The sequence below is a fragment of the Chryseobacterium sp. YIM B08800 genome, from assembly GCF_026163565.1.
GTDB lineage: Bacteria > Bacteroidota > Bacteroidia > Flavobacteriales > Weeksellaceae > Chryseobacterium.
In genome coordinates this window covers 57,672-173,014 of record NZ_JAPDKN010000007.1, presented here as the reverse complement: position 1 = coordinate 173,014, position 115,343 = coordinate 57,672, and the positions used below count along the sequence as shown (strand labels likewise).

107 protein-coding genes and 1 tRNA gene (1 of these 108 only partly in view) are annotated in these 115,343 nt (G+C 35.1%); 39 read left to right on the top strand and 69 right to left on the bottom strand.

All coding sequences use genetic code 11. The features are described from left to right. The 3 genes from OEW74_RS04305 to rpsO form a co-directional block, all read right to left on the bottom strand. Positions 1–931, bottom strand: partial view of a polyribonucleotide nucleotidyltransferase gene (locus OEW74_RS04305; protein WP_265427325.1) — the start only. 1,331 nt of this gene lie to the left of the window's left edge; 931 of the gene's 2,262 nt are visible here — the first part of the coding sequence; its start codon is at positions 929–931; its stop codon lies beyond the left edge, outside the window. Between the two features lie 142 nt (positions 932–1,073). Continuing rightward, the gene (locus OEW74_RS04300) at positions 1,074–2,264 is read right to left on the bottom strand and encodes an acyloxyacyl hydrolase (protein WP_265427324.1); all 1,191 of its coding nucleotides are present in this window, start codon (positions 2,262–2,264) and stop codon (positions 1,074–1,076) included. Positions 2,265–2,416: 152 nt separating this feature from the next. After that, on the bottom strand, positions 2,417–2,686 hold the full coding sequence (rpsO, locus tag OEW74_RS04295) for a 30S ribosomal protein S15 (protein WP_034704056.1): 270 nt from the start codon (positions 2,684–2,686) through the stop codon (positions 2,417–2,419). A gap of 286 nt (positions 2,687–2,972) precedes the next feature. Here rpsO and OEW74_RS04290 point away from each other — a divergent pair, with 286 nt between their 5' ends. From OEW74_RS04290 to OEW74_RS04280, 3 genes are all read left to right on the top strand, one after another. Beyond that, positions 2,973–3,530, top strand: a complete 558-nt coding sequence (locus OEW74_RS04290) for a pyruvate decarboxylase (protein ID WP_265427323.1) — start codon at positions 2,973–2,975, stop codon at positions 3,528–3,530. Positions 3,531–3,613: 83 nt separating this feature from the next. Then, on the top strand, positions 3,614–4,936 hold the full coding sequence (gene mgtE, locus OEW74_RS04285; protein ID WP_102978439.1) for a magnesium transporter: 1,323 nt from the start codon (positions 3,614–3,616) through the stop codon (positions 4,934–4,936). Between the two features lie 23 nt (positions 4,937–4,959). Beyond that, entirely contained in the window at positions 4,960–5,688 is a 729-nt protein-coding gene (locus tag OEW74_RS04280) for an ABC transporter substrate-binding protein (RefSeq protein WP_265427322.1), read from the top strand. Positions 5,689–5,764: 76 nt separating this feature from the next. Here the strand turns inward: OEW74_RS04280 and OEW74_RS04275 are convergent, their stop codons facing one another. Further along, a complete protein-coding gene (locus OEW74_RS04275) occupies positions 5,765–6,214 on the bottom strand; it encodes a GAF domain-containing protein (protein WP_265427321.1) in 450 nt (149 codons plus the stop codon). An 11-nt stretch (positions 6,215–6,225) separates the two neighbouring features. Continuing rightward, a complete protein-coding gene (locus OEW74_RS04270) occupies positions 6,226–7,653 on the bottom strand; it encodes a TonB-dependent receptor (protein WP_230635359.1) in 1,428 nt (475 codons plus the stop codon). Between the two features lie 54 nt (positions 7,654–7,707). Here OEW74_RS04270 and OEW74_RS04265 point away from each other — a divergent pair, with 54 nt between their 5' ends. Continuing rightward, positions 7,708–8,475 carry an MBL fold metallo-hydrolase gene (locus OEW74_RS04265; protein WP_265427320.1) on the top strand — a complete coding sequence of 256 codons (768 nt, stop codon included), beginning with the start codon at positions 7,708–7,710 and terminating at the stop codon, positions 8,473–8,475. 93 nt (positions 8,476–8,568) lie between these two features. Next, positions 8,569–8,648 (top strand) — tRNA-Leu (locus tag OEW74_RS04260). On the opposite strand, the gene OEW74_RS04255 is transcribed toward OEW74_RS04260, so the two are convergent. From OEW74_RS04255 to OEW74_RS04245, 3 genes are all read right to left on the bottom strand, one after another. Beyond that, positions 8,602–10,176 carry a recombinase family protein gene (locus OEW74_RS04255; protein WP_265427383.1) on the bottom strand — a complete coding sequence of 525 codons (1,575 nt, stop codon included), beginning with the start codon at positions 10,174–10,176 and terminating at the stop codon, positions 8,602–8,604. The genes OEW74_RS04260 and OEW74_RS04255 overlap by 47 nt on opposite strands. 18 nt (positions 10,177–10,194) lie before the next feature. Beyond that, entirely contained in the window at positions 10,195–10,356 is a 162-nt protein-coding gene (locus tag OEW74_RS04250; protein WP_265427318.1) for a hypothetical protein, read from the bottom strand. A gap of 540 nt (positions 10,357–10,896) precedes the next feature. Continuing rightward, positions 10,897–11,901, bottom strand: a complete 1,005-nt coding sequence (locus OEW74_RS04245; protein WP_265427317.1) for a PDDEXK nuclease domain-containing protein — start codon at positions 11,899–11,901, stop codon at positions 10,897–10,899. Positions 11,902–12,416: 515 nt separating this feature from the next. Between OEW74_RS04245 and OEW74_RS04240 the strand changes: the two genes are divergently transcribed. Further along, positions 12,417–12,860 carry a JAB domain-containing protein gene (locus tag OEW74_RS04240; RefSeq protein WP_265427316.1) on the top strand — a complete coding sequence of 148 codons (444 nt, stop codon included), beginning with the start codon at positions 12,417–12,419 and terminating at the stop codon, positions 12,858–12,860. Between the two features lie 254 nt (positions 12,861–13,114). On the opposite strand, the gene OEW74_RS04235 is transcribed toward OEW74_RS04240, so the two are convergent. The 15 genes from OEW74_RS04235 to OEW74_RS04165 all read right to left on the bottom strand — a co-directional run bounded on the left by OEW74_RS04235 (position 13,115) and on the right by OEW74_RS04165 (position 24,655). After that, entirely contained in the window at positions 13,115–13,567 is a 453-nt protein-coding gene (locus OEW74_RS04235; protein WP_265427315.1) for a DUF3872 domain-containing protein, read from the bottom strand. A 10-nt stretch (positions 13,568–13,577) separates the two neighbouring features. Then, complete coding sequence (locus tag OEW74_RS04230) at positions 13,578–14,138, bottom strand: conjugal transfer protein TraO (RefSeq protein WP_265427314.1); 561 nt, start codon at positions 14,136–14,138, stop codon at positions 13,578–13,580. Between the two features lies 1 nt (position 14,139). Next, positions 14,140–15,042, bottom strand: coding sequence for a conjugative transposon protein TraN (gene traN / locus OEW74_RS04225; RefSeq protein ID WP_265427313.1), 903 nt, complete (start codon positions 15,040–15,042; stop codon positions 14,140–14,142). A 15-nt stretch (positions 15,043–15,057) separates the two neighbouring features. Beyond that, complete coding sequence (traM, locus tag OEW74_RS04220) at positions 15,058–16,356, bottom strand: conjugative transposon protein TraM (RefSeq protein ID WP_265427312.1); 1,299 nt, start codon at positions 16,354–16,356, stop codon at positions 15,058–15,060. 3 nt (positions 16,357–16,359) lie between these two features. Beyond that, positions 16,360–16,629 carry a hypothetical protein gene (locus OEW74_RS04215; protein ID WP_265427311.1) on the bottom strand — a complete coding sequence of 90 codons (270 nt, stop codon included), beginning with the start codon at positions 16,627–16,629 and terminating at the stop codon, positions 16,360–16,362. Between the two features lie 10 nt (positions 16,630–16,639). Then, positions 16,640–17,263: a conjugative transposon protein TraK gene (gene traK / locus OEW74_RS04210; RefSeq protein ID WP_265427310.1), complete on the bottom strand. Its 624-nt coding sequence runs from the start codon at positions 17,261–17,263 to the stop codon at positions 16,640–16,642. A 13-nt stretch (positions 17,264–17,276) separates the two neighbouring features. Further along, on the bottom strand, positions 17,277–18,269 hold the full coding sequence (gene traJ, locus OEW74_RS04205) for a conjugative transposon protein TraJ (RefSeq protein WP_265427309.1): 993 nt from the start codon (positions 18,267–18,269) through the stop codon (positions 17,277–17,279). Between the two features lies 1 nt (position 18,270). Beyond that, on the bottom strand, positions 18,271–18,879 hold the full coding sequence (locus OEW74_RS04200; protein ID WP_416207897.1) for a DUF4141 domain-containing protein: 609 nt from the start codon (positions 18,877–18,879) through the stop codon (positions 18,271–18,273). 45 nt (positions 18,880–18,924) lie between these two features. After that, positions 18,925–21,435 (bottom strand): TraG family conjugative transposon ATPase, encoded by a 2,511-nt coding sequence (locus tag OEW74_RS04195; protein ID WP_265427307.1) that lies wholly within the window; start codon positions 21,433–21,435, stop codon positions 18,925–18,927. Next, positions 21,432–21,764, bottom strand: a complete 333-nt coding sequence (locus tag OEW74_RS04190; RefSeq protein ID WP_265427306.1) for a DUF4133 domain-containing protein — start codon at positions 21,762–21,764, stop codon at positions 21,432–21,434. Before OEW74_RS04190 ends, OEW74_RS04195 begins: the two co-directional genes overlap by 4 nt. 10 nt (positions 21,765–21,774) lie before the next feature. Then, the gene (locus tag OEW74_RS04185) at positions 21,775–22,080 is read right to left on the bottom strand and encodes a DUF4134 domain-containing protein (RefSeq protein WP_265427305.1); all 306 of its coding nucleotides are present in this window, start codon (positions 22,078–22,080) and stop codon (positions 21,775–21,777) included. Positions 22,081–22,273: 193 nt separating this feature from the next. Then, a complete protein-coding gene (locus tag OEW74_RS04180) occupies positions 22,274–22,798 on the bottom strand; it encodes a hypothetical protein (RefSeq protein WP_265427304.1) in 525 nt (174 codons plus the stop codon). Positions 22,799–22,855: 57 nt separating this feature from the next. Further along, entirely contained in the window at positions 22,856–23,476 is a 621-nt protein-coding gene (locus OEW74_RS04175; RefSeq protein WP_265427303.1) for a hypothetical protein, read from the bottom strand. Between the two features lie 11 nt (positions 23,477–23,487). Next, positions 23,488–23,883 carry a DUF3408 domain-containing protein gene (locus OEW74_RS04170; protein WP_265427302.1) on the bottom strand — a complete coding sequence of 132 codons (396 nt, stop codon included), beginning with the start codon at positions 23,881–23,883 and terminating at the stop codon, positions 23,488–23,490. 4 nt (positions 23,884–23,887) lie between these two features. Then, entirely contained in the window at positions 23,888–24,655 is a 768-nt protein-coding gene (locus tag OEW74_RS04165) for a ParA family protein (protein WP_265427301.1), read from the bottom strand. A 630-nt stretch (positions 24,656–25,285) separates the two neighbouring features. Between OEW74_RS04165 and mobA the strand changes: the two genes are divergently transcribed. The 3 genes from mobA (at position 25,286) to mobC (ending at position 29,095) form a co-directional block, all read left to right on the top strand. Then, positions 25,286–25,720 carry a conjugal transfer protein MobA gene (gene mobA, locus OEW74_RS04160; RefSeq protein ID WP_265427300.1) on the top strand — a complete coding sequence of 145 codons (435 nt, stop codon included), beginning with the start codon at positions 25,286–25,288 and terminating at the stop codon, positions 25,718–25,720. Continuing rightward, positions 25,717–26,964, top strand: coding sequence for a conjugal transfer protein MobB (mobB, locus tag OEW74_RS04155; protein ID WP_265427299.1), 1,248 nt, complete (start codon positions 25,717–25,719; stop codon positions 26,962–26,964). The genes mobA and mobB overlap by 4 nt, the downstream gene beginning before the upstream one ends. A 130-nt stretch (positions 26,965–27,094) precedes the next feature. Next, the gene (gene mobC, locus OEW74_RS04150; RefSeq protein ID WP_265427382.1) at positions 27,095–29,095 is read left to right on the top strand and encodes a conjugal transfer protein MobC; all 2,001 of its coding nucleotides are present in this window, start codon (positions 27,095–27,097) and stop codon (positions 29,093–29,095) included. A 49-nt stretch (positions 29,096–29,144) separates the two neighbouring features. Here the strand turns inward: mobC and OEW74_RS04145 are convergent, their stop codons facing one another. Both OEW74_RS04145 and OEW74_RS04140 read right to left on the bottom strand, forming a co-directional pair. Then, positions 29,145–29,990 (bottom strand): RteC domain-containing protein, encoded by an 846-nt coding sequence (locus OEW74_RS04145; RefSeq protein ID WP_265427298.1) that lies wholly within the window; start codon positions 29,988–29,990, stop codon positions 29,145–29,147. Positions 29,991–30,036: 46 nt separating this feature from the next. Then, positions 30,037–31,740 carry a helix-turn-helix domain-containing protein gene (locus OEW74_RS04140; protein WP_265427297.1) on the bottom strand — a complete coding sequence of 568 codons (1,704 nt, stop codon included), beginning with the start codon at positions 31,738–31,740 and terminating at the stop codon, positions 30,037–30,039. A 277-nt stretch (positions 31,741–32,017) separates the two neighbouring features. Here OEW74_RS04140 and OEW74_RS04135 point away from each other — a divergent pair, with 277 nt between their 5' ends. From OEW74_RS04135 to OEW74_RS04125, 3 genes are all read left to right on the top strand, one after another. Then, positions 32,018–32,254, top strand: coding sequence for a hypothetical protein (locus OEW74_RS04135; protein WP_265427296.1), 237 nt, complete (start codon positions 32,018–32,020; stop codon positions 32,252–32,254). Positions 32,255–32,457: 203 nt separating this feature from the next. Beyond that, a complete protein-coding gene (locus OEW74_RS04130) occupies positions 32,458–33,978 on the top strand; it encodes a DoxX family protein (RefSeq protein ID WP_265427295.1) in 1,521 nt (506 codons plus the stop codon). A gap of 91 nt (positions 33,979–34,069) precedes the next feature. Continuing rightward, the gene (locus OEW74_RS04125; protein ID WP_265427294.1) at positions 34,070–34,276 is read left to right on the top strand and encodes a hypothetical protein; all 207 of its coding nucleotides are present in this window, start codon (positions 34,070–34,072) and stop codon (positions 34,274–34,276) included. 28 nt (positions 34,277–34,304) lie between these two features. Here OEW74_RS04125 and OEW74_RS04120 read toward each other — a convergent pair whose 3' ends face one another. The 3 genes from OEW74_RS04120 to OEW74_RS04110 form a co-directional block, all read right to left on the bottom strand. Beyond that, positions 34,305–36,557 carry an alpha/beta hydrolase family protein gene (locus OEW74_RS04120; RefSeq protein ID WP_265427293.1) on the bottom strand — a complete coding sequence of 751 codons (2,253 nt, stop codon included), beginning with the start codon at positions 36,555–36,557 and terminating at the stop codon, positions 34,305–34,307. Positions 36,558–36,784: 227 nt separating this feature from the next. After that, the gene (locus tag OEW74_RS04115) at positions 36,785–38,161 is read right to left on the bottom strand and encodes a RagB/SusD family nutrient uptake outer membrane protein (protein WP_265427292.1); all 1,377 of its coding nucleotides are present in this window, start codon (positions 38,159–38,161) and stop codon (positions 36,785–36,787) included. Between the two features lie 55 nt (positions 38,162–38,216). Continuing rightward, positions 38,217–41,210, bottom strand: coding sequence for a SusC/RagA family TonB-linked outer membrane protein (locus tag OEW74_RS04110; protein ID WP_265427291.1), 2,994 nt, complete (start codon positions 41,208–41,210; stop codon positions 38,217–38,219). Between the two features lie 654 nt (positions 41,211–41,864). Between OEW74_RS04110 and OEW74_RS04105 the strand changes: the two genes are divergently transcribed. The 7 genes from OEW74_RS04105 to OEW74_RS04075 all read left to right on the top strand — a co-directional run bounded on the left by OEW74_RS04105 (position 41,865) and on the right by OEW74_RS04075 (position 49,100). Continuing rightward, positions 41,865–42,125: a helix-turn-helix domain-containing protein gene (locus OEW74_RS04105; protein ID WP_265427290.1), complete on the top strand. Its 261-nt coding sequence runs from the start codon at positions 41,865–41,867 to the stop codon at positions 42,123–42,125. 314 nt (positions 42,126–42,439) lie between these two features. Further along, entirely contained in the window at positions 42,440–43,216 is a 777-nt protein-coding gene (locus OEW74_RS04100; RefSeq protein WP_265427289.1) for a DUF6602 domain-containing protein, read from the top strand. A gap of 27 nt (positions 43,217–43,243) precedes the next feature. Continuing rightward, on the top strand, positions 43,244–44,734 hold the full coding sequence (locus OEW74_RS04095; protein ID WP_265427288.1) for an AAA family ATPase: 1,491 nt from the start codon (positions 43,244–43,246) through the stop codon (positions 44,732–44,734). After that, complete coding sequence (locus OEW74_RS04090; protein ID WP_265427287.1) at positions 44,735–45,586, top strand: HNH endonuclease; 852 nt, start codon at positions 44,735–44,737, stop codon at positions 45,584–45,586. A gap of 101 nt (positions 45,587–45,687) precedes the next feature. Beyond that, complete coding sequence (locus tag OEW74_RS04085; protein ID WP_265427286.1) at positions 45,688–46,947, top strand: toll/interleukin-1 receptor domain-containing protein; 1,260 nt, start codon at positions 45,688–45,690, stop codon at positions 46,945–46,947. A gap of 23 nt (positions 46,948–46,970) precedes the next feature. Then, on the top strand, positions 46,971–47,801 hold the full coding sequence (locus OEW74_RS04080; protein WP_265427285.1) for a hypothetical protein: 831 nt from the start codon (positions 46,971–46,973) through the stop codon (positions 47,799–47,801). 108 nt (positions 47,802–47,909) lie between these two features. After that, on the top strand, positions 47,910–49,100 hold the full coding sequence (locus OEW74_RS04075; protein ID WP_265427284.1) for a HEPN/Toprim-associated domain-containing protein: 1,191 nt from the start codon (positions 47,910–47,912) through the stop codon (positions 49,098–49,100). A 180-nt stretch (positions 49,101–49,280) separates the two neighbouring features. Here the strand turns inward: OEW74_RS04075 and OEW74_RS04070 are convergent, their stop codons facing one another. The 7 genes from OEW74_RS04070 to OEW74_RS04040 form a co-directional block, all read right to left on the bottom strand. After that, a complete protein-coding gene (locus OEW74_RS04070; RefSeq protein WP_265427283.1) occupies positions 49,281–50,792 on the bottom strand; it encodes a hypothetical protein in 1,512 nt (503 codons plus the stop codon). A gap of 11 nt (positions 50,793–50,803) precedes the next feature. After that, on the bottom strand, positions 50,804–51,859 hold the full coding sequence (locus tag OEW74_RS04065; RefSeq protein ID WP_265427282.1) for a hypothetical protein: 1,056 nt from the start codon (positions 51,857–51,859) through the stop codon (positions 50,804–50,806). A 150-nt stretch (positions 51,860–52,009) separates the two neighbouring features. Beyond that, entirely contained in the window at positions 52,010–53,077 is a 1,068-nt protein-coding gene (locus tag OEW74_RS04060) for a BsuBI/PstI family type II restriction endonuclease (RefSeq protein WP_265427281.1), read from the bottom strand. Beyond that, on the bottom strand, positions 53,074–54,924 hold the full coding sequence (locus tag OEW74_RS04055; RefSeq protein ID WP_265427280.1) for an HsdM family class I SAM-dependent methyltransferase: 1,851 nt from the start codon (positions 54,922–54,924) through the stop codon (positions 53,074–53,076). The genes OEW74_RS04060 and OEW74_RS04055 overlap by 4 nt, the downstream gene beginning before the upstream one ends. Before the next feature lie 116 nt (positions 54,925–55,040). Further along, the gene (locus OEW74_RS04050; protein ID WP_265427279.1) at positions 55,041–57,119 is read right to left on the bottom strand and encodes a type IA DNA topoisomerase; all 2,079 of its coding nucleotides are present in this window, start codon (positions 57,117–57,119) and stop codon (positions 55,041–55,043) included. 20 nt (positions 57,120–57,139) lie between these two features. Beyond that, complete coding sequence (locus tag OEW74_RS04045) at positions 57,140–58,594, bottom strand: DUF3945 domain-containing protein (protein ID WP_265427278.1); 1,455 nt, start codon at positions 58,592–58,594, stop codon at positions 57,140–57,142. Positions 58,595–58,691: 97 nt separating this feature from the next. Next, positions 58,692–58,973 (bottom strand): helix-turn-helix domain-containing protein, encoded by a 282-nt coding sequence (locus OEW74_RS04040; RefSeq protein ID WP_142716689.1) that lies wholly within the window; start codon positions 58,971–58,973, stop codon positions 58,692–58,694. A 332-nt stretch (positions 58,974–59,305) separates the two neighbouring features. Between OEW74_RS04040 and OEW74_RS04035 the strand changes: the two genes are divergently transcribed. Both OEW74_RS04035 and OEW74_RS04030 read left to right on the top strand, forming a co-directional pair. After that, positions 59,306–60,199, top strand: coding sequence for a cation diffusion facilitator family transporter (locus OEW74_RS04035; protein WP_265427277.1), 894 nt, complete (start codon positions 59,306–59,308; stop codon positions 60,197–60,199). 134 nt (positions 60,200–60,333) lie between these two features. Then, positions 60,334–60,642, top strand: coding sequence for a DUF2511 domain-containing protein (locus OEW74_RS04030; RefSeq protein ID WP_265427276.1), 309 nt, complete (start codon positions 60,334–60,336; stop codon positions 60,640–60,642). Positions 60,643–60,728: 86 nt separating this feature from the next. Here the strand turns inward: OEW74_RS04030 and OEW74_RS04025 are convergent, their stop codons facing one another. Continuing rightward, positions 60,729–62,072: an exodeoxyribonuclease VII large subunit gene (locus tag OEW74_RS04025; RefSeq protein WP_265427275.1), complete on the bottom strand. Its 1,344-nt coding sequence runs from the start codon at positions 62,070–62,072 to the stop codon at positions 60,729–60,731. A 136-nt stretch (positions 62,073–62,208) separates the two neighbouring features. On the opposite strand from OEW74_RS04025, the gene OEW74_RS04020 reads away from it, so the two are divergent. After that, entirely contained in the window at positions 62,209–62,694 is a 486-nt protein-coding gene (locus tag OEW74_RS04020; RefSeq protein WP_265427274.1) for a DUF4385 domain-containing protein, read from the top strand. A gap of 85 nt (positions 62,695–62,779) precedes the next feature. Here the strand turns inward: OEW74_RS04020 and OEW74_RS04015 are convergent, their stop codons facing one another. From OEW74_RS04015 to OEW74_RS04005, 3 genes are all read right to left on the bottom strand, one after another. Next, positions 62,780–62,998, bottom strand: coding sequence for a hypothetical protein (locus tag OEW74_RS04015; protein WP_265427273.1), 219 nt, complete (start codon positions 62,996–62,998; stop codon positions 62,780–62,782). 90 nt (positions 62,999–63,088) lie between these two features. Beyond that, positions 63,089–63,703 (bottom strand): alpha-ketoglutarate-dependent dioxygenase AlkB family protein, encoded by a 615-nt coding sequence (locus tag OEW74_RS04010; protein WP_265427272.1) that lies wholly within the window; start codon positions 63,701–63,703, stop codon positions 63,089–63,091. A 127-nt stretch (positions 63,704–63,830) separates the two neighbouring features. Continuing rightward, positions 63,831–64,607 carry an XRE family transcriptional regulator gene (locus OEW74_RS04005; protein WP_265427271.1) on the bottom strand — a complete coding sequence of 259 codons (777 nt, stop codon included), beginning with the start codon at positions 64,605–64,607 and terminating at the stop codon, positions 63,831–63,833. A 61-nt stretch (positions 64,608–64,668) separates the two neighbouring features. Between OEW74_RS04005 and dinB the strand changes: the two genes are divergently transcribed. Together dinB and OEW74_RS03995 are read left to right on the top strand one after the other, a co-directional pair. Further along, complete coding sequence (gene dinB / locus OEW74_RS04000) at positions 64,669–65,811, top strand: DNA polymerase IV (RefSeq protein WP_265427270.1); 1,143 nt, start codon at positions 64,669–64,671, stop codon at positions 65,809–65,811. 7 nt (positions 65,812–65,818) lie between these two features. Next, entirely contained in the window at positions 65,819–68,872 is a 3,054-nt protein-coding gene (locus tag OEW74_RS03995; protein WP_265427269.1) for a DNA polymerase III subunit alpha, read from the top strand. 25 nt (positions 68,873–68,897) lie between these two features. Here the strand turns inward: OEW74_RS03995 and OEW74_RS03990 are convergent, their stop codons facing one another. Both OEW74_RS03990 and OEW74_RS03985 read right to left on the bottom strand, forming a co-directional pair. Then, positions 68,898–69,128, bottom strand: a complete 231-nt coding sequence (locus OEW74_RS03990) for a hypothetical protein (protein WP_265427268.1) — start codon at positions 69,126–69,128, stop codon at positions 68,898–68,900. Positions 69,129–69,341: 213 nt separating this feature from the next. After that, positions 69,342–70,337 carry an SDR family NAD(P)-dependent oxidoreductase gene (locus OEW74_RS03985; protein WP_265427267.1) on the bottom strand — a complete coding sequence of 332 codons (996 nt, stop codon included), beginning with the start codon at positions 70,335–70,337 and terminating at the stop codon, positions 69,342–69,344. Between the two features lie 279 nt (positions 70,338–70,616). Between OEW74_RS03985 and OEW74_RS03980 the strand changes: the two genes are divergently transcribed. From OEW74_RS03980 to ccoG, 8 genes are all read left to right on the top strand, one after another. Then, complete coding sequence (locus OEW74_RS03980) at positions 70,617–71,891, top strand: NAD(P)/FAD-dependent oxidoreductase (RefSeq protein WP_265427266.1); 1,275 nt, start codon at positions 70,617–70,619, stop codon at positions 71,889–71,891. Between the two features lie 17 nt (positions 71,892–71,908). Further along, the gene (locus OEW74_RS03975; protein WP_265427265.1) at positions 71,909–72,316 is read left to right on the top strand and encodes a hypothetical protein; all 408 of its coding nucleotides are present in this window, start codon (positions 71,909–71,911) and stop codon (positions 72,314–72,316) included. A 295-nt stretch (positions 72,317–72,611) separates the two neighbouring features. After that, on the top strand, positions 72,612–73,079 hold the full coding sequence (locus tag OEW74_RS03970; RefSeq protein WP_265427264.1) for a PA2169 family four-helix-bundle protein: 468 nt from the start codon (positions 72,612–72,614) through the stop codon (positions 73,077–73,079). Between the two features lie 146 nt (positions 73,080–73,225). After that, positions 73,226–74,188 (top strand): YihY/virulence factor BrkB family protein, encoded by a 963-nt coding sequence (locus tag OEW74_RS03965; protein WP_139259964.1) that lies wholly within the window; start codon positions 73,226–73,228, stop codon positions 74,186–74,188. A gap of 24 nt (positions 74,189–74,212) precedes the next feature. Further along, a complete protein-coding gene (locus OEW74_RS03960; protein ID WP_265427263.1) occupies positions 74,213–75,055 on the top strand; it encodes a transporter in 843 nt (280 codons plus the stop codon). A 1,032-nt stretch (positions 75,056–76,087) separates the two neighbouring features. After that, a complete protein-coding gene (locus OEW74_RS03955; protein ID WP_073174689.1) occupies positions 76,088–76,345 on the top strand; it encodes a GlsB/YeaQ/YmgE family stress response membrane protein in 258 nt (85 codons plus the stop codon). A 76-nt stretch (positions 76,346–76,421) separates the two neighbouring features. Beyond that, positions 76,422–77,942, top strand: a complete 1,521-nt coding sequence (locus OEW74_RS03950) for an FAD-dependent oxidoreductase (protein WP_265427260.1) — start codon at positions 76,422–76,424, stop codon at positions 77,940–77,942. Positions 77,943–78,004: 62 nt separating this feature from the next. Beyond that, a complete protein-coding gene (gene ccoG, locus OEW74_RS03945) occupies positions 78,005–79,459 on the top strand; it encodes a cytochrome c oxidase accessory protein CcoG (RefSeq protein WP_265427259.1) in 1,455 nt (484 codons plus the stop codon). A 113-nt stretch (positions 79,460–79,572) separates the two neighbouring features. On the opposite strand, the gene OEW74_RS03940 is transcribed toward ccoG, so the two are convergent. The 15 genes from OEW74_RS03940 to OEW74_RS03870 all read right to left on the bottom strand — a co-directional run bounded on the left by OEW74_RS03940 (position 79,573) and on the right by OEW74_RS03870 (position 93,102). Beyond that, on the bottom strand, positions 79,573–80,112 hold the full coding sequence (locus OEW74_RS03940; RefSeq protein WP_265427258.1) for a CinA family protein: 540 nt from the start codon (positions 80,110–80,112) through the stop codon (positions 79,573–79,575). A gap of 162 nt (positions 80,113–80,274) precedes the next feature. After that, positions 80,275–80,862 carry a ferritin-like domain-containing protein gene (locus OEW74_RS03935; protein ID WP_265427257.1) on the bottom strand — a complete coding sequence of 196 codons (588 nt, stop codon included), beginning with the start codon at positions 80,860–80,862 and terminating at the stop codon, positions 80,275–80,277. A gap of 63 nt (positions 80,863–80,925) precedes the next feature. After that, complete coding sequence (locus OEW74_RS03930; RefSeq protein ID WP_265427255.1) at positions 80,926–81,756, bottom strand: KGG domain-containing protein; 831 nt, start codon at positions 81,754–81,756, stop codon at positions 80,926–80,928. A 188-nt stretch (positions 81,757–81,944) separates the two neighbouring features. Continuing rightward, the gene (locus OEW74_RS03925) at positions 81,945–82,166 is read right to left on the bottom strand and encodes a hypothetical protein (protein WP_265427254.1); all 222 of its coding nucleotides are present in this window, start codon (positions 82,164–82,166) and stop codon (positions 81,945–81,947) included. 211 nt (positions 82,167–82,377) lie between these two features. Beyond that, positions 82,378–83,001, bottom strand: coding sequence for a hypothetical protein (locus OEW74_RS03920; RefSeq protein ID WP_265427253.1), 624 nt, complete (start codon positions 82,999–83,001; stop codon positions 82,378–82,380). Between the two features lie 28 nt (positions 83,002–83,029). Further along, the gene (locus OEW74_RS03915) at positions 83,030–83,683 is read right to left on the bottom strand and encodes a DUF6766 family protein (RefSeq protein WP_265427252.1); all 654 of its coding nucleotides are present in this window, start codon (positions 83,681–83,683) and stop codon (positions 83,030–83,032) included. Positions 83,684–83,744: 61 nt separating this feature from the next. Further along, on the bottom strand, positions 83,745–85,214 hold the full coding sequence (locus OEW74_RS03910) for an alpha-amylase (RefSeq protein WP_265427251.1): 1,470 nt from the start codon (positions 85,212–85,214) through the stop codon (positions 83,745–83,747). 10 nt (positions 85,215–85,224) lie between these two features. After that, positions 85,225–85,977, bottom strand: a complete 753-nt coding sequence (locus OEW74_RS03905; protein WP_265427250.1) for an SDR family oxidoreductase — start codon at positions 85,975–85,977, stop codon at positions 85,225–85,227. An 11-nt stretch (positions 85,978–85,988) separates the two neighbouring features. Further along, entirely contained in the window at positions 85,989–86,783 is a 795-nt protein-coding gene (locus OEW74_RS03900; RefSeq protein WP_265427249.1) for an SDR family NAD(P)-dependent oxidoreductase, read from the bottom strand. A gap of 5 nt (positions 86,784–86,788) precedes the next feature. Next, a complete protein-coding gene (locus OEW74_RS03895) occupies positions 86,789–87,289 on the bottom strand; it encodes a CinA family protein (protein ID WP_265427248.1) in 501 nt (166 codons plus the stop codon). A 56-nt stretch (positions 87,290–87,345) separates the two neighbouring features. Continuing rightward, entirely contained in the window at positions 87,346–88,512 is a 1,167-nt protein-coding gene (locus OEW74_RS03890) for a zinc-dependent alcohol dehydrogenase (RefSeq protein ID WP_265427247.1), read from the bottom strand. A gap of 172 nt (positions 88,513–88,684) precedes the next feature. Next, entirely contained in the window at positions 88,685–88,951 is a 267-nt protein-coding gene (locus OEW74_RS03885; RefSeq protein ID WP_265427246.1) for a CCC motif membrane protein, read from the bottom strand. A 223-nt stretch (positions 88,952–89,174) separates the two neighbouring features. After that, complete coding sequence (locus tag OEW74_RS03880; RefSeq protein ID WP_265427245.1) at positions 89,175–89,786, bottom strand: DUF4142 domain-containing protein; 612 nt, start codon at positions 89,784–89,786, stop codon at positions 89,175–89,177. Positions 89,787–89,840: 54 nt separating this feature from the next. Continuing rightward, positions 89,841–91,985 (bottom strand): catalase, encoded by a 2,145-nt coding sequence (locus OEW74_RS03875; RefSeq protein WP_265427244.1) that lies wholly within the window; start codon positions 91,983–91,985, stop codon positions 89,841–89,843. 520 nt (positions 91,986–92,505) lie between these two features. Beyond that, the gene (locus OEW74_RS03870; protein ID WP_164463292.1) at positions 92,506–93,102 is read right to left on the bottom strand and encodes a Crp/Fnr family transcriptional regulator; all 597 of its coding nucleotides are present in this window, start codon (positions 93,100–93,102) and stop codon (positions 92,506–92,508) included. 363 nt (positions 93,103–93,465) lie between these two features. On the opposite strand from OEW74_RS03870, the gene OEW74_RS03865 reads away from it, so the two are divergent. Next, entirely contained in the window at positions 93,466–94,062 is a 597-nt protein-coding gene (locus tag OEW74_RS03865) for a Crp/Fnr family transcriptional regulator (RefSeq protein WP_265427243.1), read from the top strand. A gap of 611 nt (positions 94,063–94,673) precedes the next feature. Continuing rightward, positions 94,674–95,270, top strand: a complete 597-nt coding sequence (locus tag OEW74_RS03860) for a Crp/Fnr family transcriptional regulator (RefSeq protein ID WP_265427242.1) — start codon at positions 94,674–94,676, stop codon at positions 95,268–95,270. A gap of 163 nt (positions 95,271–95,433) precedes the next feature. Here the strand turns inward: OEW74_RS03860 and OEW74_RS03855 are convergent, their stop codons facing one another. Together OEW74_RS03855 and OEW74_RS03850 are read right to left on the bottom strand one after the other, a co-directional pair. Beyond that, positions 95,434–95,814, bottom strand: a complete 381-nt coding sequence (locus tag OEW74_RS03855) for a low affinity iron permease family protein (protein WP_265427241.1) — start codon at positions 95,812–95,814, stop codon at positions 95,434–95,436. Positions 95,815–96,227: 413 nt separating this feature from the next. Then, positions 96,228–97,214 (bottom strand): SDR family oxidoreductase, encoded by a 987-nt coding sequence (locus tag OEW74_RS03850; protein ID WP_265427240.1) that lies wholly within the window; start codon positions 97,212–97,214, stop codon positions 96,228–96,230. Positions 97,215–97,521: 307 nt separating this feature from the next. Here OEW74_RS03850 and OEW74_RS03845 point away from each other — a divergent pair, with 307 nt between their 5' ends. The 3 genes from OEW74_RS03845 to ligD all read left to right on the top strand — a co-directional run bounded on the left by OEW74_RS03845 (position 97,522) and on the right by ligD (position 100,840). Beyond that, the gene (locus tag OEW74_RS03845) at positions 97,522–98,307 is read left to right on the top strand and encodes a Ku protein (protein WP_265427239.1); all 786 of its coding nucleotides are present in this window, start codon (positions 97,522–97,524) and stop codon (positions 98,305–98,307) included. Then, a complete protein-coding gene (locus OEW74_RS03840) occupies positions 98,307–98,909 on the top strand; it encodes a DNA polymerase ligase N-terminal domain-containing protein (protein WP_265427238.1) in 603 nt (200 codons plus the stop codon). Before OEW74_RS03845 ends, OEW74_RS03840 begins: the two co-directional genes overlap by 1 nt. A gap of 77 nt (positions 98,910–98,986) precedes the next feature. After that, on the top strand, positions 98,987–100,840 hold the full coding sequence (gene ligD, locus OEW74_RS03835) for a DNA ligase D (protein ID WP_265427237.1): 1,854 nt from the start codon (positions 98,987–98,989) through the stop codon (positions 100,838–100,840). A 470-nt stretch (positions 100,841–101,310) separates the two neighbouring features. Here the strand turns inward: ligD and OEW74_RS03830 are convergent, their stop codons facing one another. The 6 genes from OEW74_RS03830 to queG all read right to left on the bottom strand — a co-directional run bounded on the left by OEW74_RS03830 (position 101,311) and on the right by queG (position 109,227). Beyond that, the gene (locus tag OEW74_RS03830) at positions 101,311–102,207 is read right to left on the bottom strand and encodes a leucine-rich repeat domain-containing protein (RefSeq protein WP_265427236.1); all 897 of its coding nucleotides are present in this window, start codon (positions 102,205–102,207) and stop codon (positions 101,311–101,313) included. Between the two features lie 53 nt (positions 102,208–102,260). Next, positions 102,261–104,408: an alkaline phosphatase PhoX gene (locus tag OEW74_RS03825; protein ID WP_265427235.1), complete on the bottom strand. Its 2,148-nt coding sequence runs from the start codon at positions 104,406–104,408 to the stop codon at positions 102,261–102,263. Positions 104,409–104,568: 160 nt separating this feature from the next. Next, positions 104,569–106,359, bottom strand: coding sequence for a cytochrome-c peroxidase (locus tag OEW74_RS03820; protein ID WP_265427234.1), 1,791 nt, complete (start codon positions 106,357–106,359; stop codon positions 104,569–104,571). A 211-nt stretch (positions 106,360–106,570) separates the two neighbouring features. Further along, positions 106,571–107,227 (bottom strand): murein L,D-transpeptidase catalytic domain-containing protein, encoded by a 657-nt coding sequence (locus OEW74_RS03815; RefSeq protein ID WP_265427233.1) that lies wholly within the window; start codon positions 107,225–107,227, stop codon positions 106,571–106,573. 5 nt (positions 107,228–107,232) lie between these two features. Beyond that, positions 107,233–107,916: a TIGR02117 family protein gene (locus OEW74_RS03810; RefSeq protein ID WP_265427232.1), complete on the bottom strand. Its 684-nt coding sequence runs from the start codon at positions 107,914–107,916 to the stop codon at positions 107,233–107,235. A 366-nt stretch (positions 107,917–108,282) separates the two neighbouring features. After that, on the bottom strand, positions 108,283–109,227 hold the full coding sequence (gene queG, locus OEW74_RS03805) for a tRNA epoxyqueuosine(34) reductase QueG (protein ID WP_265427231.1): 945 nt from the start codon (positions 109,225–109,227) through the stop codon (positions 108,283–108,285). 109 nt (positions 109,228–109,336) lie between these two features. On the opposite strand from queG, the gene OEW74_RS03800 reads away from it, so the two are divergent. Further along, complete coding sequence (locus OEW74_RS03800) at positions 109,337–109,615, top strand: rhodanese-like domain-containing protein (protein ID WP_074229729.1); 279 nt, start codon at positions 109,337–109,339, stop codon at positions 109,613–109,615. Positions 109,616–109,669: 54 nt separating this feature from the next. Then, entirely contained in the window at positions 109,670–110,287 is a 618-nt protein-coding gene (locus OEW74_RS03795; RefSeq protein WP_265427230.1) for a hypothetical protein, read from the top strand. 165 nt (positions 110,288–110,452) lie between these two features. Here the strand turns inward: OEW74_RS03795 and OEW74_RS03790 are convergent, their stop codons facing one another. The 5 genes from OEW74_RS03790 to gldD form a co-directional block, all read right to left on the bottom strand. Further along, positions 110,453–111,226 carry an alpha/beta fold hydrolase gene (locus OEW74_RS03790; protein ID WP_265427229.1) on the bottom strand — a complete coding sequence of 258 codons (774 nt, stop codon included), beginning with the start codon at positions 111,224–111,226 and terminating at the stop codon, positions 110,453–110,455. Between the two features lie 3 nt (positions 111,227–111,229). Continuing rightward, positions 111,230–112,174, bottom strand: a complete 945-nt coding sequence (locus OEW74_RS03785) for an NAD(P)H-dependent flavin oxidoreductase (RefSeq protein ID WP_265427228.1) — start codon at positions 112,172–112,174, stop codon at positions 111,230–111,232. 135 nt (positions 112,175–112,309) lie between these two features. Then, positions 112,310–113,677 (bottom strand): peptidylprolyl isomerase, encoded by a 1,368-nt coding sequence (locus tag OEW74_RS03780; protein ID WP_265427227.1) that lies wholly within the window; start codon positions 113,675–113,677, stop codon positions 112,310–112,312. Between the two features lie 88 nt (positions 113,678–113,765). Beyond that, positions 113,766–114,689: a PfkB family carbohydrate kinase gene (locus tag OEW74_RS03775; protein WP_265427226.1), complete on the bottom strand. Its 924-nt coding sequence runs from the start codon at positions 114,687–114,689 to the stop codon at positions 113,766–113,768. 73 nt (positions 114,690–114,762) lie between these two features. Further along, positions 114,763–115,320 (bottom strand): gliding motility lipoprotein GldD, encoded by a 558-nt coding sequence (gldD, locus tag OEW74_RS03770; protein WP_265427225.1) that lies wholly within the window; start codon positions 115,318–115,320, stop codon positions 114,763–114,765. Between the last annotated feature and the right edge of the window lie 23 nt (positions 115,321–115,343).

Sequence of the window (115,343 nt, the reverse complement as noted above, 5' to 3'; positions counted from 1 at the left end):
CTTTTTCTACATCGTGGTAATATACTTTCGCGAAAGGAGTTACTCTTTCCAACTCTTCAGCGTCTTCTACATACTGAGCTAAGAATTCAGCCAAAACAGCTTTGAATTTCTCACCTCTTTCTTCTTTGCTTGAAGGTGTTTTTGCTACTTCGTATACTTTATCGTAAGTTTCTTTCCACACTTTTTCACGAATGGCTTCGTCGTGATTTTCGTGGTTATATTCTCTTTTAGGGAATGATTTTCCAACTTTCGCTGCCAATCTTTCCTGAGCTTCTACTTGTTTTTTGATTTCTTCGTGAGCAAAAGTAATCGCTTCAAGCATTTCTGCTTCAGTGATTTCTTTCATTTCACCTTCCACCATTACGATAGAATCTTTTGTTGCTCCAACCATAATATCAAGGTCAGAGTTTTTAAGATCCTCAAATTTAGGGTTGATAGAAAGTTTTCCGTCAATTCTTACTACTCTTACTTCAGACATCGGTCCGTTGAAAGGAATATCAGTAATCGCAATCGCTGAAGACGCTGCCAAACCTGCTAAATCATCAGGAATCGACTGTCCGTCATAAGAAATTAATGAAATCATTACCTGAACTTCCGCATGGAAATCTTCAGGGAACAAAGGTCTAAGAACTCTGTCTACCAAACGCATCGTTAAGATTTCTTGGTCTGAAGGACGAGCTTCTCTTCTGAAAAAGTTTCCGGGGATTTTACCACCTGCATAGAATTTTTCTCTGTAATCTACTGTTAAAGGTAAAAAGTCTACACCAGGATTGGCTTCTTTGTTGGCTACAACCGTTGCTAAAAGCATTGTTCCGCCCATTTTTACTACTACAGATCCATCAGCTTGTTTTGCCAGTTTCCCTGTTTCGATTGTGATTTCTCTGCCGTCTGCAAGAGTAATCAGCTCTGTAATTGCTTGAGGTGCACTCATAAATTGTTTTGTGTTGCGCTCCGTATTGAGCACTTTAATTATTGATAATTTCGTCTAAATGTGATGCAAATTTAGTGTTTTTGTTTTAAATGGAATGGTGAAAGTTATTAGGGCAAAATTCCAAACATTTCATTCTAAATAATTACGGATTTTTCTTATTAAAAATTCTGTAACCCAGCCTCCATTCTATATAATCGGCTTTGTGAAATTTAAATGATCGTAAACCAATTCCTATCAACAGATTCTTCCCAACTGTGTATTGGAAACCAACTCTCTGATAGAAAATAGTTTTATCATAACGTCGGTCAATTTCTTTTTTAAATATATAAAATCCGGGCTGAATCTGAATCGCAAATTTTGAAATTGAAAGTCGGTAAGAAGGGAAAATATTTAACAAAACCTGATCACGCTGAAATCTTTTTGTACTTTGAATGACTCCATTTTCATCCTGATAAAATTTATGATTATAATCTTCGTCATACATCAAACCAATTCCTAATCCCAAAGAAGATTTATAAGTAACCTGTCTGTGGTAAACCGTTTCTATTCCCCAATTTTGATAATATTTACCCTCGTATTTTCTAACCATATCTACATCCGATTCCTGAAAACCAGGATCTACTCCATAAAAAATAGAATGCCTTACTCCGCCAAAAACATTTACATCTAAGGTAGAATATTTATCAAATGCCGACAAAGAATCATGTGGAGCAAATTGCCTTTCATCAAAATGATAAGTAAGAGAAAGTTTTGGAGAAAAAGTATTCATCCCTTTATTCGGAAGTTTCAAAGCTCCATTTGAGAAATGATTAAAATTTAAACCTAAACCTAAGTCAAAGTGTTTTCCTAAATAATATTTATAATTGGCTCCTAAATTAATATAAATACTCACTGATGAGCCAAAAGTCTGATTGATATAACCTTTTTTCAAATCATAGGGAGTCCAGTTGAACGCAAAACCACCACTTGTTTCATAATTCCAGGAATGAGTGGGTGTTTCTTTAATAACTCCTCCAAAAGTTCCGTAGACAGCAAAAGGTTTTCCCATTTCACTGTTTTTAAGGTAATCAAAAGCTATAATTCCTCCACCGTAATAAGGTTTTCCAAATCTTCTGTGCCATTCCTGGCTTCCGTCGGTTTGTACGGTAAGTTCTGCGGACATTCCGATAAAATCTCTATGCTTGAGCTCTTTGAGATAATCATTTGTTCCAAGAAATTTCCCAAACTGCATACTTACAGAACCCTGCAAATTTGATCTGGAAATGGTATCTAATTCCTGAGAGCTGTAAAAAGCCGATATTAAAAGAAAGAAATAGAGATAAAAATGTTTCAAATCTGTAGTTTAAATTTTAAAAACAGCAAATTTAAACGATTTCTTTAAAGATTTATAAATTTTAGCCCTTAATTTTTAGGATTTTAAAAATTAGAGCACAAAAAAAGCAACCTCTTGCGAAGTTGCTTCTTTATTTTTGGAAACCGGATAGATTATTTTCTTAATCCTAATTCAGCGATAATCGCTCTGTATCTTGTAATATCTTTTTTCTTAAGATAATCCAATAAACTTTTTCTCTTACCTACTAATTTTACCAAAGATCTCTCAGTGTTGAAATCGTGACGATTAGCCTTCAAGTGCTGAGATAAGTGGTTAATTCTGAACGTGAATAGAGCTACTTGTCCTTCAGCGCTTCCTGTGTCTTGTGCAGATTTACCGTGCTTTGCGAAAATTTCTGCTTTTTTTTCTGTTGTTAAGTACATTCCAATATTGTTTAATGATTATTATGTAACGGGTGCAAAAGTACGACTATTTTTTTAATCACCAAAACACTAATCTAAAATTGGAAATAAAATGTCAATTAAAAACCTTATATTATTTCTAAATAATACATTATCAGTATTTTTTAATAAATATTTAAGGAAACCATCATACTTTGGAGACATTATTGATTTCATATATTAAAATTGATAGAAAAATATGTTAACAAATTCTTAAATAAATTATGTCATCCCATTAAAAGACAGTAATTTTACACCCGACAAAAAGATGAAAAATTTTTTATTTTATACGCTTATTTCTTCTGTGTTTATCCTCAGTGTTTCTTCTGTAAAAGCGCAGAGAACCTCGGATTATGATAAAACAAAGAAAGTTTTATATTTCAATCCTGAAGTAGAACCCGATATTGAAGAAATAAAAGAACCCACCAATCTTGCATTCTTCAGTGCAGTTTCGGATAACATCAGTGCTTTCCGTAAAAACAAAATGCTGAGATCTGAAGTTCAGGTTTCTTTTGACAGCATTGATTCTAAAACAATTACCGAATACAGCAAAAACAACGATGCCGACTTTGTGATTGTTCCTAAAGTAAAATATTTCAAAGTAGGATTGGGAAAATATGTTTTCTCTAACCAGGTTGTCGTAAGCATGAAACTTTTTGATGCAGAAGGAAATCTAATTACATCTTCAGAATACGATACTTACCGAAAAAACATGCGTCTTTTAGGCTCTACCGAAAATTCAATAAAAATAGGAACCAACGGCGCCATGAAAAACATTCTTAAGGAATTAAGAAAGATAAAACCTTCTGCAGAAGCCGGTTTCTAAACTTTAAATAAACCTTAAATTTGGTGCATCATTCTCTCATTCTAAAAATTTGAGTTATTTTTGCATATCAAAAATTTCAGGTTTTGAATTCTACACACGAACTTACATTTAATCCAGCCGATATTGCCGAAAGACTCAGTGAACTTCCCGCTGATGAAAGGCTACTCGCTTTTTTGAAAGTTCCGAAGCAGTACAAAGCCGATGTTTTTTCGCATTTAGATCCTGATTTTCAAGAGGAAACCATTCGAAGTATTGGAAGTGATGATGTTTCAGAAATCCTGAATGCCATGACTCCCGATGACAGAACGGCTCTGTTTGAGGATTTTCCGGATGAACTGATCAAATATTCTATCAATCATCTTAATCCGCAGGAAAGAAGAATTGCCTTGAAACTTCTTGGTTACAATTCAGATTCTATTGCGCGTCTGATGACTCCTTATTACATTCAGATCCGAAAAGAATGGACGGTAAAAAGATGTCTTCAGCAAATTAAAAAAGTTGGTAAACGGGTAGAAACCATCAATCATCTATATGTAGTTGATGAAAGAAATCACCTTATTGATGATTTAGCTTTAGGAAGTTTATTGTTGGTGGAAGAAGACACTTTAGTTTCCGAACTGACAGACAATCAATTTGTTGCCATTAAAACAACAACATCAAAAGAAGACGCCGTTACATATTTTGAAAAATATGACAGAACCGCACTTCCCATTATTACCGAAGCCGGAGTTTTGGTTGGAATTGTAACGATTGACGATATTTTAGATCAAATTGAATCACAAAACACCGAAGATATTCAGAAATTCGGGGGACTTGAAGCTTTAGATTTACCTTATACCCAAACTTCTCTGATCGAAATGATCAAAAAAAGAGGAATGTGGTTGGTTATTTTATTTTTCTCTGAAATGCTGACCGCTTCTGCGATGGGTTTCTTTGAAGATGAAATTCAGAAAGCCGTTGTTTTGGCATTATTTGTTCCGTTAATTATTTCCAGTGGAGGAAATTCTGGTTCTCAGGCTGCAACTCTGATTATTCGTGCAATGGCGTTACAAGAAATCGGTTTAAAAGACTGGTGGTATGTAATGAAAAAAGAAATTTTCACCGGACTTTTATTGGGAGGAATCTTAGGTATCATAGGTTTTCTTAGAATAATGATTTGGCATAAAGTCGGTTTTTTCGATTACGGAATTCATTGGGCTTTTGTAGGCTTGAGCGTTGGAGTTTCTTTAGTAATGATCGTTTTGTGGGGAACACTTTCGGGTTCTATGGTTCCTTTTATTCTTAAAAAACTAAAACTCGATCCTGCAACTTCTTCTGCTCCGTTTGTTGCTACTTTGGTAGATGTTACCGGATTAATTATTTACTTCTCGGTTGCCGGACTTTTCTTAACCGGAAAACTTTTGTAATTTTAGGCAAAGTCTTAAATTTTATGAGAGTTGTATCTTTAGTTCCTTCTATTACAGAAGCTTTATTTGATTTAGGTTTAACAGAAAATGAAATTGTAGGAAGAACAAAATTCTGCATTCATCCCTCAGAAAAAGTAAAAAATGTAGAAATTATCGGTGGGACAAAAAATCTTAATATTGAGAAAATTAAAAGCTTCAAACCTGATTTAATTTTAGCTAATAAAGAAGAAAACGTTAAGGAACAGGTTGAAATTTTAATGAAGGATTTCAAAGTAAATGTTTACAATACAGAGACGATCGAAGATAATTATTACCTGCTGAAAAACCTTGGATTACTATTTAATAAAGAAGAAAGAGCACAAGTTTTCAATCTAAAGATCTACGAAATTCTCAATCAGACCAAAATAAATTCAACAATAAAAGTGGCTTATATTATTTGGAATAATCCTTACATGACGGTTGGTTCTGACACTTTTATTCATCATATTTTAAGTGAAGTTGGTTTTGAAAATATATTTAAAAATCAAACCCGTTATCCGGAAATCCAGACAGAAGATTTAGCTGAAGCAGATTTTATCATGTTGTCTTCCGAGCCTTTTCCATTTAAAGAAAAACATATTGCCGAACTAAAAAAGGTTTATCCTGATAAAAAAATTATGATTGTGGATGGTGAAGCTTTTTCGTGGTACGGAACACATATTGCGAAGTGCGAGAATTATTTTAAAGAATTGATTGCTGAATTTAATGATTAAATAAAAATGAGTTTGTCATTATATTGATCACGTTTTAAATAAAAAAACTCCGACAAAAATTTATGTTGAGATAAGATTACAAAATCTTTGAAACTTCATTACAAAGCCATTCCAATAATTCTAAATCTTCTTTTGTAAAAGGATCGATGGTATGAGAATCGATATCGATCTGACCAATGTTTTCTCCATTTTTAAAAATAGGAACTACAATTTCAGCTTTTGTATCGATTGAACAGCTTAAATAATTATCCTGCAAATGCACGTCGGGAACGATAAATGTTTCGTTGGAAACAGCCACCTGTCCGCAAATACCTTTTCCGTAAGGAATAATCGTATGATCGGTTTCTGCTCCTACGTAAGGTCCTAATTTAAGTTCGTCTTTATCTCCGTTTTTAAAGTAAAAACCAGTCCAGTTGAAATAAGAAATTTCTTGGTCTAATAAATGACAAACTTTTTGAAGCTTCTCTTCGGTATTATGTTTTGGACTTTCAAGAATCGACGAAAGTCTTTTTTTTAACTCAGACATAGTAATATTTTTTATGAAAATTGTTTCAGAGAAAGCTCATTCTTAAACCCGAACATTCCTCTTTCTTTTATCATTTCTGCAACGCCATCCGGAAGCTGATTTTCCCAACCGCTGATATTGCATGCGATTTTTCTTAGAATTTCTCTTGAATATATTTCCAAAAACTCAGGATTATAGGTAGTAATATCTACAATACGATTATTAAGTTTGAAATATTTGTATAATTCTTTTAGATTTTCTTCTACTTTTAACGTTGAAGAATCTAACAATTCATGAGTTTCAGGATCTTTGTACGGATACAGATAAACTCTCATTCCGTTTCTGAAAAACTTACCAAAAGCTTCCAAAATACCTCCCGAAAGATCTTTGTAATATTTCTCGTCAAATACCATCAATAAGTTATTTACCCCCATCGTTACGCCAATATCACCATTGGTATAATGAGAGAAATAATCGATAAGTCTGTAATATTCTGAGAAGTTTGAAATGATAACCGTATATCCTAATTTACCTAAAACATCTACACGATCAAGAAAATCTCTTTCATCAATATCTCCGTCTGCGCGAAGGTTTGAAATGGTGATTTCAATAAGAACCTCAGTTTCCTCCTGTGTACAAATAGCATCTTTCAGGAACATTTCCATTCCGTTGCGAATCATGTCTATATTTACTTTGGTAACCGGTCTGAAACTTCCTCTTACCGCAAAAATGTTTTTCTTATATAAAATATCTGCAGGAAGCATGTTATTCCCTTGAGAATTGAAGATTACAGCATCTGTCATATTATTTTTCACCAGCTGCAAAGACATCAATCTATTGTCAACATACGCAAAAGCCGGACCGCTGAAATCAATCATATCAATCTCAAGATTGTCTGTAGAAACCTCATCATAAAGAGACTCTATCAACCTTCTTGGGTTATCGTAATAATTATATGCTCCGTAAATAAGGTTTACACCAAGATTCCCTAGTGTTTCCTGCTGCAAAGTAGCATCATTCTCTTTGAATTTTACGTGAATGACAATCTCATTATAATCTTCATTTTCTTTCACCTGAAAACGAATCCCGACCCAGCCGTGACCTTTTACCGTTTTGTCAAAATTGATGGTTGTTACCGTATTTGCATAAGAAAAATATTTTCTTCCAGGGTTAGTATCCCTAGAAATCCTTTCTTCAATTAGTGAAACTTCGTAGCGAAGCATTTTTCTAAGTCTGTTTTGGGTAACATACCTGTTTTTTACTTCTTTTCCGTAAATCGCATCACTAAAATCTTTGTCGTAAGCCGACATTGCCTTAGCAATTGTACCGGAAGCGCCTCCTGCTCTAAAAAAGTGTCGTACAGTTTCCTGCCCTGCTCCAATCTCTGCGAAAGTACCATAAATAGTAGGATCTAGATTAATTGTTAATGCTTTTTGTTTAGGAGTTAATTTCTGATACATTAGGACATTAAATTTTTCGTAAATTTACCAAAATTAAAACAACCTCAAAAGAAAATGAAGTTGAAATTTTTAGGAACCGGAACTTCCCAAGGCGTTCCCGTTATAGGCTGCACTTGTGAGGTATGTACTTCTCAAAATCCAAAAGATACTCGTTTTCGGGCTTCAGCGATGATTACTACCGATGAGAACAGGAAAATACTGATTGATTGCGGACCCGATTTTCGGCAGCAAATGCTTATCAACAAAGAAAATCACATCGACATTACATTACTTACTCATGAGCATAATGATCACGTGATCGGTTTGGACGATATGCGCCCGCTAATTTTTAAAAGCGGTAAAAACATGCCTATTTATTGTCTCTCAAGAGTTGGACAGGAAGTTAAAAACCGATTTCCTTATGCTTTTGCAGACATTCGTTATCCCGGAGCTCCCGCTTTTGATTTGCACGAAATAAATCATGAAAGTTTTACTGTCTTAGATACAGAAATTACTCCTATCGAAGTAATACATTACAAGATTTCTATTTTAGGATATAAGTTTAAAAAGTTAGCATATATCACCGATGCCAACTTTATTTCTGATTCAGAAAAAGAAAAGCTACAAGATTTAGATATACTTATTCTAAACTGTATCCGAAAATTTGACCCCCATCCCGCCCATTTTGTATTGGCGGATGTTATTAATTTGTATCATGAGCTAAAACCTAAAAAATTATTTCTAACTCATATCAGTCATCATTTTGGGTTGCATGATATTGAAGATAAGCTACTTCCCGACGGAATGCATCTTGCCTACGATGGTTTGGAAATAAATTTTTAAAATTTTTCTTCAAAAAGCTTTTGAACATTGAAAAAAGTTCCTATATTTGCACACCAATTTGAAACAAACAACAACGTTTGGAGTAAACATCAAGCCCAGGTGGCGGAATTGGTAGACGCGCTGGTCTCAAACACCAGTTCTTAGGAGTACCGGTTCGATCCCGGTCCTGGGTACAAGACCGGAAAGAGGTGATAATTCACTTTCTTTCCGGTTTTTTTTCGTCCCTAACTCATTGTTTATCTGATATATGTAAGAGACTAAAACATTAGCTTGAGTGGTTCGATAATGATTTTTAAAAAATTGCAGTTTTTCAGGGAATATCGAACCAATGATTTTACGTTTTACGTCGATATCCCCGTCAATATAGACTTTCGCAAGGTCTACTAAGTTCGATAATGCTTGGTCTAGTAGTTTTTGAAAATCTATTTTCTTATTATCTTTTTCTTTAGTTAATTTAGATTCAAGCTTTTCAATTTGTCCTTTACAGTCGGTCTTAATTTCAAGATAATCTTCATCATCAATTACCTCCTCCATCAGTTTATTTCTTGCCTGTTTCAATCTGCTGTTTAAACGATCTATTTCTAATAGAATTGCTTTCCTTTCTCTTTGGGGATTATTGATTAATTTTTCAAAATTTTGCCTCAACACCTTTTTCAAATAATTTTTTATAGATGCGCGCATTTCTAATGACTGCAATATCTCTAAAAATTTAGAATTAATAATCTCAGATTTGTAACGGTATGAACACGGGGACTGGCAATGATAGTAATAATATTTATTTCCGGAACGTCCCGTAGAGGCACTGCCTGTAATCAAATGACCACATTCTGGACACACAAGGAAACCTCTTAATGGCAAATTATCGTCAGACAGTACTTTTACATTAGGTCTGGCTGGATTCACATTTCCATCCATTATACTCTGAACTTTTTCGAATAGTTCTTCACTGATTAAAGGTTCATGAATACTCTTAACAAAATGAGCCTCCTCTTCATTGAATTGTTCCACGTAAATTTTCCCGCAATATGCGGTATTGCGTAAACTTGCAAGAAAGGCACTTATCTTAACTGGCTTTCCATTTTTTCTGTTCATCATGTCCATTATCTGGCTCGCTGAATACACGCCTTTGGACATTTCATTAAATGCCCATCTCATATTAGAAGCTTCCGGTTCCTGTTGAATTACATACTTTTTTCCATTCTCCGTAATTCTATTAACATAGCCGTAAGGTGCCCTTCCCATTAATCTGCCTTCTTTTTTTGCACGGCGCATTCCATAATAAGTATTCAAAGCGCGCCTGTCATTTTCAACTTCTGGCGCGGCAAGATATATGGCCAGCATCATTTTATTTTCAGGAATTGAAAGATCTAGAGGCTGCTCAATGGCCTGCGGTTCAACATTAATTTTCCTAAGTATATTAATCATCTGATAGGCATCGCCAGCGTTCCTGCTGAAGCGATCCCATTTTGTAAAGAGCAGCACGTTCGTTTTTGAGCTTTTTCTCTTTAGCGTATCCAGTAGTTTGATCCACTCTGGCCTGTTAAAAGTCTTAGCAGAATAATCTTCATAGATTATTTGACCTACTTTAATATTATTGTTTTCACAGTAACGCTTTAATCGCTCCTCCTGATCTCTTTGCGAATAGCCTTTATCTGCCTGCTCGTCAGTTGACACACGGATATATAAATCGGCTCTTTTCATTTCTACAGTATTAAAATATTATTCATCCAAAAAACGCTTTAATACGATTGTTGATAGCATTTTTAGAAATTCTACAATCTGTTCCGCTTCCGCAATTGTTAGCTCAACTCTCTCCTCTTCTTTAAATATTTTGATAATATCATCAATCCTTATATTTTTAACTTCAACTTTCCTTTCCATGACCGATATCTTTTGAATAAAAATATTCGGCATAATCAATCATAATGAATTGAGGCATTTACTTGCAACACTTGGCTTAGAAGTGCAAATTGATCTTAAAAGAAAAATTATAGTTTATCTCGCACTTTTAACGTTTACTCAAAAGATACAGCCTCTCAAAGCATTGTTCTACACAAATGCAGTAGCAAAGGCTCTCTCCTGTAAGTGAGCATTAGCAACAGAATTTACAATTTTGTTTATTATTTTTAAAGTGGCAACAAGAATGGTTGCGAAGAAATTCATCTTTCTTAGATGCAACTAAAATACAAATAATCAGTTGAATGTTAAAATTATAAGGTATAAAATCTAATTTTACTTTGTAAAATTTTGGAGGCAGGGACTATGAAACTATATTAAGCGATAATACATCATTTCTTAATAATGACACCTTAATTGCCAAGTAGCAAAAAAATATTAAAAAAACAGTAATACCGTTTTTTCCGTACAAGCCATATAAAATACTTTTTAGCCTAAATTGAATCCAAGAGCTTATGAACTCGATTATCCAATTTGCTTTTTAAGTTCCTCCTTACTTGGAAGGATAGCCTTATACTCTTTTGCAAATATTGTATTGTTGTTTTCTGGAAGTGTAAACTCGATGACTGTTTTGTTTTCTTCCTTGCAGAGAATAATTCCGATAGTAGGATTCTCTTCTTCCAGCTTTACTTTTCTGTCGTAATAATTGACATACATCTGCATTTGCCCGATATCCTGATGGCTCAGCTTTCCAATTTTTAGATCAAAAAGCACGAAACACTTCAATAAACGATTGTAAAACACTAAATCCACAAAGAAACTGTCGCCTTCGAATGTAAATCTGCGTTGCCGCCCTTCAAAGAGAAAGCCTTTTCCTAACTCCAGCATAAAATGCTCTAATTTATTGATGATCCCAGTTTCCAAATCACTTTCGGAATAGCGATTATCTTTTTTTAGATCTAAGAATTCCAAAACATAGTGACTTTTTAGAACATCGGTCGGCTTTTCTATGATCTGTCCTTTCTGAGCTAACTTCTTCACTTCTTCCTCATTTCTGCTTAATGCTAACCTTTCATATATAGCTGAATTAAACTGTCTTGTAAGCTCTCTAACACTCCAGTTATTCTGACTCGCCTCTATTTCATAAAAATTTCTCTCATCTGAGTTTTCAATCTTCATTAATTGAATGTAGTGAGACCATGATAATGAAAAAAAAGAATTACGAGACACTGTTTCGTATTTTTCAGAAATTCTATTTTGATACGTTAAATAAAACTTTCTCATCCACTGCAAATTATCTACTGAGTAACCTCTGCCGAATTCTTTTGTCAATTGTTGACTTAGATTTTTCAAGGTTTCTTTTGCATACTCTGCTCTATCCTTTCCGTCCTGCTCATTCTCAATGATCACCTTACCTATTTCAAAGTAAGTCAATACTATAGCGGTATTGATATTTCGAACAATACTGCGTTTAGCATTTTCGATTAACTGCTTTATTGAAATAAAAAGATTGGATGGTAATTGACTCATATCTAAAAAATTAAAATTATCTCTGGACTCCACAGCACTAACATTTTGTGCGATATAAAGCTAATTAGCAGTATTAAAAGAAAGTTGCCGGGATTGGCTGTCATTGGCTGTCATTGGCGTAATCCAAAACGATTTCAACCAAAGAATACATCAATACTTCTCACAAGTTGTACTGTGCATTAAATAAGATTTCAATGTGATGAATCAGATCATTTTTTCATAATAAACCGGTAAAAAGGCAGCTAAGGTATTGTTGCCAGCCAGCGCTTTTCCCACCAAAAGACTACGGCATAAACGGTTTGCTCCCTAAAGGTACCCTCCAATTATTCCGTTTCCTTTTGGTCATTTTTCTTTGTCAACACTTCATATCTGCTTTCTTTTTTCCGGTTTTTCTTTTGAAAAATATTAAACGAAGCCTGAAAGGCTTTCAGAGAAAGAACGCATAAAAGATTGAGAACAAAACAAAATATAATAAGTACGGGAAATTCAAGTCTCTGCCGTACAAGAGCACTCACATGGATTTTAATATTGTCAATGAAATAAAATTGAGTTATTCACGAAAAGGCAATTCAGAGAAATTAATAAGTTGTTCACGTGATGCAGTTGATGTATTTCGTCAATACTTTGATATTGATGAAATAGACTATAGGGAATCATTTTTTGCATTATATTTAAATCAGGCAAATAAAGTTTTAGGTATTAAGAAAATATCTGAATCAGGTATTTCTTCAACAATTGTTGATGTAAGAATTATTATGCAAGCCGCACTATTATGCAATGCATCTGCCGTAATCTTAGCACATAATCACCCATCAGGAAATTTAAATCCTTCAAATGAAGATTTAAAAATAACTCAGAATATAAAAAATGCCTCAGAATTTCTAAATATTAAATTACTCGATCATTGCATTTTAACCTCAACTGATTACATGTCATTTGCCGATGAGGGGCATTTTTGAATCAAAAATTATTACTACCTAAAGTAAGCGACAATCATGAATTGTCGCTTACTTAAAATTCGGCGAAAAGACAATTCCTTCCTTGGGGTCAGAAACGTCTTTTCGCAAATGTCAGGAGTAACCCTATTGAGAAAAATATAGGTGCTTACATTTTCTCAAAAAGTTACAGGCAAATGTTAGTTTATCTACATAAACTCAGATTACAAGAAAGGCTATTCCTGAAGAAATAGTCTGGATTTTAAATGATGATTTTTTTATAAAGTTCCTGTACTTTGAGGGTTAAACTGAAAATTAACTTTCTGTCTATTACCCGCATTATCTGCTATCCAAATATCAAAACTTTGGGAAACTGTAGATTCAGAAGTATAGTACAACCTGAATTCCTTTTCAGTTAACGGATAGAAATCATTAGGAACAAAGGATGGATCGTTAAATAAACGAAGACTTCCCTGCCCTTCGGACTGAAAATATCGTATTGAATAAGTGGTTCCTGTATAATTTCCATTTGGAATAATACGACATCTGATTTCTACAGTTTCACCTTTAGCAATGTATTTCTGAACAGGCATTACCTCTACCTCAAAAGGAAAATTCTGTTGAATTTCTAAATCATTTTTTTCACATGATTGTACAAACAATCCAATCATAACTACCATGATGAAAAATTTAAATAGTATTCCTGTTTTATTATTAATTATATTTTTCATTGTAAATATTTTAAAAATTATATCTTATTCCAATACCCAGCAGAGAATGAAACTGAGCCATTTGACTATTTTTCAAAAACCTCAGTTGTCCATTGACCAGAAAAACCAAGTGATCCGTCACATAACTTTCAATGGATAGCTTACCATTTGCTCCATAAATAAAATTATCTGTTGCTGTTAACATTGAACCGTCATATAGCAATTCATTGCCCCTGTTAACCTGTTCGTAACCCGCAAGACCTCCGATTCCAAGATTAAGATTGATTGTGCGTGTGAAGTCTCCCCATACATAAAAACTGTAACCACCGCCCAGCAGGAACGTATCTATCGGAATATTATAATTGGTGTATTCATAATACTTTATGCTATATTCTGCCAGTCCAAAAAAGTAATTACCATTCCCTAGGTAAGAAACAAGCCCCGCACTTAGCGCATAATTTTGATTTTCAGGAGATTTTGGAAACACTGAATAAGAAAATTCAACACCTGTCTGTCCAGGAATCATTTGTTGAGCAAATGTTTTGCTGTTCAATACAATCGTTAAGATGACTGCTAAAAAAATTTTGTTCATCTTACTTTGTTTTTATGGTTAAACTCTTTATCAATCTTGCACGAATCAGATCTGAATTTTCAAGATGTATCTTCTGATGTCTTCCCCCGTTCTTCTCCAGAATTTCGATTTCCAGCACCTGATCTTTTAAAAGAGTAAACTGATCCAGCAGATAAACCCCTTTTATGTTTGAATGATCAGCTGCTGTCATTTGCGGGAAATAGGTTCGAACCTTTTCTAATACCTTATCCTGAACAACCGTTCGTTTTAAATTTTTCTTATCAACAATTTTAAAGTTGATCCATTCAATACTATATGCCACATTACTTTGATTCTCAATCTGCAATGTGAAATAAAATTTGTTTTCATTAACGTGGAGTGCCCTGACCGAAAACTCAATTCCATAACTTTTTGAAACAATATGTTTAGTGGTTCTGTTGCTTTTCTTGTAGAGATTTTCCATAATAAGCTCTGTCAGAGTAGTGGAGCTTCCTTTAAGGTCCTCAAACAATACATCAGTAGTATATTGCCGTTCAATACCCCTTTGAAGTTTTACTAAATCATAGCTGAGTATTTCCGGATAAGAACTGTAAGACACATCAAAATTGTAAAATTTTCCATCTTCAGTAATGACCGAAAAATTGGTTTCCTCTTCAAAATCTCTTACAGCCGATTTAATCCGAAGAACATTTCCGATAGGCTCTGCCTTATTGGCAACTAAAAGTTCACTCCCCAGATCAACATATCGTATCGGTGATGGAAAAATCACGTGGCTTGTTTTACTGTAGGCGACCTGCATTTTGAAAGGTTCCAATTTTGCCTGTTCCAGGGAAATATAAGTTGTCACAGAATCCTGACCAAATATCTTGCTTGCCAATAGAAGTAATAGCATAATGAGAATATAATGGCTCTTTTGTGTATTCATTTTTTAATTTTTTGATTAGTTATTTTTGGGTAAGAGTAATACCTGATGGCCCGCTTTTACAGTAACTTTCAATTGTCTGACTCTTTTTTGAAAATAGCCTGACAATCCCTGTACGACTCCCCTGCTAAGATCAGCGGCAATCTGTTGTCCTGCTGATTGGGTCATCATAATATTGGTACCGGAAGTCTGGCTCATGTTAGCTACAATATCGCTTACCGCATCTCGTTCCGGTGAATAAGGAACATATAAACCCAATTGTCCATCATTGTCATGAACATTGATTTCTACAGGATAGACATTAGCCTTATACTGAATGGAGGATATTTTTAACTGAAGCCGCCCGCCCTGAAATTTACTTACCGCAATTAGCAAACTGCCTGCTGGTATTTCGGTTCGTCCGAGTTGCATCGCTTCTGAAATCCTAATGGATACTGTACTTTCGTTTACCAAAGTCTTAGTTTCATAGACCACACCCCTTATTGCGTTTTTTCCTTGAACTAATTTCTCTGCATCATTTTGACTGTCATAAAATCTATTCTGATTTAAACCTGCAATAAAGGCACTATCAGATGGTTCTCTGTACAATGAAGAAACAATAGTGGGATGTGCTGGTTTTGCTGAAGTCAATTTAATCTTCTTTTCAGTTGGTATTTCCACCTTTTCTTTTGGTGCCCGATCTTCCTGTTTTGAAGTCGTTGGAAGGTACTTAGCTGCCATCTGATATGATTTTTCCATGAGTTCTAGCTGATCATTTATTCCTAAGCCAACAGGAACAGCATTATTTTGCATCGCTTCATTCTTTAATCTTGAAATTTCTTTCCTCAAATTATTGACTTCCTGATCATCCCGACCATAAAATGAACTCAAGGTTTGTTGGGAATTGCGATAGCTGTTCAGAGCATTCTGATCTGATTGCTGAAGAATACTTGTTCTAGCCGCTACACTTGATGGATTGTTATTAGAATTTGAATCGCTTTGGTCATTCCAATAATCGGATAAGGTAGTTACAGCATTTCTTTTCTCTTCGTTCTTTTGCTCTAACAACTGCTGCTCATAAGCTTTTTGCTTATCAGACTGCAACTGTCCTTCTTTTGCCTGCGGAATGGCAGCATTAAAACCACTCTCTTCAATATTAATATTGTTGGCTTTTGGTTTAAAAATGAGGTAAAAGCATGACGCACATACGGCAGCCATCAAAAAATAGATGATAGGCTTCTTCAGTCTTTCCCACTGCGCTTTGGGAGGGTCACTCACTCCGTTGGAATTTTGTGAGAGATCATTTTCGGTCACTTTAATTTTCTCTGAGTCTTTCATATTCTATTTTTTAATGAGTGGTTCTACTGCATCATTCTGTCCAGAATCTTTTTCGATAGATTTCTTATAAATACCATCAATATGATTGATAGACATGGTATTACTTCTTTGATTTGTAGAAATAAAAACACTGATAATGACAATAATTGTCAGCAAAACATAACTTCCAAAGAAAACCTTGGTTAGAAATTTTTGTCGCTCTACTGGAAGAACTTTCCAACGCCTTTCAACCTTTACAACATAATTTTCTATTGTATCTCTTAGTTTTTTCATTGCAGTTATTTTAGCGTTCAACAGTTTCAACATCTCTATTTTCAAGCACGTTGAATTTTTCAATGGTAAACCCCTGAGGATTGCTGTCAGACCTTACCGAATTAACCAGTGAACAGTTGGTAACTAAATTTCTGATGGTAAGATTGCTGGATCTGATAATAAATTGTCTTGCGTACGTCTTTACGTCATAAGGGTAACTTTCAAAGTTGGCAACGACACTGTCCACCTCAATTCTCTGCTGAATATTACCTGAAATGATTCTGTTATAGTAACCTTTTTCCTGAAGGTCTCTATAGTAATTGAATGCGGATTGATCAGCCAAATTAAAAGCCCTTTTTATATTGCTTTCAATAGCATTCTTATCAGGTGCTATCGTGAAGAACAATTCATGAAATCGTCTCACATGCTCTCTTGCTTCAACAGGTCTGTTAATCGACATATCCTGAGAAAGGGCAACCATTAAAGATTTACCATTGTCCAGCACATAGATTTTCTCACGTTGTTCTTCAGCGAACTGATAGGATTTGAATACCACGACCCCTACTACTCCAAAACACAACATAGCAAAAACGAACGTAAACAAGCGGATCTGCTTAAAGCTGCTCTCAATATTTCTTAAAGTTTTAAATTCCATAGAACTGTATTTTTTATTTTAATAATCTTCCCGAAATATTTCCTGTTGCTGAACCTACTGCCGCTCCTGCAACATTGCCTGATTTCGTAGCTGTCTGGTTCACATTACGCATAAAATTGCCTGCTCCTCCTGCCTGAATTACCCAACCAGTCACTGTTGGCACCGTAAAATACCCTATGATCCCAATCACCATATAGATGATGTAAACGGTATTTGAGGTATCAGGAATGAAGGTTGGATCTGCGAGCATTTCGATATCCCGTTCTAAGATCAAGGTTTGTATTTTGGCAAGAATGGCACTGAAAATATCAGCAACAGGTAACCATAGGTAAACACTAATATATCTTGTCAGCCATTGACTTAAAGTGCTCTGAAATCCATCCCAGACGGAAATCGCAAATGCTATTGGTCCCAAGATTGAAAGGACTATCAGAAAGAAGGTTCTGATGGTATCAATAACTAAGGCTGCCGATTGAAACAATATTTCAAGAAACTCCCGGAAACCATCTCTGATATCTTTCTTGATGGCAAACATTTCTCTTTCAATATACATTCCGGACATAGTGACCAAATCCGATGGTGACCATCCGAGCTCCTCCAGCTTTTTGTCAAATTCTTCGTTTGAAATAAGATAAGCCATCTCCGGATTCCTTAGCATCGCTTCCCGTTCCAAAAGATCTTTTTTCTGCTGCAGTTCATTCATATCCAATATCTGATTTTCCAGCATTGAATGACTTCCCTGAACAATAGGACTCATCACACCATTCAGACTTCCTAACACCAATGTCGAGAAAAACATGATGCAGATACCTATGGCAAAAGGTCTCAGCATAGGAAACAAATCAATAGGCTCCGCACGGCTCAATGACTGCCAGACTTTTAATGCCACATAGAACAAGGCTCCTAAACCAGCGACGCCTTTGGCCACTGCCGCCATATCAGCACACATCGGCATCATTTCTTCGTAAACGGAACGCAGGACTTCGTGTAAGTTGCTTGGTTCCATCTTACCAGTATTTTTGATTGGAGGTTCCGTAAAGATCTAATACCCTTTGGGTATTGTTCTGTTTTTTGGCTCTCAGATAACTAACCGAAATATTCTTATTGGTATAGTATCTTACCAGATTATGATACGCTTTGACCTCTTTATATACCCGGTCAACTACATCCATCCTTTCTTTATCATTCAGAGAAAGCCCGTTAGAAGTGATGATCTCCTTCAGTTCTTTCAATAGCTCCGTACTCTCAGTAAGAAGTGCCGAATAACCATTGGCAATGGAAGCTAATTCCTGCGCATTGAAGTTGGGGTCATTCAGCATTTTACCGAAATTGTTTACATACATCTCCGAAACATCTCCCACCAAAAGAACAGTCTGCTGAACCTTTCTGGCATCTTTTACCAGATTATTGATAGCTTTCAACTGGTCATAATATTCCTTTCCTTGTTCATACACCTTTTTAACTTCATTGAAGTTTTTTACGACATTGGATACCGTCGATGAAGTCTGTACAATTTCATTGGCTGAGTTTAAAATTCCAGATGCCAGATTGGCTGGATCGGTCACTACAAATTGTGCTTTTGCATAGGTGATGGTAGCGAAGAATGCCACCATCATCGTTTTGATGAATAAATTTTTCATTGTTGTAAAATTTTAAATGATTTAATTGTCTTTCGTATTCGATTTGATTCTCTTGAGAGAAATCCGCTTGATGGCATGTTCCACATTGCCGTCAAGTTCCGATGCAAGATTCATCACTTCCATCTTTTCCGTTTCTTCTGTAGTATAGGCCAGATATTCTTCTGTAGATACTTCAGTTGCATAGACCGCAGAGTGAGTTCCTCCTAATCCAATCCAGACTTCTTTGTAAAGCCTTCGGGGGTCATTGTTCATATTGATAGAAAGAACCTGAGATTTTTCTTTGTCAGTCAATCCCAGCATCGCCTGGATATCATCAAACTTGTTCATGTACTTCCTTTGGTCAAGAAGAATCTTACAATCCGAATTGTTGATGATACTTTCCTTAACAATCGGTGACTGAATAATATCATCGACTTCCTGAGTCACCACAATGGCTTCTCCGAAAAATTTCCTTACCGTCTTGAAAAGGTATTTGATGTACTCTGCCATACCTTCTTTGGCAATGGCTTTCCAGGCTTCTTCGATGAGGATCAGTTTTCTGATTCCTTTGAGCCTTCGCATCTTATTGATGAAGACTTCCATTATGATAATGGTCACAATAGGAAACAGAATTTTATGATCTTTAATGGCATCGATTTCGAAGACAATGAAACGCTTGGATAATAAATCCAACTGCTTCTCTGAATTGAGCAGATAGTCATACTCCCCTCCTCTGTAATAAGGTTCTAGCACGTTGAGAAAGTTGGCAATATCAAAGTCTTTTTCCCTGACTTTCTTATGCTCCAGTACTTTCTGATAGTCATCTTTAACGTATTCATAGAATCCATTGAAAGAAGGATGCTGGTCATTGATTTTAATCCTTTCAATATATCCGCTGACTGCATTGGACAGGGCCACTTCTTCTGAACGGGTCGGTGGTTCATCATCTCTTTTCCAAAGTGTCAGAATCAAGGTTTTGATACTCTCCCTTTTTTCGATGTCAAAGATTCCGTCATCGGTGTAAAATGGATTGAAAGCAATGGGATTGTCTTCGGTGTAAGTAAAATATACCCCATCCTCACCTTTTGTCTTTCCTTTAATGAGTTCACATAATCCCTGATAGGAATTTCCGGTATCTACAAGAAGGACATGTGCTCCCTGCTCATAATACTGTCGTACCATATGGTTCGTAAAGAAGGATTTACCACTTCCGGAAGGTCCAAGAATAAACTTATTTCTATTGGTGATAATCCCCTGCTTCATCGGCAGATCTGAAATATCCAGATGAATCGGTTTTCCTGTCAGACGGTCAGCCATCTTAATCCCAAATGGTGACGGTGAATCCTGATAGTTGGTTTCCCCTGTGAAAAAACATACAGCAGGTTCGATGAATGTGTAGAAGCTTTCTTCACTTGGAAAATCTGCTGCATTGCCCGGAATTCCTGCCCAATATAATGTTGCTGTATCTGTCGTATTATGACGGGGTTTACATTCCATTAAAGCCAAAGCACTTCCTGTATCATTTTTTAACTGCTTAAGCTCAGTAGGATTGTCAGACCATGACATAACATTAAAATGAGCGCGGATAGATTGTAACCCGAAAGAATGTGCTTCATTCAAATACTTTTCAATCCATTCCTTATTAATCTGATTGGCTCTGCTATACCTTGCCAGAGAATGCATATTTCTTGCAGATTTTTCAAACTGACGAAGGTTCTCATCACTGTTGTCAATGAACAGATACTGGTTATAAATGTGATTGCAACTGAGCAGAAGACCCACGGGAGAAGCAAATGATAGAAGACAGTCACTGCGGTCGGTGCTTAACTTCTCATAACGGCTGTGTGATGAAACAGTGCCGGGCAGATCTTCTGTATCCGATAAGGTGTGCATGCTAATACGATTGTTACCGATTCGCATTTCTTCAGATCCTAACTTGATATCCTGCAATGATGGATGGGTTTCACGGGATAGGGTCAGATATTGCTCCAGTAGTCCTGACCTTTCGGAAGTTCCGGATATCTCATCTTCTGTTATCCTTTCCAGATGGATATAACCACTGTCATTCATTATCCGCTCCAGCTGGTCAACAGCTTCAAAAAAGTGATTGATGACTTCTTTCTCCTTAATCTCTTTTGGAATCAGCTTGCCTTTGCATAGAGATGAAAAGTTACTCTGCATCCGCATTCTCTCCTTACTGGTTTTTGTTATAAAGAGATAGCAGTAATGATTTAAAAAGGGTCTCTCATTGAAATGTCTTTCAAAAGACTTGGAAAGAAAACTCTGATCTTCTCTTGAAAGATCAGGATTGTAGTTTTCTTTAATAAACCAATCCTGCTTATGAACCACAGTGAAATCCGGGAGTGTTTTAATGGCCTTGAACCAAGCGGAATGCATGGCTTCATATTCAGTGGAAGCAACGGTAAACAGCTCAGGGAGTATAACCTTAAAGCAAATCGTAACATCAGCATCCTTTGAAATGATACAATCATTTTCGATAGCCAGCAATGGAAATTTACTTTCCAAAGTGGCTGCTTTGGAAGAATTTCTCATAGGTCTGTTCTTTTACGGTTAGTTTTCAAATACCTGTAAATATTCTTTCGACTGATGATGTATTTTGGATGCTTCTTGCGTGCGCCTAATTTCATCAGACCGTGCTCACCGTATTTTCTATTCAGTGTAAAGGTTTGCCATATAAGAAGTCCACTGCTTACACCTCCGAGAATTAAACACAGGTACGTATTAACTCCAGCCATATACATAATCATTAAGGATACGAGTATTCCTAACAAACCGCCTGAAAAAATAAAAAGGTATTGCGCTTTAAGTCCCTTAAATTCTACCGTCCTTCCTATTCCTTTATTGATGTGATAACTATTCATAATCATCATTTTAAAGGAAGAATGAACGAAGGATTGTTGCGGCAACAATTAAGAAGATACATGCTCCGAACCAGCTGGCAGCCGTCTTACTGGTGTCAGGATCACCACTGCTGAACTTGTTGTAAACTTTTGCTCCTCCAATCAATCCTACTACTGCACCAATGGCGTAAATTAATTGGGTAGCGGGTTCAAAATAAGAAGTGACCATCTGCGTAGCCTCGTTGATCCCAGCACTGCCGTTGCCTTGTGAAAAAGCATACGGAGCAACCAAAATTGCCAGTATTGCATAGATCAGTTTTTTTCTCTGTTTTTCCATTTTGTAAACATTTTTTTGTTAATGAGAACTGCACTCTACAGGACTCAGGAGCAAATGTGCTTTGGAAAAACAGACATTTCGGGAAATGTCAGCAGTGGGAAGTGAATGGCTTTTAGTGGCACCGAACATAGGACTAAACATAAAAAAACGTCAAACTTTTCTAGTTTGACGTTAATCTATATTGCAATGGATTTTATATTCTCCTCCCTTTGGATTTATTGTTATTCGGCTTTTCTTTATGATTCGCAGTGGTTTTTCCCGAATTTAAATTATTTTTGATCACACCGGCAAGAAAAGTTTTTTCCCACGGAATTTGTTTTGCTTCAAACTGCATAGGAAAGCCCTCCTCTGATAACCCTTCTCTCAATTCAAAGCCGTGATGTCTATTCCATCCGATCCTGTCGAGCTCATTTTCAATGGGAAATTTTACAGCGATTAAATCTTTGGGAAATTCTTTATGCATACTAAAGTCTATATCCTGAAATTCATGTGTCTTGGGATTATAAGGTATAGTATAGCTGTTTTGATCCTCATCATAGTAATTCTGTATATCCGAAAAGACGATACCCGTAGATAGAAAATCATCTTTGGGTCTCAGCATATCCATACGGATATCTACAAAAAATATATGTCCTGCAATCATTATGGTTGGAAGCTGTCCTTTATTGATACGTAAATCATAAGTCTCTTCATTGGTATTTTTTTCAGTTGGATCCATAACATTAAAAATTTGATTGTTCATTTTCCTAATAATCTTAAAAAAACATTGGGAAGTCTATATAAACTTCCCAATGTCAAAACCATCTGCAGAATTATTATGCTTAGAAGTAACGACCTTGTCATTATTTGAAATACTCTCGTTTAACAAACTGGCAATTCTTTTTGAAGCATCTCCTAATGAGTTCTCTAACAGATCAAAAAGCTCGGTCCCTTGAATTTTTTGAATTATATCTACTGCTTGTCGTTCTAAGTCAGGCTTCAGCACGTCCTGTTGAAGCAACTGACCCGCAGTACTCAATTCCTGGAAGGTAACCCCAGTAGCAAACCCGCTTTCAACAGTAGAGTTCTCATATTTCCAATCTTCATTCTCCTGCTCCCGTTCATCATTTTTAACTAGGATATCATCAAGATTTTTAGTCTGACCCATAGTATCAAATTCAGCTTCTCTGGTTTCTGATTCAAAAATATATTCTGCTTTTAAAATATATTCATTTTGTCTCTCATTCGTATTGATTGGCGATGCTTGTCTTTCTCTTTGTTTTGTATCTCCCATAATAGATGGTAGATTCTTAGCTTTAGTAACATTATCTTTTCCATTAATATTGATTGAAATTTTTTTGTCTACAAGAACTAAAACAAGAATGATTAATAAACCGATGATGATTATTTGTTCCATAAGATGATAGATTAAAAGATTGGACGGTATTTGTTATTGAAATCATCAGTAATTTCCTTTTCAAACATTTCAAAATGATAAGCCAGTATATTATCCAGATAAGCATACAGAGGAATCTGGTCATCGGCAATGATTTGAATAATGCGTGAGAGGCGTTCGTGATATTCAGGACGGATATAAATACTTTTATCACCACGCTTAGTCATTGTATGATGCGTAAGAAACTGCTTCATATAACTTACATCATTGCTTTTCTGAATCTTCAACTTATTTTTTGTTGCAGCTTTCTCTTTTTGGGGGTCTGCATTTTTTACAGGAACTTCTTTCTTGGGACTTCCTGCCATAATGGACATCAGATATTGTTCATCGATATTGTGATCTTGATTGTTATTATTATCGTGATCCATACTTTTATAGTTTTACAATTCTTAAAAATTCTTTTATAAATTGATCCAGCCTGCATTGTGCTAGCAGCTTAGGATCTGCAGGCAGTAAAGTTGATCGGAAAACAGCCTTTGTAATGGTCTCCCCTTCCTTTCGAAATCTTTTACTGTCTGTAATGGTTGTTTCCATAAGCGGCAGCCCTAAATCTGAAATCACTTTACCGTAATTTTTGTAAAGCAACGTCCGCTCTCTTCCATCCACCTGATTCCAGAAAAGATGGATAGCCCGGATTCCTGTTTGAGTTTCTTTCATCAATACATTGGTTAGAACATTGGTGAAACTTAGCGTACTTTCCAATACGAGACGATCTGCAGTAATAGGAGAAAAAATATAATGGACATTCGTCAACGTTTTTAAAATACCAGCAGTATTCACAGTTCCCGGCAGATCTAAAAAAATAATGTCAGGAGTTATTTCCGAGCCATCAACATACATATCTATTTCTTGTAAAACCTGATCAGTTTTACTCTGAAAAATAGGATAAGCTTTTTTATTAATACTCGTAAATTGTTTGTGAGCCATTTTTTTTAAAATTTCATTCTGCATCACCATTTTTAAATCCCGCTCTCTCATTTGGAGTAAACTGTACTGCGGAAAGTCACAATCAAAGACAGCAACTTGATAACCCCTTCGATAATGAAGGATGCTTGCCATTAATGTTGTAAACGTACTTTTTCCTACACCTCCCTTTTGAGTGGAAAAAGCAATAATTGTGGGTTGTTTTTTTGTTTTCATTATATTGAATTTTAGTTAATCCAAAATTGAAAGACTGAAGGACAGCAAGCCTCCAAACCATCATAAACTCAAGCATGATATTTCCCCATCACGAATGTTGGCTATGACCATTGAAAGCTGTATTGGCTTCCGGCATTAGTGAATGAGTCTCATCCGTGTTGCAATCCTGATAGATTGAATTTCTGACTTCTATCTGTCGAAAATGATATCACGAAAGCTGACATTCCTGAAGGCAGGAATGCAGGATTTCCAGAGTTATAGAATGCTATCGGATTTGCATTTAGTCCCGCCCTCAATCTGATGCAAATGAAAAATATTTCTGTTTCAGTGCTTTTATAATGGTAGTTCTTGGCAGTAGACTTCCATCTTTGGCTTTGTTTACTATACCGTTTCTCTAATTGATTGTGGTTTACTTTGTTTTAGAAGATTGAAGAGTTTTTTGAAATGGTAGTGTCTGAATAGTATAATGTTAAAAATCTATTCTACTCAAGATATTTCCTTTCACCCGAAAGGGGCAAGTTATGTTTTGAGTGCCTCATAACTTTTTTCGTGCCTCAAAACAACTTGCCCTGGCTGGGGCTTTAAAAACCACTCCGAAGTCGTGATTTTCTTAACATTAAATTAGAGAATATGGAAACAAATAGAAACAATAAAGGAGGGCGTAAGCCTAAGCTGAACCCAAGTAAAAACAGGTATGTATTTCGATTGACAGATGAAGAAAATGTTGGTTTTCTAAAATTATTTGAAGCTTCAGGAATGAGCAACAAAGCAAAATTTATTACAACAATTTTGCTTCAGAGAGAATTAAAAATTATAAAAGTGGATGTTTCAACGATGGATTATCATACTCAACTCACTAAATTCTTTTACCAGTTTCAGTCTATTGGAAACAATTATAATCAGATTGTAAAAATTTTATATCGAAATTTTACTGAGAAAAAAGCTTCTCTGTATCTCTTTAAACTGGAAAATCATACTAAAAAACTAGCTGTAATCTGTAAACAGGTGATAGAACTCACGAAAGAATTTGAGCAAAACCATATTCAAAAAACTTCTGATAAATGATCGCAAAAATTGGAAAAGGTGAAAATCTTTGGGGTGCGCTTACCTACAATCAGCAAAAAGTAGACAACGAAAATGGAAAGGTTTTATTCACTAATAAGATTCCCGATTTGTGGGATCGACCTTATTCGGTTAAATTTTTTCATCAGTATTTTGAACCTTACTTGATTGCCAATAACAAAACTGAAAAACCGGTAAGACATATTTCCCTTAATCCTGACCCTAACGATAAGGTTGATAACAAAGATTATAGAGAAATGGCTCAGCAATACATGCAGGAAATGGGTTATGGCAAACAACCCTATGTCGTTTTTAAACATACAGATATTGATAGAACTCACATCCATATCGTCACCACCTGTGTACAGATCGATGGGAAGAAAATATCAGATCGCTATGACCACCCGCGATCAATGGAAGCCTGCAGAAAACTGGAAAAACAATATAACCTGAAAGTCGCTGGTGAGAACAGAAATTTAAATCAAAGCTCTATTTTTAAACCTGTAGATTATACTAAGGGAAATATCAAAACACAATTATCATCCGTAATAAGGCATATCCCTAAAACCTATGGCTTTCAAAGTATGGGTGCTTATAAGGCTTTACTCTCTCAATTTAATATTTCCTGTGAAGAGGTTAGCGGAGAACTGCATGGAAAGATGAGAAAGGGAATCGTCTATTTTTCTACGGATAAAAATGGAAAAAAAGTAAGCAATCCTTTTAAATCATCCCTTTTTGGTAAGCATGCAGGAGTAGAAAATATTCAGGTGCTCATTGAGAAATCTAAAGTGAAAATAAAAAATGATCCTTCAAAACATATTCTTAAAAGAACGGTAGAAACTGCCCTCAGCACGAGTAAATCGGAAGCTTCTTTTAAGTCTCAACTATTGGAGCAGGGAATTGCTACAGTTATTAAAAAAAATAATCAGGGAAGAATATATGGAATTACATTCATAGACCATAACTCCAAATTAGTCTGGAATGGCTCGCAGCTAAGTAAAGAACTATCTGCCAACTCATTCAATACACTGTGGAATGAGTTAGAAATAAAGCGTGACAAAAAATCTGATCATAATGATCACTCTAATTTATCTCAGGAAATCTCCACAGAGCAATTTCTTACGGATAGCATCAGCGGACTTTTTGACGGATTCTTTTCTAGCTTACTGTCGTCAGATACAAATACGGATCAGGAGGAACAAATTTTTGCATATCAGATGAAAAAGCGCCAAAGAAAAAGAAGATAAAAATAACCTTCTATTGCATAAGCTGTCTTATTAATATACTAAGAGAGCCAAAGCCAGACAATTTATACTTGCAACAACGCATTTATACTTGAGAATACGCAATCCTGTATTTATGCTTCTAAAATGTAATATGCAGGGTGAAGACGATTTGAGAGGACTTGCCAAAATCATGGCGTTTATGCGAGCGGTAAGCATTATTCTAGTACTAATGCACCTCTATTGGTTTTGTTACGGATTTTTTGTAAAGCAACAATGGACACTGGAACTCATCAATAAAATACTTCATAATTTTAATAAGACAGCAGGCCTTTTTTCGCAACCTATTTATTCTAAGCTGTTCGCAATAGTTTTACTGGCTTTGAGTTGCCTCGGAACAAAGGGAGTAAAAAATGAAAAGATCACTTGGAAAAAAATTAATATTGTTTTTTCTATCGGTTTTGTCTTATTCTTTTTAAACGCAATCCTTTTACAATATGCCAGCAGTTTTAGTCCTGTACTTTATATTCTATCTACTGGATCCGGATACATTCTTCTAATGCAGGCGGGAGTATGGACAAGCCGCCTTCTGAAACATAACTTAATGACGGATGTTTTTAACAGTGAGAATGAAAGTTTTCAGCAGGAAACTAAATTACTTTATAATGAATACTCAGTTAATCTTCCCACAAAATTCTATTATCAGGGAAACTGGCATCAGGGATGGATTAATGTAGTCAATCCGTTTCGTGCGACCATTGTCTTAGGAACACCTGGCTCAGGAAAATCCTTTGCCGTGGTAAATAACTATATCAGACAGCATATTGAAAAAGGATTTGCTATGTACATCTACGATTTTAAATTCGATGATTTATCAACCATTGCGTACAATCATCTTTTAAATCATTCCAATGCTTATGCAGTAAAGCCGAAATTCTATATCATCAATTTTGACAATCCCAGAAAAAGCCATCGATGTAATCCCCTAAATCCTAATTTTATGACGGATATTTCAGATGCATATGAAGCTGCTTACACTATTATGCTGAATCTGAATAGAAGTTGGATTCAGAAACAGGGTGATTTCTTTGTCGAAAGTCCCATTATATTGTTAGCGGCAATCATATGGTTTCTTAAAATTTATGAAAACGGTAAATACTGTACTTTTCCACACGCTATTGAACTGCTAAACAAAAAATATGAGGAGGTATTTACGATATTAACATCGTATTCTGAATTAGAGAACTACCTCTCTCCTTTTATGGATGCATGGCAAGGAGGTGCACAGGATCAGTTGCAGGGGCAAATCGCATCGGCTAAGATTCCTTTGTCTAGAATGATCTCACCACAATTGTACTGGGTAATGACCGGCGACGATTTTTCTTTAGATATCAATAATCCCAATGAACCTAAAATATTGTGCGTCGGAAATAACCCTGATCGTCAGAACATCTATTCTGCTGCTCTGGGACTATACAATTCAAGAATTGTTAAGTTAATCAATAAAAAAGGACAGTTAAAAAGTTCTGTTATTATTGACGAGCTTCCCACTATTTATTTCAGAGGTTTGGATAATTTAATTGCTACTGCCAGAAGTAACAAAGTTTCTGTATGTCTTGGGTTTCAGGATTTTTCCCAGCTGACAAGAGATTATGGAGACAAGGAAAGTAAAGTGATTCAGAATACGGTCGGCAATATTTTCAGCGGCCAGGTGGTTGGGGAAACAGCAAAAGCCTTATCCGAACGCTTTGGAAAAGTGCTTCAAAAAAGACAAAGTATATCGATCAATAGGAATGATACCTCTACCTCCTTCTCTACCCAATTGGATAGTTTAATTCCAGCTTCGAAGATTTCTACCCTGACTCAGGGATTTTTTGTCGGTGCAGTATCTGATAACTTTGACGAAAGAATTCAGCAGAAGATTTTTCATTCGGAGATTGTTGTGGATAGTGTTAAGCTTTCTCAAGAAATGCAAAACAATCAGGAGATACCGCTGATTCGATCCTTTATTGATCAGGAGGGCAATGATTCGATGACCAAACAGATCCAAGATAATTACAAAGAAATTAAGACTGATGTTCTTAGCATCATCACGAATGAGATGGATCGAATAAAGAATGATCCTGATCTGCAGTATTTAATCAAAAATGATTAAAATAGAAACCTCAAATACAGTACGATTTGAGGTTTAATTTGATCTTCTGTTATTCAGCTTCACGAGTCATAAAATGCTGGTTGAGATTGTCACCAACCAATTGAAGGAATTTGGTAGGTCCCTGCTTTCTGGTGCGGATTTCAAAGACCGTTTTATGGAAATTGCCAAGATCGCAATCCAATGACTTTTCTACAAATTTTATGACTTCACTTAATTCTATATTCCCCCCATTAAAACAACGCATTTGGTAAAGGGCATAGATCAGTTCTATAAGACCGACCTTTGATCCCGACCAGCTCAAAGGAGAAAGTAGTTTTGATGCTGTATCTTCATTAGAACCTTCAATCTGCCTTTTTACATACTGATCAAATTGCTGATTGGAAATAAATCTGGCGATCATATGATCGTGTGATGTTGTAAAATTGGGATCATAGTTATAAAAACCTGATGAAAGCTTCATTTTCAAATCATAGGAATTACGGACAAATATTTTATGGTCGAGATAAGTCGCCTCACGTTTATAATAGCTGTAGAATTCGGAATGTTCTAAATAGAAGTTTTTTAACTTCTCCTGCTCTGCCTCATAATATTTTTTTAATGTCTTATTTCCTGCAGCAGGCCTATGGGCCTCAATATCCAGTACCGAAGAGTAATAAATAAATTTTGAAATAAACTGTGGTTTTAGCTTTTTAAAAAAAAGTACTTCTTCGGCAATATGATCAAAATGATGGTTGGAAACCATGAGTTTTAATTTCCTTATAGACTCGTCAATGATAAGTAAGGCCTTTTCAGAAATTTTGATCATATCATTTCCATCTGCGTAGACTTCGTTAATCTTTTCATCCAGCTCTTCCAATAACTGTGAAGTTCTTTTAAAAATAGTTTTTGTTACCATGTCCTTTTTTCAGGAATTTACAAAAATTCGATAAAGCAAGACTTAATCAACTAATACCCAGCTCCTTTTTTCGATTTCTTATATAGTCTGTTGGCCGGATACCGTTGATATCGAAAAACAAATTTGAAAAGTTTTGCCGTGCAGCGATACCGCATTCTTCAGCCAAAGCTTCGATGGTATAATTTAGATATTTTGTATTGGTGTTGAGTAAATTGGTAATATAATTGATTCGCAGTTCAGCCATATATTTATTAAAATTCATTCCTTTTTGCTCATTGATATAAACAGACAGATAATGGGCATTAGTTCCTAACTTTAAGGCAATGCTATTCTGTGTAATTCCTTTTTTTCTGAACTGGTCTTCCTGCTCAAACTTCTGAAGCTTTTCTTTAATCTCTGTGGTCATTTCTGGAGTAAGAGAGGTTTTTCTTATTGAAAATTCTGTCAGGTCTTCCTTTATGATATCTTTGATATTATAAGTTCCATCCGCCATTCTCTTTTGTAGCAGATTATATTGTTTTTTAATTTTTTGATCTTTTCTGTGTCGCACAACAAAAAATACAAGGAGCAGACTTCCTGAAATAATCAAGATCTGAGCGATTACAATTTTTTTACCGCTTGACTTCTCTATCTCTTCTTTTGCATCAATGAGCTTTCGCCTATCAAAATCTTTATGAAGTTTTGAAGATAAATAAGGAAAATCTTTGCTGATTAAACTGTCAGACTTTAAAAGCTGATTGGTATAGTACAGCTGTTTATTGACATCCTTATTCTTATATTGATCAATAAGATAATGATAACTCTTATATACCTCAGGTAATATAAAATCATGCCTATTGAAAATAGAATCTATCTTTTCATAGCATCTCACTGCACTTTCGATATTATTCTGCGCTTCATAAGTTCTACCCATATAAAAATAGACTACAGAAGCCCAGGAGAAATCGTTTCTGTTGAGGATAGTGGGTAAGGATTTTTGTAAATAAGTATGAGCACCTGCATAGTCTTTTTTGTGATATCTGGAAATTCCTATGCATTTGAGGAAATAACTTTTTTCTAAAGCAAAATCACTATCATCGGCAGTTAAACGGTAGCCCAACATACTTAAACTGTCGCTCTTGGAAAAATTATTGAGATATCTGTTGAGTACGGTCAATTGATGTAAGCAGTTCAGATATGCCTTCTCGTAGTTGAACTTTTCATTTTCATGATGGTTCTCATTTAACCTTAACCTGTAAAACGCAGCGCAGTCCAGAAAATGATTCATTGCTTCATCATAGTAGCCCAAATGACTTTTTACAATTCCTAAATGATAGAGGACTTTGTACCTATGGTACTGATCTTTTGAACCTTTTGAATATTTATATGCATTAAGGTACTCATTTAAAGCTAACTTATATTTCTTTTGATAAAAATAATAGATGATTCCCTTGCTTAAATACTCTTTACTGATATCATCTTGACTCCCATGCTGCAAGCTAGTAGCAAGTGCACTGTCAGCATACTTCATTTTGTTTTGATAGTCAAACTGTCTTCCATCTCTATACCCTTGAATCAACTTTGAAAAATTACTCTCATTTTTTGCTTTTTCAATGTACAGTTTTACATAGGACATTGCATGAATGTCATCTATTACCATTTTTTCATATGGTTTTCTAATCTCACTGAAAGTTTTTTCCTTTTCCTGTTGTGAAAATAAAAATTGTGAAAATGCAGAAAATAAGACGATAAAGTAATAAAACTTTTTCATATGCTGATATTTAGAACCTCACCATATCAAAAATAATCATTTATGTTTTAAATAAATCAAAATTAAAGGAATTGAACACCCGCAAAAACAAAACAAACATAATATATTTAAAATCAAATACTTAAGTCTCAATTCTAAATGTTCCAATTTTAAAATTGATACGTGTTAATTTTAAAATAGAGCCACAGAACAGTTTTTTTTACCTCATAAGCCGGATAATTTTGACATCAGAATTCTAATATAATCCGGCCGGGATAACCAAATTAAAATAATCAACATGAAAAAGTTTATCCCATTTTTGAGCATAATGATCGCAGCAGTTTTTATGCAAAACTGTAGCCATCGAGATGAAGATATGATCCCCAGTAACAAACTGATTAAAAATTCAGAACGTTCAGCAGACGTTTTTTCAATGAAACAGGATTCTGCAAAATCTACTGATTTGATTGAAAATCCTAACCCTAAAGATCCTCCGGTGAGAGACGGCGATAATTGGCGGCTTACGAAGGATTAAAAACCAGATATAAAACTATGATTCCTCATACCTCCATATCAGTTGTTACAGGCTTACCATGTCCAAAGAGTGGCATCTGGGAAAGTATGGGGAATTTCAAAACTACCATAACTCTTTTCAAAGGGGAACCAATGCCTGAATATTGCGGGTGGAAAATCAAATGGAGATTGGTTCAGGTCTGTTAAACCTAATAATAACATGCCATGAAAAACATCAAAACTATTTTTATCAAAACTGTTGCCTGCTTTTTTATTCTATTGTTTGTTTATGCAAGTGTGAGTAAATTACTAGATTTTGAAAATTTTCAAGTGCAGATTGCTCAGTCTCCATTACTAAGTGCATATGCAGGTGTTATTTCTTATGCTGTTATTATCTCAGAATTAATTATTGTATTGTTATTAATTTTTCCAAACAGTAGATTAACCGGATTATACTTATCCACTGCCCTAATGTCAGCATTTACAGTCTATATATTTCTCATTTTAAATTACAGTGACTTTGTCCCTTGCTCATGTGGAGGAATCTTGGAAAAAATGGGATGGACTGAACATCTGATTTTTAATATTCTTTGTGTAATTATGGGAGGTTTAGCAGTCCTCATCACCGAAAGTGCAAATCGCAAGACGATCCGTAAAACAGCATTCATCTTAGTAATTTACAATATTTTGAGTTGTATTCTTGTCATTATTTTGTTTTTTAAGTCAGAACACATTATAAAACAGGAAAACAATTTTACTAGAAGGTTTCTAATGCATCCTATTTTAAAAATAAAAAGTATGGATCTGGAGAATCATTCGTTTTATTTTGCTGGTGCTAAAAATGAGGAGCTTTATTTAGCTAACCGAAGCCTCCCTCAAAATATATTAGCAGTTGATTCACTTTTAAAGAAAATTGTAAATACCAAGATTGATCTGGGACTCAGCAAATATCCATTTAAAAAAATTGAGATTAAAGTTAAAGATCACAATTATTATATCTACGATGGAAATGTACCCATCATATTCAAAGGTAAATTAGGTGATACACAAAACAAAGTAATCAGTTTTAATGATGCATTTTTTAGCCAGCTTGAAATTATTGACAGTAATAAAATTGCCATTCGCACCCTATCATCTCAAACCAAGAACTTAATACTGGGAACCATTTTAATCAATAACAATGGTAAAAATCAGGTGACATTACATCCCGATTTACTTGAAAAGCAAATGGATGGTGTTTTCGATTCTGACGGTTATCTTTCAGCCGATCCTATAACACCGACTGTCAGCTATATCTACAGTTATAGAAACCAGTTTCTTGTAATGAATCATTCAATGCAGCTTATTCACAGATGGAGAACTATTGATACGACTAAAATCGCACAGATTAAAGTAACTCCGCTCTCCAATGGAAAGTCTAAAATGTCTAAACCTGCATTAAAAGTCAATGGACATGCGATCGTATACAGAGGTCTGATATTTAACCCTGCTCAATTAAGAGGGAGACATGAATCTTTAGGCAGGTGGAAAGAAAGCAAAGTTATCGACATCTATAATACCGAATCTCAGGAATATATTGGCAGTATGTACATCGACAATATTAAAAATAACAGCATGTCAGATTTTAGAGTCACCGATGAGCATTTGTACGCAATTGTTGGAAATCAGCTGGTACAATATAAACTTACCCAGCCCCTGAAAAAACATTTTAAAAACGGGGAAGCCGAAAACCGTTTTTCAGAGTAGGCAGCAAATCAAATATTTTTTTATTATGAAAAAAATTCTTTTTCCTGTCATCCTGGTAGCACTGGGAACAGGGTCAGCTTTTGCCACCATGTTGGCAAAGAAGAGTACACGAGCTTTAGAGCCAGCTTACAGAATTGTTAGCTTGGGTGGTGGTCAGTTCCAATGTGAGGATGCTGATCAGGAATGTAGCAATATCGTTTCCGGTGATGTCTGTGAATGGGCATTGGATACTAGCGTTGAACTGCATAGAATTGGTTCAGACACGATGTGTGGAACACCGCTTTATAAAATTCCTTAGTGCTTTATTAATTACAAAGGTAGGGGCGCTATTCAGCGTCCCTTTTCATTTCTTTATCAATCCATCCTATATCTTTCCTACCTTTCAGGTGATAGTCCCACCACTCCATGATTTTACTATTAAGATCCTTGATGTCTTCGGAATCTTTCTTGAATGTGTGTTCCTGATCTGCATACATCAGTGCCACCACCTTTTTTCTGTTTCTTAATAATCCCATATAAAAACTCAAGGTTTGCGTTGGTGGAATATTCGTATCTTTCTTACCTGCCCACAGCAATACCGGTGAATTGACTTTCTCCATAAAATTGATGGGATTATTTCTATAATACAGATCCTTGTCTTCAGAAAAAGGAACTCCCATTGAAAACTGTCCGGTTTCAAATCTTGAATAGTCTGCTATTTTAAACAGTTCATTAAATGAAAAGTAAGTATTCATAATGTCGCTAAGCCCCGCCCCCGAGACATAGGTTGTGAACCTTGCTGAATGGGTAGCGATAAAGTTGGTCTCATAACCACCGAATGAATGCCCTGTCAAACCAATACGTCTGAAGTCAATATTTACATTTCCTTGAATAGCATCCAGTCCGGAATGAACACAATCGAGTGCCGAAATTCCCGGACCTCTGCTATCTGAAACAATATCGGGCTGAAAAACCATATAACCGTTCTCAAGCAGAAGGCGGATATTGAATCCACTAGCTCCCCAGGCAGGATACAGATATTTATTGAACTCATCATGCTGAATACTGTATACCTGTACCACCAAAGGATATTTTTTTGTCTTGTCAAATGTAATGGGATAATATAGAACTCCTTTCAGATACTTACCTTCACTGTTGGTATATGAAATAACATCCTGATTGAGTTCTATAGCTTCCTTATCATGAAGGTTAGTTGTATAAAGTACCTTCTTTTGACCTGATGACTTGCTTTTGCTGTACATTTGTGGTGATAGGTTGTAGTTTTCTTCGATCGCATAGATCAGATCTTGTTGATCTTTATTCAAAAACATTTTAATCCTGTTGCTACTGTAAGGCAGTATTTCTTTGATTGTACCTTTATAATAAGAATAATATCCCGAATCATTATGGTCTTCTCTTGTGATATGCAACATCAACGGTTGAGACACTTCAATAGTTCGTTGTGTTATCTTAAAAGATTCCATCTGATGAATCATTTTTCCACTGTATTCATGAAAGCTGACTTTGCTGTTCTCTTGTTTGAATACTGTTTTTAACACACCTGTTTCAAGATGATAGTTGATCAGTTGGTCTTCTCCTGTAAAGAGCAAGCTGCTATCAGGCATAAAGATCGGATAGCTTAGTGTTGTATTATAATTGATAATTTTCGTCTGCTCTAACAGATGATCGTATACCATCCATTGATTTTTATACATCAGAAATCCAATGGTGTAACGCGCCTCCTTTCCTATCACCATTTCTGAAGCATTCTCAAAAACAAGCTCAGATTTGTTTTCCAAAAGGTCATATCGATATATGTTCAGGCTTCTGAATCCCCGGTAATCATTATCTTCCCTAAGATTATAGGTCCAAAAATAACGTGGATTGTCTGTCGTTATAAAAACCTGCATTGCTTTATGAGGAATTGAACGAACTTGATTGTTTTTAACATTCCATACGATATATTGATGCTCAGTCCATTCTTGGTCCTTATTACGAAGATACTTGTCTCCGCCATACCAAATTTCAAGTTGTTGTACTTTTTCAGGAGCTCTCCTTGCAACAATATCAATTAAAAAAGTTTCAGAACGGCCTGCTTCAGTTACTTTAACGCTTTGATCTTCTCCGAGACTGATCTGGCTGTTATAAAACAACTTACAGTCTGATATTCTTAATATTGCTATTCTAATCTTTCCGTTGGTATCTGCTTTTTCTTTTAAGACAATAAATCTGTCTGCTTCCAAAAGATCCATCGCAACAATTTTATTTACAGTAGAATAAAGCACTTTCATGGCACTGCCATTCCATTTCAATATTTTATGAGATCCTCCACTTTCAACAAGACTAAAAACCTGTCCCTGCTCTGAAATAGTATAGTTCAATGTTCCGGCCTCATTGTAAAGCTCTTTTCCTTGGGAATTATAAATTTTTAGGGTTTTATCAGTACCCAATATTACATATTGCTTCAGGGTGACATTGCATCGCTGTACACGACTATAAATTTTTCTTTTTTTTGTCTTCAAATCAATGAATTCAGCCCTTCGTGGCCCTGAAGCAAAAACAGTATGATTATTCAGAAAACTAATGTTGCTCTTTTTCAAAATGGTATCGGATGGGCTTACTCCTGATTGACGATCAAACACAATAACTGAATCAGAACTATTCGCGTACATTTTGGTCAGCAAAACGAAACGCTGATCAGCGGATACTTTCATCTGACCGATCATCGTTGAGAAGCGGGACATCCACTGGTCCAATTCACTAATCTTTTTCTGCGCTTTATAGCAACTCATATAAAACAGCAGAATAATAAAACAACATACTCTCATTAATACCCTAAATTTTGAGGATTCAGATTGGCATTGAGCAGCAGTTCCTGTTGTGGAAGTGGCCATACTTTATGTTTATCTTTCCAGTTGGGTTTAGTCTGCTGCAATTCATTAAGCTTCCCAGCTCTTTTCAAATCAAGAAACCGATGTCCCATTTCTGTAAAAAATTCTCTTCTGTTTTCATTTAGGATTTCTTCGAGAAGCTGCTGTTGTGTAACAGAACTGCCAAGCAATGGCTGTCCTGCCCTTTGTTTGATTGGGTTAATAAACGGTATGGCCTCTGACATTTTATTTTGCTGTGTCAGAGCCTCTGCCAAAAGCAAATAGGCTTCTTCCAGTCTGAAGACGATAGAATTTTCTGTTGAGTTGGCAGACCTTGCTTTGTATTTTTCCGCTCTATACCAGGTGTTCCCTCCTACTGTAACCATTCCCATCCAATTTTGCTTTCTAAGATCTCCAATCTGAAATGAGCTGATTAAAGATGCGGAAAGTGCCATAGAGGTGGGAGCAACATTAACAAAATAATAAATAGTTGCTTCCCTTACCGCATCCCCATTGTTCTTAGGTCTGAGCTGCCAGATAATATGGTTTCCGTTTTTAAGAAAGACTTTCGTGATATCATTTTGAAACTGATAGAGCGGACTCTGAACAACTGTTTTCAACGTAGCTTCTGCCTCTATCCATTTCAGCTGCTGCATCTGAACTTTACCCAGAAGAAGCTGCGCTGCTTTTTTATTGATATAGATGCGTTCATTATTCCGGTACGTATCAGAAAGCAGTTCAATAGCTTCCTTCACATCAGATTCAATTCTCATCAGTACTTCCGCAGAAGATGTTTTTGAAATGCTCTGATTGATCATATAATTGGTTGTCACAGGATACGGAATATCCCCGTAAACCTGTTGAACGTAGAAAAAGAGTAAAGAACGGATGACCAGAGTCTCCCCTTTTATCCTTGCTTTATCAGCTTCCGGAATATGATTCGCTTCTTTAAGCCCTTCAATTATGGAATTGCTGACATATATTTTCTGATACGCAGCATTCCAGAACGAACTTACAAACTGATTGGAATCAATCTGTGTATTATTGGATAGTTCAGGCAGCCCATTCGTTGCACTGACTGCATAATAGGTCAGGTCATCAGTATAGAGACCAAGAAGCCTTCCGCTTTGATCACCCGTAACAGGTGATGATTCCCACAATCCGGCATACAATCCTGATAATACTGCATTGGCAGTCTGAGTATCACTGAAGACGGTTTCTGACAACATTTGGTTGTCGGGCAATTCCACTTCAAGAATTTTTTCACACGATACAGCAGTACTCATCAGATAAATGAGTACCGCCATTATTATACTATTGAATATTGATTTCATTGTTTTTGTATTGAATTAAATAATATGACGATCTTTGGTTTCCGTTAAGGATTCATCACAGCGTAAGCTGAATACCAAATGAAAACGTTTTCAAAGGAGGCAGGAATCCAAAAGAGGTCATCTCGGGATCAATTCCAAAGAACTTCGTTAAGGTCAAGAGGTTCTGCCCCTGAAAATAAAGCTTTACTTCCCTGAAAAGACCTGAGTCCAAAGAGAGATTATAGGTAAGCTGCACATTTTTAAGCCTTATAAATGAAGCGTCAGAAACACTGGCATCACTATTTTGAAAAAGGCTGTGGGAAGAATTAGACGTGGAGCGGTATGGCATATAAAGTCCGTTGGGATTCGAAGGCGACCATACATTCAATGCCTCCACCGGGAGATTCGCCATAATGCCGGGTGAAGACATTGCTGAGTTATAGTTTCTGCTCTGTTGCTTTACAAACTGCAACAAAAAAGAAAAGTTCCAGTTTCGGTAGCGTAATTCATTGCTTAGTCCTCCGTAAAACTGCTGTCCAAGATTTCTGATCACTTGCCTGTCATCCGGTGATGCGATCTTTCCGTCGCCATTGAAATCGGTAAAATCATAGACCAAAGTATTAGGGTTTACCCCCTGAAGCTCATAGAGTTTAACAATGTTTACAGACTCTCCGATAACATAGGTATTGGCATAGGATGAACCTTCAAGTCCCGGAAAGGAAATCAGCTTGTTTCGGGGAATAGTTATATTAAATGAACTTCTCCATGAAAAATTCCCATTACTGATAACTTCTCCGCTTGCCTCAAATTCAAATCCTGTATTCTGAATAACGGCATCCAGATTAGCCAATACACTGCTGAATCCCGTTACTGAGGAAAGCTGATAGCCCACCAGTTGATTTCCTGAGCGGTTTCGGTAATACGCAGCACTTAGGTTAAGCCTGTTGTTGAACAATCCTAGTTCAAGAGCAGCTTCTGTTTTGATGGTTCTTTCCCAGCTGAAATCAGGATTATAGAGTTTTGTTGGAGCCAATCCGGTACTGCCGTTATAGATGAGGTTAGCAGTGGCAAAGGTATCGAGGTATTGGTAATCCCCGATATTATCACTTCCGGATGAACCATAACTCCCTCTCAGCTTTCCAAAACTGAGCCATGAGATGTTCTTCATAAAATCTTCTTCCGAAAACAACCATGCTGCCCCAACAGCACCGAACATTGCATATTTATTATTGGGACCAAATCGGCTGCTGCCGTCTCTTCTTCCAGTAAGATTGAAAATATATTTTTTATCGTACTGATAGTTGATTCTGCCGAAAAAAGCACCGTACCGGTATTCAGTACTGATCTGATCAAGGATTACTTTATTGATCGCAGCACCTATATTATAGATAAATGCATTACTTTCAAAACCTGATCCCTGAATTTCACCTCGGTCTGAAACATCTCTCTGATAGGTTCCTCCCGCCAAGATATCAAATTTATGGTTACCTGTTTTGTACATCCAGCTTATCTGCGGCTCTATCACCATAGACAGTCTGTTCTGATTGGATTTAGAGGACATGGAATTGAGAGGTGTTGCTCCAGCAGAAGGACTATACGCTGTACTCGGACGAAGTGACCATTCTTCAAAAGTCTGATAGGTTAAACCTCCGTTGAGTTTGAGCTTAAAATTTTCAAAAGCTTCATACTCCATACTGATGTTGTTAAGGAATTGCAGATTGCTATTGGAATAGGAATTCTCAAAGGCAGCTGCAGGGTTCGTGAAGGTGTTGTTTTCCCAGTTAAGGTTACCTTCCGAATCATAAAGAGCGGGTGCATTGGGAGCCAGAATATACGACTGCCTTGTCGCATCAGAGCTAATTAGGTTATTATCTGTTGCTGTAAAAATATTGGATGAGTTAAAACTGAATTTTCTATTAGCAGACCTGTGGCTGATATTTCCTGAAATGGTATTGGTTCTGTACCTGAAATCCCTGCCAAACACAGTAGTTTGTTCATTATGACCAAGACTGAGCAGGAAATTAGTATTTTCACTTCCTCCACTGAGTGACAGCTGGGTATTGGACAAAGCGGCATAATGACCAATCAGTTCCTTTCTCCAATCGGTATAACGGTTGGAATCCCAGGTTCCGTTGATGTCATAGGCATTAGCAGGATAGACTGAGATATTGCTGTTGGCAAATGCCTGCTTTCTCATATCGAGATACTGAGCAGTATTCATCATTTTGAGGTTTGAAATGGCATGGCTCAGACCATATGAAGAGTTCAGGGTCAGTTTTAAATTTCCCTTTTTGCCTTTTTTGGTAGTTACCAATACCACTCCATTAGCGCCCCGTGAGCCATAGATGGCAGTAGCGTCCGCATCTTTCAGAATCTCGAAACTTTCAATATCGTTAGGATTTATACTATTCAGCGGATTTATATCTGCATTGGGAAGGATACTTCCGGCATATGAGGAACTGATTCCCGTACCCACCGGAACACCATCAATAATATAAAGCGGCTGATTGCCATCAATGACAGAATTGCTTCGGGTCCGAAGACTATTTCTGCCCCTGATCTGAATATCAAATCCACCTCCGGGAGTTCCTGAATTCTGGGTGATACTGACTCCTGCCATTCTTCCCTGTGCTGTAGACAGTACGTTGGTGACAGGTTGATTTTCTATATCTTTTGCTGAAACTTTGGCAATACTACCGGTTCTTTCTTTGTCTTTTACCTTGTAGTAGCCAGCGTTGAGAATAACTTCTTCGATTCCCTTTACTTTTTGTTCTAAGCTGATATTAACGACTTTCTGATTAGTGAGTGCAAATTTTTCTTCTGCATAATCAGGGTGTCTGAACAATAGGATGGTATTTTCTGCTGAAACCTGTAAAGTATAGATTCCGTTGTTCCCGGTTATGGTTACCTGATCATTGCCTTCTTGGGAGATTACGACTCCTGATAGAGGTTTGCCTGATGAGGTGATGGTACCCGAAATGGTGCGTGTCTGGGCAGTTGTAGGAATGCTTACAGCGGTCAACATGAGCCCAAAGAAAATACCTCCTATATTGTAATAGGAATTTTTCATAGATTTGTAAAGGTTTTTAATTTTTAAAGATTAATTACTGAACTACGCTCTTTCCCGTTGGTCTGCAAACTCTATGGGAAGGGGCTTTTTTCTTTCTTCTGATTTTAAGTTGAGTAGTTTTTTGATTCATTTTTAGATAAAGACTTTCCTGATGCCCTTCAGTATGAAAAAGGACTGGTGAGGTTCTAAAAGCAGTGACAGCAAGGCACCGGAAAGAATTTAATATGAATGAAATCTGTGTTCCCGTGTAAGCTTTTTAAAGCCGCAATAGGTTGTACATTCCTATTGTATCGTGTAGTCTGATACTATGTTTAGGAAGCGGGCTTAGATTTTTTATGTAGAGATAAAGCGAACTGCATTGGAAAAAAACGGCATGGGACTCAACATTATCAGCTTAGGGGTACTGGTATACCTTGGAACAGATAAGAGAGCCCACGCCTAGGTCGTGAGCTTAATACTTATCCTCTCGTTCCGTAAATTACCAGTTTTCTAAGCGAGATTCTAAGCAATAGCTTCTATTATTCGTTGAAGTATCGCAAAGTTACATTTATTGTAACTTATTTTACAAATATAGCAATTTTATTTATACCATGGTAATATATTACCATGGATTTTTAAATCAAAAATCCAAAATTGCTCATAAATACATTATTTATGGATAGCAAAGAAGTCTTAAGATTATTTATGCTTGAGTTTTCAGAAAATTTGAAGAAGATTCGAGCTACAAAATATAACTCAATGGATGAGGTTGCACAGAATTCAAATTTCGATTCAAGCAATTACAATAAATTTGAAAATGGTAAGGGCAATCCAACTATAGAAACGATGTTGAAAATGTCATCAGCTTTTGGTATTAGTCCCAAGGAACTTTTTGACTTTGATTTCGATATTAAGAAATATAAGATTGAAGAATAAAAAAGAATCCTAACTAAGAAGTTAGGATTCTTTTTTATTACTAATTTCTTCATAGTAACGATCAGAACATTGTTGCAGACCTTCTTATGTTTCTTTATAATAGTTCTTTCTCTTAATATTATTCTTTTCAGGTTGCTATATTTTTCAGAAGTTCTATAATTTCTTATATGTAATACAACCATAGTCAATGTACAAATAATAGTGTACATCTTTAATGCTTTTGTCTTGTTAGTTTTTTGTTAATGTAGTTATAGTAAAACAAAAAATTCACCTATGAAATTTTGTATATTTGAATTAAAACAAACTTTAAAACCATGATTAATACTTTAGAATATCAAAAATCCCTGAATAGAGAGCTAGATATTATAAAAAATAGGGTCAGAAATTTGATTGGAGACGCACACTGGGGTGAAGACGGAAGATACAAAGAGGAAAAGCTAAAGTCATTGTTAAAAACAAAACTGCCTAACAATTTATCTGTAGCCACAGGCTTTATATCGCAACAAATTACACCAACCGAAAATATTTTATCAAAACAAATAGATATAATTATTTACGATAATAATCATTCTACTTTATTTGAAGAAGGTGGCTTTGTAATTGTTACACCAAATTCTGTAAAAGCAATAATTGAAGTAAAATCAAACATATCATCTAGTCGTACAGATAAAAATGGCTTAAGTAAAATTGTGGAAAATTTCAATTTTATAAATCGTTTTCCAACATTATGTCGCACAGATGAAAATAGGATTTTTAGAGGCTTAATTTCATTTGATTATAGAGGAAAGATAAACTCTAATATCATAGCTGATTCAGTAAGGCTATCTCGAGGAATTATTAATCATTTTTCACTAGGAGGAAATATTTTTATAAGACATTGGATTGACGGTTCTGAACTAGACCCTCCTACAAATGCTGACTGTAATTCAAATTTTTATAATTTATACGAACTCGAGGAATTATCTCATTCTTACTTCATTTCTAATCTTATTCACATGACAACATCAGTGGATTTATCAGATAGATATTTTATGGATTTTCCCATTGAGGGATCTAAAGAAACTAAAAGAAATAGAACGATTTGTTTATAACAATTAAGATACTTTCAAATGTCAGAAATGAAATTTTTAGTTACAGATAAATTTGGAAATTATCCTGACAACACAACAAACACAATCCTTTTAAGTTGGGATGATTGGAATGATTTTTCATATTATACATTATTTGGTGTAAGTTACGTTGACTATAAAGGGGAAAAATGTACAATTGGAGCGGTTAGAATTGCTTATGTTGGACAAAAAACAGGCATACTTGAAAAAAAGATTAAGATTGAAGACAGTTTTCAAGCACTTGAAAATGTTTATTTTTCTTTAGGAACTGAAGACTCTTACTACGAAACCTTAAATGAATTACCTGAAGAAATCAAGTATTTCGTTTTAAATGGCTTGCATGATATTGCATTCAATAGTGATAAATTAGCTTTAGCTCTAAAGGAAGAAATAACAGCAATTTCTCTTATGAGAGATATTTCATATTCAACTATAGTGAATCAATTTAAAAGAATTGCTAATGGTGGAGCTAGATTAAGCAATTACAGTTTTAGTTATTCATTCCGGGATAGTCACACTTCTAATATAGACTTCAATATAGTTGCAGAACAAAATCCTCCATCAAATATCCAGATAATCATAGGCAGCAATGGAGTAGGAAAATCCTACCTACTAAACAATATGCTTAATAGCGTATTACAACCCGATATCAATCTTAATGACGGAAAGTTCATTTTTAATACTCAATATGAAAGTGATAAATTTTCTAATGCTATTTGTATAACTTTTAGTGCTTTTGATAATTACGAGTTTCATAATAAGCTTGAAAATAATGATATAAAATATCACTTCATTGGTTTACAAAAAATGGAAATTGAAAGACAGCTATCCATCAATGATTTTGCCGATGACTTTATTTCTAGTATTGGTTTAATTCTTAGCTCTCAAAAATTTCATAGGTGGAAAAGTATCGTTGAAGAGTTGGAAAGTGATCCTATTTTTAAAAATGAAAATCTAACAGAATTTATTGAAAAAGAATATAGTGCACATAATCCAAGTAAATTACATTTAAAATTTACAAAACTAAGTTCGGGGCATAAAATAATCTTGCTTACCATCACAAAACTAGTAGAGTTATTGCAGGAGAAAAGTCTAATATTTTTCGATGAACCAGAAATCCATTTACATCCACCACTTCTATCATCATTTATTAGAGCATTGTCTAAATTATTAATAAATAGAAATGCTGTCTGTATTATGACTACTCATTCTCCCATTGTATTACAAGAGGTTCCGAGTTCTTGTGTTTACAAACTTTCAAGAATGGGAGATTATTCTAAGTTTGAGAGGCCTAAGCTGGAAACTTTTGGCGAAAATATTGGAGTATTAACCAATGAAGTTTTTGGATTAGAAGTTACTGAATCTGGCTTCTATAAAATATTAAAAGAATTAGTAAAAGATAATCATAGCTACGAAAAAGCACTAAAAGAAATTGATGAAAAATTAGGTATAGAAGGTAGATCAATTTTACGAAGTTTATTTTTTGATAAAGATAGGTAGATGAAAAATATAGCACAACCAGCAGAAACAGTTGACAATATTTTAGATGTTTTCATAAGTGACAATGTAAACAAATCAACGAAGGATCAGATTGATACAAATAGATTAACTTTAACACTTTTGGAAAATGAGTACATTACAAAAGTACAAGACAATAGCCTTTTTGAAATTCCTAGAGGGGTTCCTCCAAGTTTAACATTAACAAAAGAATCTTTAGTATATTACTATGAGTATCGAATGTTAACTAGAGAAAATGCTAGAGCTTTTTATGATAGACTAATCCTTTCTGCACCTTTTAATATTTGCCCATATTGTACTGTTAAAATAGTTAAAACTATTGATCATTATTTGCCCAAAAGTGAATACCCATATCTTTCTGTTACACCATTGAATTTAGTTCCATCTTGTAGAGACTGTAATACTGAAAAGAAGATTAGTTATCCTATCAATGAGGAAACGCAGACTTTTCATCCCTACTTTGACATTGTGGATACAGACCCTTGGATAGTTGCTGAACTAATAAGCGGAGAACCACTAAGTTTTAGTTACAAGGTTGCCAGGTTAGCACATTGGGATGATAATAAATTTAATCGTTCAATAAATCATTTTAATGCTTATAACATTGATGAACTATTCGCTAATGAAGCCAACAGAGAACTAAGAACAAGACAACTAAATTTAAAAAATCTTTTACAAAGAAGCAGGGACGAATTGAGGCATCATCTTGAGGAAACATATTTAGGTTGCTTAAATAGTGTTGGTGTGCTTGATTGGCAGACTATAATGTACAAAAGTTTGAAGGATAATGATCAATTTTTAGATGGTTGTGTTGGCAATAGTTATTTTAGTTAAGTTACTAAATTTAGATTTTCGTTATTTTCACTATGGTTATTTATTCCTTATATTTGGATTAGTTGCAAAGCTAAAAACAATTGCAAATAAACTATAAACTAATGATTAGCCAAGAAGACTTATACAAATATTTATTAAATGAAAATTGGAAGGAAATTCTAGATTTTTTATATAGTGAAAGAGAAAATATAAAGAATGACACTCTTTTAACTTTTGCGTCTAATACTTTCGTTTCTGAATTCCTTCAAAAAGTTGAAAAATATAGCATTAATCAGAATGACATTTTAGAACATCTGATTACTTTAAATATCCTGCACCATGGCCGATTTTATATTCTTACTAATGATCAACATACAAAACTTACCGTAGAGATTGCAAAGAGAAAACCAATAGAAGAAGCATATAATTATGCAAAAAATTACCCCGAAGATGATTTTTGCAAACAAATCATATCTGATTTCAATTTGTTACAGATGAAAAAAGGAGTGTCTCATGAAAAAAATAAAGAAAAAAAAGTAAGTTTATCTATTGAGATATATAATCGGCTGTTTGAATTAATTAACAATCAAGCCGATACTTCTACTTACTTTTCTGGTCCACGATTCATAAATACAGTAAGATTTTTTTCTCCCTATTTCCCAACATATCCCCAATACATTGAAAAGAGAAACGAAGAAGGTAAGAGCACAAGTAGAAAGATTTTTTATTATGATATTCTCAAAGATCTGGACGAAAATATTAGTCTTCAAGTTATTAGGAGGATTCTAGAAATTACAAAACCTTTTGAAAATCATAAAGTTGAGTATATTGAACATCTTTTAAACGGGCAACCATTGCAAAAAGTGAAGAATAGTGAACAGATAGAAGATAATGTTTCGGCAGGACCTGTAGTTTTTATTTCTTATTCGTGGGATAATGAAGAGCACAAAGATTGGGTACTTAAATTAGCGAACAGATTATCGGACGATGGGGTTGAAGTAATATTAGATCGCTTTTATCTCAGACCAGGTGCAAACTTGCAATATTTTGTGGAAAACAATCTAGGGCGAGCCCATAGAGTAATAATAATTTTTACACCAAACTACAAGTTAAAGGCGGATAAACGAACAGGTGGTGTTGGATATGAATATTCAATTATGAATGTGGAGTTATATAATAATATGACTAAAAATGAAAAGTTTATTCCTCTATTAAGAAAAGGAAATATGTCAGAGAGCATACCTACTTTTATGCAACAGTTTATTCATATTGATGTAACTAAGGATGAAAATGTGGAAAATAGCTATAATGATTTAATTAGAGAAATATATAACGAACCTGAAATTAAACTACCTAAGATTGGAAAGAAACCCAATCTTTAACTCTAATATCACAACACTAGCATATGTTTCAGATAAAGGAAATTGAAAAAATCGAAAAAAATATTAGGAAGACATTAATTTCAATTGAAAGTGAGCATTTCAATATCATGATGGGTGATAATCATGGTGGTTTCGATGAGGATTATCCTGGCTGGACGAAATCCTGGATTGAAATGAGATTAAAAGATTTATATATTCTTATTCAATCATATTTAGAAATTCGACAAATGCCACTTTTGTTACAGAGTTTTAAATATGAATTAACTAAACAATTTGAAAAAAACATACATGAGTCCGAATTAACTAACCCTGAAGGTGAGAATGAATTAGTGCTAACTCAGCTTTTTAGAAGGTATTTGGAGCCATTCGCATTTTTCGATTATTCAAAAATAAAAGTAGACGAAAATCTTAAGTTGTATTCTATATTACAAAACACAGGATTTATAATAAAAAACTTAAACAAACCAATAAAGAACGAAAGCGACATATATAAGCAAGTTAAATGGATTTTAGGACTTTATTATCCTAGTTGTAGACTAAGAAACAAAGCCTCATTTGTACAACAGTTTAAAACATACAATCCAGACATATTAATCCCTGAGCTGAAAACTGCAATAGAATACAAATATATTGATGCTGCGAATGATAATATTGATGAATTTATGGACCAAATAAAAATTGATGCAACAAATTATGTCAACGATTCTAGGTTCGAAAATTTTTATGCTGTTATCTATATTGAAGATATATCTATAGCAACACCTGAAAGCATTGATATTGCGTGGAAAAGTAAACAGTTTCCAAATAATTGGAACTTAGTTTTAAGCGGACATACAATTAAAAATAAAAAATAAATAAAAGAAAATCCTTACGTTGTCAGGATTTGATTAATGGCGTTGACAAAAAAATATCTAAAAAATACAATCTACCAATTTTAGAATTGTACAAATAAAAATTAAAACATGGGTTCCTATTCACAAATGACCATTGCAAATTATCCGATATTTTCTTCTAAAAATAGTTTTTTTGATGAGATTATAAATCTCCTTTTTCTTCCAGAAGATTTTATCATTGAGCCGAGAAGGAGCTCTCTAAGAAATGAATTGATTTGGGGAGATACTTATTTAAATGATGATGATGATTTTACATTCAAAGGCTATAGACAAAAAGTCAAAGTTTGTAAAGAACGTCTTGAAATATTTGGAATGACAACTGAGAACGCAAAAAATGAATTTCCTAAGGCAAAGAAAATTGCTATGGAAGAAGGATTATACGATTTTCCATTATCAAAAATTACTTATAAAAAATACCTTCACGAGATCTCAGATATTATTAGAACAAATGATTGTAATTATGAACAACTATATACAAATTTCAGAGATGCTTTAATTGCTGGAGAATTGGGTATTTTGGGGCAGTCGTTGAAAAGCCACCTTTATTCCATCTTAAGCGTTGCTCCTGAAGATGCTATAGTTGAATATGATTTGTCAGATGTAATAAATAATGGCTGGGTTGGTGAAAGCGAAGCAAGAAAAATAGATTTTCAGAAAATTCTAGTATTAACCGAAGGCAGGACAGATGTGGAATTTATAGGAGCCTCTATCAAAAAACTACACCCCCATTTATTTTCTTATTTTCACTTTATAGATTTTGATGAGTATAAAGTCGAGAGCAATGCTTCAGCTTTAGTTAAATTAGTAACCTCATTTTCTGCCGTTAATATTACACATCCGATAATCGTTCTTTTCGATAATGACACAACTGGTCTTATGGAAATGAAAAAATTAATGCAAGTACAAATTCCTAGTAATATAAAAGTTTTGAAACTTCCAGATTTGAAATTAGCAAAAAGATATCCTACTTTAGGTCCAACAGGTGTCAGGAGAATGAATATTAACGGATTAGCTTGCGGTATTGAGATGTATTTAGGTTCTGATGTTTTAATTGAACAACAAGCTTATATACCTATTCATTGGAAAGCATTTAATGAGAAAGAAAATAAATATCAAGGAGAAATTTCAGATAAAAAATTGGTACAAGAAAAATTTCGTAAAAAGTTAAAATGCGAAGGATCTTCAAATTTCGAAGAGATGGAGCTTATTTTAAAATCAATATTTACAGCGTTTCAACTTCGAGGAAATGAAGAAATATAATGATGTAAGAAAGAAGTTTCACAACAGTGATTGTCCGGCGGCATCCTGAGTATAAATTCTAAGGTATACATGTTAGATTCTAAACTAGATGTTGAACGATTGCGCACTTACCTAAAAGCAAAGAGCAAATTAGAACTATCTAAGAATATTTGGAAAATTTATCTTCTCGTTAAATAGGATTTATATGAATTTCGGCTTAGGAACAGTGTTTTCTGGTAAAGTCTGAGCAGCATTTCCACAAATGTAATATATAATTGTAGCAATAAATATTAGAACAAGCACTACAATCCAAAGAGTAGTATACCATTTTTTCTTTTTCTTGATATATAATAAATCAGAATTATGTTCTTCATCATTATTAAGAATACGTGCGATATCTTCCTCTGTTAATAAATCGGTATATCTCTTTTTAAAATCTTCGTAACTTTTTTTAAATCTACTTTCTTGCTCATTCAGCTCATATCTTGAAATTATCATGTAAACCAGCGTTATTCCAATAAAAACCAAAGTTATCAAAGTACTGTACATGATAAAATCTGAATTATTTTTTGGTGTAGCAAGAATTCTCGTGACTATTAAAGAAGAGAAAAATGTAACTAACGAAAGTGCAGACTTTTGAAAACCATTTGCAAAGTTGTCTGTAAAACTTGCTACTCGCTTGCCATAATCTAATATCTGGTCAGACATTTTATTTCTGACTTCAATATATTGCTTTACATTCTGTTTTTCATAAATCTTGTAGCTGGATTTTAACGATTCAAATACATCGCCTTCAAGCTCTAAGGTAGAATTCTTTCTTAGATGTAAGGAGATTAAGTTTCTTGCTAATCCAATTTTATCTAATATACTGCCGCTACCATATATCCATAAATATATATTGTAAAAATCATCTAAATTTTTAATATTAATATTATCGGCGTCTACTGATTCACTTATTGACTTATAGCCATTTAATTTATAGTAAAAATTTTCTCTTGTTAAATCTGTGATATCAAAAATTGATGATATCACAAGAATTTTGCCTACCCTTTTAAATCGCTCCAATGTTGACAATTCCATTTCTCCATTACCGTTGAAAATGAAATCTTCTGGAAGAACCTTTAGTTTACCAAAAAATGATGAATGATTATTAGAAGTAATATTAGTAATTCTCTTTTCACGATAATCATAATCTTCTTCTTCTAGTTGATATTGCGCAGCAATAAAGAATTTACTACTATTTAATGTACCAACAAAATCATTTATTAATATATAAATCTTTGAAGTATGATTAAAAACACTACTGGAGAAAAAGTTTGCTAAACTTAAACTGTCAAATGATTTCATATAATTGAAAAAACAGTCTTTTGAATAAAAGTGGAATTGGTTATTGGTTGAAGTCTTATAAATATTGATTTTAACGTTGATTTTTTCTCCCTCTTCATGACTTGACAATAAATTATTTAGATCGTTGAAACTTGATGAAAAATTAATATCATCTTTGATTATAATAGGTTCACCTTGATCAATAGATAAATAGACAGAACAAATATCCGAGTTTTTGACTTCCGCAAGAATATTTTTGATGGTTTCTTCTGTAGGCAATCGGATTGTCGAATATGAATACTCTATTGTAAATTCATTGAAATCTTCTTCAAAAATTTCAATTTTGTTAGGAGTTCCAATACTATTAAAAAAATCATGATATCTCATACTTTTATAGATTAACCACTAAATTCATTGAAGCCCGTTGAGGTCTTGATAAATATACCTTTTTCTTGTCTATCATTACGAGCACTTTCTATGGTACCAGGATTTATTTCTCCTTTGAGAACCAAATCGATGCTTTCATGTAAAGTAATAGTTCTTTTTATTTTTGCAGTTATGGCATTTTTAACTAAGCTAAATTGTGGGTCAAAAGCAAATTTTGCAGGAAGTTCTCTAGCTTTATCTATATATTGAACCATATTTAAACCTTCTTTTTCCGGATCATATCCATTTAAACATCTTTCAATATAATCTTCCATCACAAATTCTTCATTTGAACGAAAATAATGAATTGTAGTATTTCTTAAGTTCCAAAAATCAATATTTGATTCTTTTCTTATAGCATTAAGAATTTTCGATTCAATTACAGTAAAAGCTTTTTTTGTATTTTCCTCATCTTCATATTTTTTTGCAAGTTCTAAGAAACTCTCACTCCAATATTTTGATATTGATGGATTAATATCATTAACATAAATATCTCCTATATTTTTGTCCTTGTCAAAAGTAATTTGAACAGATTTAAAAATCTTTTTCTTTAATGGAAATCCATCTTGTTGAGTAAAGGTTTTGCTTTCTATATAGGAAAGCGTTTCAGCTTTACAAATTATTATTTTTTCAATACCTCTATCAGTAATATGTGAAATGATAAGCAACCCTTCGTGCAATTGCTTACCTAATTTCAAAATTTTTTCCTGAGCTTCCACTTCAACTCTTAGTAATCTGTCGGCAATTGCATCTACTTCACTGAAATCTATATTACCATTCACAATTTGGCTGACAATATTAATAACCTCAGTATGCATACTATTACATATAAACTGCCTCCCCTCCCTAGTTGAAATTTCATGAACAATACCATGTATAAAATTCATATAATCCACCTCATTGTCATTTACTTCCAAACTTGTATGGTTGTTAGCATTTAAATCTAAGGTATATGAACCAATGTTATGAATCTGAAGGTCCCGTTGTGGAAAAGCTCCTTCCTGCTGTAAATCGTTGTTGTCTGCCATTTAATTAATAGAATACAATTCTACTGTATATAGTTAATAATTTTTTCTAATGTTGTCATTAATAACATTATTGCCAAATATATTAAAAATACATTATCGGTAGTTACGTGTTTCCGTAAATAAATGGAGTCAATAAATAAAATACTGCTATTAGAATTCAAACAATTTCCTCTCTACATCACTTAAGAAAATCAAATGATCTGGTTCAGACATAAACCAGGCAAAACTACCCCAGGCTAAATCAGGAATTGTCTTACGAAATGGTTGTACCTGCCTTTCTTTATAAGCTGTAACAAATGCTATATGTTTACGATCAAATCCCGCCTTATCACTTATCTCATATAAGGCAGATTTTCGTCTTTCAGAAATAGGGCCATCTGTTGCCACAACTTCAATAAAAATTAACAGAGGTTCAGTAGTTCCAAGATCAACTAAAATAACATCCGGCAGGTTTTTATCCACTTCAATATCAAGACCAATAGCTTTGGCTACTACATCATCAACAAAGGTAACTTTAGCATCACTTGTACTCAACCATAATACAGCAGGCTTTTTAAGAAATTTATGAGCAAACACTTCCACCACAGCCTTTGATATTATTGAACTAAGACCCGCACTGAGATTTCGTGCTTCCCCGTTCGGAAATGTTACCAAAACACGTTCAGAATTTTCATCAGCAGTTCTTGAGGCAAGAGTGATTCTTGCTCTGGCGGCTGCAGATAAGTTTTTCTCCTGCCAGTCTTTAATTGCTTCATCGAGTTCCTCGTCTAATAAGTCAGGATCAAACAATTTAGCAAAACATTTCTGTAAAGCATATCTTGGACGACTTGACGTAGTTGGAAGACCAGCTTTTGATGTAACAGCTCCCACCTGTATAAGTCCCTCCCGTAAAGTTTCATCTCTAATGGGTTCTCTAGTGTTATCTGCATACCACCTCTTACCTTCAGGTTGAAAACCTTTAGACATTGCTTTTTGTCCATAGTCCTTACGGCTTTCCTCATCAGCTAATGCTGATTGTTCGGTGGTCATTCTATAAACATGGACTGGTCCAATAAAAGTCTCTTCGCCCTCAACAGCGCCAATATAAAGCATGGTAAAAATGGTACTAGCAGCCATCTCTCTTATAATATAATTTCTATTGGTGGTACCTTCGGGGAATATTGTTGGTAGACGTTCGTGGATTAATTCTCTTGTTACGTAAGGAGGGAGTTTACTCATGGATTAGTTTTCGTATAAATTTTTGTACATTCCTTCTCAATAAGATCAAGACTTGCATTTTTGTTAATTAGTATTTGTAAACGTTTTAATTTTGATGGCTCGGGTAATGGTAATGATTCAAGTTCATATGCTGATACCGCAACACTCCCACTGATTGTCCGGAATGCATCATTTACCACTTTGCTATTTAAGAAAGTTGATAGGGTTTTAAGATTGACCAGAGGATCAGAAGATATTGGAATAATCATATTCAAGTGATTTTCAATAAGAACAGCTTCATATTCTTTAAATAATTCATCAGGAAGTACAGCTGTAATTAGTCGTTTTTCCTGTTCTTTCGAAGTGGTTCGCTGAAGCAGCACGCATGATTTCTTGGTCAACAAGAAGTTATTATCTTCTTTAAAACTAAACCATTTTTTATGATTCTTTTTCTCTGATTTCAACTGAAAATGACCATCTTTGGAAACAGCTTCCGCCCAAATTATAGGAAATGAGCTTCTACTCTTTTTATCTGACAATTGTTTCTTATGTCTATTCCAAACCAACTGACCAGTACTTACTTTATATCCATAAGTATTAAGAGTATCTTTCATATTTGACATTGCTGCTACAATTTTAGCATGCTTATTATCTCTTGGTAATATCCAAGGAGAGCTCGTGCCGATAGGTAATTGATATTTACCAGCCGAAGAAATCCTTAATTTTCCATTAGGTAAAGTCGCAATCTCATTAATCTCAACTCCAAGACTTTCAAAGTATAATTTATTTTTTCTTTTATAGACTGCCAGTAGTGTTTCTTGAAGTACATCTTCAAATACTCCTTTTCTTCCAGCAACAAAGTCAATTGTTAAAGGACTTGTTTCTTTTCGAATGAACATTCTCAAATTTTTAAAATATTCACCAGAAAGAAAACTGGTAGGTGTTAGATATCCCACAATTCCATCAGCTTTAACAAGCTTAATAGCCAAATGAGTAAACAATCCATAAAGATTCGCATGTCCAAATAGGCTTTCCCTGTATTCTTCTCTAATTTCTTTAGTTAATGACAATTTACCATAAGGAGGGTTCCCGATAATAACATCAAATTCCCTGTTATTCTTTTTATCAGCAAAATATGCAAGTGTATCACATATCGTTACTATAGATTTAATACGACGCCCAGCTAAGCTCATAACGTCCTTGACTGCGACTTGTAAAAATACTTCTGTTAGCCATGCAGAAAATGGATCAATTTCATACCCTTTCAGATTCTGTTCCAAATGTTGTAATTGTTCTTCAGGTGACAGAAAATGAATTGCTGAAATTATGCGAAGAGCTATCGGCGCTAAAAAAGCTCCACCCCCACATGCCGGATCAGCAACAGATGAAGATGCCCAATCTACTCCAGCTTTTTCAACAGAATTCAATAGTCTATCCGTAAGTGCTGGTGGAGTATAAAATACTCCGTTATCTGATCTCAACTTTTCCGGGAGAATGCTGGTATATAAGTTTCCTAGCTCATACGAAGCTTTAATAACATCTAATTCAGCTGCTGCTTGGCCAATTACACTGGCGACAGCCTCAATGCTATTGTCAAATTCAACAGAAACGATATTAATTTGACCAAGTTCTATAGGAAAGGATTTTATAATTGAATTCCAATAAGAATTGATAACACGCTGCATAAAGTATTGTACATTACCTAACCTAATATCATCTTCAAATTGTTTTGCCCAAGCTTTAGCCATAATTCTACCACTCGACAACGTTTTAAGCGGGTCGTTGCTTTTGCTATTTAAAATAGCTAGGATTTCTTTTGTTATTGCAGATTTCACTGCAATTCTTTTATGGCTTAATGTCGTGTTCATAATATATTTTCAAATATAATTAAACTGTAATTTTTATACAAGAAACTTTTTCATCACAATTCTCATTGACAAAGCTAAAACGTTAATACGACAAATCATGTCGTATTAAAATTGATTTATTGAAATATGAATGATGTACTGAGATCATCTTTTAATGATAGAAAAGCATCAAACTTTTTACCGTTTTTACTTTTCATGTTTTTGATTAAGGATGTTTTGTTTTGAGTTAATAGTAAAGTAAGATCTTTAATACTGAGTTGTACTCCGCATATGGTTCTGAAGAGAATCCAACCGCATTGTTCATCTGAACATTTTATGATTTTGTCTTTGATAATAAGATTGTGCTTTTGACATTTGGGGCATTTGAGTTCGGGGATATTTTCTTGGGAAATAATTAATGATAATAGTTCTTTGGTGATCTCTGTTGTATAGTCTTTGATATCGGTGAGGAATTGTTCTTTTTTGAGATCACCTTTTTCAATCTTGTCTAATGCTATCTCCCACTCTGCTGTCATTTGTACATTGGCTATTTTTTTGTCTTTGACAAGGTTGTAAACCTGTAGGCCTTTATCTGTAGGATGCAACGTTTTGCTTTTCCTGATGATATAGTTTCTGCTGAGCAGCGTTTCGATAATGGAAGCTCTGGTGGCTGGTGTTCCGATGCCGATATTGGAGAGTGCTTTCTGTTCTTCTTTGTTTTCAATAGATCTACCAGCATTTTCCATCGCTGATAAAAGGTCAGCTTCTGTGAAAAGTTTGGGAGGCTGGGTTGTTTTTTCAAGTAAGTCGGTTTTTGAAATCTTCAGTTCATCTCCGATTTTGAATTCCGGAAGTTCAGTAAGGACTTCATTTTTATTATTGGAATTTTCATTATCAGATAGAATTCCTTTGATGGCTCGCCAGCCTTTGTTGAGTATTTTGGATCCCTTGATCTGGAATTCATAATGATGAACTTTGATGGTGATGTGGCTGACTTGTTTGGTGCAGGCATGGGACAAGGATTCCAATAAGCGGTAAGCAATCATATCATAAATGGCTTTTTCCGTAGCGCTAAGTGCGGAAGGTGTTTTGGTTGTTATGAGTAATCCGTGATGGTCGGTAACTTTTAGATCATTCACAATCCGCCTGTTGAAGTTTCCGAATTTTAAAGTTGATATGGGTGCCTTGAAATGATCGGTTGCATTGAGGATTCTGACCAGTTCAGGAATTTCAGGCCATAAATCTTCAGGAATATACTTGCTCCCGGTTCTGGGATAGGTAATGAATTTCTTTTCATACAAGCTTTGGGCAATCTGTAAAACCTCATCGGCAGAAAGACCAAGCTTTCTGTTGGCTTCTTTCTGTAATTCTGTGAGATCGAAAAGTAACGGAGACTGTTCCTGCACTGTTGTAATGGATACATCTTCCACAACGGCTCTTCCCTCCCGCTCTATCGATTTTTGGATTTGTTCTGCCTGCTTTTTTTCTTCCCATTGTAATAGGGAAAGGCTGGTGAAGTCTGTATATTCTTTTCTATGACTCAGCTGGATTTGAAAGTACTTTTGCTTGGTGAAGTTTTGATGCTGAAGAAACCGTTGGCAGATTAAAGCAAGGGTCGGTGTCTGCACTCTGCCTAATGAATAAACATCTTGGTTTCCTGCGATGGTTAATGCCTGAGTAGCATTAATTCCCACCACCCAGTCTGCTTCACTTCTGGCTTTAGCAGCTTGATATAGACCGTCAAAGGTATCGCCTGACTGAAGTTTTTTAAAACCGTCCTGTATTGCCTTTTCGGTAAGAGAGCTTATCCAGAGTCTTTCAAAAGGTTTGTTACATTGTATGTAATGATAGATATAGCGGAAGATCAGCTCTCCTTCCCTTCCTGCATCTGTTGCTACAATGATACTGCTGCATTGACTGATGACTTGCTTTATGGTGTTGAGTTGTTTTAAAGCTGAAGGATCAGGCTCATAGCCTTTTGCTTTCTTTAGCTTTTTGGGAGCTAGAATAAAAGGGTTCGGAAAGATAGGCAAAGAGGCTTTGTTAAAGCCTCTTATACCATAATCCTCCGGCATTCCTAATGCGATCAGATGTCCTAATGCCCAGGTGACACAATAGCCGTTACCGGATAAATAACCATCTTTCTTTTCATGGGCTCCCAACAATTGTGCGATTTCTCTTGCGACACTCGGTTTTTCTGCGATGATTGCTTTCATATGATTGATTTAGATGATGATTATAGTTTTTGTCTTCTTGGTTTTCTAACCTTTTTTTGCTGATCTTCCTGCTGTTTATTAACAGGCTGCTGCTGTTTTGATTCTAAAGGCTCCTTCACATTTTTAGTAGCTTCATTGGTCTTACCCTGGGTGTTAACCGCAGTTTGGGTTTTATGATCTTCTGTAGGTTTTGCCTCATCTTTAAGTTTATTAGGATGAGTGAATGAAAAGTCGGTTTTGGAAGTTTCTTTGTTGAAGGTAATATAACCTTGATAGGCTTTACCCTTAGCATCGGTAAGGCCGTCAACGTACACGGTTTGCCCGGCTTTAAATTTTTCATACTGTGAATCGTCCAGTTCTTTTCCTCTGAATACTTTGGGTGCTTCCTGATCCGTAGGTTGAGTTTGCTGTTGGTTATGATTGTGCTGTTGACTTTGTTGTTGATTCTGATTATTGTTGAACAAAAATTCCACATACCGCTTATCCGCATTGAACTGTACAGTGGCATCGAAAAGTTCACCTTTTTTAGAGGTCATGCCTTCAAGATACAATGGACCTCCTTCCAGTAGGGTTTGTTTCTGATGTTCATCAAGCCTAATTCCTTTGATTTCATCAGGAATTTTCATGTATTCTGCCCGATAGGCAACCAATTCATTGGTTAAACGGTCACGGCTGATCACTGATGGAATGATTTCTTCTGTTTTAGGATTGACCAAATCTACTACCCTGCCCATATTCCCGGTTTCTCTAAGATTCTTTTTATCTTCATCACTGAACTGATGCCCTAAGAATTTATTATTGAGACTGGGCTCTTTTCGGATTCCATGCAGATGAACGGCAACCTGTCCTGTATCTCCTGTTTGAAGAGATAATCGAACATCCATTTTGCTCACTGCCGTTCCTAGATTAATGGTTATCGGAATTAATGTATTGGTTTTAAAACCTCTGAGTAATGAATCCATCGCATTCATTTTTTCAAGCTTCTCCTGATTAAGTCCGAACTTTTCCATCGTTTTCCAGTCGATCTGTTCAGGCTGAAAACGATATTCCTGATTGTCTGTGTTGTTGTCCATTGTATTTTGATTTTTTGGATTTTTGTTGTGTTGAGATAAAATTTCATAGTCTTTCAGCTTTTCTTTTTCTTCAGGAGATGCCTGATCGACATATTTTTGGAGATCCTGCGCGGTATTAACTGCATCGTATTCCGAAACTTTGAAAAAGTTGAAATGCGTGGGATTTTTAAGCTGCCGGTAAAAATTGGAAAAGAAGTTGGAAAAAATATCTCCATGTTTATCAACTCTGATCAGCGGCTCATTATCCTTTTTTTCTTGTGGAGGAACCTTTTGCAGATTCCCATCTTTATCAATTCCTTTGACCATCTCAACCTGGTTGGTATGGATGTTCAAGACAAGGAGTGTATCTGTTGCCGATTTGAGTTCATTGGGTTCCTGAGGGGTTATCAATTCATTTTCCATTGTATTTCATTTAATGGAACCAAGGTATAGGTCAATTAAAAAAATCCTGAAGATTGGAATAGTGGTGAATGATTTGGCTGTGGATGTCTTGTTACGATCAAGAGTTTAAACATTCTCTGATCAATTGATGGACATCCGAAAGTTTATAGTATAACTTTCCGCTGATCGTATAGTAAGGCAGCTTTTTATCAGTCCTATACCTCTGTAATGATCGGGAACTTATCTTTAAAAGCTGTAAAACATCCTGGTTATCCAGAAGCTGCTCTCCGTCTACTTCTATAAATCTGGATTGGTTCTTAATCATTTGCTCTTTCAGTAGATCAAATCTTTCCATGATTTTCTCCATCCAGGCTATAAATTCTGTTCTTTCAATATTCATAAGTGTGATTTTTATGATTGCTGATGATGTAAAATTGAACAAGAGAAATCATATAAAATCACTACTTTTTCGTAGTAACGAAAAGATTCTTACTTATTTTTTTTAATAGCTTTTAAGAATGGTCGATATCTTAATCCATAAGATAATAATGGAAGCGATAAAATTGTTTTAATTCAAAAATTCAATTCTAAGTATCTGTATCAGATATTTTTTATTTTGAAACAAAAGCCATAATTTTATTAATGATTTAAATACATCAGCTCACATAGGAAATCTATCTGTTTTAATGTATTGAAGTAATTTTATTGTTCTCTTATTAATATCCATCATTAATGGCCAATAATCGCAAATCAATTTACAGTGCACTTGCCGCTAACCTACTGATCGCTCTTACAAAGTTTATTGCAGGGGCATTTACCAATAGTTCTTCCATGATATCCGAAGGAATTCATTCAACAGTAGATACCGCGAATCAGCTGCTGCTTTTATACGGAATCAAAAGGAGCAGGAAGCCTGCAGATGAGTCTCATCCATTTGGATACGGCAAGGAGCTCTATTTCTGGTCCTTCGTGGTTTCAATTCTTATATTTGGTTTAGGGGGTGCTTTATCCATCTATCAGGGAATTTTACACATTATGGAACCAGAGGTGATGAAAGATCCATTCTGGAATTATATTGTATTGATACTTTCCCTTATTTTCGAGGGTACCTCTTTGTTTATCGCTGTAAAAGAATTTAACAAAACCCGTAACGGGTTGAGATGGTGGGATGCGATCATCAAAAGCAAAGATCCGGGAAGCTTTCTTGTGGTTTTTGAAGATGGTGCCGCAGTGGCCGGTCTGCTTGTTGTTATGATATTAATGGGGATCAGCCACTGGTTACAAATTCCTGAATTGGATGGATTGGCATCGGTAATCGTAGGATTAATACTGGTTTTTGTCTCGCTTATTCTGGCCAGGGAAAGCAGGAGCCTTCTGATGGGTGAAGGCATAGCACCTGAAACAAGAGAAAAGATTGCTAAACTGGCTGAAAAAGATACTGCTGTCGTCAGAACAAAAAGTATACTCTCTACATACCAGTCACCTGAAGAAGTAGTACTGATGCTGATCATCGATTTCGAAGATCATTTGGATACAGAAGAGATCACAGAGGCCATACATCGTATTCGCGACCATATTAAAAATGAATTCCCATTCGTAAGGTTCGTAATTATTCAACCGGAATAACTTATTATATTTTATGATCTTAGGAATTTTCAATTTTTACGGAATTCCGTAAAAATCTGAATGCTGACATTTCTACATTTGTCAGAAATATATACTGTTCCATGAAAAATCTTATTCTATTTTCAATCTTTCTTTTGATCTTCTCCTGCAATTCACCTCAGCCAAGAAACACCCTTACATTTACCAGACAGAACTATATAGGAGAATGGCCTTTTTCCGTTAATGAATTAGAGGTCTACTGTTCAGGTTACAAAGAGATCTATGGCAGGGCAAATAATGGTAAGGTCTATGCGCTAAATGGTTCTGCAAAAGGCGCTTCACATAATGATCCGTCTATCAGTAAGATTGAAGAGATCTGGTTGGATGACCCCAATTGGAAAGGGTTAAAAATTTCTTACGGAGATTTTATAACGCAGGGACTTACACTCTGTGGGAATAAATAATAATGACAATCCGTCATTATCTATGTATTCATTAAGAAGTTACCCGATCATTCGGCTTAGGTAAAAAGCGCATATTCCTATTTCTTTTAAAGAATTTTTGCAAGCATAAAACCAATGACCAGTGCCAATAAAAATGCGATGATAATTTTAACGTAATCATTTTTACTGCTATGAACTTCTTGATTTAATCTGGCATTTTCCTGTCTCAAAGTTTCCACTGTGGTATTTAAAGACGCCGTTCTTTCATTGATTGAAGATTGAACATTTTTTTCGTATAAAACTGCCATCTCTTTTTTGTAGTTTTCCATTTCTTGCTGTCGCTGTTTCTGTTGCTCCTGGAAATTCTTTTGCATACCCTCCAGCTGTTCAGTAGAAGATACCTGAAGCTTTTGAAATTCTTCATTTCTGACCTTTAGCTGATCCGCAAAAGTTTTGTTATGGTTTTCTATCTGTTCTTTATAGGTTTTTTGAGCCTCTGTAAATTCCTCATTTTTCTTTTTCAATTGTTTTTCCAGGGTTTCCACCTGCTCCGAAAACTGCTTTGTCACATCTTTTTTGACCTCATCGATCAATAATGCCCTAGAATTGGATCTTTCATGTGATAACTTTTCGGTGATGGAATGAAGTCCAGCACCATAATCGTGGGGAAGGTGAAATCTTTTATCGGCAAGTTTATCGAGTAATGTTTCATCGACGGTATGGCCGATTGCTGTTACGGTTATAGGAGCCATCGTAATGAAGACCTCTGAGAGGCTGATGTCATTGAAAGTTTCCATACTTTGGCGATCACCACCTCCCCTTACCAAGGCAACAATATCGTAATCCAATGCTGAAATTTCTTTTAGTTTTGAGATAATGGCCGTTGAGGAAGTGATATTGCAGCTATCATCTGAAATATCGAAGTACTTTACTGAAACATCCAGCCCTTCGTAAAAATCCTTTTGGACAATGGCATTGTTACCATAAATATTGATAATTCTGATTTTTTCATCTTTTAGCATTTTATTTCTGACCATTGTCTCCAGGTTCTTTGATCCCTGCTCCAACTTTTTTTGTATCAGACCGTATCGTTCCAGTTCATCTTCCGATATCGATTTTTCCTCCTGCTGGACGATCTCATCGACCACAAAACGGAGCTCAATAGATGAATTCTTGATACTTTTCTCAATAAATCCTCTCAAAGTATAGATTTCATTGTTTATGATCTTACTTCTAAGCAGCGAAGAGATACGGATTCCAATAGATACATTATCCCCTTCCGAGAAAAGCTGGTCATAATAATAATTACCATAAGCCTTACCTGCACCATAGGAATATCTTCCTTTAAGATAAATGAGGTTTACCATCGCATTAATTTTCAGCGCATTGCTGAAAATCCCTATTACCGACGCCGGAGAATAAACCGGATAACTCACTTCATTGCCTTCCATGGATAATCATATTTTAAATCAAAATTCACACAAAGATAATGCTATTGAATAACTGGAAGTGTATTGGACCATAAAGGATTTCATTAAATAACAGACAATAACAAGTCAAGGGCATCATGTTTGTTTCTTCCTTTAAATGATCAGCGACAAACCAACATACCTCAATTTTGATAAGGACAACTATGCCTGGAAGCCCGATATAGACTACCGTCTGTATCCTGAGAAATATAAAGTTGGTAAAGGTGAACAGGGCGTTTTGATCTGTGAACCTTATAAGTCAGAAATAGGAAAACACTGGCGTTTCAAAAATACAGAAATTGCCAAAGTAAGCTCAGAAATGATCTTTTCTATATTTTTGGATTACCTGGAACAGGATGACTTTGTCGGAGCAGATATGGCAAGAAAATATCTTCAAATGGGCTTTACAAGGGCAAGGCGGTACTTTAATTTTAAAGGAGGCAAAAAATACAATGCTGAAAAGGGATATCAGCAGTTGGAAAAAGGAACGGGCGATCCAGAGAAAGCTAAAGCTGCGGATATTTTTTATAAAAAATGGAAAGAAGCAGAGAAAAACCAAAAATACACCCAATTAAAAAAAATATGGAAAGAGAAGTATGGATAAATTGTTTTGACAACTTTATTATATCCTCTTTTTTGAAACAGCAGGACTTTAACTGGGTTATAACTATTGTAATAATTTATAGATGCTATTTTTCATACGCTGCGTTATTCTGAAATACATTTAAACCTTCTATCTTCTCATTGGTAACATTATAAACAATTTCAACCGAAAAGGATGATAATTTATACAGTATAAACTTTAGTTTATTCTTATGAGTCTCACTGATTACAACTCCTTCAGCACTAACAAGTTTATATTGAGATTCCTTTGATAGATTTTTAAAATCGTAATATGTGATGGACATAGGGTTGGTTTTTAATTTTATATCTGTCGGAGAACATGAATTTTCTTTTTGCAAACAAGACGTTAAGTTGGAAGTTAATACATTTAAATATTATTGACCTAACATTCGGATGAATCGAAATGTGAGATTAATTCTTTCTTTCATTGGAACAGTAGACTTAGCGATCCGATGCTCCCAACTTTCCTGAAGATCACCTTTCATAATCAGTAATGAGCCATTAGGAAGTGGCAGACTGTATTTACTTTGATGATGGTCTTTTTTTCTGAAATCAAAGTTTCTGGTTTGTCCAAGACTTATTGATGCGATGACAGGTCGTTTCCCATAACGGCTTTCCTTATCCCGATGCCAGGCAACGGAGTCATTATGATCACGGTACAGATTTAACAGAACCCCATTGAATTGGCAGCCAAATTCCTTTTCAATTCTTTGTTTTAATGAAAACAATTCAGGAGTCCATGGATGGGTTGGCTTTTTATCTGCTTCAGAATCATTATATTTTGAATCCCCATACCAAGCGGTCAATCTTGGAGTAAGCACCATCTTATCATACATTTTTTGAGTACGCTGTTCCCAGGGAGCCGTTTCCAACAATTTGTTTTTAAGCAGATCGGCTTCTTCCCTACTGAGAAAACTCTCTCTGTATTCCAAAAGGTCTTTTGGAAACTCATACAACTCTTCTGCATCAAATAAACTAAGCTGACTCATTGTAATTTTTCTATAAATCATTTAACTTTGTCTTATTCCGTTTTTACGGAATAATTTTTTTTCATCATTTGTGTTTTTACTTCCCTTCGGGGAAGTTTTTTGATTATGCCATGTACTCAAAATAAATTCAATTCTTATCTCCCATTTTTTCTTTGATCTGTCTGATATCAGTTTTAATTTCTGTGATAAAATTTTGAATATGATGTTCTGCAAATTCATTAGGCTCATATTCTTTGGTATTAATACTACAGGCAAATTCCCAGATCTCTTTAATTTCAGGCAATGGAATTTTATATGGCTCATAAAATTGATTGTCAGCCTTCACCCATATACCATCTGCTTCATGAAACTGAAACCTTTTGTAACTGATACCATCATTGGTGGTAATGAAAACATACGTTCTGTCCGTTTTCAAATCCGAAAGATTTTCTACATATTTTCCTACGATATAGGTTCCGTTCTTATAGGGGGGCATTGAATCTCCGTCAGCTGGAAATGCCCTGAACTTACCACCTTTTAAAAAAGGTAATGATATGGTCTCCAGACTTTCTATATATTCCGGATCTCCATAGCCATTCAAGTAGCCCATAGAAGCTTTTTGGGGGATAATCTCAATCTGATTGTTTCCATCCTGATCAACCTTTATAGGAAGAACAATCCTATTCTCAGGAAGCTCCATGAGTTCCTCGATAGAAAATTTTCTGACATCTACAGTCAACAATAAGTCGATGCTTATGTTATAGAATTTTGAAATTCTAAGCAATATTTCAATAGGAGGTTCTGTTCTGCCATATTCATAGGCGACATATCTGGATCGGGTAAGAATTAATAGATCTGCCAGCTCTTGCTGAGTCATATTTTTCTTTCCTCTCAAAAACACGATGTTATCAGAGAATTTTGACATTGTTACAATTTTAGACAACAAAAATACAAAATTTGTTTCAAAACGTAACTAATTTTGTCACATGGAAAGAGCAATTGTACATATGGATTTGGATACGTTCTTTGTTTCCTGTGAAAGGCTGAAAAACTCCGAATTGGAGAAAAAGCCTGTGATCATCGGAGGTGGAGACCGTGGTGTAGTGGCGTCCTGCTCTTATGAAACCCGTTTTTTCGGAGTCAGAAGCGCCATGCCGATTAAAATGGCTTTACGGTTGTGCCCCGAAGCTAAAGTCATTAAGGGAGATATGGAAATGTATTCCAATATGTCTCATATGGTAACGGAAATTATCCAGGAAAAAGTTCCTGTTGTGGAAAAGGTAAGTATCGATGAATTTTATTTGGATTTATCCGGAATGGATCAGTTTTTCGGATGCTATAAGTGGACATATGAAATCGCAGAAAGCGTACAGAAAAATACAGGATTACCTATAAGTTTTGCGTTGTCTGCCAATAAAACCGTATCCAAAATCGGAACCGGGGAATCAAAACCAACCGGAAGGTTTGAAGTCAAACAGCATGACATTCAATCATTCTTGAACCCACTTTCGGTTAAGAAGATCCCTATGGTTGGCGATGTTACCTTTCAGCTGCTGTCAAGATTGGGGATCAGAACGATACAAACGCTTTCAGAAATGCCTGTTGACGTTCTTCAGCAGCTGATTGGTAAAAATGGAAATGAACTCTGGAAAAAAGCACACGGAATTGACGAAAATCCTGTGATCCCTTATTCGGAAAGAAAATCTATTTCTACAGAAGATACTTTTGCCCAGGATAGCATCGATATTCAAGGTATTCAAAGTATACTCTCAGGAATGGTTGAAAAGCTCTGTTATCAGCTCCGGGCAGAGAAATGGCTGGTATCAGTCGTGGTGGTAAAACTCCGCTATGCCAATTTTGATACGGAAACCAAACAATGTAGGATACCCTATACTTCAGCTGATCACACCCTGCTCAGGTATGTTTTGGAACTCTTTAAAAAAGTATATACCAGACGTATGAGAATAAGATTGGTCGGCGTAAAGTTTACCGGACTGGTTCACGGATGTCATCAAATGGATCTTTTTGAAGATACGGAAGAACTGATCTCCTTGTACCAAACGATGGATAAAATCAAGAACAGGTTTGGAACTTCAAGTGTAGGAAGAGCCTCAGGTTTATTAAAATAAGTACAACATGTTTCTGAATTGTCATTCTTATCATAGCCTTCGGTATGGAACCATTTCTATTAAAGAACTGGTTAAGCAGGCTGTACATTTTAATATTAAAACCCTGGCTCTTACGGATATCAATACCATTACCGGGATCTATGATTTCTACAAACTTTGTCAGGATCATAATATCAAACCGATCGTCGGAGTGGAAATACGGGTTCAGGATGAACTGTATTATATCTGCCTGGCCAAAAATCAAAAAAGCATTGCAGAAGTCAACAGGCTTTTAACCGCATATAACTGTGAAGGCATTGAAATTCCCAAAGCAAATCCTGATTTTACAGATACTTTTGTTATTTACCCACTGGAGAATATTCCTGAAAAATTAGCAGATCATGAATTTATAGGCATCAGACAGAACGAGTTAAATCTTTTGATTAAACCGGAATTAAAACAGTTCATTCATAAAATGGTTATTCTTCATCCGGTTACCTTTACCACCCCTGAAGAATATGAGCTTCATAAAATAGTAAGGGCTATCGATCACAATACATTGATCAGTAAGCTTACAGAAGCTGATTACTGTAAAGACAACGAAATGTTTACTGATAAAAAAGAGCTTCTCGCTCAATTTTACCATGAGCCACAGATTATTGAAAACACAAAGTATATTGTCAATAGCTGTCATTTTGATTTTGATTTTTCAACACCTAAAAACAAAAAGCATTTCACAGACAGCAAAGAAAATGATTCTAAGCTTTTAAAAAAGTTAGCATATCAGGGACTTTCTAAAAGATATTCCGAGGATAATCTACAGGCGAAAGCAAGAGTGGATAAAGAATTGGGGGTTATTGACCAGCTTAATTTCTGTGCTTATTTTCTCATCACCTGGGATATTATCCAATACAGTAACCGAATGGGGTTTATGCATGTAGGAAGAGGCAGCGGTGCCAATTCAATAGTCAGTTACTGCATCGGAATTACTGACATATGTCCTCTGGAGCTGGATCTATATTTTGAACGGTTTCTAAACCTCAACCGTAAAACGCCTCCGGATTTTGACATAGACTGGAGTTGGCAGACCAGGGATATTATCCTTGAATATATTTTTGATAAATATGGTAAGAACCATGTTGCCTTCTGTGGAACCAATGTTGAATTTAAATACCGTTCTATTTTCCGGGAAGTAGGAAAAGTATTTGGTCTTCCGAAAGAGGAATTGGATACACTGGCAACAAAACCCATCCAGGAACATGATATTAATTCGATATCCAGACAGGTTCATTACTACGGAAAGCTTTTAGAAAAGTTTCCTAATCAGAGAAGCATGCATTCCTGTGGGATTCTGATATCAGAAGAACCTATCACCAATTATTCAGCATTCGAAATGCCTCCTAAAGGTTTTCCGATCGTACAGTTCGATATGTACACTGCTGAAGAGATTGGCCTTGAAAAATTTGATATTCTCTCACAAAGAGGATTAGGAACTATAGATGACACTGTACAGCTGATTAAGGAAAAAAGAGGAATTGATATTGATATCCGGGACACTTCTCTGTCAAAAGACGAAGCCAAATGCAATGAATTCTTAAGTTCCGGAAAAACGATTGGCTGTTTTTATATTGAATCTCCTGCCATGAGGGGATTACTCCGAAGATTGAAATGCGACAACTATAAAGTACTGGTCGCTGCCTCTTCCATTATTAGACCCGGCGTGGCTCAAAGCGGAATGATGCGGGAATATATTTTCAGGCATAACCATCCTACAAAATTTGAGTATTTCCATGAGGTTTTTGAAAAGGAACTGGGAGAAACCTATGGTATTATGGTATATCAGGAAGATGTTATTAAAATTGCCCTGCATTTCGGAGGCTTATCCGCTCCTGATGGTGATGTGTTGAGAAGAGCAATGAGCGGTAAAGGCCGTTCTTTATCAGCTTTACAGAAAGTAAAAGATAACTTCTTTGAATCCTGTAAAAGATTAGGACACCGTGAACAGTTATCCATGGAAGTATACCGGCAGATCGAATCTTTTGCAGGATACTCATTCTGTAAAGCACATTCTGCTTCTTATGCTGTGGAAAGTTATCAGAGTTTATTTCTCAAGGTCTATTATCCTATCGAATTTATGGTCTCTGCCATTAATAACGGCGGAGGGTTTTACAGAACTGAGGTATATATTCATGAAGCCAGAATGTCAGGAGCTTCTATTCATAATGCCTGTGTTAATTTAAGCCAGTACCAGACGACGGTTTATGGTTCGGATGTTTATTTGGGATTGATGCATATTGAAAGACTGCAAACGAGATTAGCACAGCTGATTCCTGAAGAAAGAGCTCAAAATGGAAATTATACTTCCCTGGAAGATTTTATTAAGAGAATTCCTATTGGTATTGAAACATTGCAAATTTTAATCTTTATTGGCGCATTCCGCTTTACCGGAAAACAAAAACATGAACTGCTGATTGAATCAAGATTTCTTCTGGGAACTCATAAGGCTTCCTTTAGGCATCTGACTTTACTTGAGGAGCCTCAGAAAGATTATCAGCTTCCTTCTATAGAAAGAAACCCATTTGAGGATGCTTTTGATGAAATAGAAATATTAGGTTTTCCCGTTTCTTTCAGTCCTTTTGATTTGCTACAAACCCGATACAGAGGCAGTGTAATGGCCAAAGATCTTATAGGGTTTCATAAAAAACAAATTAAAATGCTCGCTTATCTCATTTCAAGAAAGCATGTTCCCACCAAAAAAGGGACGATGTATTTCGGAACCTGGATTGATGCGGAAGGAGAATATTTTGATACCGCTCATTTTCCAAACTGCCTTGAAGAATATCCTTTTCAGGGGGGTGGCTGCTATCTCTTATTGGGAACAGTAGAGGTCGACTTTCACTTCCCTACCATTACCATTCATAAAATGGCGAAAATGCCTTTTATTCCGGATCCAAGATATTCTATGGATAAAGAAAAATCATTGGAAGCTCAGCGTAATCTGCATGAAGATATCAGTATGACCTGGCGGAAGCCTTATCCACAGGAACATGAAATAGGATTGCCAAGGCAAAAGATGTTTTGAAGAAATAATTATCAACTATTGTAATTTATGATTCAATTTTTTTCTTAAAACTAACCACTACATATTCTCCATTTGAACAATACTTCTTACAACTCTCATCTTTGAATTTACCGGGCTGTTTCGAATACTCTTCAATATATTTAGTACTTTCTTCAGTATTAGCTGGAACAACAATAATATAATAGTTTTCCAGAACAGATTGATCCGCATTTTTTACAGCCTCATTTTTATATTGTATTGCCTCGTTATATTTCATATAAATTTATTTTATACAGTAAATTACTGACAATCCTGACTAAAAATTATGACTTGAATCATTTGTAGCATCCACTATAATAAATGTGTAAATTATTAGATTGAACATTGAGGTAATGCTTTTTTATCTTTCGCTATTTACAATAAAGCATGATTTCTTATATTTCCTTAAGTTGATTTCTGTAAAATTTAAAGATATGATTATTCAATACTTTTAACTTTTTTTATTAACAAAACCTTTTTTTAATCCTATTACGGCAAAGCCGGCCACAATTCCCACTAATATAGCTACTTTAACGCTTTTGGAAGTATTCAAAGGGGGTGTACCGTATATTTTGTGTGGATCTTGAGAAGGCTCAAGTATATTCCCCGATACTTCAGGACCATTCTTTACTTTCATCATTAAACGTACACCAGCTGATGCTGTATTGATTACTAATTTGGGAAAAAGCCTGTAAATTGATGTAATTGCATAAGATCTGAAATCAGGAAATAAATCTTTTTTCGGTTTCCTGGCTAATTCAACCATTTTTGCAGCAGTATCCCTTGGATCTGAAGCAATGGGAGGTATACTCATCTTGAACCCCGAATATTTTGCAGAATGAAGATTCCCGGTAGATTTTTGAAGTTGAGGGTACAAATTACAGATATGAATGTCTGCATAATTTGAAATCTCACCTTGAAGACCATCCATCATCCCTTTGATACCGTACTTCGTTGCTGAGTACACAGAGCTGTAAGGTGCTGGCATATATCCGCCTATAGAAACATTATTTATCAATATCCCTTCATTTTGTTTTTTGAAAATTTTAATGGCATTGTAAGCACCATGCATATAGCCAAATAGATTAGTTTTAATAACCTGTTCGTGAATCTCCATTGGAATCTCTTCAAATTTTCCACTCGCCATTACCCCTGCATTATTTATCCAAATATCAATCCTGCCAAATCGTGACAAGGTCTCTTCTGCTACTCGTTCTATATCTTCAGCAACGGATGTATCGGCGGAAATTCCCAGTACCTCTACTCCCATTCCTTTGCAAAGCTCAACCACTTCATCTATACCTTTCTGTCCTCTGGCTACGATAACTATATTGCACCCTTCCAATGCAAAAGCCTCTGCAGCAGCCCTTCCTACTCCACTGCTAGAACCTGTTATTACAACTGTTTTTCGTAATAAAGTCTGTTGAAATTGTTCTTCTTTTCTCATGTCTTTCTTTTTTTAGATTCAGTAACAAATAGAACATGTATTATGCCAGATGTACAATTTTTAAAACACATTACAATCATCCAAATTTTTACATCCAAGAATAATAGTGATTTTAGCAAAGGCGGCTATTTAGAATCAATCGGTTTATAAATTCTAAATTATGATTATCAATGTTTGTGTATCTCCGTTTTTATAAAAAGTACCACAAATCCACTTTTTAATATAATTGGTCTTATTATTGGATACATTTTAATACACCAATCACAAAAATATCCTTTTATGAAAAAACATATTGTCGTCATAGGAGGAGGTTTTGCAGGTATTAATTTCATCAAAACTATTGCTAAATCTAATGATTTCATCATTACATTGGTTGACCGAAATAATTACCATTTCTTTCCTCCGTTAATTTATCAGGTAGCTACTGCATTTATTGAACCTTCACATATCAGCTATCCATTCAGAAAGTTATTCTCAGATTACACAAATGTTCAGTATCATATGGGAAGTTTTATATCCATTAATACAGAACTTCAGATCATTGAGACCGATACCGGTTCAATAGCATATGATCATGCGATTTTTGCGCTGGGAACCGAAACTAATTTTTTTGGGCTAGATCATGTACAAGAGTGTGCACTACCTATGAAAACTATTAATGAAGCCTTATATATTAAAAACCACTTACTGCTGAACCTTGAAAAAGCTTCAAGAAATCAAGATGAGAATAAAGCAGAAAGATTACAGAATATCGTGATTGCAGGGGGTGGACCTACCGGAGTTGAACTGGCAGGGATGATTGCAGAGATGGGTGCTTTTGTCGCAGAAAAGGAATATCCTGAAATTGAACTTAACCTCTCCCATCTTTATCTGATCGATGCGCTCCCCTCATTGTTGGCTCCTATGAGTGATGCTGCAAAAAAAACCGCATATGATAATTTAAAAAGACTCGGCGTCAATATTCTTCTGAACGTTTCAGTAAAAGATTACATTGAGGGAAATGTTATACTATCCGACGGAAGAAAAATAAAAACAGAAACTCTCATCTGGACCTCCGGGGTAATCGGTCGTGAAGTATTGGGTATTCCCGAAACGAGTATAGGTAAAGGAAGAAGATTATTAGTTGATGAATACAACAGAGTTTTAGGGTTTAATAATGTCTGGGCATTAGGAGATATCTGTTTGCAGTTAACGGATAAAAATTATCCGAAAGGACATCCTCAGCTTGCTCAGGTTGCTATTCAACAAGCAAAATTAGCCGCTAAAAATTTTATAAAACTCCATAATCAGAAACCTTTACAGTCTTTTGTGTATAAAGACAAAGGAAGCATGGCCATTATTTCAAAATACAAAGCCGTGGTTGATTTGCCTAAATTTTCTTATACAGGTTTTTTCGCATGGCTTACCTGGCTTTTTATACATATCATTCCATTGACGGGTTTTAGAAACAGAGTAAGACTGGCTATGGAATGGTTCAGATTATTTATTACCAATAATCCTTCTATAAGAATGATTTTGCAACCGGGCAAAAATGGTCAGAATAATAAAAATTAACTTTTAAAATACATATTATGCTTAAGAAAATGTTAGCAGGTTTAGGCGGAGCCATCGCACTTAACCTACTCCACGAAATCGTCAGAAAAAATTTTGACAACGTACCCCATATCAATGAGGTGGGCGAAGAGGCGTTAAAAAAAGTAACCGATTCTACAGCACTTGAAATTTCTGATCCTGATAAATTGTATGCAGCAACTTTAGCTGGTGACATTGTGAGCAACGCTATTTACTATGGAACCACAGCAACAAATCATAATTTCGCAAGCGGAATTGCAGCCGGAATAGGAGCCATTGTTCTTCCTCAAAAAATGGGTTTGAATGATCATCCTGTAGCAGAGAATAATAAAAAGAAATTCATGACCGTCGGATACTATATTTTCGGTGCAATAGTTACCAAATTTATCTATGATAAAATTAAGTAAGACTCATTACCCCTGCGAGCACGGGTAATTTTTATGCCATGTAAAATATCGGAATAAGACTTATAAATACTTCAGTATACAGCAAATGATTATTAACATTTTACTACTGTGTTTTTAAAAATAACACTTTTTATGTATGATAATAATTAATGAACTGCTGTTCAAATAATTAAATCCCAGATCTAATGGATTCACACATTGTCCGCTTGCGAATTTTATAAAAATAAAGCCTTAAAATACCACAAAACAAATTGCATAGGCATATTTATTGTTTAATCATTCAAAAATATTCAGTATGGAAAATAATAAAACAATTTCAGCACTTAATGAATTACTTCATATTACCAATGACAGAATTAAAGGTTTTGAAAGCGTAGAAGGAAAAGTTTGGGAGAGCTATTCTGATCTAAAGGGTGAATATGATAAAATGATCTCTCAGTCAAAAATAATGAAGAATGAAATTATTAATCTCATTACTGAAAGAGGTGGAAATCCTGATGAAGAAACATCATCACTGGCTGGTAGTCTACACCGGACTTGGATCGATATTAAAAATTCCATACCGACAAGTAATAGTGATAAAGAAACCTTGGAGAATGTAGTTTTTGGTGAAAAACATGCCATTGAAGCATACGATAATGCATTGAAAAGCGGTGATCTTTGTAGCGAAAGTTCAAAGATAATTGCGGAACAGTTGAGACAGCTGCGCATTTCTTACCATCAATTCAATAACATTGAACATTATAAAAAGAAAGATGATTAACCTGTTTCGTATCTAAGAAACTCTATCATAATTTTCACAGATTAAAGAATCGGAAGTGAAATCCATGTAATAACGTTTTGATTCTGTTAGTTTCACATTGGTAAGTAAAAATTATATACCTGATTTTACCGGTAATACTATACATCATGAAAGCAATTAATAATTTTTGGGAAATACTTAAAGGGACATACAAGGACTGGAGTGCACGGGATCTGGGAACCGAGGCTGCCAGCTTAGCCTATACCGCCATTTTTTCGATTCCTGGGCTCTTAATCATAGTGATATGGCTTACGGGTATATTCTTTGGTGAAGAAGCGGTACGGGGAGAAATCACTAAACTTATCGGGAGCATGATGGGGAAAGATGTTGGTAAGAGTCTTGAAGAAATGGTCGTAGCCGGCATGGTGGATAAAAAGAACATCGTTATGAAAATCATTGGAATCGTTACGCTTGTTTTTGGGGCAACTTCACTTTTCTTCCAATTTCAAAAATCCCTCAATAAGCTGTGGGATATCGTAGCAACTCCTAAAAAGGCTTGGGAAAAATATCTTCTCGACCGCGCGAATTCTCTGGGGATGATTATTGTCATTGCATTTCTTATGCTCATTACCTTGCTGCTAAGTTCTTTCATCGGTCTTGCTAACGATTGGGTTATCCACCGTTTCGGGTTGGAAACCCTGGTTTTGGTGAATATTATTAATATTGTTGTAGGCTTTCTGGTTACACTATTTCTTTTCGCAGCCATGTTCAAAATTCTGCCGGATGTTGAGTTACAATGGAAATCAGTGTGGGTTGGAGCTGCAGTAACAGCTGCACTGTTTACACTTGGAAAGTATATCCTCACTTTTTATTTTGAAACGTTCAATCCAAGTTCTGCATTTGGTACTGCCGGGACTGTTATTTTACTCTTGTTGTGGATTAATTACACCTGTCAGATTATTTTCTTTGGTGCAGAATTCACTAAGGTCTACGCTAAAAAAATGGGGCATCAACTTAAACCTTCAAAACATGCAAAATGGAGCCCGCAAATAGTATCCAAAGAAGATTCGAAAAATATAGTAACTGCTGAAAAAACTCCTGATAAAACGGTGAAAGATTCGACGATTTAGTTTCGAAAACTTAAAATAAAAACCATGAATAGTTTTTACTTTTTTTTAAAGTTAACGTTTAGTGCTGTATGTCTGCCAGCAGTGTGCCTTGCACAGCAAAAGCATCTGAACTATTCACTTTTTCATCCTGTACCAAAAGAGCATATGAGAGAAATGGAAACTGACCGTCCGGATGTTACCGAATCTCCCTACACAATCGATGCAGGCCATATTCAATATGAAACGGATGTAATAAGGCTGATAAAAGAAAAGTCAGACATGCTGAAAACAAGCACATTACTAATCAATCAGGCCAACTTAAAAATTGGAATTACAGGAAGCACAGCCATACAGATTGGTTTCCAAACCTACGGCCGGCAAAAGGAAACAGACCTAATTTCAAATTATGTAGTAAAAACTGACGGAATAGGTGATATAACATTCAGGATTAAACAGAATATAATAGGAAACGACCATGGTGACTTTGCTCTGGCAATCCTTCCCTACGTCAAATTGCCTACTTCAAAATATGATGAAGAGAGCTGCCTGGAAGGTGGACTCATTGTACCTATGTCCTATAAGTTACCTGGAAAATGGAAATTTGGTCTACAGCTGGAAGTTGATCGATTAAAGGATCTGGATCAACCGGAAATGCATACTGAATTCCTGCAAACATTGACAATTAGTCATCCATTATCAAAAGGAATAGACTGGATAGCTGAAACTTATTACACCTATAATTTTAAAGCCCATGAGCTTTCCAATTTTATTAATGCTGCAATTCAAATGGAAGTTGTCAAAGACTTTAAATTAGATATCGGAATTAATTATGGAATACAGAATACTGCGGCAAAACACTATTTCATTGGAGCATCTTATCGGCACTAAAGAAATAGCAAAAGCTATATTAATAAATTTATAGTAATTATTATAACATTTACTTTAAATGATAAAATATTATTATAATTCAAATCTATTGAAAATGGGCAGTATTTTTAGAAGGCTTAGTTTTTTATTTTTCACAATAAAAACTCACTTATTCATCTAATTTAAGAAAAATGATTCTTCATATGCTGTTCGAGATGATTTTTAAGAGCATGAAAATCTTTACTTTTAAACAGGTATAGCCTTATCCGTAATTTACTAACTTTGCCGTTTGCTCTCTGTAAACTAATCAACAAAAGATCCCCATTTAACGAAAAATAATTTAGTGATCGAAGAGGGAATTCTATGATTGGTAAAACTCGCCTTATGCAGTAAGGACGATAACTTTTAATACTAAAAACCATACCAGAACTTTCTATCTCTAAGACTTTAACCCGTCCAAGAATCATGGAAAGCAATATAAAAGCCGTACAAAAAATTAACAGATTTGTGTACCATTTAAAAATACAGCAATAGATTATTAAACATATATTAGCCAGTAATAATATCGCAATAATTCCAAAGGAGAAATTAGCGATCTTTTTGTTATTAATTTTTAGCAATTGATTGGTTTTGGAGATTAGTTTAAGAGAGGATATTTTGAGCCTTTATATTTTTTTTAATTTATATAATTAAGATTAAAAATTAGAACTATTTTATTAGAAATAAAGAATACCAAACATACACATATCTGCACTAAAAATTCATGATTTCAAACATATAATCACTTATTTATATATAATATAAAAATAAATGATATTAAAATAAAAAATTATTAACATATACGAGAGTTTTTATAAACAATAAACAGATATTAAAAAGTGACTTCTCCTTTTATAGGTGTTCCAGAAAAAGCGATACAATTAGCAGCGATTATGACCATAATCATAGTATAATAATTATTAATTTTCCGCTGCTGTTGATGGATCTGATTGGTATACATTTGGTTCTCTGCCTGCTAACACAAACCACATTACTATCACAAAAAAATATACTATGGGAATTTTAGCATGGATCCTTTTTGGATTAATAGTAGGGGCAATCGCCAAGTTTTTAATGCCTGGAAATCAAGGCGGAGGATGGATTATAACCATTATTCTTGGAATAGTGGGCGCATTGGTAGGAGGTTTTATTGCAGGGGTACTCGGAATTGGGGATGATGGAAATCCCTGGGATCTGGGAACTATAGGAATCTCTGTTCTAGGAGCCATTCTTGTTCTGATCATTTATGGAGCCTTTACTAAAAAAAGATAATTATTTACACCTGGGTGTCGGTTCATTAAAAGTATGCCGGCACTTTTCTTTTACACCAATCACTAAAAAAATTATTATGAACAGAGACGGTAATAATAAAAGCTTATGGCAGTATAACATAGAGCAAGAAGCGTTACAGACTTATACAGCAAATGATTTTGACACCATCATTGTTGGTGCAGGAATAACAGGAGTGACTTTAGCAAAGGAACTTCAGAATAGAGGTCGTAATTGTCTTCTCATTGAAAAAGAAAATCCTGGATTTGGAACAACCGGTGGAACCACTGCACATATCAATAATTTTTTTGATTCATCTTACGACGAAATCATTAAAAATTTTGGAGAAAGCTCAGCGGTATTACTGGCCAATTCCGCAAAAGAAACAGTGCGGTATATCAAACATAATATTCTGCAATACCATATCTCTTGTGACTTTAACGAATGTAATTATTATCTTTTCAGTACTGATGGAAAGCAATCAAAAAAATTGGATGATATCTTAGAAGCCCATCATCAAGTAGGAATAGATACTCAACAGGTTTACAGCATTCCATTTACCCTGAAATTTGAAAAAGCCATTGAAATTAAAGGTCAGGCACAATTTCACCCACTCAGATATATCAATAAGTTACTCAAAGAATACATTAAACAAGGCGGAGCAATTGTCACAGGAGCACAAGTTACAGATTTAAAAAATAAAGACGGAATCGTTACGGTTACAACCAACGATCAAACAATATTCACGGCAAAAAATTTAGTTTGGGCTACCCATATTCCCCCAGGAAACAACCGTTTCAGTGTTCTTTTGGCTCCTTATAGAAGCTATGCAGTTACCCTGAAGCTTGCCAACCCTGTAAAATCCATGGCGCAGACTGCCGATCTTTATGATCCATATCACTATGCCCGTTATCATAAATCAGACAATAATTACTTCCTAATTGTGGGAGGTTTCGACCATAAAACCGGTGATGAAAATGATACCGAAAAACATTTTGAAGATCTCATGGAATATGTAGATAACAATTTTAAGTATAAAGAAGTTACGGCAAAATGGTCATCTCAATATTATCAGTCTGCAGATGGCTTACCCTATATTGGAAAAATGCCGGGCGAAGACAATATTTATATTTCTACAGGTTTCACAGGCAATGGAATGACTTTCGGATCGATGAGCTCACTGATTATTCCCGATTTAATGGAGAATAAAATAACAGAGTTAGCCAAACTCCTGTCTCCGGCACGTATCAAGCCTATAGCTAGCGCAGGAAATATTCTCGATGAAGTGGTCAATGCTTCTATGCATTTTGTAAAAGATAAATTTTCGGCAGATAAAATTACTGAACTCAATGAGATAAGCAGTGGTGAGGGAAGAATAATCAAGCATGACGGCAATACGTATGCGGCCTATCGCGATGATCAAAATGAATTACATCTGCTAAGCCCCATATGTCCCCATACGGGCTGTAATGTTGCATGGAATCCTTCCGAAGTTTCGTGGGACTGTCCGTGCCACGGATCACGTTTTGATATTGAAGGCAAATTGCTCAACGGACCTGCAATGTCGGATTTAAAAAAAATTGATAATGAAATTCAATAGCTGACAATTACCTCAACACTGGTGAACATTTATTTCAGCCGAAATCAAATAAAAAACAGCACATGAAAGATCATAATATATCAGATTTTAAAGGCGGCGAGGGACAGGTATTAGAGCCGGAAACTTACAGGGATTCCATTGGTACAATGGAACAATCCGGTAAAAGAAAGTGGGTATTTCCCAAAAAGCCTAAAGGCAGATATACCAATTACAGAAATTTAGTAGCCTATTGTTTACTGCTATTTTATTTTGCACTCCCATTTATCACGATAAATGGTAATCCCTCATTACAATTTGATGTTTTTAACCGTCAGATTTTTATTGCCGGTCAGCCCTTTTACCCTCAAGATTTTTTCATACTCACTTTGGGCGCAATCGTATCATTAATATGCATTATTATATTTACAATTGCATTTGGGAGAATATTCTGTGGATGGATCTGTCCTCAGACGATCTTTCTGGAAAACGTTTTCAGAAAAATTGAATATGCTATAGAAGGTGATAGAAACAGACAGATGAAGCTTGACCGTCAGGAGTGGAATGCTGAAAAAATAGGGAAAAGAAGCTTGAAATGGTCTATCTTTATTTTACTTTCTTTGATTTTTACCCATTTTATGTTTATGTATATTGTGGGATATAAGGAGGTTTTCAGGATTGTTCAGGAGGGGCCTTTTGAACATCCGACCAATTTCATAGTTATGATTCTCCTATCGGCTGCATTTTATTTTGTTTTTGCATGGTTTAGGGAACAGGTATGCACATTGGTTTGCCCTTACGGAAGATTACAGGCAGTACTGATAGATAAAGAAACGATCAATGTTTTCTATGATTTTAACAGAGGGGAGAACAGAGCAAAATGGAGAAAGGGTGAAGACAGGAGAGCTGCGGGAAAAGGCGACTGTATTGATTGTTATCAATGTGTTGTGGTCTGCCCCACAGGGATTGATATCAGAGATGGTCAGCAGCTTGAATGTGTCAACTGTACAGCTTGCATTGATGCGTGTGACGAAGTAATGGATAAGGTAGGATTACCAAGAGGACTAATACGATATGCTTCAGAAAAGGAAATAGAGACCGGTAAGCCTGTTAAATTTAATGCACGAATGAAAGGTTTTGTTATTCTTTTAGTTGCTTTACAATTTTTATTGGGATATCTTCTTTACAACCGTGCCGATATGGAAGCCAAATTTATTAAACCCGCAGGAAGTACCTTTTTCGTGCGCGACGGAAAAATTACCAATACTTATAACTTTACTTTTCTAAATAAAACAAATGACAAAAAAGTAGTTAGTATTCGAATATTAGAACCAGCAAATGGTGAAATTACCTTCAGCGCTTCCAGTAAAATAATAGTCGAACGTGACAAAATTGTGAAAGGAACCATTAACATAAGCTTTCCCGAAAAACAGATAACACTGTCAAAACAAAATCTAAAACTTGGAGTTTATGATCAGGAAGGAAACCTCCTGGATACGTATGAAACCTATTTTGAAGGTCCATTTAAAATACAATTTTAAAATAAATTGATAGGGATTGAACTTTCTAAGACCATATTCTTTAAAATTGAAGACTGTCTTGCAAAGGGTGTAAGTTAAAAGTCAGGCTTGGATCTTATACTTATTTCTTCTTTTTATAATGTTGATCTGTCGTTAGTTTCTCTACTGTTTAGGATAAGGGTCAGTTTCAACTGGCTTAGAAATTTTCGTAAAATCTCTTCCGTGTAATATAACTTTACAGAAAGAGGGCTAAGTTTATTTTTATAATTATTGAACTCTATTTTATCTGAAAAAACAACCTGTCTTTTATACAGAATCGAGTAATAGACATAAATTTCAAATACCGAATGTCTTTCCGGTGTACAGTATCCGGATGTAGCAATACACCAATCACTTTCAAACATTGTGGATGCATACAGTCCCAACCTGTCAGCAATAAGGCTGGATACACAATTAGAATTTTTGATCTCAGAAGCCTCGACCTTCAAAAGCTTCACTATTTTATCAGGAGTATGTACCGTGATACCGCCTTTATAAAATAATTTTGAATTAGTCATTTCCGAAAACGCAAGCTGCATCGCACCAGCGGTAACACTTTCTGCAATGGAAATGGTTTGATCACAACTCATAAATTCTTCATTGATTTGTTCCAAAAGGATCTTGTTAAATTCCATGATACTTTATAATATAGATTTTACGAACTTAAAATTGATCTGTATCTCATAAATGTATTAACTAACTCAGGGTAGTGTTTATTCTTTAAATGAAGGCTACTTTATATTATTGAAAACAAGCCATACAGCTGATAGTGTATGGCTTGTTTAAATTTTATATGTTTAATCTTCCTGCTGGGCATCAAAATTAATGTTAGTCTCTGCAATCTCCGTGAGGTTGTAATCTGTATCTTCCTCCTCCTGCAGTGTTTTTTCTAATAGCTCAGCAGCCTTATCATGTCCCATAGTAATAGCAAGTTGCGTTAGGCCTCCATAGCTCGCGATCTCGTAATGTTCTACCTTCTGCGCCGCGATTATCAGAGCTGCATCTCTTGTCATCGTGCCTTCTTCCGTAGATTTAATGATTTCTTCGCCCTCCTTAATCAATCCATCCATTGCTTCACATTTTTTCTGCTCCGGACTCTCATTAATGAGTTTAAAAACTTTCTCCAAGCGGCTTATATGCTTTTTAGTCTGTAACTGATGATCCTCAAAAGCATCTTTAAGCTCTTCGGTTGTTGCTGCGTCATGCATAGTCTGTAACGCATCTACTAATTTATGCTCAGCGTAATAAATGTCTTTTAGTGCATCTACAAAAAATTTATGCAGCGGAGCATTTTTCATATCACTTTCTTTTACTGTAGCATTCTCTACTGTCATTTTTTTGTCAGCAGCACCGGTTGTCGTATTTTCTGTTGTTTTAGTTGCCATAAGATAATGGGATTTAAAAGGTTAAAAGGCTGCCCCTTTTTCACAGAGACAGCCTAAAAAGAATTATGAATTACGTCTGCCTCCGAATCCTGATCTGCCGGATCCTGAAGATCTTCCACCACCATGAGAAGCCTGACCTCCCATTCTGGCTATTCTTGTACGTTCAGATTTACTCATTGAAGCAAAACCTCTTTTTGATGTTCCCCCTCCTGAATTAGAACCTCTGTTGCTACCTCCTGACCCGGAGTTAGAATTAGAGCCACGACCGCTTCCTGAACCGGAGTTTGATCCACGGCTATTTCCTGAACCGGAGCTTGAACTACGCCCTCTTCCTGAACCACTGTTTCCGCCCGATCTTGAATTGGAGTTTCTTGAGCTTCCTCCACTGTTTGATCCTGATCTTCCTGATCCTGAATTTGATCTTGATCCTGACCCAGATCCGGATCCTGAAGATCTTCCGCTTCCTCCTGACCTTGATCCAGAACCTGAACGGGATCCTCCACGAGAGCTACTGCCAGAACTTCCTCTGCTACCAGAACTAAATCTTCCCTGACTATCCCTGTTTTGACCACCTCCTCTATTTCCTCTGCTTCCGCCTCTTGAACCTCTGCCCCTATTATCGTCGTCGTCGTCATCGTCGTCATCGTCGTCGTCATCATAATCATCATCGTCGTCGTCGTCGTCATAATCGTCATCATAATCTTCGTCATCATACCCTCCTTCCTCATCGAAATAGTCTTCAAAATCTGAGAAATCATCATCGTACTCCTCATCCTCACTTCCATCGTTATAACCATGCTCATAACCTAATTGGTACGCTTCCTCAAGCATTGATTGGTCATCATCTGATGAATTTCTGCCTGAACTTCTGTTGTTTGAATTTCTAGTGTTCATAAATTTTACTTTTTGAAATTAATATTTAGTGATGTACCGCAGTCCTTGACTAGTATCAGACTACAGTCGGTTTATTTTTAATGTTTAGACAATACAATTCCCGCACACCGTAGAAACAGTGTGAAACATGATTGAATAATACTTTTAGTTATTCTATTATTCTGTAATAAGTTAAATGATACGTGTCCCTATTTAGAGCTCACGCCAGCTGAATCCTTCATCTTGATAGTGGCAACACTATCATTTGGATTTCTTGATGTAGTACCCGTTGTGTCTGGCCGAGTGGAATTTATATTCATTGAATCTGTAGCAGATGAATCAACAGTAATTGGTGGTGCTATTTGTACTTCTTTTTTACAACTGATTGTCAAAAGCCCGAGAAGAAGAGCTAAAGAGATTATTGCTTTCATATAACAACATTATTTTAATTTGGTATATCAAAGCTACAAGCCCAGGAAGGCAAATCCTATGACAATGATCATAATCGATTCATAAATTTTATTAAATTTTACTCTTTAGTTATTTATATGGTAAGAAAGAATAGAATCCCTCTAACATTTTTTTTTAGATAGTAATTATTCCTTTCTTTAAAAGAATTAATATGATTTCAAAATCTATATATCACCAGGATCGAAACTCAACTAATCCATCTGTCAAAATTTTCCATTGAATTTTTGAAATTCCCACCATTCCTCCAAGGGCAATAGCTAAATTCCTTGCTTTGTCTGCGATCTGAGCATCCATATTCGGTGTCTCGTTACGTCCGTAAATACCTGCTTTTATAAAGTCTTTCCCTCGTGATACAATAAAGGTAGAGCTTGCATCTCCCGTATAAAAGTGTGCAGTGTGCGTATTTATTTCACCCGGTATCCCCGATGGTTTACACTCAATAAGCAGTTGCTCCAAAATTTCATCATTAGCAGATAAATTTTCATACATATCTGTTATCTCGACCCAATCAAATCCTCTTGCTTCAAAATTGCCCGGCCCTGGAATATCAATCCTAATGAAATCTCCTTTTTCAGGTAACCTCTTTTTTAAATTCCCGTTTTTATCGTGCAGTTTAAAATCCGCACCAACTCCACTAGCATAATAATTCCAGTAATTTACAGACAAAAGACGATCTTTTAAAGTCTTATACAAATCAACTATATCTTCAAAATCTTTAGCTAAACGAATACTTTCCGTATCGTGAAAACTTCCTTTTTCTTGCAGGGGTACCCCTGTGATCAATTGTGGCTTCATTTCGTATTTTTTTTGTGTAACTAAACATTTAATTTTCATTATGCGGCATATCAACTGGCTTTGATTCCGGAGAACCTTTTTCTCTGAGCCAAATTGAAAGGATAACCAGCGAAGCAACTGCTAAAAACTCACTCTGCCAGTTTTGAAACGACTCAAACCAAAAACGGGCATCATACAAATATTCCTGAATTGGCATCACAGGCAGTTCTTTAGCAATCTGCTCACCACTGTATTCTTCATAGCTTCCATAAAAATGACAGGTAAAACTGATAAGAAAAAGAAAACCAAAAGCAATTGATAGTGAATGTTTATAGAGAATAAGCCATACACCACCCTGTTTAACCGGCCATGGTGCATTGGAATGAGGTCGAGGTTCTTTATCAACATCTTCTTTTTCATCCAAAGACTTTGATTCACTTGCCCCCTTCTGTCTGAGAAAAACAGTCAGAACAACATACAGCATCATTTGTAAAAATTCACTTTCCCAGTTTTCAAAAGTGGCCTGAACAAAATGGCCGCTGTGTAGATATTCTCCGATACTTAAAAGATGCTGCCCTTTTTCAGCCAATTCTTTGTTTTCAGTTTTCCAACCCGTCATGACCTGCCCGTATAGGCAGACAAACATCAATATAAAAAGAACAATACTTAAACTGTTGCGGTAAAAGAAATTATGTTTATTCATTGATACCTGATTTTATTTGATTGAATTTATTTTTAAAATAGGGTTTTGCATCAGTGAAGATTTATTTTTTAACCCAAACGCTTACTGACCTTGCATTTACTTTAAAGATTCCTTTACCATTGTTATCCACCACAATTTCTTCTTGTCTTTGTTGCAAAAAATCATAGAATACAGCATTTGAATATTCTTCACCCCACATTATTTCTTTGCAGGCTTTTCCATTATTTGAAATAATGACCAGACAGCCTTTATTCTTTTTATCACCCATACGCATGAATGCAATACAATTGGGATCATCAAAAAAATTGACTTGTGAACCGTATCCAAATTGTTGTCTTGCCTCCATTAATTTTGGTAGGGTCTCAACTTTACGGATTTCAACATGTATTTCTTTACCGTCTTTCATATCCGAATACTTGGCTCCGAAAAGGTCAGGATAAAAGACACATGGATAGGCTTTTTCAGATAACAAAATGATGGAATAAGCTATTGGTTTAAACCATTCTTTAACAGTGGACTCCAACGCCTGAAGTTTTTGTGTATCATGATTTTCAACAAAAGAAACGGTAAAAACAGGCATCTGTTGTAACAAAGAATTATCAAGAATCTGACGCAGGTCGTACTGATCTCCTTCTTCAGATGCTTTGAAAAAATTATAGTGTAGGGGCACATCGAAACATGAAATTAAATTACTCATTTCATCAGAGAAATAATTTATTTTTCCGGCCTCTTCTTTCCAAAACTCCCCCAAAATATAATAGCCAGAATTAATTTCTGTTTTAATATAAGTAATCCACTCTTTTAAAAATTCTGAAGAAATATGCTTTAAGGCATCCAACCTTACCCCGTCGACTTTGGTACTTTCAAGATACCATTTGATCCAGTTTTTCATCTCCTGAACAACATCTGGGTTTCTGTATTCTACATCGGCGCCCATGAGATAATCATAATTTCCGAGCTGATGACTCACTGAAGGGTTCCATTCCGTGCCGTATTCATTTATAATCTTAAAGATACCCAGTACCTCTTCTCCATTTCTCTTAATGCAGTCTATTCCACTAAAACAACGATGATCCCAGTTAAAATCTGAATACATCCCATTCCGGGCAGAAAAAGTAAATTTTGTCATTGCTGATGCTTCAAAAGGTTGTTCTATAGTCTTAATACGATTATCCTCCTCAACCTGTTGGACAAAGATATTTTCTGGTTCGTCTCCACCCATTCTGTGATTAAGAACAATATCGGCATATACACTCATACCTTCCTCATGTGCTGCTTCAATTGCTTTAAGATATTCTTCCTTAGTTCCGTATCTGGTTGCAATACTACCTTTCTGGTCAAATTCCCCTAAATCATATAGATCATATACGTCATAACCCCGGCCTTCCTTACCGAGAAAGCACTTTGTTGCAGGAGGAAACCATACCGCAGTAAAACCAAGCTGTTTTAAATAACCCGCCTTTTCTGAAAACTCATTCCATAAATTCCCGGAATGGTACCAATGAAAAAACTGAATCATTACTCCGTTCATAACCCATAATTTAACCGTTGACAATGAGTCCACCGTTCGGATGGAGAACCTGCCCCGTCATCTGTGCTGAAGCATCGGTAGCTAAAAACAGATAACTTGAAGCAATCTCATCCGTATTAGCATTTCTTTCCAGTGGAGGCTTGCTTTGATCGTCTTCTTCTTCACTAAAAGTTTTCTTAGTAAGGGGTGTCGCTACCGGTCCAGGTGCTACTGCATTGACCCGAATTCCTTTAGGTTTCGCCTGTAATGCCAGCGATCTCGTAAAAGAAACAATTGCCCCTTTTGTAGCTGAATAATCTAATAATTCTTCATGCCCCATATAAGCCACTGCGGAGGTCGTATTAACAATGGAACTCCCTTTTTTTAAATGGGGAAAAACTTCCTTGGTAAGTAAAATCATTCCAATGATATTGGAATTAAATGTCTTTCTGATGTTTTCTTCTGTAAGGTCAATAATATTATCTGCAGGAATTTGTGTTCCTGCATTATTTACCAAACTATCAATTTTCCCAAACTCAGCAACTGTTTTTGAGACGGTTACTTTACAAAAATCTATATCATTGATATCTCCGCCAAAACATATAGCACGCCTTCCTAGAGCTTCAATTTCCAATTTTGTTTTCTCTGCATCTTTGTCGTCTTTATAATAGATAAACGAAATATCCGCACCTTCTTTGGCAAATAATAAGGCAATTGCTTTACCTATTCCGCTGTCTGCTCCTGTAATGAGCACTGATTTATTCTCCAATTGCAGCCTCTCCATACTATTAAAATTTATACATCCTGTGGTTCCTGCATTTTTCCCATACGATATGCTGCCATACTATCGCTTGCCAGATTAGACATGGCTACCGTTAATTTATTTTTCAACCCCGAGATTATTTTATCCTCTCCATTCATCAGAGCATCATAGCCATCCTTAGCCACTTCTTCCGGAGTGCTGAAACTCTCTTTATCTTCCATAATTTTACTTCTGTTCATCTGGGCTTTGTTGAAGAAATCTGTATCGGTCGGTCCTGGAAGAAGTGCCGTAACCGTAATTCCGGTATCTTTTAACTCTTCACGAATCGCCTCAGACCATGATAAGATAAAAGCTTTACTTCCATGATAAACTGATTGCCATGGACCGGGTGCTTTACTAGCGATTGAAGCCAGATTCAGTATTTTTCCTGATCCTTTGCTGATACGATCCTTTAGGAAAAGTTTGGTTAAAATCAGAACTGCATTTATATTGAGCCTGACAATATCCAATTCCCTATGTATATCTGTATCTTCAAATTTTCCATAGAAGCCCTGTCCTGCATCATTCACCAATATTTCCGGGCTAATATCGTTGAGTCTAAGTTCGGCATACATAGAAAAAACATCATCTTCTTTAAAGAGATTTTTTGCCTGGGTTACCACCTTAACACCATATTTTTTAAATTCATTGGCTTTTTCAAGCAGTTGATCATGACTGCGCGATACAATAACCAGATAGTAGCCATTTTTTGCGAATAATTTCGCCAGTTCATATCCGATTCCACTGGTTGCGCCGGTGATCAGTACATATTGATTTTTGATTTCCATATTGTTTATTTTAAAATAATCATTTGATTGAGTTCACATTTAAAGCATCCGAGAATAAATTCCGCGTAATACAGCTGGGCTGTTGAAGCATTTGTTTTATGGTGCAGTTCCAGTTTTTTGGATAAAATGATTTCATTTTTGTAGGCGAATGAAAAATGCGCGAAAATTTTTTGATCAGATTCTTTCACAGGAGTTGCATATCCGGTGACAGATATCCCCCAGTCCGTATTGAATAATGAACTAACATTCAACGCCATTTCATCGGCAACTTCCTTAGAAACACAATCACACTTTATCGCTTCCTGCTCATCAACTTTCAAAAGTTTTACTTTTTCCTCAAGAGTATAGGCGGTTACCCCGCCTTTAAAAAATCCAGAGGCATCTTTGATCTGCGAAAATGAAAACTGCAGGCAGCCAGCAGTAACACTTTCTGCCACAGAAACTGTTTCATGGGCAGATTTCAGTGCCCCGCCGATATAATCCAACAAAGACTGTTTAAATTCCATGAGAATACATTTTAATTAATTAAGAATACGTCTCTCCTAATACTATAGAGATTTACTTATCTCCAAGGATCAAGCACGACTTTTACACATCCGTCCTGCTTTTTATCAAATATTTCATATCCTTTTGCCACCTCATCAAGGGAAAGGCGGTGCGTTATGATATCATCGAGTTTTACCTGCCCGGTTTCCACATATTTCATTAATTTATCAATGATCGCATGAACCGGAGATTGCCCCGCTTTAAGCGTAATGCCTTTATCAAAAAGCTGACCTACCCTAAAATTGTCATAATTCATGGGATAGACTCCTAATATGGAAACAAAACCTCCACGTCTTACTCCACTCATACACGCCTCCAGCACTTTGATAGAACCTTTTTCAAAATTGACAACTGCCTTTGCTCTATCCATCAGATTTCTGTCTGGTTCAAAGCCTACAGCATCTATACATAAATCGGCACCTCTGCCATTGGTCATGCTTCTGATTTCGTCAACAGTCTGTTTAGCGTCTTCCCAAAGAATGGTTTCGCATCCTGTAAGATTTTTTATCTGATCCAGTCTATATTGAAGGGTATCAATAACAATTACTTTTTTTGCATGATGAAGAATAGCACTTTTTACGGCCATTGATCCCACAGGGCCTGCACCGAAAATGGCTACCGTTTCTCCACCTTTAAGGTCCGCCCACATTACGCCGGTATACCCTGTAGGAAAAATATCGGTAAGAAAAAGCACCTGTTCATCGGTCAATGAATCAGAAACCTTTCTAGGCCCGAAATTAGCATAAGGAACTCTTACATATTGTGCCTGCCCGCCATTATACCCACCATACAGATCGGTATAACCAAACATTCCACCTCCTTTTTCAGTAACCAAACCTCCTTCGGGACCATAATTTTCTATATTGGAGTTTTCACAGCCTGATGGTAAATCATGCTGGCAGAAATAACACCCTCCGCATGCAATCGGAAATGGCACAACAACTCTGTCACCCGCTTGTAGGTGATTGATGTTTTTTCCTACTTCCTCCACAATTCCCATAAACTCATGTCCCATTACCATAGGACGTGGCTGAGGAATTCCTCCCGAATACATGTGAAGATCACTGCCACAGATTGCGGTAGAGGTTACACGAAGAATAATATCATTTTGATCTTCAATCTTTGGATCATCGACGGTATCGCAGGTAATGTTACCCGGCGAATGAAAAACTGCTGCTTTCATATTGTTATATTTTATGGTTTGGTGTTTATTCGTTATCATGTGGTCATTAGACCCTAAAAAGCTGATACGTTGGCCATTTCAAATTGTAAGCTGATTAAAATGACTGACGCAAGATCTGGGTAAAGTTTTTTATACCTCAGCAATGGTAGAGGATATCCCCCTCCCTGAACAACTAAAGATAGTGTACCAACAATAAATAAATGAGGCAAAGGGAACTTAGACTCATCCCAAGAATGCTTAGCATTCTTCCTGTTTTTAAATTGTCGAAATTGGAGTAACCTCCTTTATTTTTATCGTATACTTTTTTATCTTTTCTGTAAAGAAAAAAAGCGATGCCTCCGGTAAGTATTCCCGGGATTCCGTAACAACAGCATAAGGCTACAGAAGAAATTCCGAGCACTAGCACTGCTGTAGCATTGGGTAATTTGGAATTTCTCATGATGATAGGTTTTGAAGCCAGTAGATTATTCCAGTAATAAAATGCAGCCGGCATTAATGATTAAACACTGTCTTTATAAACATTAATTTTCTGGGCTATAAATAAATAAATAAATAAATTAAACCATCGAACCGTCAGCATCAGATTTTCAGAAATAATATAACGTCCTTCGAATAATATCCGATAACCCTTTCAAGGCAGATTACCGGATATTTATTCGACATTATTTTACAGCATCTTTTGCTTTTTTAGATTCCATTAAATGATGATCTAAAGTGGGAAGCGTTTTAGTGGCAAAATTTTTCATAGAGGATTCGGAACCGTCAGCAGCTTCTTTCTTGAAATCAGCTATTGTTTTTTCATGATCCTTAACCATCATATCGGTATACATACGATCAAAATCAACTCCCTTTTTTGCCTTCAGATCATCGTATGTCTTTTGTTGGTCTGCATCTAAACCGGTAGGCAGAGTGTAAGCAGTTTTAGAGGCCCATTGTTGTAATTCTTCGTTGGCTTTAGTGTGATCTTTTACCATCATTTCACCCAGTTTTTTAACCGCTGAGTTGGTCGCATTTTGAGATGCAAGTTTTCCCGCCATCACTTCCATCATTCCTCCTTTTGCTGCTGCATCAGCAAATTTTCGATCCTGATCATTTAATGATGTTGCTTCAGAAGACGTTTGGGAAGTTGAAAGAGAATCTCCAGGCATTGCACCCGAATCCACGGGAGCAGACATTTCGCTGTGATCAGCTGAATGATCAACAGTAGTGGTTTCTTTTTTGTTACACGCCGTTATTGCAGCAATGGCTACAATGATTAGAATTGTCTTTTTCATAATATTTTAATTTGTTGGTGTTGATATGAATGTCAAGTAGTTTCTACTCATTTTTTATACTAATCCGTTTCTTTCTTTTTCAAACTGCCATACCCTGTGATTAGCTATCGCCTTAATAAATAAATCATCAGAATCAGCATCCTTAGCAGAAATTACTCCAGGATCATCATGTTTGATCGATACTATATCTGTAAGGTTTTTGATTACTTCAGTATCATATCCAAAGTAAATGGCTTTACAGTGACGGAATGCTTCATTGATAAAATCAACCGTCATATTTTTATTTCCAGGCTTTACAAAGCCTTCTGCAGATTTTGCACCGCCACAGATATACAGGGCATCAAAACAAACACTTGAAGTCGTAGATAATGAATAATCCGGAATGTACGTTTGGCCGTCCGAAGATTTTACCGGTGCTACGGAATCAGCAATATATTGTACAACTGCACCCTGCCCTTCTAATTTTTCTATTAAATGATCGGTAGAAGCAGCATCAAACCCATCAGTCATCATAAAGCCAATTATACGACTCTCAATGGTATCTTTAACGGTATTGGCCATACTCAGTGCTTCTGAAAATTTTAAGGAAGGTTCAATTTCCGCACTTTGGAGACTTGCTGGATCGGCATCTGCAGGAATACTTTGATTGGGCTGATCGAGAATTTTAACCTCAACACCTAATCTGGATGCCACCTCCTGTGCCAAATCTTTGTTTACAAAAGCTAGCTGACCAACCATTCGTTCTCTGATGACAGGAAGCGTTACTTTTGAAAGCTCAAAAACCAATGCGTTTTGCAGATGCGTTTTTTCAAAAGCAGACTGACTGTTGTAAAATAATTTTGCCTGAGAATAATGGTCTACAAAGCTGGAGCTTCTTGCCCTTACTTTATGTCCTTCTACCCGCTCCTCCTGGGAGACAAAACCTCCTTCTTTCATCATAGCCTGAAACGGACACCCCCCACCCATTGAATTGGGTTCGTAACTTACTTTTCCTTTAACGATCTGCTGACGCATGTGTCCGTCACGCTGATTATTGTGAATGGTTGTAATGGACCTGTTGATCGGAATTTCATGAAAATTCGGAGAGCCTAATCTGGTAAGCTGAGTATCGGTGTATGAGAAAAGTCTTCCCTGTAAAAGAGGATCATTTGTAAAATCTATGCCGGGAACAATATGACCGGGATGAAATGCTACCTGTTCTGTTTCTGCAAAGAAATTATCCGGATTTCTGTTTAATGTTAGAGTCCCTACAAGTTCCACAGGAACAAGCTCTTCCGGGATAATTTTTGTAGGATCAAGGAGATCAAAATCAAATTTGTGTTCATCTTTTTCAGGAACTACCTGCACCCCCAAATTCCACTCAGGGAAAGCTCCGTTCTCAATGGCCTCCCAAAGGTCACGTCGATGAAAGTCAGGGTCATTTCCTGAAATCTTCTGTGCTTCGGGCCAAGCCACCGAATGGACTCCCAATTTGGGTTTAAAATGGAATTTCACAAAGTGTACATCGCGCTGTTCATTGATAAATTTAAATGAATGAACACCAAAACCTTCCATCATACGGAAGCTTCTCGGAATCGCACGATCACTCATCAACCACATGATCATATGGGTACTCTCTGGCATTAATGAAATGAAATCCCAAAAAGTGTTGTGAGCTGAAGCAGCTTGTGGAATCTCATTATCAGGCTCAGGTTTTACAGCATGAACTAGATCTGGAAATTTTATAGCGTCCTGAATAAAAAATACAGGCATATTATTACCTACCAAGTCATAAACGCCTTCTTCCGTATAAAATTTTACAGCAAACCCTCTTACATCCCGAGCCAGATCTGTACTTCCTCTACTTCCGGCAACGGTAGAAAAACGCACAAATACAGGAGTCTCTTCCTCTATATTGTTTAAAAATTTAGCTTTCGTATATTTTGCCAGACTTTTATTTAATTTAAAAACACCGTGAGCACCGGAACCTCTTGCATGAACTACTCTTTCGGGAATTCGTTCGTGATCAAAATGAGTAATTTTTTCTCTGAGAATAAAATCTTCAAGAAGAGAAGGTCCTCTTTCGCCGGCTTTCAGAGAGTCCTGATTGTTATTGATCTTTAATCCCTGATTAGTGGTCAGTTTTTCGTTGCTGTTATCCGTTGCATGGTCTTGAAGTTGATCACGCTTCTGGTTTGATCCTAAATTTTCATTTTCCATATTTCTTGTTTTACGATTTGATGTAGGTGATGTTGATTTAGTATTTAATGTACTGTATCAGGTAATGCGATACAGCAGATTGTCTCAGGATGATTTATATTCTGAATAAAGTTTCTTTTGTAAAAAAAGAGAATTAACTAATTGGGCCGCGCCGCACCTATTAGAAAATAGAGTGCATTACTTTAACTTTCTATAACATATGATAAAAAAGTAAGCAGCACAGGTTAATCTGTGTCAGTATTTTTGTAATTGGTGTTCATATAATCTTTATTTTATGGTGTATTTCAAAATTACAAATCCATAAAAATCTACCCTATGACTTAAGTCATATAGCAATAATTTATTGTAGTAATACCTATGAAAAAATTATAAATCCTTAAATATTAATTGCCTTCCTGGTATAGAAGAATATGCTTTTTAAACTATTGGTCTGATTAAATTTATTCCAATCATCAGCTAGCATCGAATGATAAAATAACAGGCAAACCAGCAATAGGAAAAATAGGTATGACTGAAAGGACTAATAAAATATTTTTCCACCAATATTTTTTACAATATTTTCACGTTCCATCTTTTTTAATACTCTTATCACAGTTTCTATTCTCAATCCTGTAAGTGAGGCAATTTCAAGACGGGTGTAAGGTATTTGATAAGCGTATTGTTCTGTCACATTATGATATTGCTTCAAACAATCCATCACACAGATTATTTTACTGAAAGTGTTTGTGGATGATAAATTATTTAACATCACATAACGGTAGTGCATTCTTTCAGAGGTATATTGATAAAGTTTAAATAATATGCTTTTATCACTATGAATCAGATCAAAGAATCTGGCTATTCCAACTTTAATAACGGCTACATCATTCATCGCTACTGCATTGACGGGATAAGGTCTTTCGGAAAATATAAAAGTTTCTCCAAGACAGTGCCCGGTTGAAGGTAAACTATGGATAAATTCTTTTCCTTCCTGATGATAATTGTTGATTTTTACATTGCCATATTTTATCTGATAATAAAATTTTGGTATTTCTGATTCTCTAAATATCATATCATTTTTGGTGAATTTCACTAATTGTCCTCCATAATGAAAGAGTAAATCTTCATCAACCAGCATATTGAAAAAATTATTAGGGGGTATTAAACTTGTACCAATTAAATTGCAGAATTAAAAAAAAGTGACATATATCACTGATAAGTGTGCAATTAACTAGCATCCAAAGGTAATGGTAAAGGACACTTCACATGTATGACCTAAATCATACGTACGAAATATGAGTACAAAATGTCAATCTGTCAAACGAACAATTTTACCTATATGTATTTAAAAAATTTATTTAACCAGTGCAATCAATAGATTTTAGGTTGCTGGTTTTTGTATTATCTTTAGATAAGAATTGTACTATTTACTATTAAAAGATCTAGTATAATCAGGAATATTTAATTTTTGATATTCTATTAACTTCAACACCACATTATTATGATTATCGATCAAAATCTTTTGCAGTTATATGGTGCAGAAACGACACAGTTTAAAGCCCATGATACAATATTTCAGGAAGGTGATACTCCAAAACGCTACTATCAAATAACAGAGGGAAGAGTTAAATTAAATCATTACGATGAAGACGGGAAAGAGATTATTCAAAGTATTTTGTTTTCAGGACAAAGCGTTTGTGAATTACTTCTTTTTATTACCGAAAAATATCCTGTCAATGCGATAACATTAACTCCTTGTGAAATTATTACCATTCCAAAAGACAACTTCTTTAAATTGCTTGCTGATCATCCGAATGTATCTTTAGATATCAACAAGTTTATATCCGAACGATTGTACCAAAAATTTGTCATGATGCAGCATAATTTATCATTGAGACCGGAGGTGAGGCTTTTGGGAATTCTTGACTACTTTAAAAGCTACAGCAATAACAAAGAAAAATATTCATTCGAGGTTTATTTGACCCGAAAACAGATGGCTGCCATCACTGGTTTACGAATTGAAACTGTAATTAGAACTATTAAGAAAATGGAAAGTGATCATGTATTAAAATTGATTAACAGTAAAATATTTTACTAAAACCTATTCGTGATAATTCGTATTGGATAGAGGAATCTTTCGAAGAAATAATGGTATCCATATGTAACAGCTATATCCTACTCTGTTATCGATTTCCATACTTTTTATTTTAAGCTAATGGCAATTATATAATGATAAATTATAACATGTAAATAATCCTAATACGATCTAAAATCAAATAATTATGATTTAATTAACGTATTTATAATATAATGCTTAAAATAAGTCCATAAGTCCCACTATTAATATATTTTATATTTTACAATTAATTAACTTTATGATTGCAAAACAGATAAAATATACCAGAGTATGATTCAAAGCATATCGTTTAAATAGTGTTTGCATTATATTTGCTACATATTAATTGCTGATGAATTATATTATCTCCTAACAAATTATGGAGCTTTAGCAACTTTCGTATGGAAAATCGTCTGATGAATATTTATTAAAAAGGCGCGATCCACTTCATGATTTTCTGTCAATCCTAAGTTAGACTGTTGCTTTAAAAACATACTGTAACATGCAGCAAAATTACGATACTCGTATTACGCTGATGATCCTACATTGGGAATTTACATCCATTCTTATCACTAACCACAAAAATTAAAAGTATGTTTTTTAAAGAAGAACTTCTACGCTCCATCGGAGCTGTAGAACAAAATTATAATCCGGGAGATTATATATTTCGTGAAGGCTCAAATCCCAAATTTTATTTTCAGATTATTAATGGTGATGTTAAACTAAATAACTATAATAGTTCAGGTAAAGAATTTATTCAAAATATACTCAGTTCAAAAGATCCCGTAGGAGATTATATGTTATATATAGAACAGACATATCCCGTAAATGCTGTAGCTATTTCGAATTGTACTATTATCAAATTATGTGCAAGTACCTTCACACATTACTTAGACCAACATCCAAGTCATTATTTAGAACTCTGCAAATCCTTATCAAAGCACCTCTACCGTAAATTTATTCTCATGCAAAAAATATCTTCTCCGAGCGCTGTTGAAAGGATTAAGGAAGTATTGGAGCTCATGAAGCATGAACACGAAAATAAAACTCCATTTACTTATGAAGTTCCCATCACAAGGCAACAATTAGCTTCTTTAACAGGATTATGCGTTGAAACAACTATAAGAGCTATAAAAAAGATGGAGCGAGAGAAAATAGTCCGAATTACAAACCGAAAAATTATGTATTAATCTTTATGTAGGCATCATTATACAATGGCGACAATTATATTACAGTTTAATTCTATAGATAAAAAGGAATGTTCTTTCGAGCATTCCTTCATTATTCATTTCTTCAAAAAAGATAATGACTTTCGAGGTTCTTAATTAAAATTAGTCCAATCTTAAATTCCAACTACTTTCTGTTTTCGTGATTTTTAGGGAACTTGCCAAACTTCTCATATAGTTTGTGAAGTTCATCCAGTTCATCTTCTGTTAAATCTTCAATATCTACAATTCGATTGTTGGCTTTTTCATGAGCTGAAATCAATTCGTTAAGCTTTATCTGGATGGCCTTAGAATCTTTATTCTGTGCTTTTTGGATTAGAAAAACCATGAGAAATGTAACGATGGTGGTTCCTGTGTTAATAACCATTTGCCATACTTCAGAAAATTTAAATACCGGTCCTGTAGCTGCCCAGATAATAACCAAAATACTTGCCCCGATAAAAGCACCCGGACTTCCTGCAAAACAGGCAGCCCAATCTGCAAATCTGTCAAAAAAATTCTTTTTCATTTTATAAACTATAGGTGAAAATTATTATTAATATTGAAGCATACTTAATAAAGATTATGTCTTTAATGATCGTTTTTGAATTACTTCTCAAAATATTTGGCTAGTGACCGAACTTTTAGAGTTAAATAGTTTAGATAAATAAAATTCTTACTGCCCAATCAAAGCTTTTATGTGAGCTGCCAATTTCGAAAAAATTAGTTCAGTTTAGTATGATCATGATCACATCGATATCTATTTTTATAAGGGGTTTGTGTCGCATGTACTACAAAAGATGCATTTCTTCTGTGACATGGAGATAAGTATAACTATAGTGATGAAAAAGAAAATTCTCTAAAAATAATTAATGTAACTATATATTTGACAATAGAAAGTGCTCCTTTAAACACTTTCTATTGAGTAAATACATTTATTTTTTAGGGTTGTCCATTACCACCTGCTGCACCATATATATGCCCAGTTGTAAAGCTGGCACTGTTATCAGCAAGCTGAACAAAGATCGAAGCAAGCTCAGCAGGCTGTCCCGGTCTGCCGAATGCCGTATCTTCACCAAATTTTTCAATTTTCTCTTGTGTTTGTCCTCCGCTGATCTCAAGAGCAGTCCAAACGGGTCCTGGAGCGACACCATTCACACGGATTCCTTTTGATCCCAATTGCTTGGCTAATGATTTGATATAGCTTGTGGTCGCTGCCTTTGTTTGTGCATAATCATATAGATCCTCAGAAGGATCATAGGCCTGTACTGATGACAGACCTATGATACATGATCCTGCTTCGAGATGTGGTAATGCGGCCTTTATGATCCAAAACGGTGCATAAAGATTGGTTTTCATAGTCCTGTCAAATTCTTCAGTACTTATATCCATTATGGATTCATGAGTTTTTTGATGACCAGCATTATTTACCAAGATATCAATACCGTTCAATTCCTTAACCGCCTTAGATACTAATGTTTTACAGAAACTTTCATCTCTTATATCTCCCGGAATAGCAATAGCTTTGCAGCCTGCTTTTTTTATGAGAGCGATTACCTCCTTAGCATCAGCTTCTTCTTCAGGAAGATAGTTTATTGCTACATCAGCTCCTTCCCTAGCATATGCTATAGCAGCTGCTCTTCCGATACCCGAATCTCCACCAGTAATTAAAGCTTTTCTTCCTTTCAACCTGCCAGAGCCTATATAACTTTTTTCACCATGATCAGGAACTGGATCCATCTTACCTGCTAATCCTGGAAATGGCTGAAACTGCCTTTTAAAAGGTGGTTTAGGATATTTTGTGACTGGATCTGTCAATACTGAATCCCTTTGATTTTCTTTTTGTTGTAATGAAGATTCTCTTGAATTGATATGGGCCTTTGACACATCCTCACCCATTTCATTACTTTTTGTAGTCTGCTTTTTCATTAATAAAGTATTTGGTGTGATAAATTGATAATGAAAGTTCAGCAACTATAAGACCATTAAATAACGTATTATCAAAATATGGTACGTGAAAATTAGATTCTAACTACGAACAGCGCTCACTAATTAAATTATTTAAGTGTAATTACTCCTAAATACCGCAAATCAAAGAAAATAAAAACCCATCACTTGCCTTATTCAATGCCAAAACAACACCTACCTAGTATATTACATGCTCAATATTAAGACATTACAATCGATCTTTTTCACACGGCACAATCATTGTACGTTTTATTCAAAATAAAGTACAATGAAAGCAATTTGGAACGGCGCCATTGGCTTTGGTTTAGTCAATATTCCTGTAAAGATTTATTCCGTCACAGAAACCAGCAAATTGGATTTGGATATGCTTGATAAATCCGATTTTTCGAATATTAAATTTAAAAGAGTCAACGAAAAAACAGGCAAAGAAGTGAAATGGGAAAACATTGTTAAAGGTTATCTCATGGACGATAAATACATCATTCTTGATGATGAAGATTACGAGGCTGCAAGTCCTGAAAAATCTAAAATTCTTTCCATTGATCAGTTTGTAAAAGAAGTGGAAGTCGATTCCGTTTATTTTGAAAATCCTTACTTTCTCGAACCGCAAAAAAATGGTGAAAACGCATACCAATTGCTGTTAAATGCTTTAGCTAAAACAAAAATGGTCGGTGTCGGAACTTTTGTTCTCCGTGAAAGTGAAGCCATCGGAATGATTCGACCTTATAATGATGATGTTTTGGTTTTAAACAGATTACGATTTGCTCAGGAAATTCGGGATTATAAAGATTTAAAAATACCCTCTAAAAAAGCTCCGAAACCAGCCGAACTGAAAATGGCGGTAAGTTTAATAGAACAGCTTTCGCAGGAATTTGATCCTGAAATGTATAAAGACACCTATTCCGAATCTTTAATGAAAATTATTAAGCAAAAAGCGAAAGGAAAAGGCGTAAAAGCTAGAAAAGCAGAACCTGCTAAAGAAGGCAAAGTGATTGATTTGATGGCTCAGTTAAAAGCCAGTTTACAAACTTCTAAATCCAAAAACGCATCGTAATGGCTCTCAAAGATTATAACGCAAAAAGGAAATTCGACGAAACGAGTGAACCGAAAGGGAAAACAAAAAAAAGCAAAGACAAGCTTATTTTTGTAATTCAAAGGCACGCGGCGTCGCGACTTCATTATGATTTCAGATTAGAAATGGAAGGCGTTCTGAAAAGCTGGGCAGTTCCGAAAGGTCCTTCTTTAGACCCGAAAGACAAACGTTTGGCGATGGAAGTTGAAGATCATCCTTACGATTATAAAGATTTTGAAGGAAATATTCCCGAAGGAAATTACGGAGCCGGACAAGTGGAAGTCTGGGACAGCGGAACTTATGAACCTTTGGATGAAACGAGTCAACTTTCTGATGAAAAGGAATTGCTGAAAGAATTAAAAGCCGGTTCGTTAAAATTCGTTTTATACGGAAAAAAATTAAAAGGAGAGTTCGCTTTAGTTAAAATGAAAAATGCAGAAAATAATGCATGGCTTCTCATTAAACATAATGATAAATTTGCAGAAGAACATTACGATGCCGAAGAAAACACAGCCAAAAATTCTCAGGTTACAAAATTTTTAGAGGAAAAAAAAAGCCTAAAAAGCAGCAAAAAGAAATCATAACTTCGGAAACAAAACCTAAATTCCAACGATTTAATTCTTTAGTTGACGAAAAAAAATTAAAGAATTTCATTAAACCGATGCTCGCAAAACCTCATGAAAAAGCATTCGACGATGAGGATTGGATCTTTGAAATAAAATGGGACGGTTATCGAGCTGTTGCCGATCTCAGAAAAAAACAGCCACTTTTCTATTCCCGAAACGGAATTTCTTTTTTATCCAAATTCGAAAAAATTTCGCAGGATTTCGAAAATCAAAAGCATAAAATGATTTTAGATGGTGAAATTGTTGCTTACGACGAAAACGGAAGACCGAATTTCCAGTTATTACAGCAGATTGGAGACAACCCAAATTTAGCCTTAGTTTATCAGGTTTTTGATATTTTGTGGCTGAATGGTCATTCAACTGAAAACATTCCTTTAACTCAACGAAAAGAGCTTTTAAAAGAAGCGTTGATTGAAACAGACGTCATTAAATATTGCGATCATATTCCCGAAAAAGGCATTGAATTTTTTAATCAAATGAAAAAAATGAACTTGGAAGGAATGATTGCCAAAAAAGCTGACAGTCTTTATATTGAAAATCACCGAAGTTCCGATTGGCTGAAAATAAAATTCACCACCACAGAAGAAGCTATTATTTGTGGATTTACCAAACCCCGCGGTTCAAGAGAAGGTTTTGGAGCCTTGATTTTAGGGAAATATAGTGATGGAAAATTGATTTACGCCGGACATACCGGAACCGGATTTAATAAAGAATTGATTCATCAAATTCATTCAAGATTAAAAAAATTAACGACAAAAACTTCACCGTTTGAAACCATTCCTAAAACTAATATGCCGGTAACATGGACAAAACCTGAATTGGTCTGCGAAATAAAATATTCTGAAATTACCAAAGACGGAATGTTCCGACATCCTGTGTTTGTAACGATTCGTGAAGATAAAAATCCTGAAGATGTAAACGAAAAACCTAAAGAAATGAAAGCAAAAACCTCATCAAAAAAATCAGAAATTTCTGAAAAAGAGAAAGAAATTACATTGAATAAACATACCGTAAAACTGACCAATCAGGATAAAATTTATTTTCCGAAAGACGGCATTACCAAAGGTGACTTGGTCGATTATTATCAGTCGGTTGCGGAATATATTTTACCCCATCTAAAAAACCGTCCGCTTTCTTTAAACCGCTTTCCCAATGGCATTGAAGAACAGGGATTTTATCAGAAAGATGCAGGTGATAGCATTCCGGATTGGATTAAAACAACAGAGGTTTATTCGGAATCCAACGACAAATACATCGATTATATTTACTGCAATGACAAGGCAACCTTGGCTTATCTTAATAATTTAGGCTGTATCGATCTCAATCCTTGGAATTCCTCGCTTCCAGATTTGGAGCATCCTGATTTTTTGGTTTTAGACCTTGATCCTTCAAAGAAAAATACTTTTGATGATGTTATTGAAACGTCTCTGCAAGTGAATGAAGTATTACAATCCATAAACATTAAAGGGTATTGTAAAACTTCTGGAAGTACAGGAATTCACGTTTATATTCCGATGGGTGGAAAATATGACTTTGACCAGGTGAAAGAGTTTGCTTATATTTTGATGAAGCAGGTGAATGAAAAACTGCCAAAACTCACGACATTAGAAAGAAGTTTACAAAAAAGAGACGACAAGAAAATCTACCTCGATTATCTTCAAAACCGAACCGGACAGACTTTGGCGAGTGTTTACAGCGTTCGTCCGAAAGAAGGGGCTTCCGTTTCGATGCCTTTAGAATGGAATGAATTAAAAAAAGCATTAAAACCAACGGATTTCAATATTCATAATGCTTTGGGGAGAATTAAAGAGAAGGGAGATTTGTTTAAACCTGTTTTGGGAAAGGGAATTGATATGATGAAGTCGTTGGAGTTGTTGCAGAATATTTAAATTTAGACCTGAAAAAAACAGAAAGGCCTATAAATTATTTTTATTTATAAAATAATGTCTCTATAAAACAACTATAGGCCAAAAGAAGCAAAGGTTAAAATTTTAATTTGAATTCTTTTCAGAGATTAAACAATTTGACATTTTTGCGACCGACAAGTAAATCATACAGAAGACAAACAATTCCAACTTTGCGTCAATATAATTTTTGAAATTAAATTGCATTAAAATTTAATATTTTTAATTCGTTTTTAATTTGGCTCAAAAGAATCAAATCATCGATAACAGTGTTTGAAGATACGCTCGTCAAGGTCACATGACAGGATTATTTAATTCTGCAATTCTTTCCAAATCACCAACCAAATGTTTCGATATCTCTTCGGTTATGGGTACAAAAAACCTCTGAAATATTTTTCAGAGGTTTTTATTTTTTAGGAATAATAAATTTTAGTTTTAAATTTTTAAGAAGATAATTAAAAATAAATCTGAGTATTCGGCATTTGTTTTTTCAAATCCTCAACTTGAGCTGTACTCATAGGATTGCCCGTAAGAATAAGTGTTTTTAAGTTTTTTAAATCAGTAATTTCTTTCGGTAATGATGTTAACTTGTTATTTGCCAAATTAAGACTGATGATATTCTTTAAATGTTTTATTTGAGGCGAAATTTCGGATATTTTATTCTCTCCTACATTCAAAAACTCAAGATTTTTTAAAGTCAGAATGTTTTTTGAGAGTGTAAGTAACATATTTTTTTGCAGCTCAAGATATTTGAGCTTATTCGGAAATCCGGTTTCATTAAGATCATTGATCTGATTGGATGAAAGATTCAGAAACTTAAGATTTTTTATTTTATCAACATCAGAAACCATACTGATCTGGTTACTGTGCAAATTGATTTCTTCAAGTCCGGAAATTTCCGTTAGAGCTTTTGGGAAAACGCTCAGATTATTCGCATCGAGCTGTACTACTTTAAGGTTTTGGAGTTTGGCAAACTCAGGATTAAGCTCTGTCAACTGGTTAAGATTCATAGAAAATGTAGTCAGCTTTTTAAGTTTGCTAATCTCATCCGGAATATATTTAATGCTGTTTTCGTTGATATTAAGAATTTCAAGTTGTGAAAGTGAAAAAAGCACATCATCTAGCTTCTCAAAATTATTTCCCATCATATTCAGAAAAAAAACAGAATCCATTTTCTTAATGTCAGGCGGTAAATTAAACAAACCTTTATCTCTGAAACTTAAGCTATAAACTGTTTTATCAGACTTCAAAGCAGCCTCCATATTTGTGTAGGTAGGATATTTTACAGGATCGATCTGTGCTTTTATATTAGCAATACACAAAAATGATAAAAGGCAAATATATTTTTTCATAAACAAAAAAAGGTCGCCGAAAAAACTCCGACGACCATTATAAAGTATTAAAACTATTTTTTAAGAATCTTAGTTGTCTTCTGGAATCCGTCTGCTTCAATATTTAATATTAAAACTCTTGATGCCTGAAGTTCATTTGTGAAATCTAGATCTAAACTTGTGGTAGAACCAGTAACTTTCTTTTTATACACAACTTTTCCGTCAATGCTGTACGCAGTAATTTCAAGATTTTTCAGTGCTTTCGGAGAATTGATTTTTACAATTCCTGATGTAGGATTCGGAGCAACCGTTACATCATTTTCATTAACAACTTCTACCGTACCCAAACTTCCAGAAGTTCCTAAAAATTGCTGTAAAGCAACAACTACTGTAGCAGATTTCCCTCTGTAATCTATTGTATTTCCTGTAGCATCTACATCGGTAGAAATCGTAGAATTCGGATGTTGGATTGAGAAGAAACCAAATTTCTTATCCGGTGTGAAAGTAAGACCAGTAGGCTCTGATCCTGCAGGCATTGATGCAAATAATCTTACATTAGGATTTGCCTGTGTATGATCTGGGCCAATCACCCAAATGTAGTTTTTACCACCATCCTGAAGTACCCAAAGGTTTCCAAGCTCATCAAAAGTAAGGTTATCGTTTCCGTCTCCCCAAGCTTCAGTTTTTACTCCTTGAGCCGTATTGAATGAATAAGTAGTTGATGCACCTCCAACGAAAGTTTCTACGTTTGAAAGCGTCATTCCGTTATCTGTCATTCTGTACACTTTGTCTAAACCTTTTGCTGTAAAATAAATTTTACCGTCTAGTGGGCTTATCTCAACATCTTCTACTCCATTAAACGAAGTACCTCCAGCAGACTGAGCCAAAGAAGCTGTATTATTTTGGTCTGCCTGAGATTTATTTGGAATCTGAATCCACTGTCCTGTAGTAACAACAGGGTTTCCGCCGCTTAATCCCTGATCAAGTTTTAAAACATATAAATTCCCCGAAGCCAGATTATTCGGAGTATCCATCACATATTTATACACCATGTGAGTTCCGCCATCTTCCCCATAATAAGCAACAGTTCCTGCATCATTAATCACTACATTCTCATGATTCATGATTCCCATCTGCCAAAGTTTATCCTTAGTTCCCGCTTGGTTATGAGACATCACCTGTGCTGTTGCAGGGTCGATCTCTACCAACCAGCCGTAATCTTTATATCCATCAGCATTTGTATCGTTTGAAGTAACAGATTCTTCAGCTGTTACCACAGTCCCCCAAGGCGTAATTCCTCCAGAACAGTTTCTGATGGTCTGTACCAGACTTGACGCCGAAAAGCTTACCGCTCTTGATTTTGTTAACTGCCAAAGTTTGGTTGAAGTATTATAGTTAACTTCTGCCATGGTAACACCTCCTGGATTGGTTTCATGGTTTACAGAAAGGTATCCGTCGGTACTGCTGTTATTTTTAGCAACATACGCTGTAAAGTCATTAAGACCACCAACCAATCCGCCACCTTCAGTATAATTATCTCCTTCTTTTAAGATCAGCTGATATTTGTGTTCTGCAGGAATAATTAATTTTGAAGTTTGTGTTGTCGGAACAATTGAAGTAAAACAGCTGATATGCGTTCCTGTACAGTTGGTAACTGGTGGGGTAACAGTTGCAGTCGTTTTAAGATATGCATCGATAGTTAGATCTGAGCTTGTTGCACTTCTATTGTGCAATTCAATTGAAATTCTATTCGTTCCTTGTACAAACTTGTTTTTCGGAATAGAGAATAAGTTAATAGCAGTTTCTGCAGCTCCGTCAATCGTTGTACTTGAGAAAGTACTATGACTAACAACACCAGCAGGCATATTGTCTCTTATTACCTCTTCACCGTTTAGATAAACAATGATTCCATCATCTCTTCTCACACCAAATTCCATCGTATTAGAAAGATCTGCCAAATTCACGGTAAAATCTTTGATAAGATAAGCGGTATCTACACCTGAAACAAAAGAAGTAGTAACAGGGTCACCATATCCTAATGGTCCGTTTCCTACAGCCCAGTTTGAAACATCATAATTGGAGCTTTTCCAGGTTGCGGGCAATGCAACATCTGCGTCGTTATACTTCCATGCACTTTGCAATGCAAAAATTGTAGTCTGTGCCTGGATCATCGATGTCGTCATCAATGCCAAAGCTGCGATACTAAGTAGTTTTCTTTTCACTTTTATTAAAATTTCATTTACAATGCAAAACTATTTTTTTTGTCTCGGCATTGCGTTACGCTATCTTTAATTAAACCCCGATGAATATTAAGAAAACTAAAAGTAAATGTTACGAACTTTAACTTATTATTAAATTTAAAATTCATGTAAAACCGAAGCTCTATTTCACTAATTTTTTAGCCTTGCTGATGTCTGTTAAAGTATTTAGAAAACTGATGAGTTGCTTTTTTTCCGATTCCGTCAGATCAAGTTTGTCTGCAGGAAGCGTTTGATTTTTCATTGGCAACCCTAAACCTTCGCCACCTCCTTCATTATAAAATTCAATCACTTCTTCAAGTGTATTAAAAGCTCCGTTGTGAAAGTAAGGTTTTGTTAAGGCAATGTTCCTCACGGTCATGGTTTTGAATGAATTTTCATAGATCCATGAATTTTCTTTTTTCACATTAGAATTTATTCTTCCTCTGTCGCCATCTAGTTCTACAGGCAAATTGGAAATTGGCAGTTTGGTCACTCCTAAAACTTCAGATTCATTTTCATTAAAGAAAGGTGGTACGAGACCTGAAAAATGTGGCGCAAAATGACAAGTCGCACAATTGGCTTTCCCCATGAATAGATTGTACCCTTTTTTAGCATCTTCAGAAATTTCTTTTTCGTTTCTCATAAAACAATCAAAATCACTTTCAAACGAATACAAGGATGCCACAAAAGAACTTAGCGCTTTCGAAAAATTTTGTTTATTAATTTTTTCGTCTTTAAAAACTTTCTTAAACTCTTTTTTATACTCTTTATTGCCATTCAGTTTTTGTACAATTTTTTGATAATCGGTATTAAATTCATCCTGATTATAGATCACATGTTCCGCCTGCTGCTCAAGATAAAAAGCTCTCATATCATAAAAAAACCTTTTTGCAAAAACTGCATTATACAAAGAAGGAGAATTTCTTAAAACTGTTTTTCCCTCTACATTGCTTGCCGATCTCTGTTTTAGATCGGTGTATGCATTTTCTGGTAGGTGACAACTTGCGCAACTCATCGCTCCATTCGAACTGAAGCTTTGGTCATAGAAGATCTTTTCACCTAAATTTTTCAATTCTTCAGAATCTTCAGAAGGTTTTAAAATGGTATAAAAATAAGGATCAAAAAAATCTGCCTTAAAAAAATCTTTATTTGAAACATTCCAGCCCGAAAAGTTTTTGAGATCATCAGGATTGCCATCCCAACTTCCTAATTCTGCATATAAAGGCTGAACAAATTGTTTATAAAACTCTATTCTGTCGAAAGTCTCAAAATCGGTATTCTTGCCAAGATAAGTAATTGCCTTTTGAATAAGTAAATTGGCTTTTTCTATTTTAAAATTTTTAAAATAAGCTTCATCATTGATGTATTCACTCATTCCCTTTAAAGCATGAGCCGCTTCCTCGGAAATATTAAGCGAACCCGGAGTATCAAAACCTGTCACCCCTAAACTGTAAATTCTAATAAGTTCAATTCGCAAAGGCAATGTTTTATTATTTCCTGAGCTTAATCCGTTATTCAAAGTACTTAAATAAAAGTTTGCATAGCTGTTGTACAGAAAATTGGTAATTGTGCTTATTTCTTCTTTTTGCGCATTGGCCTCGTCAGAAAAAATAAGTTCATCTAAAACCTGTAAACCTTCGGGAGGCAAAGTATAAGCGGAAGTTCCGGCAGCTTCTATATGAAAAAGCGGCGCTGCATTAAGGTGAGTTTTGGTAAATTCAGGATAATAATAAGCTACGAAAAATTCTATTTCTTTAAATGAATTTCTTGTATTTCGTAAGGTTTGCTGAAGCTTTTCTAAGGAAATTTTTTCTTGTGAATAAAGATCTACATCATTTTTTAAATATTCTAACTCAATTTTAAACTCACGTAAACCTCTGTTTATAAATTTATTGTCATTTTTCACGCCCTGATCTACAGAGTTAAAAGACATCACAGAAAAAATGAAAGCACATGGAATAAGCAGTAAAAGATAATATCTCACAGTTTTAATCGCAAAAGTAACCTGATTAGATTACAAGAATTTTACGAGTAAATTAAATAATGTTTACGATTTACTTACCTAATTATCCTTTTTTAAATACCAGAAAAACGAACCAAATTAATATTAACAGTTAAAAAATTGCACTTCAATAATTTATAAATCATTCATTATAAATCCACATCAGTAAAGGTTTTTTAGAATTTTGAATAATCGGGTCTAATTCCTTCATCGCATTATTGGAAATCGTAGGGCAACCCCATCCTTCCGGAGAACCTTTCGGATAAACTTCCACGTCACTCATCAAACCCCAAGAATGAAAAACAATGAATCTTTTTAAAGCATTGTTATTTGTTTCTTCTAAACCGTGCATTAAATATTTTACATGAATTCCCCAATCGCTTTTTCCTCTTTCTCCCAATTGGTATTTTCCCAAAGCCGAAAGATGACTTCCGTCTTCATTGCTAAATTCTGGATTGTCTTTTGATTCATCACTGCTCCAAGTATTGTTTCCGCAACCATGACCTACCAAATATTTATTCGAAATTTTCTGCTCTTTAAAGTCCCAAATTATAAAACGGTTAAGTCCCGAATGCATACTCATATCAATTAAAATACAGAGATCAGTATTCATTTTTTTGCTTTTGCAAAATGCGAGAGCTTCTTCCGCTTTCTTTTTTGTTTTTATTAAATCTAATTCTGGCTTTTTACTTTCAACAACATTTCTATTTTCTGAAACAGTGTTACCAACAAGCTTTTTCGAATCGTTTTGGCAAGACGAAAGAATAATAAGCAGGAAAATTAAATGAAATATTTTCACAAGATTTATTTATAATGTAAGAAAATACCATAATCTGTTGGAGTCCACCACGCAGCTTTTTGTCCTGCAGCTTTCAATGCATCATTTGCCCAAGTATTGCACGTATTTAGGAAGCTATACCTTCCTTTCGCATCATAAAACGCATCATTATCACTGTACACAGCTTTAGTGGGAATTAATATATAATTTCCGTTTGTATCTGTGTCAAATTTGGCGTCGATAAATTTCACTAATTCTAAATACTGCTTTTTACTGATCATTATTTTTTTGCAATCAGCTGCTTCGATCATTGCATGATAGAATGAAGTGTGCATTGCAGATTCGCTCATCCAAAAGGCGGCTTTCACGGCTGTAGAAAATTTCAGGTCTGCCCATGTTGGTGTATCCAGATAAAAACCTTTGTCGCCCCACCCGATTCCTACATAATTGTAATCTGTTTTTTTCGAGGTTGTGTTTGCAAACGGAATTTTTGTACTCCAATCGTGTAATTCATTTTTAACGGGCATTACAATATCGGTATGAACACCGTTGGTATAGATGTAAATCGGAATTTCTTTTTGCTCACCATCATCTTTTGCCGAAATTTTGATAAAAGGAAGTAAATAACCAAGAACTGCGTATAGAACTACGATTCCGAGGATAAACCCGAGAGTTTTCAATAAATAGATCAGTATAATTTTCACATTCATGTTTATAGATATTGGAGTTTAATAAAATTTAATCTAATTTTTTTCCTAAAAGTATTTATTTTAATTGAAAAATTAATTAAATTTAGCTAACAAACATTCACAAATATGCTTAAAAATACGAAATCCCAGAAAAGATTTAAAGTAAGAGTAAAAACAGCTCCTAAAAGAACCCAGAAAAAACGTTGATTTTCTTAAAGACATTCTCTTTTTGAAAGTCATTTTTTCTTTTGTAGAAAGGACTTTTTAAACCTTTACGAATTGAAATCTTTTATTTCTTTAAAACTAAAGTTTTAAGGAATGATACAATAAACTCATTATTTTTGGAGAGTACAATTTCCAAAGAGGTTTTTTCACCTTTATATTTTACTATAATTCTTTTGAAGACTGATTCAAAAACTCAATATTTCTTTTTAACCCAGCAAATTTTGTACGCTTTACAGGTGATTTCCGGAATATTTCAGAGAATATTTCTTGGGTTAATTCTTTCCATTCTCCTTTTTTGAAATTTTTCAAAGCTTCATTTGGTTTAAATTTAGCCTGAAGATTCGGCGCCGAAAAACGGTTCCACGGACAGACATCCTGACAAATATCACAACCAAACATCCAGTCTTCCATTTTATCTTTAAAATAATCCGGAATTTCAGTTTTTAATTCAATTGTTGCATACGAAATGCATTTGCTTCCATCAACAATTTTCTCTGAAACAATCGCATCAGTCGGACAGGCATCGATACATTTTCTGCAACTTCCGCAGTGATCGGTCGTTTCGTTATCAGAAATTAAATCTAAATCACAAATAATTTCCGCTAAAAAATAGAACGAACCGCTTTGTTTCGTAATTAAATTAGCATTTTTTCCAACCCAGCCAATTCCTGATTTTTTTGCCCAGCTTCTTTCCAAAACCGGAGCCGAATCTACAAAAACACGAAAACCAAAATCTCCAATCTCCTCCTGCAATTCAGAAACTAGATCACGAAGAATTTCTTTTACCACTTCATGATAATCCTCAGCATACGCATATTTTGAAATTTTAAAATTCTCTAATGCGGAAATTTTTTCTTCAGGAAAATAGTTGTAAGAAAGCGAAATCACCGATTTTGAACCTTCTACCAACAATCTTGGATCTAATCTTTTATCGAAATGATTTTCCATATATTTCATTTCGCCATGGAAATTATTTTTAAGCCATTTTTCTAAATGACGTGCATCTTCTTCCAAGAAATCAGCTTTGGAAATTCCACAATTCTGAAACCCAAAACTTTTAGCTTTAGACTTGATTAATTGAGAATATTTTTCAGCAGTTGAATTCATAGATTTCGCATTGCAAAACTAAGATTATTTTATAAATTTGTTGGAGTTTGGAGGGATGAAAATCTTTATTCATCTAAATTGTAATTTTAACTCAAAAATTTTAAACATTATGTCATTAGCAGATGTATTACAGTCAGGAAATTATGCATTAATCGACGTTCGTGAGCCAATGGAGCTTGAAATGGACGGAAATATAGAAGGAGCAACCAATATTCCTTTGGGAGAAGTTGAAGACAGAAAAGAAGAAATCTTATCTATCGAAAAGCCTGTCGTTTTGTTCTGCAGAAGCGGAAACAGAAGCGGAAAAGCTCTAGAATATCTTAATTCTCAAGGTTTAAAAGATGGCTACAACGGCGGAGGCTGGGCTGATTTGAAAGCAAGTTTATAACAAAACAGAAGGAACTTTTTTAAGTTCCTTTTTTATTTAATTGAATTTGGATTTATGATTTTAAAAGATAGATTTGAAACGCTTTGTCTGAACTTTACTGAAGATAAGGTTTTAATTGAAAAATTTTGGAATGAAATAGAGAACAATTATTCCGAGAAAAGCAGGCATTATCATAATCTTCAACATTTAGAAAATATGTTCGAGGAAATTGATGTTGTAAGAAATCAGATTGAAAAATTTGATAATATTTCATTTTCTATTTTTTATCATGATGTAATTTATGATGCGACTTCGAAATTAAATGAGGAAAAAAGTGCAGATGTTGCAAAAGAAAGACTTGAAAGTTTGGGTGTAAATAATAATGACATTCAACAAGTTTACGAGCAGATTGTAGCTACAAAATCTCATCAAAAATCTGAAAATAAAGACACTAATTTTCTTTTGGATGCTGATCTATCAATTCTTGGAAAAAGCAATGAAGCTTATTCAGAATATACAAAACAGATCAGAAAAGAATATTCTATTTATCCGGATTTTCTTTATAAGCCGGGAAGAAAAAAGGTTTTACAACATTTTTTGGAGCTGGAAAGTATTTATAAAACTGAATTTTTTAGGAATAAATATGAAACTCAGGCGAGAGAGAATATAGAATTTGAATTGAAAAGTTTATAGATTTTGGATAAAGCCATTTTCTCATTTAAAAATTAAGCGGGCTAAAGCCCGCTCCTATTGATATTATTGAAAGTGTATATATTAGTGGTGTCTTTTTTAACCACCCCGTCAAAAATTCTTTGAATTTTCGCCACCCCTCCAAAGGAGGGGAATTTTTTAAGCGAATTAATGGATTACTGAATTTATAAATTCAATTGATTTATTTAAAACTATTTCCGGAGATTCTCTGTGTGGTGTATGTCCGATGTTCGGAATGATGAATTTCTCAGAAGTTCCTTTAACCTGCGAAACAGTTTTTTCAACTTGGTTTAAAGTTCCGTATTCATCTGCTTCTCCCTGAATAAATAATAGCGGACTTTTTATGTTTTTCAATAAATACTCAATATTCCAGCTTCTGAAATTGTCGCTGAGCCAAATTTCAGTCCAGGCTTTTACAATGGTTTCTACTTTATCACCGTGATATTTTTCAAGGCGTTGAGGTAGGTTTGTGGTGCTGTAAGCATTTAACGCTTCTTCAACGCCTTTTATAGTGATATCTTCAACAAATATATGTCCGGCTTCACAAATGACAGCTTTTACTTTTTCAGGATATTTTGATGCTGTAATTAAAGCAATCGTTCCACCATCGCTGTGACCGAAAAGAATGGCATCGTTAATATTCAATTCAGAAAGCAAATCATTTAATATATCTGCTTCCAATTCCATGTAATTATTTTCTCTTTCATGAGTAATCATTGGAAATGATTTTCCGTATCCTAAACGGTCATATAGTAAAACATTACATTGGATCGCTTTCGCCAATTTTTCAGGAAAATCTCTCCAAAGCTGAACTGAGCCTAAAGAATCATGCAAAAAAACAATGGTTGGTTTATTTTTGAATGTGTTATTAAATTTTATAAATAAGTTTTTCCCCTTTACATCGATTACCTCATCAATCATTATTTATAAACTAGGATTTTTTGTTTCGTTAAATTCTTTTAAAAGATTGGCAAAAACTGTTTCCACAGGAAGAACTTCGTCAATTAAAGCTGAAACCTGACCGATTTCCAGTTCGCCTTCTTCCATATCACCTTCAAACATTCCTTTCTTTGCTCTTGCTCTCCCTAAAGAAGCGACCAAAGCTTCGGCATTTCTTCCTACATTATAAATTTCCTCCAATTCATTGAAGAATTTGTTTTTAACCATTCTTACGGGCGCCAATTCTTTTAAAGTAAGAAGCGTATCGCCTTCATTCAGTTCTGTAATTTTCTTTTTCCAGTTTTCGTGAGCACTTGCTTCTTGTGTTGCTGCAAAACGGCTTCCAATCTGAACTCCGTCTGCTCCTAAAATCATTGCAGCTTTCATTTGAGAACCCAAAGCAATTCCACCTGCTGCAATTAATGGTTTAGAAATATGTTTTTTTACATTTGGGATTAAACAAAAAGTCGTTGTTTCATCTCTACCATTGTGACCTCCTGCTTCAAAGCCTTCTGCTACAATCGCATCTACTCCTGCTTCTTCACATTTAACCGCAAACTTGGTCGAAGAAACTACATGCGCTACTTTTAAACCTTCCTTTTGAAGAGTTTCGGTATATGTTTTAGGACTTCCGGCAGAAGTGAAAACTATTTTCACACCTTCTTCCAGAATAATATTGATGATTTCTTCTAAATTGGGATAAAGCAAAGCGACATTTACTCCAAAAGGCTTATCGGTAGCTTTCTTGCATTTCTGAATATTTTCACGCAGAATATCGGGATACATACTTGCTGAACCAATTAAGCCCAATCCGCCACAGTTTGAAACTGCTGAAGCCAATCTCCAGCCAGAATGCCAAATCATACCGGCCTGAATAATGGGATACTGAATATTAAAAAGTTCTGTGATTCTGTTTTTATTTTCGTTCATTTCATGAAGCTTTTTAGCGGAGTTGAAATCTATAAAATTACTCATAAGGTAAAAATACTAAAAACGTAGATTCTATGATACATCTAAGATATATTTTCATAAAAAAACCTTCAGAAAGTTCTGAAGGTTAATGTATTATTTTCTAAGAGATTCTTTTTTCCAGTTCCCTTTAAAATCGCAGGTATCATATCGACCGTCTATCGAAATAAATGTTGTTGGAAGTTTAGAATTGACAAACTTCTCAATCATTTCACTTTTTTTCTTGTTAAGAGCCATCTGCTTGATTCTGTCGTAATCTGTTTCAAGAGTGATCTGGTGAGCAGGAATAACATCTTCCACCTTAATGATCTTTACCACTTTTCTTTTTCTTTCATCTTCATCATCAAAAGCAGTTGTCATGTCATTTTTATTAAGACCGGCAAGCTCATAGCTGATTACTCCCGGAACACTTTCTCTTTCGATTTTACTAGAACCATCTCCTCCGGTAATAACACCAGCATTGAATTTTGTTCTTTTATCATCTGAAAATTTAAATGCAGCATCTTTAAAACTCATTTTCTCTGTCAAGATTAATCCTCTGATACTGTCAAGTTTTTGTTTTGCAGTAGTAATCTCAGCATCTGTAGGAGTAGCCATTAAAAGAATATGTCTTGCGTCGTAAGCTTTACCAGACTTCTTCACCAATTGAATAATATGGTATCCAAACTCAGATTCAATAGGATCTGAAATTTCACCTTCCTGTAGATTTAATGCTGCAGCTTCGAAAGGCTTTACCATTTGTCCTTTAAAGATATTTTTCATCAAACCTCCATTGGGAGCGGTTCCCTGGTCTTCAGAATAAATTCTGGCTTGGCTTTCAAAACTTTCTCCTGCTAAAATATCTGCTTTAATTTTCTTAAGCTTGCTAATCAACTCTTCCTTATGAGCTTCCGTTAATTTAGGATACATCATAATCTGAGAAAGAGAAACTTCATCTTTTATTTCGGGAAGCTGAGATTTATACATATTGAAAAAATCGGTTACTTCATTTGGAGTAACGTCTGCTTTTTCTGTAATTCTCTGATATTTTGCCTGCCCGTAATATTGATCAGTATCAATTTTTTCGATGGCATTTTTCATCTCAAACTGATTTCTGAACTTATAAGCAGCAAGCATTGACTTTTCGTCTGGAAATTGAGAAAGCAATTGGTTGTACTTTGCATTTGCCTGATCTTTAATTGCCGCAGAACGGTTATCAATCAAAGTATCTCTTTTTGCTTCGTAAACCAGAAGTTTATTATTGATTAAGTTTTCCAAAAACTCACATTTGTCGGTTGTTGAGGCACCCTGTTGTTTTCCGTAATTCATCTGCTCTTCAACATCAGATTCCAAAACGATCTCATCACCAATTACTGCCGCAATACCGTCTACCAACTGTCCTTTCTTTAGCTGAGCGTTGATGTTTCCTGAGAACAACATCGTGAAAACTCCCAAAAGGAAAGTGATTTTTAGTTTATTTATCATTATACTATTTTAAACAAGTTGCAAATTTAGAATTCTTAATGAATTGCACTCAATTTTTTATTATAAATATTTCTTAAAAAGAGATGATTTACTGCAATTCGACATTAAAAGTTGTCAATTCTTTAAATTGTTTCAATCTGTTAGAAATATCAGCTTCGTTTACTTCCTCAATTCTTTCAGTTCCGAATTTTTCTACTGTGAAAGATGCCATTGCAGAACCTACAATTAATGCAGACTTCATTGTTTCGAAATCGAATTTACCTTTTTTAGCAAGATACGCTGCAAAACCACCTGCAAAAGTATCACCCGCTCCAGTCGGATCGAAAACTTCTTCCAAAGGAAGCGCAGGAATTGCGAATATTTTATTATCATGGAAAAGTAAAGCACCATGCTCTCCTTTTTTGATAATCACATATTCAGGTCCCATTGTATGGATTTTTTTAGCTGTTTTTACTAAAGAATATTCTCCTGAAAGCTGTCTTGCTTCTTCGTCGTTGATGCTGATTACGTCAGTTTTAGCAATCATATCTTTCAAAACATCCATTGCAGAATCCATCCAGAAATTCATTGTATCTAAAATAACCAATTTAGGACGTTGATTCATTTTTTCAAGAACTGAAAGCTGAACTCCGGGGTGAAGATTTCCTAATAACAAAATCTCTGCATCCTGCATAGAATCTGGAATTTTTGGATCAAAGTTTTCCAATACATTCACTTCTGTCGCTAAAGTGTCTCTTGTATTTAAATCATTATGATATTTTCCTGCCCAGAAAAACGTTTTCCCTTCTTTTACAATTTCAATTCCTTCAATATTTACTTCTCTATTGGTAAACATATCAAGATATTCTTGTGGGAAATCTCCTCCAACCACAGATACAATTCCAGATTTTACTCCCAAAATAGAAGATGTAATCCCGATATAAGTAGCTGCTCCACCTAAAATTTTATCTGTTTTCCCAAACGGCGTCTCAATTGCATCAAATGCCACGCTTCCTACGACTAAAAGTTTCATATGTATTTTTTATTTATTTTTAAAGGTCATATGCAATCTACCGATGTCATATGTATTTTTTATATTTTAAAGTTTATTTTTTCCATTCAAAAGTATCCAGCAAATGCATCATATCTTTTTTGATATAATCTACTGCGGGAGCTAAAGAATCTGGTTTTGGTCTTGAATTGAAGTATAAATATCCTGTCACGAAATGTTTTGTACTATCGGTTGCGTAAAACTGCAAATTGGATGCAGCCTGACCTTTCAATTCATAAAAATTTCCGTAAACTTTTTTCTCAGGATATTCAAAGGATTTTGTATCGATAGAACTTGCTTTCACAGTATGTTTGTAAACCATTTTTTCGGTTTCCATAATCTGCTGAGCAAAATCGTTGTTGATCGGGTAGTATGTTAGGAAAATCTTCGCCTTCATTTTAGGATAGTTCAGATAATACCAACAAGGTTTCTTTGCATCATAAATTTTGGCATAATCTGAAACTTCAAAAGAATACAGGCAATTAGGTTCAAATTTATGATATTTTGGTGCAGGATATTCTAATCTCAACTCGCCATAAGGTTTTGGAGTACTCTCTTTTCCGCACGAAATTATTAACATCGAAACAAAAATAAAAATGACTTTTTTAATCATTTTGCAAAAATACAAATTAGATT

What these genes read in the sequence shown, in the direction of transcription:
- rpsO (WP_034704056.1), bottom strand. Translation starts at nt 2,686, where the DNA reads ATGTACTTAACAACAGAAAAAAAAGCAGAAATTTTCGCAAAGCACGGT.
- OEW74_RS04290 (WP_265427323.1), top strand. Translation starts at nt 2,973, where the DNA reads ATGAAAAATTTTTTATTTTATACGCTTATTTCTTCTGTGTTTATCCTC.
- OEW74_RS04280 (WP_265427322.1), top strand. Translation starts at nt 4,960, where the DNA reads ATGAGAGTTGTATCTTTAGTTCCTTCTATTACAGAAGCTTTATTTGAT.
- OEW74_RS04275 (WP_265427321.1), bottom strand. Translation starts at nt 6,214, where the DNA reads ATGTCTGAGTTAAAAAAAAGACTTTCGTCGATTCTTGAAAGTCCAAAA.
- OEW74_RS04270 (WP_230635359.1), bottom strand. Translation starts at nt 7,653, where the DNA reads ATGTATCAGAAATTAACTCCTAAACAAAAAGCATTAACAATTAATCTA.
- OEW74_RS04265 (WP_265427320.1), top strand. Translation starts at nt 7,708, where the DNA reads ATGAAGTTGAAATTTTTAGGAACCGGAACTTCCCAAGGCGTTCCCGTT.
- OEW74_RS04255 (WP_265427383.1), bottom strand. Translation starts at nt 10,176, where the DNA reads ATGAAAAGAGCCGATTTATATATCCGTGTGTCAACTGACGAGCAGGCA.
- OEW74_RS04250 (WP_265427318.1), bottom strand. Translation starts at nt 10,356, where the DNA reads ATGGAAAGGAAAGTTGAAGTTAAAAATATAAGGATTGATGATATTATC.
- OEW74_RS04245 (WP_265427317.1), bottom strand. Translation starts at nt 11,901, where the DNA reads ATGAGTCAATTACCATCCAATCTTTTTATTTCAATAAAGCAGTTAATC.
- OEW74_RS04240 (WP_265427316.1), top strand. Translation starts at nt 12,417, where the DNA reads ATGGATTTTAATATTGTCAATGAAATAAAATTGAGTTATTCACGAAAA.
- OEW74_RS04235 (WP_265427315.1), bottom strand. Translation starts at nt 13,567, where the DNA reads ATGAAAAATATAATTAATAATAAAACAGGAATACTATTTAAATTTTTC.
- OEW74_RS04230 (WP_265427314.1), bottom strand. Translation starts at nt 14,138, where the DNA reads ATGAACAAAATTTTTTTAGCAGTCATCTTAACGATTGTATTGAACAGC.
- traN (WP_265427313.1), bottom strand. Translation starts at nt 15,042, where the DNA reads ATGAATACACAAAAGAGCCATTATATTCTCATTATGCTATTACTTCTA.
- traM (WP_265427312.1), bottom strand. Translation starts at nt 16,356, where the DNA reads ATGAAAGACTCAGAGAAAATTAAAGTGACCGAAAATGATCTCTCACAA.
- OEW74_RS04215 (WP_265427311.1), bottom strand. Translation starts at nt 16,629, where the DNA reads ATGAAAAAACTAAGAGATACAATAGAAAATTATGTTGTAAAGGTTGAA.
- traK (WP_265427310.1), bottom strand. Translation starts at nt 17,263, where the DNA reads ATGGAATTTAAAACTTTAAGAAATATTGAGAGCAGCTTTAAGCAGATC.
- traJ (WP_265427309.1), bottom strand. Translation starts at nt 18,269, where the DNA reads ATGGAACCAAGCAACTTACACGAAGTCCTGCGTTCCGTTTACGAAGAA.
- OEW74_RS04200 (WP_416207897.1), bottom strand. Translation starts at nt 18,879, where the DNA reads ATGATGGTGGCATTCTTCGCTACCATCACCTATGCAAAAGCACAATTT.
- OEW74_RS04195 (WP_265427307.1), bottom strand. Translation starts at nt 21,435, where the DNA reads ATGAGAAATTCTTCCAAAGCAGCCACTTTGGAAAGTAAATTTCCATTG.
- OEW74_RS04190 (WP_265427306.1), bottom strand. Translation starts at nt 21,764, where the DNA reads ATGAATAGTTATCACATCAATAAAGGAATAGGAAGGACGGTAGAATTT.
- OEW74_RS04185 (WP_265427305.1), bottom strand. Translation starts at nt 22,080, where the DNA reads ATGGAAAAACAGAGAAAAAAACTGATCTATGCAATACTGGCAATTTTG.
- OEW74_RS04180 (WP_265427304.1), bottom strand. Translation starts at nt 22,798, where the DNA reads ATGGATCCAACTGAAAAAAATACCAATGAAGAGACTTATGATTTACGT.
- OEW74_RS04175 (WP_265427303.1), bottom strand. Translation starts at nt 23,476, where the DNA reads ATGGAACAAATAATCATCATCGGTTTATTAATCATTCTTGTTTTAGTT.
- OEW74_RS04170 (WP_265427302.1), bottom strand. Translation starts at nt 23,883, where the DNA reads ATGGATCACGATAATAATAACAATCAAGATCACAATATCGATGAACAA.
- OEW74_RS04165 (WP_265427301.1), bottom strand. Translation starts at nt 24,655, where the DNA reads ATGAAAACAAAAAAACAACCCACAATTATTGCTTTTTCCACTCAAAAG.
- mobA (WP_265427300.1), top strand. Translation starts at nt 25,286, where the DNA reads ATGGAAACAAATAGAAACAATAAAGGAGGGCGTAAGCCTAAGCTGAAC.
- mobB (WP_265427299.1), top strand. Translation starts at nt 25,717, where the DNA reads ATGATCGCAAAAATTGGAAAAGGTGAAAATCTTTGGGGTGCGCTTACC.
- mobC (WP_265427382.1), top strand. Translation starts at nt 27,095, where the DNA reads ATGCAGGGTGAAGACGATTTGAGAGGACTTGCCAAAATCATGGCGTTT.
- OEW74_RS04145 (WP_265427298.1), bottom strand. Translation starts at nt 29,990, where the DNA reads ATGGTAACAAAAACTATTTTTAAAAGAACTTCACAGTTATTGGAAGAG.
- OEW74_RS04140 (WP_265427297.1), bottom strand. Translation starts at nt 31,740, where the DNA reads ATGAAAAAGTTTTATTACTTTATCGTCTTATTTTCTGCATTTTCACAA.
- OEW74_RS04135 (WP_265427296.1), top strand. Translation starts at nt 32,018, where the DNA reads ATGAAAAAGTTTATCCCATTTTTGAGCATAATGATCGCAGCAGTTTTT.
- OEW74_RS04130 (WP_265427295.1), top strand. Translation starts at nt 32,458, where the DNA reads ATGAAAAACATCAAAACTATTTTTATCAAAACTGTTGCCTGCTTTTTT.
- OEW74_RS04115 (WP_265427292.1), bottom strand. Translation starts at nt 38,161, where the DNA reads ATGAAATCAATATTCAATAGTATAATAATGGCGGTACTCATTTATCTG.
- OEW74_RS04110 (WP_265427291.1), bottom strand. Translation starts at nt 41,210, where the DNA reads ATGAAAAATTCCTATTACAATATAGGAGGTATTTTCTTTGGGCTCATG.
- OEW74_RS04105 (WP_265427290.1), top strand. Translation starts at nt 41,865, where the DNA reads ATGGATAGCAAAGAAGTCTTAAGATTATTTATGCTTGAGTTTTCAGAA.
- OEW74_RS04100 (WP_265427289.1), top strand. Translation starts at nt 42,440, where the DNA reads ATGATTAATACTTTAGAATATCAAAAATCCCTGAATAGAGAGCTAGAT.
- OEW74_RS04095 (WP_265427288.1), top strand. Translation starts at nt 43,244, where the DNA reads ATGAAATTTTTAGTTACAGATAAATTTGGAAATTATCCTGACAACACA.
- OEW74_RS04090 (WP_265427287.1), top strand. Translation starts at nt 44,735, where the DNA reads ATGAAAAATATAGCACAACCAGCAGAAACAGTTGACAATATTTTAGAT.
- OEW74_RS04085 (WP_265427286.1), top strand. Translation starts at nt 45,688, where the DNA reads ATGATTAGCCAAGAAGACTTATACAAATATTTATTAAATGAAAATTGG.
- OEW74_RS04080 (WP_265427285.1), top strand. Translation starts at nt 46,971, where the DNA reads ATGTTTCAGATAAAGGAAATTGAAAAAATCGAAAAAAATATTAGGAAG.
- OEW74_RS04075 (WP_265427284.1), top strand. Translation starts at nt 47,910, where the DNA reads ATGGGTTCCTATTCACAAATGACCATTGCAAATTATCCGATATTTTCT.
- OEW74_RS04070 (WP_265427283.1), bottom strand. Translation starts at nt 50,792, where the DNA reads ATGAGATATCATGATTTTTTTAATAGTATTGGAACTCCTAACAAAATT.
- OEW74_RS04065 (WP_265427282.1), bottom strand. Translation starts at nt 51,859, where the DNA reads ATGGCAGACAACAACGATTTACAGCAGGAAGGAGCTTTTCCACAACGG.
- OEW74_RS04060 (WP_265427281.1), bottom strand. Translation starts at nt 53,077, where the DNA reads ATGAGTAAACTCCCTCCTTACGTAACAAGAGAATTAATCCACGAACGT.
- OEW74_RS04055 (WP_265427280.1), bottom strand. Translation starts at nt 54,924, where the DNA reads ATGAACACGACATTAAGCCATAAAAGAATTGCAGTGAAATCTGCAATA.
- OEW74_RS04050 (WP_265427279.1), bottom strand. Translation starts at nt 57,119, where the DNA reads ATGAAAGCAATCATCGCAGAAAAACCGAGTGTCGCAAGAGAAATCGCA.
- OEW74_RS04045 (WP_265427278.1), bottom strand. Translation starts at nt 58,594, where the DNA reads ATGGAAAATGAATTGATAACCCCTCAGGAACCCAATGAACTCAAATCG.
- OEW74_RS04040 (WP_142716689.1), bottom strand. Translation starts at nt 58,973, where the DNA reads ATGAATATTGAAAGAACAGAATTTATAGCCTGGATGGAGAAAATCATG.
- OEW74_RS04035 (WP_265427277.1), top strand. Translation starts at nt 59,306, where the DNA reads ATGGCCAATAATCGCAAATCAATTTACAGTGCACTTGCCGCTAACCTA.
- OEW74_RS04025 (WP_265427275.1), bottom strand. Translation starts at nt 62,072, where the DNA reads ATGGAAGGCAATGAAGTGAGTTATCCGGTTTATTCTCCGGCGTCGGTA.
- OEW74_RS04020 (WP_265427274.1), top strand. Translation starts at nt 62,209, where the DNA reads ATGATCAGCGACAAACCAACATACCTCAATTTTGATAAGGACAACTAT.
- OEW74_RS04015 (WP_265427273.1), bottom strand. Translation starts at nt 62,998, where the DNA reads ATGTCCATCACATATTACGATTTTAAAAATCTATCAAAGGAATCTCAA.
- OEW74_RS04010 (WP_265427272.1), bottom strand. Translation starts at nt 63,703, where the DNA reads ATGAGTCAGCTTAGTTTATTTGATGCAGAAGAGTTGTATGAGTTTCCA.
- OEW74_RS04005 (WP_265427271.1), bottom strand. Translation starts at nt 64,607, where the DNA reads ATGTCAAAATTCTCTGATAACATCGTGTTTTTGAGAGGAAAGAAAAAT.
- dinB (WP_265427270.1), top strand. Translation starts at nt 64,669, where the DNA reads ATGGAAAGAGCAATTGTACATATGGATTTGGATACGTTCTTTGTTTCC.
- OEW74_RS03995 (WP_265427269.1), top strand. Translation starts at nt 65,819, where the DNA reads ATGTTTCTGAATTGTCATTCTTATCATAGCCTTCGGTATGGAACCATT.
- OEW74_RS03990 (WP_265427268.1), bottom strand. Translation starts at nt 69,128, where the DNA reads ATGAAATATAACGAGGCAATACAATATAAAAATGAGGCTGTAAAAAAT.
- OEW74_RS03985 (WP_265427267.1), bottom strand. Translation starts at nt 70,337, where the DNA reads ATGAGAAAAGAAGAACAATTTCAACAGACTTTATTACGAAAAACAGTT.
- OEW74_RS03980 (WP_265427266.1), top strand. Translation starts at nt 70,617, where the DNA reads ATGAAAAAACATATTGTCGTCATAGGAGGAGGTTTTGCAGGTATTAAT.
- OEW74_RS03975 (WP_265427265.1), top strand. Translation starts at nt 71,909, where the DNA reads ATGCTTAAGAAAATGTTAGCAGGTTTAGGCGGAGCCATCGCACTTAAC.
- OEW74_RS03970 (WP_265427264.1), top strand. Translation starts at nt 72,612, where the DNA reads ATGGAAAATAATAAAACAATTTCAGCACTTAATGAATTACTTCATATT.
- OEW74_RS03965 (WP_139259964.1), top strand. Translation starts at nt 73,226, where the DNA reads ATGAAAGCAATTAATAATTTTTGGGAAATACTTAAAGGGACATACAAG.
- OEW74_RS03960 (WP_265427263.1), top strand. Translation starts at nt 74,213, where the DNA reads ATGAATAGTTTTTACTTTTTTTTAAAGTTAACGTTTAGTGCTGTATGT.
- OEW74_RS03955 (WP_073174689.1), top strand. Translation starts at nt 76,088, where the DNA reads ATGGGAATTTTAGCATGGATCCTTTTTGGATTAATAGTAGGGGCAATC.
- OEW74_RS03950 (WP_265427260.1), top strand. Translation starts at nt 76,422, where the DNA reads ATGAACAGAGACGGTAATAATAAAAGCTTATGGCAGTATAACATAGAG.
- ccoG (WP_265427259.1), top strand. Translation starts at nt 78,005, where the DNA reads ATGAAAGATCATAATATATCAGATTTTAAAGGCGGCGAGGGACAGGTA.
- OEW74_RS03940 (WP_265427258.1), bottom strand. Translation starts at nt 80,112, where the DNA reads ATGGAATTTAACAAGATCCTTTTGGAACAAATCAATGAAGAATTTATG.
- OEW74_RS03935 (WP_265427257.1), bottom strand. Translation starts at nt 80,862, where the DNA reads ATGGCAACTAAAACAACAGAAAATACGACAACCGGTGCTGCTGACAAA.
- OEW74_RS03930 (WP_265427255.1), bottom strand. Translation starts at nt 81,756, where the DNA reads ATGAACACTAGAAATTCAAACAACAGAAGTTCAGGCAGAAATTCATCA.
- OEW74_RS03925 (WP_265427254.1), bottom strand. Translation starts at nt 82,166, where the DNA reads ATGAAAGCAATAATCTCTTTAGCTCTTCTTCTCGGGCTTTTGACAATC.
- OEW74_RS03920 (WP_265427253.1), bottom strand. Translation starts at nt 83,001, where the DNA reads ATGAAGCCACAATTGATCACAGGGGTACCCCTGCAAGAAAAAGGAAGT.
- OEW74_RS03915 (WP_265427252.1), bottom strand. Translation starts at nt 83,683, where the DNA reads ATGAATAAACATAATTTCTTTTACCGCAACAGTTTAAGTATTGTTCTT.
- OEW74_RS03910 (WP_265427251.1), bottom strand. Translation starts at nt 85,214, where the DNA reads ATGAACGGAGTAATGATTCAGTTTTTTCATTGGTACCATTCCGGGAAT.
- OEW74_RS03905 (WP_265427250.1), bottom strand. Translation starts at nt 85,977, where the DNA reads ATGGAGAGGCTGCAATTGGAGAATAAATCAGTGCTCATTACAGGAGCA.
- OEW74_RS03900 (WP_265427249.1), bottom strand. Translation starts at nt 86,783, where the DNA reads ATGGAAATCAAAAATCAATATGTACTGATCACCGGCGCAACCAGTGGA.
- OEW74_RS03895 (WP_265427248.1), bottom strand. Translation starts at nt 87,289, where the DNA reads ATGGAATTTAAACAGTCTTTGTTGGATTATATCGGCGGGGCACTGAAA.
- OEW74_RS03890 (WP_265427247.1), bottom strand. Translation starts at nt 88,512, where the DNA reads ATGAAAGCAGCAGTTTTTCATTCGCCGGGTAACATTACCTGCGATACC.
- OEW74_RS03885 (WP_265427246.1), bottom strand. Translation starts at nt 88,951, where the DNA reads ATGAGAAATTCCAAATTACCCAATGCTACAGCAGTGCTAGTGCTCGGA.
- OEW74_RS03880 (WP_265427245.1), bottom strand. Translation starts at nt 89,786, where the DNA reads ATGAAAAAGACAATTCTAATCATTGTAGCCATTGCTGCAATAACGGCG.
- OEW74_RS03875 (WP_265427244.1), bottom strand. Translation starts at nt 91,985, where the DNA reads ATGGAAAATGAAAATTTAGGATCAAACCAGAAGCGTGATCAACTTCAA.
- OEW74_RS03870 (WP_164463292.1), bottom strand. Translation starts at nt 93,102, where the DNA reads ATGCTGGTTGATGAAGATTTACTCTTTCATTATGGAGGACAATTAGTG.
- OEW74_RS03865 (WP_265427243.1), top strand. Translation starts at nt 93,466, where the DNA reads ATGATTATCGATCAAAATCTTTTGCAGTTATATGGTGCAGAAACGACA.
- OEW74_RS03860 (WP_265427242.1), top strand. Translation starts at nt 94,674, where the DNA reads ATGTTTTTTAAAGAAGAACTTCTACGCTCCATCGGAGCTGTAGAACAA.
- OEW74_RS03855 (WP_265427241.1), bottom strand. Translation starts at nt 95,814, where the DNA reads ATGAAAAAGAATTTTTTTGACAGATTTGCAGATTGGGCTGCCTGTTTT.
- OEW74_RS03850 (WP_265427240.1), bottom strand. Translation starts at nt 97,214, where the DNA reads ATGAAAAAGCAGACTACAAAAAGTAATGAAATGGGTGAGGATGTGTCA.
- OEW74_RS03845 (WP_265427239.1), top strand. Translation starts at nt 97,522, where the DNA reads ATGAAAGCAATTTGGAACGGCGCCATTGGCTTTGGTTTAGTCAATATT.
- OEW74_RS03840 (WP_265427238.1), top strand. Translation starts at nt 98,307, where the DNA reads ATGGCTCTCAAAGATTATAACGCAAAAAGGAAATTCGACGAAACGAGT.
- ligD (WP_265427237.1), top strand. Translation starts at nt 98,987, where the DNA reads ATGCTCGCAAAACCTCATGAAAAAGCATTCGACGATGAGGATTGGATC.
- OEW74_RS03830 (WP_265427236.1), bottom strand. Translation starts at nt 102,207, where the DNA reads ATGAAAAAATATATTTGCCTTTTATCATTTTTGTGTATTGCTAATATA.
- OEW74_RS03820 (WP_265427234.1), bottom strand. Translation starts at nt 106,359, where the DNA reads ATGTCTTTTAACTCTGTAGATCAGGGCGTGAAAAATGACAATAAATTT.
- OEW74_RS03810 (WP_265427232.1), bottom strand. Translation starts at nt 107,916, where the DNA reads ATGAATGTGAAAATTATACTGATCTATTTATTGAAAACTCTCGGGTTT.
- queG (WP_265427231.1), bottom strand. Translation starts at nt 109,227, where the DNA reads ATGAATTCAACTGCTGAAAAATATTCTCAATTAATCAAGTCTAAAGCT.
- OEW74_RS03800 (WP_074229729.1), top strand. Translation starts at nt 109,337, where the DNA reads ATGTCATTAGCAGATGTATTACAGTCAGGAAATTATGCATTAATCGAC.
- OEW74_RS03795 (WP_265427230.1), top strand. Translation starts at nt 109,670, where the DNA reads ATGATTTTAAAAGATAGATTTGAAACGCTTTGTCTGAACTTTACTGAA.
- OEW74_RS03790 (WP_265427229.1), bottom strand. Translation starts at nt 111,226, where the DNA reads ATGATTGATGAGGTAATCGATGTAAAGGGGAAAAACTTATTTATAAAA.
- OEW74_RS03785 (WP_265427228.1), bottom strand. Translation starts at nt 112,174, where the DNA reads ATGAACGAAAATAAAAACAGAATCACAGAACTTTTTAATATTCAGTAT.
- OEW74_RS03780 (WP_265427227.1), bottom strand. Translation starts at nt 113,677, where the DNA reads ATGATAAATAAACTAAAAATCACTTTCCTTTTGGGAGTTTTCACGATG.
- OEW74_RS03775 (WP_265427226.1), bottom strand. Translation starts at nt 114,689, where the DNA reads ATGAAACTTTTAGTCGTAGGAAGCGTGGCATTTGATGCAATTGAGACG.
- gldD (WP_265427225.1), bottom strand. Translation starts at nt 115,320, where the DNA reads ATGATTAAAAAAGTCATTTTTATTTTTGTTTCGATGTTAATAATTTCG.